Raw genomic sequence first — 115343 nt, forward strand, 5'->3', positions numbered from 1 at the left:
CGAGACCGTGGCGTCGTAGAGCCGGGGCGTCTCGGCCGACCAGGGCTCGACGCCCTCGGGCAGCTCGACGGGTGCGATGTCGGCGGCGGTCGCCCAGGTCACGTCGACGCCGAGCTCGGGCACCGCGAGGGTGACCGGGAACGAGTCCGGGGCGGCCGTGACCTCGGGGACGATCGTCGCGCCTCCTGCGGTCTCGCCCGCCGTGCCGTGCCAGGAGGTGCGCAGCCAGACGTCGTCGAGGCCGCCGACCGGGCGCGCCTGCAGCGTGACGCTGCGGAAGATGCCGGGCAGCCACCACTGGTCCTGGTCCTCGACGTAGCTCGAGGCCGACCACTGGTGCACGCGCACCGCGATCACGTTCTCGCCGGGGCGCACGGCGTCGGTGACGTCGAGCTCCTGGGCGAGGCGGCTGCCGACGCCGATGCCGACGTGCACGCCGTTGACCCAGACCGCGTACCGCGACTCGACGCCGTCGAACCGCAGCAGCACGCGCTCGGCGCCGTCGAACGAGTCCGGCAGGTCGAAGCGTCGGCGGTGGTCGCCGGTCGGGTTCGCGTCGGGCACGAACGGCGGCTCGGTCGGGAACGGGAACTGCACGTTCGTGTAGATCGGCGCGCCCCGCTCGCCGTCACCGGTCAGCACCCAGTGCGAGGGCACGGCGATCGACTGCCACGACGAGTCGTCGAGATCGGGGTCGCCCACGCCGTCGACGGGCTCGCCCTCGGGCAGCACGCCGCGGCCCCCGGGGGTGCCGGGCGCGCCGGGCAGCAGGCGGAATGCCCACTCGCCGTCGAGCGACAGGGTCGGCGCGTCGGTGTGCAGCCACGACCGCGCGGGGCTGCGGCGGCCCGTGCCGGGACCGGTGTCGGCGAGGTAGTCGCCGGGCGCCGGTGCGGCGCCCCTCGGCGAGGCGCGGGTCTCCGAGCTGTGGGTCGAGGGGGCGATGGACGAGGAGGCGGGGGTCGTCACTTGACGGATCCTTCCGTGAGGCCGCCGCGCCAGAAGCGCTGGAGGACGACCATGGCGATGACCAGCGGGATGATCGACAGCAGCACGCCGCCGGTCGTCAGCTGGTAGAACTCGGGCAGCCGGTCGGTCTGGCTGAGCCAGTTGTTGAGGCCGAGCGTGACGGGGAACTTGTCGACGTCGCTCAGCATCACCAGCGGCAGGAAGTAGTTGTTCCAGATGCCGACGAGCTGGAACAGGAACACCGTGACGAGCGCGGGCGTGAGGATGCGCAGCCCCAGGGTGTGGAAGATGCGCAGCTCGCTCGCGCCGTCGAGGCGGGCGGCCTCCATCAGCGAGGTGTCGACGGTGGCCTGGGCGTAGATCCGGCAGAGGAACAGGCCGAACGGCGAGACCAGCGACGGCAGCAGGACGCTCCAGTAGGTGTTCGCGAGCCCCATCTGGCTGAACAGCAGGAAGAGGGGCAGCGCCGTCGCCGTGCCGGGCACCAGCACGCCGCCGAGGATCGTGCCGAAGACGGCGTTGCGCCCGCGGAACTCGTACTTGGCGAGGGCGTAGCCGCCGGCCGCGGCGAAGTACGTCGCGATCAGGGCGCCGACCCCGGCGTAGAGCACCGAGTTGCCGAGCCAGCGCAGGAAGATCCCGTCGCCGTAGGTGAGCACCTGGCCGAGGTTGTCCCAGAGCGCGAAGTTCGGGGCGAACCAGAAGCCGAAGGTGCCGAAGAGGTCGCCCGTCGTCTTCGTCGCGGCGACCACGACCCAGTAGACCGGGATCAGGAAGTACAGCGCGACGACGACCAGCACGGCCGTGACGATGATGGTGGAGGCGCGGCTGCGGCCCGCAGACCTGTCAGGCCCGCTCGTCGCCGAGCGGCGGGCGGCGGCACGACCCTCGCCGGGCCTCCTGCCCTGGCCTGCCGTGACGATGGACTCGGTGTCGGTGGGCTGCTCGGCGAGCGAGGCGCTCGACGCGCTCGTCGCGGCGCCCGAGGCACGGGGGCTCATGCGGACTTCCTGTTCGTGATGGTGAGGAACACGATCGACAGCGTGAACGCGACGAGGGCGATCAGCACGGACTGCGCGGCGGCGACGTTGTAGTCGTTGTAGGCGAACGCCGTCGTGTAGGCGCTGAGGTTCGGCGTGTACTGGCTGTCGATGGCCGGGGCGACGCGCTGCAGCACCTGGGCCTCGGCGAAGAGCTGCAGGGTGCCGATGATCGAGAACACGGCGGTGAGCAGCAGGGCCGGGCGGATCAACGGCAGCTGGATGCTCGTCGCGACCCGGAGGGCCGACGCCCCGTCGACCTTCGCGGCCTCGTAGAGCTCGACCGGGATCGACTTCAGCTGGGCGATGATGATCAGCATGTTGTAGCCGGTGTAGCTCCACGTGACGATGTTGGCGATCGACCAGAGCACCGTGTTCGCGCCCAGGAAGTCGGGCGAGACGCCGAACACCTCGGCCACGTCGATGATCGGGCTGAGGCCCGGCACGTAGAGGAACGACCAGAGGATGGTCGCGATGACGCCGGGCACGCCGTACGGCAGGAAGTACGCGGCGCGGAAGACGCCCGGCCACTTGGCCGACGCGGACTCGAGCAGCAGCGCGAGCACCGTGCAGAGGATCAGCATGACCGGCACCTGGACGACGCCGAACAGGAACATCCGGCCGATCGACGCGACGAAGTTCGGGTCGCCGATCACCTGGGCGTAGTTGTCGAAGCCGGCGAACTCGGTGACGACGCCGGCCTCGCCGAAGAGGCCGCCGCGGGTCACCTTCGTGAAGCTCGACACGAGCGCCATGAGGATCGGGACGATGAAGGTGAGCAGGAACAGGGCGAGGAACGGGAAGAGCAACACCCACGGGGCGCGCTTGACGGCGCCGGACGAGGCGCCCTTCCTGCGGGAGGCGTCGCCGCCTCCGTCGCGACCGCGACCGGGCGCCGTGGCACGCGTGGCGGCCGCGGTCTCGGGCCGCGTCTCCATCCCGGCGCTCATGCGCTCGCCTTGCGGATCGAGAGGCCCTTGTTCTGCATCACCGAGATGATGTCCTTCTCGGCCTGCGCGACGGCGTCGACGAGCGTGCCGCCCGAGGCCTTGCCGCGGAAGCCGTCGCTCAGGATGTTGAACGACTGCTGCGTGACGGGCCACCAGCTCCAGTCCTGGTTCTGGCTGGACTCCTGCGTGGCGGGCACGAACACCTCCTGGTTGTAGTTCTGGCCGCTGAAGAAGGCGCTCGGCTTCTCACGGAGCGTGCCGACGACGTCCACGGCCGGCGACCAGCCGATGCCGCAGAACTCGATCAGGGCGTTGACGCCCTCGGGGGTGGTGGTCATCCAGACGGCGAACTCGAGCGCCTCCTGCGGGTGCTGGCTGTTCGCGAGGATCGCGGCGGTCGAGCCGCCGAGGAAGCTCGAGGCGTAGCCCGTGCCCTCCCACGTCGGCATGGGCGCGACGCGCCACTTGCCCTCGGCGCCGCTGACGCCCTGGATCAGGGCGTCGCCCCACGAGCCGGTCACGACGGAGGCGATCTTCCCGTCCGCCGCGGCCGAGAACCAGGCCGGCGTGTAGGCGCCGTAGGCGGTGGTGACGATGCCGTCGTCGATCGCCTTGTCGAAGAACGCCGCGACCTTGAGGGTGGCGTCGTCGGTCATGTCGATGACCCAGCCGTCGTCCTCCGCGGTGAACCAGGAGGCGCCGGCCTGCGTGGCGTAGGCGGCGAACAGCGAGGCGTCGGCGAGCGGGAACGAGTCCATCAGCACGCCGGCGCCCTTGAGCTCGCCGCCGACGGCGGCCCACTCGTCCCAGGTCGCGGGCACGGCCGCGCCGACCTGGTCGAAGACGGCCGGCTGGTAGAACATGCCCATCGGGCCGCTGTCCTGCGGCACGGCGTAGATCCCGCCCGTGTAGCTGACCTGGTTCCAGAGCGTGGGGTCGTAGAGGTCCTCGTACTGCTCGGCGCCGTAGCGCTTGAGGTCGACGACGCCGTTGGCGAGCAGGAACTCGGGCAGCGAGCGCATCTCGACCTGGGCGATGTCCGGCCCGGCCCCCGCGGCGAGCGCGGAGTAGAGCTTCTGGTACCCGCCCGCGTTGCCGCCGGGGATGAACACGGTCTCGACCTGGACGCGGTCCTGGCTCTTGTTGTAGAGGTCGGTGACCTGGTCGAGGCCCTTGAGCCAGGCCCAGTACTCGAGTCGGACCTTGCCCGCGGCCGGCGGGATGGTCGGCAGGGTGTTGACCGAGGTCGTGCCGGGCGTGGCGCAGCCGGCGAGGACGGCGGCGGCGGACGCGCCGAGACCGAGGCTCAGGAGCTGCCGACGACTGAGAGGACTCATCAGGACTCACTTCGTTGTGGACGGGACGGGACCGACGGTAACACGGGCTTTCGAGTGGTCGCTCGAAATTGATGTCGAGATCGACGCCGAGGAGGCGCGGGTCGTCGTAGGCTCCCGGTCATGACCGAAGGCGCTCCCGTCACGACCCGTGGCCCCGGTGCTCGCGGCGGCCGCGGCGGCCCTCGCGGCCCCTACGCGAAGTCCGCCGAGCGGCGGTCCGCGATCGTCGAGGCGGCGTTCGAGGTGTTCACCGCCCACGGCTACCAGGGCGGGTCGCTGCAGCGCGTCGCCGATCGGGTGGGCATGAGCCAGACGAGCCTGCTGCACTACTTCCCGTCGAAGAGCGACCTGCTGCTCGAGGTGCTGCGTCGCCGCGACCAGATGTCGAGCGGCGAGTTCGTCCGCGGCGCGGGCGCGCACCTCGCGGGCGACATCGAGCGCCAGGCCCGGTACAACGAGGGCGTGCCAGGGCTGATCGGCCTCTACACGGTGCTGTCGGGCGAGGCGGTCACCGAGGGCAACCCGGGCCGCGCGTACGTCACGGAGCGGCTCGCCGCCCTTCGGCGGGACTACGCGGCGGACTTCCGCGCACTGGCCGAGGTCGGCCGGCTGCGCGAGGGCGTCGACCCCGACCGGGCGGCCGCCGGGCTCGTCGGCCTGTGGGACGGCGTGCAGCTGCAGTGGCTGCTCGCGCCGGACGAGGTCGACGTGCCGCAGCTGCTGCGCGACTACCTCGACCTCGTGATCCTGCCTGCGGGTGCCGACGTCGAGACCGAGCCCGCGCCTCCTTCGACCTGACCCGGTCGTCGAGGGCGGGTAATCCGGGCCGAGGGCGGGTCCTGAACTACCCGCCCTCGGCCCCATTTACCCGCCCTCGACCTCTCTGCGTGTGCGGGCGGGCGGCGCGGGGCGGCGCGGGTCACTCGGGCAGCGCGGCCTGGCCCTCGCGCTCGTCGCCGGCGACTCCGGCCCGGAGGCCCTCGCCGCGGAAGAACGCCGGACGCAGCCGGGCGTTGACCAGCATCACCACGACGCCTCCGACCAGGATGGTGACGCCGAGCAGGAACACCAGGCCGACCCCGCCGATCTGCGAGCCGCTGCCGTAGTCGGGATCCATGCTGTCGATCAGCGTCGTGACGAACAGCACGGCGAGGATGAGCCCGCCGATGCCCGGAGCGACGATCTGGAAGAACAGGTTGCGAGCGCCGGTGCGCCACTGGTGCCGGAAGTACCAGACGCACGCGAAGGCCGTGAGCCCGTAGTAGAAGCAGATCATCATGCCGAGGGTGGTGATGGTGTCCCAGAGGACGTCCTCGCTGATGAAGCGCATCACCGCGTAGAAGACGCTCGCGACGACGGCGGACGCGAGGGTCGCGTACCCGGGCGTGAAGAAGCGCGGCGAGACGCGGGCGAACTTCGGCGACAGCGCGCCGTAGTGCCCCATGGCCAGCAGGGTGCGGGCCGGCGAGACGAAGGTCGACTGCAAGGAGGCGGCGGAGCTGCTCAGCACCGCCAGCGACATCAAGATGGCCAGCGGACCCAGCACCGGCCCGGCGAGCGCCGAGAACGCGTTGCCCTGGATGTCGGGGTTGCCGAGGCCGACGCCCTCGTCGCCGAGGCCCGCGAAGGTCATCGAGGCGAGCGAGACGAGCAGGTACACCAGCACGATGATGACGACGGTCAGGGTGGCGGCGCGGCCGGGGGTCGTCCGCGAGCCGCTCGTCTCCTCGGACATTGTCAGGGTGACGTCCCAGCCCCAGAAGATGAAGATCGACAGCGAGAGCCCGGCAGCGAACGCCGAGAAGGTCGGCACCGTCAACGGGTTGAACCAGTCGAGCGAGATCGCCGTGGCGTCGAACGCCGAGCCGCCGCCCACCCGGACGAAGGCGACGATCGCGAAGCCGACCAGCACGAGCAGCTGGAAGCCGACGAGCCAGTACTGCACCTTCTGGGTGGTCTGCATGTCGCGGTACGAGATGACGGTCGCCCCGGCCATGAAGGCCAGACAGGTGACGACGTTGATGAGCGGGTTGGCCGCCAGGTCGGCGATCGACGGATCCGAGAAGACCTGCCCGAGCAGCAGGTAGAAGAAGTCGACGGCGATGCCCGCGAGGTTGCTCAGCACCACGATGGTCGCGACCACGAGCCCCCAGCCGGCCATCCAGCCGACCCACGGGCCGAAGGCGCGGACGCCCCAGGTGAACGAGGTGCCGCTGTCGGGCATGGCGCTGTTCAGCTCGCGGTAGCCGAACGCGACGAGCAGCATCGGGATGAAGCCGACCAGGAAGATCGCGGGCAGGTGCGTGCCGACCTGCGCGATGGTCGGGCCGAGCGCCCCGGTCAGCGTGTAGGCGGGCGCGATGCACGAGATGCCGATGACGACGGCGCCGATCAGACCGACGCTTCCGGCGCTCAGCCCCTTGGACGACAGGGTCTGGTCGGCGGCGACGCCGGACTTCTTGAGGATGCTCACGGGGTGGTCCCTTCGGGGTGGGCGCCGCCCGGGGCGACGCCGGTCCAGGTCGTGCGGGCATCGTGGTCACGAGGAACCACCACGAGGGGGACGGGGACGCCGCGCACGATCTTCGCGGCGACGCTCCCGAGGAACAGCCGGCGGGGCTGGGCCAGACGGCTCGAGCCGACGAGGGCGAGCTCGTCGTCGCCCCAGGTGAGGGCGTCGATCGCGTCGGCGATCCTCGGGCCAGGGGCGATCTCGACCGTGACGTCGAGGTCGGCGGGGACGCCGTCGAGCGCGATGTCGCGCATCCGCTCCGCGTGCTCGCGCGCCTCGTCGTGCAGTGCCCGCTCGCGGTCGTCGCGGTCGCGGCGCTCGCCGTCCCCGACGGAGTCGAGCGGCACGAGCGAGACGAGCCGCAGCGGGACGCGCGCCGCGGCGGCCGTGGCCACCGCGGTGTCGACGACCGCGCGGGCGCCGGCCCGGGTGCCGACGGCGGCCGTCACGCTGCCGAAGCTGCGGACGCCCCGCTCGGCGAACCCGGCGGGGGCGATCGCGACGGGCACCCGTGCCGAGTGCACGAGGACTCCCCCGACGCTGCCGAGGTGCAGCCGCCCGAGCGTGCCCTCCTTGCCCGCGCCGATCACGATCGCGTCCGCCTCGAGGTCCGCGGCGGCCGCGACGAGGCCCTCCGCGAACGTCTCGGCCCTGACCAGGTGCGTCGTGGACGTGACGCCGGCCGGGATCTCGGCCGCCGCCTCCTGCAGCCAGCCGTCGGCGAGGTCGTCGAGGTGCCGCTCGTAGCTGGGCGCGGTGGGGACGAGGGAGGCGCGGCCCTGGTCGTGCAGGACCATCACGAGGTCGAGGCGCACGCCGAGCGTGTGCGCGAGGGCCGTGCCGAGGGCCAGGGCGTCGTGCCCCGCCGGGGTGTCCAGGTACCCGACGACCACGCTCCTCACGAGACGGCCGCTCCGGCGTCGGCGTGCTCGGGCTGCCATGCGGACGCGGCCTGCGGGGATGCGTCGGCCTGCGCGTCGCGCTCCGCGAGGATCTCGGCCGCGACGTCGTGCCCGACGCGGATCGCGCCGTCGACGTGCTGGAACCCCTCCGCGGCGATGTCGCTCGACGAGAAGCGGATCGGCCCGACGGGCACCCGCTGGTCGTGGCCCCAGCGGGAGAGGCCGCCGAGGTCGAAGCTCGTCGCGTACGCGCCTCCCGTCCACTCGTCGCTGGCCCAGTCGCTCTCGAAGTAGACGACCGGGTCCGTCGCCTGCTCGCCGTAGTACGACGCCAGCGAGGCGAGGATCGCCGCACGCCGCTCGTCGGCCGGCAGGGCGAGGAGGCGATCGGCCTTCTCGTCGCTCACGAAGCCGACCAGGGTGCCGCGCGGGTCGTCGTGGTTGGAGTTGTCGTACGCCTCGTGCACCACCTGGTACGGGCTGAAGGCCGTGCCCGAGAGGCCGGCGTCGCGCCAGAACGGCGTCTCGTAGACGGCGTGCACCTTGATGACGAGGCCGAGCGACACGTGCTGGTGCCACTGCTGGCGCAGGGCGGGCAGCGCGGGCAGGTACTCGATCCGCGAGTAGAGGTTCGGCGGCACGGCGACGACGGCCCAGCGGGCCGCCACGCGCAGCTCGGGCGTCGACGCGACGACCCCGTCGGCCGACCACTCGAGCGTCTCGACCGGCTGGCCGAGGCGCACGGCGTCGCCGAGCTGCTCCGCCAGGGTCAGCGGCACCCGCTGCAGCCCGCCCACGACGCGCTTGTCGAGGATGAAGTCGGCGTCGACGAGGTTGCTGAAGCTGCCGGCGCTCGACGCCATCTGCAGAGCCTGGAGCAGCGAGAACGAGTGGGCGGGCTTCGTGAGCATCGCGTCCGCGATGAACAGCGCGATGTTGGCCCGCGCCTCCGCGTCGTCGCTCTGCTGCTCGAGCCAGGCCGAGAACGAGACGTGGTCGAGCTCGGCGGCGCGCGGGTGCTCCCACGGCGCGGCGACGTCGGTCTCGGCCACGAGCTCGTCCATCACGACGATGAGCCGCTCGATCTCGGCCTGCGTGTGCTCGGAGGCAGGGAAGATGTCGCCCGTGAAGCGCGACGCCGTGCCGTCGGCCGAGACGTAGACGCTCTCGCCCTCACGCCAGCGGGAGTAGGTCTCGAGGCCGAGCTCGCCGAGCGTGGCGATCAGGGCCGTCTGGTCGGGCGACACCCACTGGCCGCCGAGCTCGAGCATCGCCCCGTCGATCGTCTCGGTGCGGAGCCGGCCCCCCACGCGGTCGCGCGCCTCGAGCACGATCACGTCGAGGCCCGCCGCGCGCAGGTCGGCGGCAGCGGTCAGGCCGCTGGCCCCGGCGCCGATGACGACGACGTCGCAGGTGGTGGTGTCGGTCATGGGGTGGTCTCCGTCGCTGGTGCGGGCACCGGGTGGGGTGCGTCGAGGGTGGGTGCGGGTCGAGTGGAGTCGGGTCGGTGCGGGTCGAGCAGCATCGCCGCGGCAGGTCAGGAGGCGGCGCGCGGCGAGGCGTGCGCGCTCATCACGTGCTTGACCCGGGTGTAGTCCTCGAGTCCGTAGGCGCTGAGGTCCTTGCCGTAGCCGGAGCGCTTGAAGCCGCCGTGCGGCATCTCCGCGGCGAGCGGGATGTGCGTGTTGATCCAGACGCAGCCGAAGTCGAGGTCGCGGGCGAAGCGCTCGGCCGTGGTGTGGCTGTCGGTCCAGACGCTCGAGGCCAGGGCGTAGGGCACGCCGTTGGCCAGCTCGAGCGCCTCGTCGGCCGTGCGGAACGACTGCACGGTGAGCACCGGGCCGAACACCTCGGCCTGGACGACGTCGTCGTCCTGCCGCACGCCCGTGACGATCGTCGGCGCGAAGTGGAACCCGGTCTCGCCCACGCGGTGCCCGCCCGTCGCCACCGTCGCGTGCGGCGGCAGCGACTCGACGACGGCCTGCACCGCGGCGAAGTGGCGCGCGTTGTTGAGGGGCCCGTAGGAGGCGCCCTCCCCGGCGTCGGGACCGGTCGTCGTGGCCTCCGCGGCACGGACCAGGGCGGCGACGAGGTCGTCGTGGAGCGACTCGTGCACGACGACGCGGGTGACCGCGGTGCAGTCCTGGCCCGCGTTGAAGAAGGCCGCCTCCGCGATCTGGGGGGCCACCACGTCGACGTCGACGTCGGCGAAGACGACGGCGGGCGCCTTGCCGCCGAGCTCGAGGTGCACCCGGGCCACGCGGTCGGCGGCCGAGGTCGCGACGGCGACTCCGGCGCGGACCGAGCCCGTGATGGCGACCAGCCCGGGCACGGGGTGCTCGACGAGGGCCCGGCCGGTGCTCGCGTCGCCGAGGACGACGTTGAACACGCCGTCGGGCAGGATGCCCTTCGTCAGCGAGGCGAGCACGAGGGTCGACTCGGGCGTCGTGTCGCTCGGCTTCAGCACGATCGTGTTGCCCGCGGCGAGGGCGGGGGCGATCTTCCAGATCGCCATCATCAGGGGGTAGTTCCACGGTGTGACCTGCGCGACGACGCCGATCGGCTCGCGGCGCACCGACGAGGTGAGCCCGTCGAGGTACTCCCCCGAGGCGATGCCGTCGAGCCGGCGGGCGGCACCGGCGAAGAAGCGCACCTGGTCGGCGCCGACGGCGACCTCCTCCGCGGCGATGATCGCCTTCGGCTGCCCCGTGTCCCGGTGCTGCGCCTCGACGAGCTCGTCGCTGTGCGCGTCGAGGGCGTCGGCGAGCGCGAGCAACGCGGCCTGGCGCACCGACGGCGTGCTGCGGCTCCAGCCGGGGAACGCCCTGGCCGCGGCCTGCACCGCCGCGTCGACGTCGGCCGCGTCGCTCACGGGCGAGACCGCGACGACCTGCTCGGTGATGGGCGAGACCACGTCGATCGTCGCGGTGCCGTGGGCGTCGACGGGGCGGCCGTCGACGAAGTTCTGCAGGGTCGCCATGGTGTCCTCTCGGTGGTGCTCGGTGCGGGTGCCGTGGTGCTCGGGGTCGGTGCAGTGGTGCTCGGTGCGGTGCTGGCCGGGCCGGGGCGGACCGGGCCGCCTCAGCCGTCCGGCTGCAGCGCGTAGGTGGTGTCGAGGTACTCGTGGATGCCCTCGCTGCCGCCCTCGCGCCCGAGGCCCGAGTGGCCGACGCCGCCGAACGGGGCCGCGGCGTTCGAGACCAGCCCCGTGTTGACGCCCAGCATGCCGGTGCGGAGCCGCCCGAGCATCCGTCGTCCACAGGCCAGGTCGGTCGTGAACAGGTAGGCGACGAGGCCGTAGGGGGTGTCGTTGGCCAGCCGGACGGCGTCGTCCTCGTCGCGGAACGTCGTGACGGCGGCGACCGGGCCGAAGATCTCCTGGTGCATCAGGTCGGCGTCGCGGGGCACGTCGGCGAGCACGGTCGGCGCGAAGAACGAACCGGGGCCGCCCGGCGCCGAGCCGCCCGTGACGACGCGGGCGCCTCGGGCCACGGCGTCGGCGACGAGCCGCTCGCAGGTCGCGACCGCGCGGTCGTCGATCAGCGGGCCGAGGGTCGTCCCGTCGGCGGTGCCGGGCCCGACGACCATCGTCTCGACGCGCTCGGCGAGGCGGCGCGTGAACTCGTCGGCGACCCGTTCGTGCACCAGCAGGCGGTTCGCCGCCGTGCAGGCCTGGCCGCCGTTGCGGAACTTCGCCAGCATCGCCCCGTCGACGGCGGCGTCGAGGTCGGCGTCGGCCATCACGACGAAGGGGGCGTTCCCGCCGAGCTCCATCGAGGTGCGGAGCACGTTCTCGGCCGCCTGCGCGATCAGCACCCGGCCGACCGCGGTCGATCCGGTGAACGAGAGCTTCCGGAGGCGCGGGTCGGCGAGCAGGGGGCCGGTCACCCCGGCCGCGTCCGTCGTCGTGACCACGGTGACGACGCCGTCGGGGACGCCCACCTCGCGCAGCAGCTCGACGAACGCGATCGTCGTGAGCGGCGTCAGCTCGGCGGGCTTGACGACGACCGTGCAGCCGGCCGCGAGCGCCGGCGCGATCTTGCGGGTGGCCATGGCCAGCGGGAAGTTCCACGGGGTCACGAGGTAGCTCGGCCCGACGGGCCGGTGGGTGACGATCATGGTGCCGGTGCCCTCGGGGACGGGCCCGTACCGGCCCTGGACGCGCACCGCCTCCTCGGAGAACCAGCGGAGGAACTCGCCCCCGTAGGCGACCTCGCCCCGCGCCTCGGCGAGGGGCTTGCCCATCTCGAGCGACATGAGCAGGGCGAACGAGTCGCGGCGCTCGACGAGGAGGTCGAAGGCCCGGCGCAGCAGCTCGCCGCGAACGCGCGGCGGCGTGGCGGCCCACTCGTCGGCGGCGGCCACCGCACGGTCGAGGGCACGGAGCGCGTCGGCGGGGCCCTGGTCGGCGACGAACGCGAGGACGTCGCCGGTGGCCGGGTCGTGCACGGGGAAGGTCGGGACGCCGCCGAGAGCGGAGGCTGCGGCGGCGGCACCGCCCTCGCTCACGAGCGCCACCACGTGAGGGGGGAACGCAGGCATCGCTGCGGCGTCAGGCCGCGCCGCCCGCGTGACCGTGGACACGTCGGTCATCAGGCGGACCCGAGCGCTGCAGCGACGACGTCGAGGCCGTCGTGGAGCAGCGCGTCGTCGATGGCGAGCGGCGGGAGGAACCGGATCACGTTGCCGAACGTGCCGCAGGTGAGGACGATGACGCCCTCGGCGTGGCAGGCGGCGGCGACCCGGCCGGTGAGGGCGGCGTCGGGCTCGCCGGTGAGCGGGTCGACGAGCTCGATCGCGATCATGGCGCCGCGGCCGCGGACGTCGCCGATGCGCGGGTCGCCCTGCTGCAGCTCGTGCAGGCGGCCGAGCAGCAGGTCGCCGATCGCCGTCGCGCGCTCGAGCAGTCCGTCGTGCTCGAACGACTCGATGGCGGCGAGCGCCGCGGCGCAGGCGATCGGGTTGCCGCCGTAGGTGCCCCCGAGGCCGCCGACGTGGGGCGCGTCCATGATCTCGGCCCGGCCGGTGACGGCCGAGAGCGGCAGGCCGCCCGCGATGCCCTTCGCGGTGACGACGAGGTCGGGCACGATGCCCTCGTGCTCGCTGGCGAACATGCGGCCCGTCCGGGCGAAGCCGGTCTGCACCTCGTCGGCGATGAACACGACGTCGTTCTCGCGGCACCAGGCGACGATCGCGGGGAGGAACCCGGGCGCCGGCACGATGAAGCCGCCCTCGCCCTGGATCGGCTCGATGACGACGGCGGCGAGGTTCGCGGCGCCGACCTGCTTCTCGATCTGCGAGATCGCGCGCGCCGCGGCCTGCGGCCCGTCGAGCCCCGCGTCCCGGTACGGATACGACAAGGGGGCACGGTAGATCTCGGGGGCGAACGGCCCGAAGCCGCTCTTGTAGGGCATCGACTTGGCGGTGAGCGCCATCGTCAGGTTCGTGCGGCCGTGGTAGGCGTGGTCGAAGGCGACGACGGCGGACTTCCGCGTGTACGACCGCGCGATCTTCACGGCGTTCTCGACCGCCTCCGCGCCGGTGTTGAACAGCGCCGAACGTTTGTCGTGGTCGCCGGGCGTGAGCCGGTTGAGGGCCTCGCAGACCTCGACGTAGCCGTCGTAGGCCGTGATCATGAAGCAGGAGTGGGTGAATCGCTGCACCTGCTCGACCACCGCCTCCACGACGCCGGGGGCCGAGTTGCCCACGCCGGTCACGGCGATGCCCGAGCCGAGGTCGATCAGGGTGTTCCCGTCGACGTCGACCAGCACTCCCCCGCCGGCCGCCTCCGTGAAGACGGGCAGCGAGACGCCGACGCCCGCGGCGACCGCGCCGCGCTTGCGCTCCATCAGCTCTCGGCTCCGCGGGCCGGGCACCTCGGTGACGAGGCGGCGGCGCTGCTCCAGGCCGGGGCCTCCGCGCGGGGTGGTGACTGTGGTGCTCGACATGCACTGGCTCCTTCGACGTTGCGGCGACTCTAGGGAGCCGGGGCGCCCCTCCTCGACCGACAGTTGGTCGCGCCTGGCCCGATCTTCTGCCAGATCGGCATGTCGGTGCTAGGTTCGGCGCGTGCGCCCCACGGTCCGAGCCCTCGTCCGCCAGGCGCCGCTCGGGCTGCGCCTGCTCGACCCGACGACGCGCACAGACGAGCCGCTCTCGTGGGTGCACAGCTCCGACCTGGTCGACCCGTCGCCCTTCGTGGCCGCCTCGACCATGCTGCTGACGACCGGCAGCCAGTTCCGCGCCGACGCGACGCAGGGCGACTACGACGCCTGGGTCGGCCGGGTCGTCGGCGCGGGCGTCGTCGCGCTCGGCTTCGGCGCCGGCGTGCACCGGCCCGGCACGCCCGTCGAGCTCGTGCTCGCCGCCTCCTCCCGCGGGGTGCCCGTCGTCGAGGTGCCCTGGCGCACCCCTTTCATCGCGGTCGCCCGCTGGGCGGCCGACCAGCTGGCCGAGGAGGCGCGCGACCGCGACCGCTGGACGCTGCGGGCCCAGCGCGCGGTCTCCGTGGCGGCCATCGGCGACGGCGGGCTCGACGCGGTGCTCCGGGTGCTCGGCGAGCAGCTCGGCGGGTCGGTCGTGCTGCACGGGACGGACGCCCCGGCCGGTGCGGGGCGGGGCGATGCGGGTGTGGGCGGTGCGGGTGTGGTCGAGGCCGAGGTCGCGCGGCTGCTCCGCCGCGGCGCCCGAGCCGGCAGCACGGTGACCGTCGACGACGGCGTCGTGTCGCTGCAGACCCTCGGGCGCCGAGACGGTCTCCGCGGCGTCCTCGCCGTCCGCACCCCCGGCGAGCTCGACACGGCCGCCCGCGCGGTCCTCACCAGCGTCGTCGCCCTCGCCGAGGTCACGCTCGAGCGCGACGTCGCCCGGCTGCGCGGGCAGCGCGAGCTGTGGCGGCAGGTGTGGTCACTGCTGGTCGCCGGACAGGTCGAGGTGGCACGGTCGATCACGCGGTCGGTCGGGGTGGGCATCGCCGCGGGACCGGTCGTCGTGGCCCTCGCCGCGCCTCCTCGTGACTCGCCCGACCGCGCTGCGGAGGCCGTCGAGCGGCTCGCCGCCGGTCGGCCCGACGTCTTCGTCGCGCTCGTCGACGGGACGATCGCCGTGCTCGCCGCCGAGAGCGCCGTCGATCTGCCCGCGCTCGCCGCCGCCCACGGCCTGCGGATCGGCGTCTCGGACGTCACCGACCTCGACCACCTCGCCGGAGCTGCGGCACAGGCCGAGCGCGCGCTGGCCGTCGCGACCTCGACCTCGTCAGCCGAGGAGGCGGTGGTCACCTGGGCGAGCCTCGCCGCCGGCGGCCTCGTGGCCGCGCTCTGGTCGGAGGGAGCCGCCGAGCTCGCGTCCTCCCGCCTCGCGCCCGTGGCCGCCATGCCCGACGGCGAGGAGCTGCTCGCCTGCTGCCGCACGTGGCTCGAGCACAACGGCGCCTGGGACCCGGCCGCCCGGAGTCTCGGCCTGCACCGCCACAGCCTCCGCGCACGGGTCGCCAAGGTCGAGGCCGCGCTGGGGCTGCCGCTCGACGGCTTCGCCGGGCGGGCCGAGCTGTGGGCGCTGCTGCAGGCCGCGGGCGCGGGCAGGCCCGGCGCAGGCGGGCCTGGCGCAGGCGGGCCCGGCGCAGGCGGGCCTGGCGCAGGCGGGCCCGGCGCAGGCGGGCCTGGCGCAGGCGGGCCTGGCGGGCCGGGCGCAGGAGGCGGCGTCGGGCCTCGCTGACGGTGGCCCGTGACAGCATGGCCGGATGACGACGAGCAGCACGGCCAGCACCGCCACCGACATCGACGCCGAGGCGCTCGAGCTGCTTCGGGCCCTGACGGGTCGTGACGACGCCGTGTTCCACGACGGCCAGCTCGAGGCGATCCGCGCCCTCGTCGCCGACCGCCGACGCGCGCTCGTCGTGCAGCGCACGGGCTGGGGCAAGTCGGCCGTGTACTTCATCGCGACGCTGCTGCTCCGACGTCGGGGCGGCGGCCCGACCCTGCTGGTCTCCCCGCTCCTCGCCCTGATGCGCGACCAGGTGGCCGCGGCGAGTCGTGCCGGCGTGCGCGCGGTCGCGGTCAACTCCGCGAACGCGCACGAGTGGTCCGACGTGCAGCAGGCCCTCGCCGCCGACGAGGTCGACGTGCTGCTGGTCTCGCCCGAGCGCCTCAACAACCCGCGGTTCCGTGACGAGCAGCTGCCCGTGCTGGTGGCCCGCCTCGGCATGCTCGTCGTCGACGAGGCGCACTGCATCAGCGACTGGGGCCATGACTTCCGGCCCGACTACCGGCGGCTCGCCGACCTCATCCGCACCCTCCCGACGACGGTGCCCGTGTTGGCCACGACGGCGACCGCGAACGAGCGGGTCGTCGCCGACGTCGAGGAGCAGCTGACGGCGGGGCCGGACGACCAGGTGCTGACGATCCGCGGCTCGCTGGCCCGCGCCTCCCTGCGGCTCGGCGTCCTGACGCTGCCGAACTCGCGCGACCGGCTCGGCTGGCTGCTCAGCCACCTCGACGACCTGCCGGGCAGCGGCATCATCTACACGCTCACCGTCTCGGCGGCCGACGACACGGCCCGGCTGCTCCGCGAGGCCGGGCACGCGGTGCGCTCGTACTCTGGCCGCACCGACAACGAAGAGAGGGAGGCGCTCGAGGGCCAGCTCAAGCGCAACGAGCTCAAGGCCCTCGTCGCCACCAGCGCCCTCGGCATGGGCTTCGACAAGCCCGACCTCGGCTTCGTCGTGCACCTCGGGGCGCCGTCGTCGCCGGTCGCCTACTACCAGCAGATCGGCCGTGCGGGGCGCGCGACCGACAACGCCGACGTCCTGCTGCTGCCCGGCACGGAGGACGCCGAGATCTGGCAGTACTTCGCCACCGCCTCCATGCCGTCCGAGGCGCGGGCCTCGGCCGTCCTGGCCGAGCTCGGCGAGACGCCCCTGTCGACGCCTGCCCTCGAGGCCCGGGTCGACGTCAAGCGCTCGCCGCTCGAGCTGATGCTCAAGGTGCTCGACGTCGACGGCGCGGTGTCGCGGGTGCAGGGCGGCTGGGTCAGCACGGGTCGGCCCTGGGTCTACGACGCCGAGCGCTACGGGCGCATCGGCGAGGCGCGGGTCGCCGAGCAGCAGTCGATGATCGCCTACGAGCGCGCGACGACCTGCCGCATGCAGATGCTCCAGCTCGACCTCGACGACCCCGCGGCCGCGCCCTGCGGCCGGTGCGACGTCTGCGCCGGCGCCTGGTACCCGAGCGAGATCGGCGGCGAGGCCGCCGCGTCGGCCTCGACCTCGCTCGACCGGGTCGGCGTCGAGATCGAGCCGCGGGCCCAGTGGCCCACGGGCGCCGACCGGGCCGGCGTGCCCGCCAAGGGCAAGATCGCCGAGGGCGAGCGCGTCGAGACCGGCCGTGCCCTGGCCCGGCTCACCGATCTCGGCTGGGGCACGACGCTGCGCCAGGTGTTCGCCGCGGGTGCCGACGACGCGCCCCTGACGAAGGCCCTGCTCGACGGGGTGGTGCGCGTGCTCAAGGAGTGGCCGTGGGCCGAGCGTCCCGTCGGCGTCGTGGCGATGCCGTCGGCGTCACGCCCCCAGCTCGTCGGCTCGCTCGCCGAGGCCATCAGCACCGTGGGGCGCCTTCCCCTGCTCGGGTCGCTGACGCCGACGCGCCCCTCGGCGGGCCGGGGCAGCGGAGGAGGCGGCAACAGCGTCTACCGACTCGCCGACGTCTGGCAGGCGGTCGAGGTCGGCCCCGAGCTGGCGGCCGCGCTGGCGCAGGTCTCCGGGCCCGTGTTGCTGGTCGACGACCTGGTCGACAGCCGCTGGACGATGACGATCGCCGGGCGCGAGCTGCGCCGGGCGGGGGCGTCGGCCGTGCTGCCGTTCTCGCTGGGCGTCGTGGGCTGAGCCTCTTCGGCTGCGTGCCGCCGCCAGCTGGCGGGGCTCAGCGCACCGACACCGCGTGCTCGTCCCAGCCCTCCGCGCCGTTGGGCGCCGGCGGCAGTTCCGTCTCCGACTGCACCGTCCCGTCGGCGCTCGTCGCGCGGACGCGCAGCGTGTGGCCGCCCGACGACGCCGACCACCGGTAGACCCACTGCACCCAGGTGTCGGGCGAGATCGACTCGGCCAGCTCGGCCTCGTCCCACGCGCCTCCGTCGACCTGCACCTCGACGCGCGAGACGCCGGTGTGCGGGTGCCAGGCGACCCCGGCGACGGCGACCGTGCCGGCGTCCACGGTCGTGCCGGCGGCGGGCACGTCGATGCGCGACTCGAGCTTCACCGGGCCGAGGGCGTCCCAGCCGCGAGGGGTCCAGTAGCCCTCGGCGTCGGCGAAGCGCGACACCTCGAGCTCGGTCACCCACTTGGTCGCCGAGACGTAGCCGAAGAGGCCGGGCACGACGAGCCGGGCGGGGAACCCGTGCTCCTGGGGCAAGGGCTCGCCGTTCATGCCGATCGCGAGCAGCGCCTCCGTGTCGTCGTCCTGCAGCACCTCGAGCGGCGTGCCCGCGGTGAAGCCGTCGATGCTGCGCGACAGCACCATGTCGGCTCCGGCCTGAGGCCGCGCCCGTGCCAACAGCTCGCGGAGCGGGTAGCCCAGCCAGAGCGCGGTTCCGATCAGAGTGCCGCCGACCTCGTTCGAGACGCAGCTGAGAGTGGCGGTGTGCTCGACGAGCGGCAGGGCGAGCACGTCCTCGAACGTGAGCACCACCTCCTCGTCGACCAGGCCGTGGATGCGCAGCGACCAGTCCGCCGGGTCGATGCCGGGCACCCGCAGGGCGGTGTCGATCCGGTAGAACTCGTCGTTCGGCGTGATGTACGAGGTGAGGCCGTCGACGTCGAGGGAGGCGCCCGCGGGCACCGCCTCCTCGGCGGTCGCCGCGGCGGGCAGGCGCAGGGCCGCGCGCAGCTGCGTCACGTTCGCCCGCGTCGCGTTCCAGGCCCGGGCGCCGGTGCCGACGACGACCGAGGCGACGCCGGCGATCCCCGCCACGAGCACGAAGCTGCGGCGCTCGAGGTCGGGACCGCGCAGGGGCGGCGTGTGCGCCGACGTCTCGGACCAGCCGGTGCGGGTCGTCGCCCGCCAGCGCGAGAGCCGCCTGACGAGCGTCGTGAGCAGCAGCAGGGCGACGAGCGTGCCGACGGCCGTGGGCACCCCGTTGATGCTCGACGAGTCGGCGCGGGTCAGCACGGCGATCATCGCGAGCACGCCCCCGAGCCCGAAGACGACCTTGCCTGCCGGGGGTCGACGGAGCTCGGCGATGCCCGCGCCCGCGGTGATCACGGCCAGCAGCACGCCCATCAGGGTGAACAAGGCGATCTTGTCGCCGGTGCCGAAGAGGGCGACCATCGTGTCCTTGGCGACGGGAGGCGCCAGGTCGATCACCGCGGAGCCGACCGCGTAGAGCGGGCTGCCGCCGGGGCCGGTGACCACGGCGGCGAGCTCGGCCGAGGCGAGGAACGCCGCGGCCGACACGACGCCTGAGACCGCAGCCCAGCCCGAGGAGGTGCGGGTCGCCATGCCCTCGCGGGTCGCTGCGGCGGGTGACTCGAGGCGCACGGACATGCGGTCAGGCTAAGCGGCGCCGCTCGGGATCCGCTGGGGCCGGGCCCGGTCGCCAGGCCCCGGGCGCCGGGCCTCGGTCGACCGGCCCGGGCGCCGGGTCTCGGTCGACCGGCCCGGGCGCCGGGCCTCGGTCAGTCCTCGTCGTCGACGAGGCTCTCCATCAGCTCGGTGATGAACGCGACGGACGACTCGGACCCGGCGACCGGCTCGACGTCGTCGTCCGCGTCGACGACGAGCAACGGGATGCCCGGGCCGATCACGAGCTGCGCCATGTGGGCCACGCCGCCGAGACGAGCCGCGACCGGGACGCGGAAAGTGCGGTCGTCGTCGCTGAACTCCATGGCGGCGGCGAGCAGGACCTCGGCCAGCTCGTCGGTCACGATCAGTTCCTGGCCTGCGTAGAACAGCGTCTTCATGCCTGCCACCCTACGGGCGCGCCGTTGCGCACCCCGCGCACCCCGCGCCTCCTGCGGGCTGCCCGACTCGCGTGCCCCTGCCTCCTGCGCCCGGTCCCACCCCGCGCCCCCGTCACTACCCGAAAGCGACGAACCTCCGCGGAACATCACGTCGCTTCGTCGCTTCCGCGTCGTTTTCACGCCATACCCGCCCTCGACCAGCTGGCGGCAGCCTGCAGGAGGCGGCGGCACGGCTCGCGCGTGCCGTAGCCTCGGGCGCATGGCCCAGAAGCGAGCACCCCAGGTCGAGACCGGCGACGCGGACGTGACCCGCGCCTCCTTGGAGCTGTCGCTGCCGGTGTCGCTGCTGCCCGGCGTCGTGCGCCGCGCCGTGCAGTCGACGCCCGCGTTCTCGTTCACGTCTGCCGACGAGCAGGGCGCGCGGCTCATCCGCCGCTCGGCGACGGCGAGCGACGCGGACACGGTCCACCTCGTCTTCGAGGAGGCGGGTGCCGGCAGCCGCGTCTCGGGCGAGGTGCACGCGCCGGCCGGCACGATCGGCGTCAGCGTCAAGAAGCGCGACGCGGACACGATCGCCCTCTTCGACGCGATCGCGTCGGCTGCCGGCCCCTTCTAGCCTCCGCCCTCCGGCCACCCACGCGGGCGCCCCCTCCTCATTCAGGAACTTCGGTCCTGAGTCGCGCGGCGGGGGGAGCGCAAGTCCTGAGTCGTGCACGGAACAGGAGCCGCGCGGGCAGAGTTCCTGAATGCTGCCCGGTGGCGGCACCACCGTGCGCCGGTCGCGGGTCTGCCTCGTGCCGACGCTGCCGACGCTGCCGATGCTGCCGATGCTGCCGATGCTGCCGACGCTGCCGACGCTGCCGGTCAAGACGGTGCAGAGCGCCATCGGCTGACCCGCCCCGTCCTCGCGACCCATACCCGAACGGCCGGCCCCCAGGAGGAGCCGGCCGTGTCGTCGAGGACGCTGACGGCTAGGCCGAAGCCTCGTCTTCGTCGTGCCGGTCGATGCTGATCGTCGGGATGGACGCGGTGATGACCGATCCGTCGGCCCGGACCAGCCCGCGGAGGTCGCTCGTCGTCGGGACCTTCGTCGTGATGCGCGGCCCCTGGTCGTCGAGTGCGACGCGCACCGGCCGGTCCGTCGGCACCTCGACGCTCTCGCCCCGCACGCTGACCGTGAGGCCGTCGCCGTCCTCGATCGTGAAGACGATCTCGTCGAGGGCCAGGTCGACGCGGAGCCGGCTGCCCTTGACGGTGAGCCGGAACGTGAGCTCCTCCCAGTCGGCGGGCAGGCGCGGGTCGAAGCTGACGCCGCCGAGGTAGTCGCGCATGCCGCCGTAGCCGTTGACCAGCGCGCTCCAGATGCCGCCGGCCGACGCGACGTGCACGCCGTCGGCGGTGTTGCGGTGCAGATCGGCGAGGTCGACGTAGAGCGACGACAGGAAGTACTGCATCGACAGCTGGTGGTGGCCCACCTCGGCCGCGATGATCGACTGCACGACGCCCGACAGGGTCGAGTCGCCCGTCGTGAGGGCGTCGTAGTACTCGAAGTCGCGCAGCTTCTGCTCGGCCGTGAACTCGTCGCCCTGGAGGAACAGCGCCAGCACGACGTCGGCCTGCTTGAGCACCTGGAACCGGTAGATGACCAGGGGGTGGTAGTGCAGCAGCAGCGGGCGCTTGTTGGCAGGGGTGGCGTCGAGGTCCCACAGCTCCTTGTCGAGGAACTGCGCGTCCTGAGGGTGGATGCCGCGGTGCTCGTCGTAGGGGATCTCCATGGCCTCGGCCGCGAGGCGCCAGCCGGTGACCTCCTCCTCGCCGAGCCCCAGGCGCGTGACCATCCGTTCGTACGCGACCGGCGACTCCTCGGCGAGCTTCGCGACGTACCGCACGGCGGCGCGGAGGTTCGCCCGCGCCATGACGTTCGTGTACAGGTTGTCGTCGACGACGGTCGTGTACTCGTCGGGGCCCGTGACGCCGTCGATGTGGAACCGCTGGTCGCCGTTCGAGCGCCAGAAGCCGAGGTCGGCCCAGAGCCGGGCGGTCTCGACGAGGATGTCGACGCCGCCGCGCTCCATGAAGTCGAGGTCGCCGGTGGCCTGCACGTACTGGCTGAGCGCATGGCTGATGTCGGCGTCGATGTGGTACTGCGCCGTGCCCGCCGCGTAGTAGGCGGACGACTCGAGGCCGTTGATGGTGCGCCACGGGAAGAGCGCGCCGCGCTGGTTCAGCTCGACGGCGCGGTCACGGGCCGCGTCGAGCATGCCGAGGCGGAAGCGCAGGGCGTTCCGCGCGACGTTCGGAGCCGTGTAGGTGAGGAAAGGGAGCACGTAGATCTCGGTGTCCCAGAAGTAGTGGCCGCCGTAGCCGGACCCGGTGACGCCCTTCGCGGCGATGCCCTGGCCGTCGGTGCGGGCCGTGGCCTGGGCCAGCTGGAAGAGGTTCCAGCGGACGGCCTGCTGGATCTCCGGCTGGCCGCCCACGACGACGTCGGTGCGGGCCCAGTAGTCGTCGAGCCAGGTCCGCTGCTTGTCGAACATGGCCTGCGGCGGCTCCTCCGCGGCGCGGTCGAGGGTCCGGTCGCAGCGGTCGGCGAGCTCGCGCGGGGGCACGCCGCGGCTCGTGTGGTATGTCACCGTCTTGGTCATCCGCACGGACACGCCCGCCTTGGCGCGCACCCGGTACACGTGCTTCGACAGGTCGTCGTCGATGGACGACGACTCGTCCCACTCGTTCTCGGTCTCCATCACGTGGTCGGCGCCGACCGCGATGGTCATGCCCGAGTTGGTCGTGCGGTACCCGAGCACGGCGCGGGCGCCGCCGTTGCGGGCCAGCACCGGCTGCAGCACCCTGTCCTCGAAGGCCTCGGCGCGGCGCGGGTCGAAGGCGTCGGCCGCCGCGCGCATGCCGGCGTGGTACTCGTCGCCCATGTCCTGCCGGTTCAGGATCTGGCTCGAGATGAGCAGCGACGCGTCGGCGTCGAGCACGGTGACCTCGTACTCGATGATCGCCAGGTGGCGGTCCTCGAGGCTGACGAGGCGACGGCTCGTGACGAGCACGCGCTTGCCCGAGGGGGTCCGCCACTCGACCTCGCGGCTGAGCACGCCGTCCTGGAAGTCCAGCCGCCGGCAGTGCCGCAGGATGTCGGCCTCGAAGAGCACGAACGGCTCGTCGTCGACGTAGAGCCGGATCACCTTGGCGTCGGGCACGTTGACGATCGTCTGGCCGACTCGGGCGAACCCGAACGCCTCTTCCGCGTGACGGATCGGCCACGTCTCGTGGAACCCGTTCACGTAGGTGCCGAACGAGTGGCCGCCGCGGCCCTCGTCGGGGTTGCCGCGGAGGCCCAGGTAGCCGTTGCCGAGGGCGAAGATCGTCTCGGTGACGCCCTCGTCGCCCTGGCTGTACTCGTCCTCGACGAGGGCCCACTCGTCGACGGGGAACCGGCTGCGATCGAGCGGGTCGGAGGTGATGTGGTTCACGGCTGGGCCTCTGCGGTCTCGGTGCTGCTGGTGGGGGTCGTGCGGGCCGGGTCGGGCGTCGAGGAGGCGCGGGCCGAGCCGAGCGCGGCGACCACCTCCCGCAGGTCGTCGACGACCACGTCAGCGCCCGAACGGAGCAGGGCGTCTCGGCCTGTGCCGCGGTCGACGCCGAGCACGAGGCCGAACGAGCCGGCGCGACCGGCCTCGACCCCGCTGGTCGCGTCCTCGACGACGACGCAGTCGGCAGCCGTCAGGCCGAGGCGGCGGGCGCCCTCGAGGTAGGTGTCGGGAGCGGGCTTGCCGACGATGCCCTCGGCGGCTGCCACCGCACCGTCGACGATCACGTCGAAGCGGTCGCGCAGCCCCGCCGCCACGAGCACGGGCACGGCGTTGCGCGAGCTCGACACGACGGCGACCTTCACGCCCAGGGCGATCGCACGGTCGAGGAACTCGACGCTGCCCGGGTACGGCTCGACGCCGTTCTCGTCCAGCTCGGCCGCGAAGACGGCGTTCTTGCGGTTGCCGAGACCGCGCACCGTCTCGGTGTCGGCACTGTCGTCGTCCGCGCCCTCGGGCAGCACGACCCCGCGCGCGGCGAGCATCGCGCGGACGCCGTCGTAGCGCGGGCGGCCGTCGACGTGCTCGAAGTAGTCGGCGTCCGTGTACGGGGCGAGCCCGTGCGCGTCGAAATAGTCGTTGAACAGTCGGGACCAGGCGCGCATGTGCACCTCGGCCGTCGGCGTGAGGACGCCGTCGAGGTCGAAGAGGAGCGCGTCGAGCTCGCCGAGACGTGACGCGTCGCGCGGGAGGGTGGAGGCCATGCACAGATCCTTCGAGGAGGTGTCGGTCAGAGGCGTTCGGAGCGCCCCGGAGCGACGACGGCCCGATGCGCGAGACAAGTGTGGCACCAGCCGGAGGTCGACGGGAACGGCGGGCACGGCGGGCACGATGCGCCGTCGGACCGCGCGGGCGACGGCGACGGCGAGGCCGTCGAGGCCGTCGTCGATGTCGGCGGCACCTGACAGCATGGGGCCATGACCTCGTCCCCGGAGCCCGGTGCACCCGCGCCCCTGGTCGACGCCGTCGACGTCATCCGGCTCGTCGGGCCGCGCGCGTTCTCGCGTGCGAAAGAGTACGCGCGAGACGACCACGTCCTCTCCACCTCGTGGGACGTCGAGGGGCAGGCGCTCTCGGCCGAGGTGCGGGGCAGCGTCGCCGCCCCCTACCGGTGCCGGGTCGTGCTCGCGCCGGGTCGCGGCGAGCACGGACGCCCCACGAGCAGCGAGTGCAGCTGCCCGCTCGGCGGCGACTGCAAGCACGTCGCCGCGGCCCTCCTGGCGAACAACGCGCGCGTCCTGTCGCCGGGCGCGGGGCTCGTGCACACGGCCTCGAGCGCAGGAGGCGCGGGCTGGGCGACCGGGGGCGCCGGCGACGACGAGACGGCCGCCTCCTCCGGTTCCGCCCCTGCCGGTCCCGCCGCTGCCCCGTCCGCCGAGCCCGGGTCCCCGGCCGACTGGCGGTCCCGCCTGACGCAGCTCACCGACCCGCCTCGACCCGTCGACGCCAGGACGACGCGGATGGGGCTGCTCTTCGAGCGACGCCCGCGCGCACGGCCGTCGCGCAGCCGATGGGACGCACCGGCGCCGGCGCCGCTCGTCGACCCGCACGACCGGGCGTCGGGCGGCCTGGGCGGGGGCGGGCTCGGCGGGGGCGGGCTGGTGACGGGCGCGTCCCTCGGCGGGCCGGGGGGCGCCTCCTGGCGTCTCGGGGTGCGCCCGGTCACCCTCAGCCGCACGGGAAACTGGGTGCGGGGCGACCTCACGTGGACGTCGCTGCCCTACCAGATGAACCGCCTGCAGATCGCGGCCGACGTGCACGCCTGGTTCGGCCAGTTCGCGGCCCTGCACCGCTCGGTGCACGCGGCGTACGTGCCGGGCGAGAGCGACTGGCTGGTGCTCGACGATTTCTCCAGCCCGCTGCTCTGGCCCCTGCTCGCCGAGGCGGATCGGCTCGGGATCGCGCTGGTCACCGGCAAGCGCAGCACCGACGTCACCGTCGCCGGGAGCGCACGGGTCGCGGTCGACGCGCGCCGCGACGCCGACGGGGGCCTCGTCCTCGCGGCGGGCGTGACGGTCGACGGCGCGCTGCGCACCGGCGACGAGACCGGGACCGTGGCTGATCACGGCGTGTACCTCGTGACGCCCGACCCGTCGCTCTCGATCGTCCTCGCGCCGACACCGGTGCCGATCGGCGACGAGCAGCGGCGGCTGCTGTCGACGGCGCGCGAGCTCGTCGTGCCCGCCGACGACGCGGACGAGTTCCTCCGCGACTTCTACCCGTCTCTGCAGCAGGCCGTGGCGGTGACGAGCAGCGACGACTCGGTCGTGTTCCCCGAGGTGCTGCCGCCGCAGCTCGTGCTGACGGCCACGTTCGGCACGGGCGACAGCCTCGCCCTCGCCTGGCACTGGGACGTCGCGGGCCGCGTCGTGCCCCTCGGCTCGGCCTCGCCGGCGCCCGGGGTCGTCGTGCCCGACGTCGAGTCGTGGGGCGTCCCCGCGCGGGGAACGCGGCTGCGCGGGGTCGCGGCGGCGGAGTTCGCCCATGCCCGACTTCCCGACCTCGAGGCGCGGCGCGACGTCCGCGTCGACGTCGTCGGGGAGCGCCCCGACTACCGCGAGCTCACGGAGGCGCCGCACCTGACCGTGACGACGATCGAGACCGACAAGCGCGACTGGTTCGACCTCGGCGTGCTCGTCACGATCGAGGGCCGGACGGTGCCGTTCGTCCCGCTGCTGACGGCGCTGGCCAAGCGGCAGCGCAAGATGCTGCTCGTCGACAAGTCGTACCTGTCGCTGACCCACCCGGCCTTCGACGAGCTCAAGCGGCTGATCGACGAAGCGACCTCGCTCGACGAGTGGGAGGTCGAGACGCCCCGCATCAGCCGATACCAGGCTGGGCTCTGGGCCGAGTTCGACGACCTCGCCGACGCGACGGTGCAGGCTGAGAGCTGGCGGCGGACGGTGGGCGGTCTGCTCGCGTTGGCCGACGCTGCCGACGGCGACGCCGGGGCTGCCGCCCTCGCCACGGCGTCCTCGGCCACCGTGCCCGCCTCAGTGACGGCGACCCTGCGGCCGTACCAGCTCGAGGGCTTCCGCTGGCTGGCGTTCCTGTACGAGCACGGGCTCGGCGGAGTCCTCGCCGACGACATGGGGCTCGGCAAGACGTTGCAGACGCTCGCGTTGTTCGCGCACGTCCGAGAAAGGCAGAGCCGCGAGACCGAGGCGGCGAGCGCCGGCTCGCCCGGCGCCGACTCGCCCGGCGCCGACTCCCCCGGCGCCGACTCCCCCGGCACGCGCCTGCACGCCCCGTTCCTCGTCGTCGCCCCCACCTCCGTCGTCTCCGGCTGGGCGTCCGAGGCGGCTCGGTTCACGCCGGGCCTCCGGGTACGGACGATCACCGAGACCGAGGCGAAGAGCCGAGGGGGCCTGCGGGAGGCGGCGGCCGAGGCCGACGTGATCGTCACCTCCTACGCGTTGTTCCGTCTCGACTTCGCGCAGTACTCGGCGCACTCGTGGGCGGCCCTGGTGCTCGACGAGGCCCAGTACGTGAAGAACCCGCAGTCTCAGGCGCACCGCTGCGCCGTCGAGCTGGGGGCGCCCGTCACGATCGCCATCACGGGCACGCCCCTCGAGAACGGCCTGATGGATCTCTGGGCGCTGTTCCGCATCGTCGCGCCCGGGCTGCTCTCCACGAGCGTCCGGTTCTCGGACGAGTGGCTGAAGCCGATCGCGACGGGTGAGCGCCCGGAGCTGCTGCAGGCGCTGCGCCGCCGGATCCGGCCGCTGTTGCTGAGGCGCACCAAGGAGCTCGTGGCGCCCGAGCTGCCTGAGAAGCAGGAGCAGGTGCTCCGTGTCGACCTCGCGCCGGCGCACCGCGAGCTGTACGACGCGTTCCTGCAGCGCGAGCGTCTCAAGCTGCTCGACCTCATCGACGACCTCGACCGCAACCGGTTCATCGTGTTCCGGTCGCTGACCCTGCTGCGGATGCTCGCACTCGACGCCGTCCTGATCGACCCCGTGTACGACGACGTGCCCTCGGCGAAGCTCGATCAGCTGCTCGACGAGATCGACGACGTCGTCGCCGGAGGGCATCGCGCGCTCGTGTTCAGCCAGTTCACGTCGTTCCTGTCGAGGGTCGCCGACCGGCTCGCCGAGCGCGGGCTCGCGCACGAGTACCTCGACGGGTCGACGAGAAAACGGGCCGAGGTGATCGAGCGGTTCCGCTCGGGTGAGTCGCCGGTGTTCCTCATCAGCCTCAAGGCCGGCGGGGTCGGCCTCAACCTGACCGAGGCCGACTACGTCTTCGTGCTCGACCCGTGGTGGAACCCTGCCGCCGAGTCACAGGCCGTCGACCGCGCTCACCGCATAGGCCAGACCAAGCACGTGATGGTCTACCGGATGATCGCGAACGACACCATCGAGGAGAAGGTCCTCGCTCTCAGCCGCAAGAAGGCCGCCCTCTTCGACGCGGTCGTGGACGACGACGCCGTCTTCAGCTCGTCGCTCACCGCGGACGACATCCGAGGCCTGCTCGAGGCCTGAGGCGCGCTGCCTCCGAGCTGGCTGACGATCGCTCGCGAGTGCGGCGTACGGTCGCCGCATGGACGACACGACACCGACCGACCGCACGCCCGAGCGCGACGCCGCAGAGCTCGCACTCGCGATCGTGTCCCAGGCCGCCGCCATCACGCAGGGCGACGACGAGGCGCTCGACGCCAGCGACGACAACCTGCGCGAGGTCGTCGCCGATCAGGCGGACGAGCCGCTGACCGAACGGCAGGAGGCGGTCGTCTCGACCCTCGGAGCCGCCGGAGGCAGCTTGGCGGCCGGCCTCAGCGCCGCCCTCGCGGAAGCGCGTGGCGTCGACGCCACGGTGGTCCTCGGCGCGACGGCCCAGTCGATCCTCGCCCACGCGGACGACGTGCCCCTCGCGGAGGGTGCGCCCCGCGTCGACGACGCGTCGGACGGTCCGGCCGACGACCCGCGCCTCCCCTAGCTCGCGACCCGCGCCTCCCTCCCGGCGGCTGCCCTACGGCACCAGGCGCGCCGCGCGGTACCGGTCGAACAGCTCCGTGAAGGCCCGCTCCGTGCGGCGGAACCCGACGAACCCGGCCTCGCGGCTCTTGCCCATGTCGGTGACGACCTCCATCTCGCGGCCGAGGTCGGCGTCGGTGTGCCACCACGACGCGACCCGGGCGAGATCGGGCTCGACCAGTCCGTGGCGGGCGGCGAGTGCGGCCCAGTCGTCCTCGCGTCCGGCCATCTGCACCTCGAACGGCTGCGGCGCACCCGACGGACCGGCGACGAGAGCGGCGTCGACGCCGAGGTGCGCGGCGAGGCGCGGCCACATCCAGCGCCAGCGGAACACGTCGCCGTTCACGACGTTGAACGGCTCGTCCGCGCCCGCGGGATCGGTCGACGCCCAGACCATGTGGTCGGCGAGAAGGCCCGCGTCGGTCATGTCCGTGAGCGAGTTCCACTGCGTCTCGCTGCCCGGGAACACGAACGGCAGCCCGTGCTCGCGGCTCAGCGCGGCCGCCGCGGCGATGGTGAGGCCCATGTTCATCGCGTTGCCGACGGCGTAGCCGATCACGGTGTGCGAGCGGTGGACCGACCACGTGAAGCCCTGGCGCTCGGCAGCCCCGAAGAGCTCGTCCTCCTGCGCGTAGTAGAAGTTGGGGGTGTCGAGGCGGGGCTCCTCCTCGTGGAACGGCGTGTCGGGCATCTCGCCCGCGGCGTACGCCTCGAACGGGCCGAGGTAGTGCTTGAGACCGGTGACCAGCGCGACGTGCTGCACCGACGCGTGCGCGAGGGCGGCGAGCAGGTCGCGGACCATGCCGGCGTTGACGGCGATGTTCTCGGCCTCGGTCTCCTGGCGCGACCAGGCGGTGAAGAAGACGTGGGTGGGGCGTTCGCCGGCCAGCGCCTCCTGCAGGCTCTCGGCGCTGCGCAGGTCGGCGGCGATGCCGCGGACGCCGGGGGCCGAGGAGGCGCGGCGCGACAGCGCGAGGACGTCCCAGCCGTCCGCCGTGAGGCGCTCGACCAGCGCGGTGCCGGTGATCCCGCTCGCGCCGACCACGAGCGCGGTGCGCGGCGCGGAGGCAGTCGGACCGGAGGATGCGGCGGAGGCGGCGGAGGCGGCGGAGGCGGCGGAGGCGGCGGCGCTCGGGTCGGTCGGAGCGGCAGGGCGGGCGATGTCGGCAGAGCTCATCCGTGGTGCAACCGACAGGGCGAGCGTGCATTCCCGCCGCGCGGGGCCGCGCCTCTCCGCTCCGACCAGTGAGTTCTCGTCAGCTCTCGACGAGCAGGCCGGGTCGCCCTAGGCTCACGCGAATGAGGAACCCGTTCCGGCGCTCGACGACGAGCCCCCAGGACACCGCGGTCGAGCCCGAGAGCGCCCCCGTCGTCACGCGCGGGCCCGAGTCCGAGACCGAGCCCGCGACCGAGCCCGGCTCGCCCGGCTACCGCCTCCTGCCGTCGCCCCGCCCCGTCGGCGACCTGCCCGGCTGGGAGGGCCTGCACCGCTCGTACACCGACGTCGTCGGGTACTCGCACCTGGGCCACGTGTTCCTGCACGACCGGCGCGAGGGCACGTTCGGGGTGCTGCACCCCTTCCGCGACGCCTTCAAGGACTACGGCCGCTTCGACTCCCTGGAGCACTTCGACGCGATGGTCCTGTCCGACGAGGGCTTCGACGAGTTCGTCCTCCGCCGCCCCCACCTCGACGAGGTCGCACGCCGCACCGGCCCCCTCGGCCCCGACCAGGTCTACGTGCCCGTGCCGTACCCGATCCTCGGCGGCGACGAGTCGCCCGACAGCTACGACCGCGGCGACGTCTGGACGTTCCTCCGCATCGTCCCGCAGATGTTCGCCCGGCAACGCGCGCAGGAGGCGGAGGCCGAGACCGCGAGGGACGCGCCGGTCGACGAAGGTCGCAGCGACTCGCCGGGCGCGCCTGCCTAGACTCGTCCCGATGTCCGAACGCCCCGCCTCCGACCGACCCGCCGACCGCGACGGGACGCCGACCAGGTCGGGTGCGCCCGGCTTCGCCGACGGCCCGCGGGCGTACGACCCGCCGCCGCGTCGAGCGACCGCTCCCGGGCCGGCCGAGCAGGCAGCCGCCGCGGCCGACGAGGGCGGCCCGCAGGAGGTGCCGGGCACCTCCCGGAGTGCCTCCGCTCCCTGGATCCCCACCTACAAGACGCCCCCCAGGGCGCCGGCCAAGGCCCCCGCTAAGGGCGCCGCCAAGGCGTCCCCGGCCCAGCGACCGGCACGGGTGCGCCGCCGCCGGGTCGACGCGCAGGAGATGCGCGACGTCCGCGCCCGTCTGCGCGGCACGATCTACGAGGGCACGACGCCGGCCCACGGCCACCTCGGCGACCTCTACTCGCCGCGTCAGATCGTCGACTTCTGCCTCGACCTCGGGGAGGTGATGCTCGCCTCGGGCGCCGACGTCCGCACCGTCGAGGTCGCGATCGTCGCGGTCGGGACGAAGTGGAACCTCGCCCCGCTCGAGCTCGACATCACGGGCACCGCGATCACCGTGCAGTACACGCCCGTCGAGGGCCCGCCGCTCGTGAAGATGCGCGTCGTCGCGGCCGAGGGCAGCGACCTGCACCGGCTCTCGCTCGTCTACCAGATCGTCGACGAGCTGCTGCACGACGAGCGCGACATGACGAGCGCGGTCGAGGGGCTGGTCACGGTGCTGCGCTCTCCCCCACGCTGGCCGACCTGGATCACGGACGCGGCCATGGGCCTCTTCGGCGTCTCCGTCTCCCTGCAGGCCGGCGGCTCGCTCGCCGGCGCGGCGGGTGCCTTCGTCCTGATGGTCGGCGCGATGGTCCTCGGGCGCTGGCTCACCCGCAAGGGCATCCCGAACTTCTTCATCGTCGCCCTGCAGTCGGCGAGCGTCGCCGCCGTGGGGTCGCTCGCGATCTGGGCCGGCGCGGTCGGCGCCGGCAGCGCCGCCGCGATGGTGGCCGCCGTGGTGGTGCTGATCCTGCCCCACGTGACGATCGTCACCTGGGCCCAGGACGCCATCTCGGGCTTCCGCGCGATGGCGCTGTCCCGGGCGCTGATCATCGCCTTGATCGTGGCGGGGATCGCCGTGGGCATCCCCGGCGGGCTGGCCCTCACCTCCGGCCTGTCGATCGAGGTCGACCCGACCGACATCACGCTCCGGACCCTGCCGATCTGGCTCCTCCTCGTCACGACCTTCTTCGCCGCGTCGGCGACCGCCGTCACGCAGGGGGCCAACGCCCGCGTCGTGCCGGTCGCCATCGGCGTCGCGCTCGTCGGCACCGTCACCCTGTGGTGCCTGAAGCAGCTCGAGGTGCCGCTGCTGGGCGCGACGTTCCTGGTGGCCACCCTGCTCGGGGCGCTCAGCACCGTCATCGCGGCGCGCCTGCGGGTGTCGGCGACGGCCATCGCGGTGCCCGCGTTCTGCGGCTCGCTACTGCCGTCGCTCGCGGTCGCCTCCGCCCTGCTGAACGTCATGGCGGGCACGGGCGGCGCAGCGCTCGACGTGGTCGGCTCGGTGTCGACGACGCTCGCCATCGGCGCCGGCCTGGTGCTCGGCAGCCTCCTGGCCACGCCGGGGGCGCGCCGTTCGCTGCGACGTCGGGTGAAGCGCGTCGTCGTGCAGTCCGAGCGCCTCGACACGTCGCCGATCAGCATCATCGGGCCTGCCGCCGGCGACCCGCCCGCGCCGCGCGGCTGACGGAGCCCCCGCAGTCCTCTACCCTTGCAGGATGAGCGACACCACCGAGAACGACACGATCGACGCCGATGCACCCGAGATCGGTCCGACCTTCTCGGACCTGGGTCTCAGCGACCAGGTGCTCAAGGCGATCAAGGAGATCGGCTACGAGACCCCGTCCGCCATCCAGGCGGCCACCATCCCCACCCTGCTCGGCGGACGCGACGTCGTCGGCCTGGCCCAGACCGGCACCGGCAAGACGGCGGCGTTCGCGCTGCCGATCCTGTCCCGCCTCGACGTCTCGGCCAAGAAGCCGCAGGCCCTCGTCCTCTCGCCGACGCGCGAGCTGGCCCTGCAGGTCTGCGAGGCGTTCGAGCAGTTCGCCAGCGGCATGCGCGGCGTCCACGTGCTGCCCGTCTACGGCGGCCAGGCCTACGGCGTCCAGCTGAGCGCTCTGCGCCGCGGCGTCCACGTCGTCGTCGGCACGCCCGGCCGCATCATGGACCACCTGGCCAAGGGCACCCTCGACCTGAGCGAGCTCAAGTACCTCGTGCTCGACGAGGCCGACGAGATGCTCAAGATGGGCTTCGCAGAAGACGTCGAGACGATCCTCGCCGACACCCCCGACGACAAGCAGGTCGCGCTCTTCTCCGCGACGATGCCGCCCCAGATCCGTCGCATCTCGAAGCAGTACCTGAACGACGCCGAAGAGATCACGGTCAAGGCCAAGACCACGACCTCGGTCAACACGACCCAGCGCTACCTGATGGTGTCGTACCCGCAGAAGGTCGACGCCCTCACGCGCATCCTCGAGGTCGAGGCCTTCGAGGGCATGATCATCTTCGTCCGCACGAAGAGCGAGACCGAGACCCTCGCCGAGAAGCTGCGCGCCCGCGGCTACACCGCCGCCGCGATCAGCGGCGACGTGGCCCAGGCCCAGCGCGAGCGCACGGTCGGCCAGCTCAAGAGCGGCAAGCTCGACATCCTCGTCGCGACCGACGTCGCCGCCCGCGGCCTCGACGTCGACCGCATCACCCACGTCGTCAACTACGACCTCCCGATCGACACCGAGTCGTACGTGCACCGCATCGGCCGCACGGGTCGCGCCGGACGCAGCGGCGCGGCGATCAGCTTCGTCACCCCCCGTGAGCGCCGCCTCCTCGGCGCCATCGAGAAGGCGACGCGCCAGCCGCTGACGCAGATGCAGCTGCCCACCCTCGAAGACGTGAACGTCACGCGCCTCGCGCGCTTCGACGACCAGATCACGGAGGCGCTCGCCCAGGAGGCGCGGATCAGCGCGTTCCGCGACATCATCGGCCACTACGTCGAGCACCACGACGTGCCCGAGGCCGACGTCGCCGCTGCCCTCGCCGTCGTCGCCCAGGGCGAGACGCCCCTGCTGCTCGACCCGGCCGACGAGCGTCCCGCCCGTCGGGACGACCGTCCGGCGCGCGACGACCGCAGCTCGGGCTCGCGTGACGATCGTGGCGGGCGCGCCGACCGTGGCGACCGTGCCGAGCGCGGCCCCCGCACCTCGAAGCCGATGACCGCCTACCGCATCGAGGTCGGCCGTCGTCAGCGCGTCGAGCCCCGTCAGATCGTGGGTGCCCTCGCCAACGAGGGCGGCCTCAGCCGGGACGACTTCGGTGCGATCCAGATCCGCCCCGACTTCTCGATCGTCGAGCTCGCCTCCGACATCAGCCGCGACATGCTCGACCGTCTGGTCGACACCCGCATCAGCGGCACCCTGATCGAGATCAAGCCGGACCGTCGCAGCGGCGGCGCGCCCCGTCGCGACGCCGACCGCGACCGCAAGCCCCGCTACTAGCCGCTGGCTGCGGCTGCGGCTGCGGCTGCGGCTGCGGCTGCGGCTGCACGAAACACGCGTAAAGGGACAAGACACCTCCGGGCCCGAGGGTGTTTTGTCCCTTTACGTGTATCTCTCCCCCCTGATGCCGACGAGAGCAGAGGTCGCGACGCGGGCGGGGGCGGGGGCGGCACGAGCGCTGGAGTCGGGGCGCCGCGCGGGCACGAGCGCAGGAGGCGCAGCGCGCGGCGACCTACGCGGCGCGCTGCCGGCGCGCGCGCATCTGGCGCCGCACGAACTGGATCACGGCGAGCACCACCATCGCGGGGACGAGCACCGACAACAGGCCGCTGAGCCCGTTCTCGAGCATCCCGAGCGAGACCGTGTCGTCGGTCACCTGACGGGCGCCGACGAGCAGCGCGACGCCCAGGAGCGCCGTGACGAGCGACAGCACGGCGGCGAGGCCGAAGACCCTCAGACCGTCGCCGCGCACGATCTGGACGAGCCCGTCGAGCAGGAACGACCCGATCAGCGGCAGCGCGACCGCGAGCAACAGGACCCCCACGATCATCAGCAGCAGGCCCAGCAGGCCGGTGACGTCGAACACACGACCCCCCTCTCGTCGGAGCGACCCTAGCGACGTGGTCTGGGCGGCTCCTGCCGTCCAGCCGTGAGCGAGCCCTGGGGCACGACCCGCTCCTCCTCGTGCCTCGACCCGAAATGGGGCTGCCCGCCGCCGGGTGACGATCGGTAGGAAAGAGGGGCGCCGGCGCGGACGCCGCGCAGGGGAGAAGACATGCCGCTCGGGGGCCCGGGACCACGTGACTGGTCGCCGACGCGATCGGACGAGCCTGCCGCCGCGCGCCGTGTGCCGCAGTGGGCGTCGACGACGACCGCGACGACACGAGGAGGCGCCTGGTCGCTGCCGAGGAGGCGCTCGCCGTCCCTCGGGCTGGCCACGATCTCGTTCCTGACGGGCGTCCTCGCGCTCGGCGTGATGCTGCTGCAGCCGGCGAACGACCAGACGACCCACGGCTTCTTCCCGTCGACGGTCGGGGTGACGGCGATCGTGACGGGCGTGCAGGTGCTGAGGAGGGGCCTCGACGGGAACGTCCTTCCGCGGTTCCTGGCGCGAGCCGGCATCCTGCTCGGCGGTCTCGGGTCGGCTGCCGTCGCCTGGACCCTGGTCGCTTTCCTCGTGCTGCCACTCGGCGTCACGCTGCCCGCCCTGCCCACGAGCCTCGCGACCTGGCTTCCGGCGTCCGGCGCGTCCTTCCTCGGGCCTGCCCCGCTCGGTGCGCTGCCGGTCGAGGGCGGAGCGGCCGAGGGCGCCGCCGCGCCCGTCGAGCCCATCGGCCAGGAAGTGCTCCCCGCCCAGCCGCTCGCCCCGACGACAGCGGAGGACGAGGCGCTCGAGCTGAGCCGGGCCGCCGGCACGTTGGCGTTCGTCCTCGGCGAGATCCGTCCGGCCGGCTCCCCGTGGCCGGACCACCTCCTCCTGACGACCTCGCCCGGACCGGTCGGGGTGTCGTCGCCCGACGGCACCGCGCTCGTCACGCTGCCCGCGGGCACACAGCTCGTCTACTCGGTCACCTCGGACCGGTCCGTCTACGCCGTCGACCTGGTCGGGGGCGGGTTCGGCCGCACCGTGCACTACGACTCGGCGGCCGGGGTGGTCACGACGGGCTGAGGACCGGCCGTGACCGGGGACAATGGTCATGCGACGACGCTCGTCGCGTCTGCCCGCCTGCATGCCCGCCCCGCCCCGCCCCGATCCCGTGAGGACCGCCGTGAACACACAGCCCGAGGGCGTGCCCGCCCTGTTCGGCATCGTCCAGCTGGCCCTGACTCTCGGGGCCGTCGTGCCGCTGGCCGTGGCCGTGCTCGCCGTCGTGCTCTTCGTGCCGAGGCAGCGCAGGCGCACGACCGCGGACGACGCCCGCCGACTGCACGACCTGGCTCGTGTCGCCCTGCTCGGCTCCGGCCTAGCAGCCGCGGCGCTGCTCATCGGGCGTCTCGTGACGTCGGCGTCGGGGGGCGCCTCCTTCGTGTCGGGGGTGTCGTCGCCCCTGCTCGTGGTCGCGGTGCTGACGGTGGTCGTCTCCGGGGTGCTGTTCTTCGTGGTGGCGCCGAGGCCTCGCGACTGAGGGTGGCCACGGTGGCCAACCGCGGACGCGGCCGGCGCCGCACCGACGCGAAAGCGACAACCCGCCGCGATACATCACGTCGCTTTGTCGCCATCGCGTCGTCTCGCAGCGGCGAGGGCACGCGAAGCTGCTCGCGAACCGGCAGCGAGACGCCCGCCACGATGCCGAGCTGACGCGGGCGGGCTGGCGCGTCGTCCGCGTCTGGGAGCACGATCCCGTCGAGGTCGCGCTGGCGACCGTCGAGGCCGTTCTCATCACCGCCGCGGCCGAAGCCGCAGCGAGGCGCAAGACGACGTGAGAGCGACAAGGCGACGTGATCTTCCACGTCGCTTTGTCGCTCTCGCGTCGCCTAGCCCGGCTGGCCGCCCTCGACGAGCTCGATGAACCGCGACAACAGCCCGAGCCCCGCGATCGACGTCGGCATCGACGACGCCAGCGCCGGCGAGTGCACGAGCCATGCCGCCCACTTCGCCCGCGAGATCGCCACGTTCAGCCGGTTCGGCATCAGCAGGAAGTCGAGCCCGCGCGGGATGTCGGCCGCGGACGACGCGGCGAGCGACACGATCGCGACGACCGCCTCCCTGCCCTGGAACAGGTCGACCGTGCCCACGGTCGTGCCGGCGTGGCCCGCCTCGTCGAGCAGCTCGCGGATCACCGCGCCCTGCGCATTGTAGGGCGCGACGACGATGACGTCGTCGTCGGTCAAGGAGCGGGTGCCGTGCTCGTCGGTCCAGCGGCGGCCGACGACGTCGCGCACCAGCTCGACGACCCGCTCGGCCTCGTCGACCGACGACGTCGTGTCGCCCGCGTGCACGACGGGCGCGACGTGCAGCCCGGGCTCGACGCCCTCGAGCAGCCTCGACGGAGCGCGGGACTCGAGCTGCCCCGCGTACGAGAGCCGCGACACCGTCGCGGTCACCGCCGGGTGCATCCGGTACGTGCGCGACAGGAAGTACCCGAGCTCGGCCGGCAGCACGTCGTGCCCGTCGGCCACCCAGCCGAGCGCCGACTCGTCGACCGGCTCCGGGTGCGAGCCCTGGCTCACCTGGGGCAGCTGCTGCGGATCGCCGAGCAGCAGGAGGCGCTGGGCGGCCACCGAGGAGGCGATGGTCGGGGCGAGCGAGAACTGCCCGGCCTCGTCGACCACCAGCAGGTCGAGCGATCGGCGAGCGATCGTGTCGCCGTTGGCGAAGGTCCACGCCGTGCCGCCGACGACGCCGCCGGTCTCGCCCGCCCCGCCGAGGAAGCCGGCCACCGCGGCGCCGTCCTTGACCGGGGTCCAGGCCGCCGCCTCCAGCGCCTCGGCGTCGGTGCCCTTCTTGGGCACCTTGACGACGCGCGACGGGTCGACGCCCTTGGCCACGACGGCCTCGAGGAAATTCTCGACGACCGCGTGCGACTGCCCGACGACGCCGACGCGCCAGCCGTGCTCGGTCACGAGGCGGGCGACGACGTTCGAGCCGACGTAGGTCTTCCCCGTGCCGGGCGGCCCCTGCACGGCCAGGTACGAGTGGTCGAGGCCGAGCAGCGTCCGGGTCACGGCCGCGACGGTGTCGTCGCCGTCGACGGGCTCGACTCCCCCGCGCGGCGGCACCCGCCGCAGCAGGTCGAGAGCCGGGTCGGGTCGCATGGCCGGCAGCTCGTCGAGCAGGGCACGGCCCCACTCGGAGATGGCCTCGGGCTGGGGAGCTGCCCGAGGCGGGGCGGCAGGCGTCAGCGCGAGCGGGAACTGATGATGCGGCTCCCCGCCGCTCGCCAACGACTCCTTGACGAGAAGGACGACGCTGTCGCCGTCCGCGTCGACCTCGAGCACCGTGGCGCGCGCGGTCGCTCCACGGAGGCCGGGGCCCGCCGCTCGGACGGTGGGCGGCAGCGGGGCGTCGTAGACGACGTGCGGCGACGGGCCGCCCGCGCTGAGGCGGCTGCCCGGCCCGAGCGAGCCGACGAGGCGCAGGTCGCGCGAGAGGGTGCGGGCACGCGGCAGCTTCTCCCAGTCGCGGACGACCTCGGCCCGCTCGACGACGAAGACGTCGCGGGTGTCGCCCCACTCGTCGACCGGGCCTCGCAGGCGGTCGAAGTGCTCCTGCCAGAAGGTCTTGGCCTCACGCCGGTGGTAGTCGATCGCCGCCGCGGCGAGCGCCAGCGCCGTCTGGTCGGCGTCGCGGTCGAGCGGGTCGACCTCGGCGAGAAGGGCGGCGAGCTCGACGAAGACGGGGTCGGGCTCGGCCCTGACCCGCTCGTCGTCGACGAGCGGCAGCAGGTCGTCCGACGCGTCGACGTCGGCGTCCGTCGCGAAGCCGAGGAGCCAGTCGCGCAGGCGAAGCGTCGATCGGCAGTCGTACTCGTTGTAGTCGGCGACCTGGTCGAGCCGTGCCTGGCCGGACGGGTCACCGGCGCGCAGCGCGGTGATCGCCTCGACGTAGGCCGTGATGCTGTCGGCGGCGTTCACGACGCCCTCGTTGTCACGCAGGTCGGCCCCCATGTAGAGCGGCTCGAGCTTCTTGATCGAGTAGCTCCGCGAGCCGACCAGCAGCGCCTTCCGCACGATCGGGTAGAGGTCGACGAGGACGCCGTCGCGCAGGAGGTCGTCGACCTCCTCCTCGCCGACGCCGTGCCGGGAGGCCAGCGACAGCAGGTGCGTCCGCTCGTAGGAGGCGTAGTGGTAGATGTGCATGCCCGGGTGCGCTGCCCGTCGCTCGCGCACGAACGCGAGGAACTCGACGAGCGCACGCCGCTCTTCTCGAAGGTCGTGCGCCCAGAACGCCGTGAACCGTGCCTCCTGGTCGACGAGGCCGAAGAGGTAGTCGAGGCCCCAGGTGCTGCTGTCGCCCTCGGTGTAGAGCGGGTCGCCCTCGAAGTCGAAGAAGACGTCGCCGGGGTCGGGCGCGGGGATCGCGGCGAGCACCCCGGCGTCGACGAGCCGGACCTCTGGCCGTCCGTGCTCGCTCGCCAGCTGCAGCTGGGCCTGGCCCCGGAGGCGCGCGAGGGCGGCGCCGCCCACTCCCGGCACGCTGCCGGTGCTGACGGCCAGCTCGTCGATGCTGTGCACGCCGGCGTCGTTCAGCCGTGAGCGCTGCGAGAGCGTCAACCCGGCGACGAGAACGAGGTCGCGGTGCTGCTCGACCTGGGCCGAGCACTGTGAGCAGCGGCCACACGCGGTGACGCCGGGGGCGCCCCAGCGAAGCGGCGACGTCGAGTGCACCCGCTCGGCCACCACAGCACGCAGCTGGGCCTGCTGGGCGCGGAACACCGGCGCGATGTCGGCGAGGTCGTGCGTCGACCGCGACCCGTCGCCGAGCACGAGGTGCACCTGCGAGCCCACCGGGATGCCGAGCGCCTCGATCTGCTCGGCATAGGCCGCGAGCTGCAGCAGCGCGGGGATCTTGGCGTGCCGGGCCAGCTTCGTGTCGTAGACCTCGTACTCGCCGGCGTCGTTCCGCACCAGGAAGTCGCTGAAGCCGATGAACGCCCCGTCGAAGAACGTCGCCTGGTAGAGCACGTCGGCACCGGCCCGCATCGCTTCGGCGGCGGCATGCGCCGCCGCCGGGTACTCGTCGCGGGACGGCCGCTCGAACTCGACGACGTCGTGCGTCGCCCTCAGCTGCTCGAGGAACCGCACCTCGTGGTCGTCGCCGAGCCGCGCCGTGCGGTCGAGCATCGCGTCGGCCTCGTCGACCACCGCGTCGATCCGCCCCAGCTTCGCGTCGAGCCGTCGCAGGAAAGCCCACTCGCACGCGGCCCAGGTCGTGAGGTCGGTCGGGCTCGTCACCACGGTGTCGTCGGCGATGTAGATGGGGGCCTCCTGCTCTGACCGGCTGGTCGCGGACGCCGCCGTCAGGCGCGTCGCGTTCCGACGACGGTAGCGCGCGCCGCCGACACCAGGTCCCGGCCGGCGGCGCTCGGCCAGGTGCGGCGGGTTCCCGTATCCCTCAGCGGGCGGGCGCCCGCCCGCCGCCGGCGACGGGAGCCCGCCGAGGCCGGGCGCGCCGCCCACGCACGGTATCGTCGTCCGTCGACATCGAGCACGGTCGGCACGGCTCAGGAGGGGACGAACGGTGGACGAGACAGCAGCCCCCGAGACAGCAGCCCCAGCCCTCGAGACGGCAGCCCACGGAGGGCCCCTCACCCGCGACGACGTCCGCGACGTCTGGGAGGCAGACCCGACCTGGGCGCTCCTCCGCAGCACGAACAGCCGCTGGGTCGTCCCCCTCTTCTCCGAGCACCTCGAGCAGGCCGAGGGCCCGGTCTCGGCCGACTGGTTCCACCAGCGAGTCGCCGACGCCCTCGAGCAGAACGGCGCCGAGCAGAACGCCGCCGAACAGCAAGCCGATCACGCACGACACGACGGCGCCGGGCAGACCACAGCCGAGGAGGCGCCGCTCACCCCGGCCCCGGACGGCCCCGCACCCGAGACGCGCGCCACCCCGGCGGACTACTGCCGCAGCTGGGTCGACGCCCGGTGGCTCATCCGCACCCGCGCCTCCTCGGCGGACACGGCCCGTGCCGAGTACCGGCTCTCGCCCCACGCGCTCCGGGCGCTGCGCATCGTGCGCGAGCTGGTCGAGGCCGACAACGCCGTGAGCGAGGCACGGCTCGGCAGCATCGCGAACGCCGTCCGGCAGCTGGCCGGGCTCGCCGACCCGAGCGTCGAGTCGCAGCTCGGCCGGATCGACGCGCAGCTCGCCGACCTGCAGCGCCGTCGTGACCGGATCGAGCAGCACGGCACCGAGCCGGTCCCCCTCGACGCGCTGAGCCGTCAGCTGCACGAGGTCGTCCGGCTGACGGCCTCGCTGCCCGCCGACTTCCGTCAGCTGAGCGCGATGGTCGAGCAGCGGCACCGCGAGGTCGCCCGCCGTGCCGCGAGCCAGGAACTCGGCAAGGGCGCGCTCGTCGACCAGTACCTCCGCGAGAACGACCTGCTCGAGCAGACGCCGGAGGGGCGGGCCTACCGCGGCTTCGCGCAGATGCTGTCGTCGAGCGAGATCGACCAGATGCGTGCCGACATCGAGACGGTCCTCGCCCAGCCGGACGCCGCCTCCCAGATCGGCGAGCGCCAGCGCGCCCAGCTCGAGCAGCTCATCTCGTCGTTGCTGGCCGAGGAGCAGGCGGTGCAGGAGACCTACGGCCGCTGGACGTCGTCGCTCCGCCGTTTCCTCAGCCGCTCGGGCGCCGACCGGCACCAGCGGCTGCTCGCCCTCGCCGACCGGGCCCTCGACGCGGGTGCCGCCTGGGCCGAGCAGCGGCCGGGAGCCGCCGTGCTGCCCGCCGACGTGCTCGGCCTCGGCCCCCTCGACGCCGTCGACCTCACGCAGCTGCAGCTGTGGAGCGAGCGCGGCCGGCCCACCGTCGACGTGCAGGTCACCGAGGGCGACCTCGCCCTGCCCGAGGCCGACCGCGTCGCGCTGCGCCTCACCGCCGGCACGAGCCCCGCGGCCGTCGCGGGCACGCTCGACCGGCTCCTCGCCGAGCGTGCCGAGGTGTCGAGCACCGACGTGTGGCTCGCCACCGAGCCCGAGTTCCGCCGCCTCGGCCTCGTGCTGAGCATGCTCGACCTCGCCGTCGACCGGGGCCTCGTCACCGACGACCGCGAGTCCGTCGTGCTGACCGCCGACGAGGGAGGCACGGGCCGCGAGGTCGTGCTGCCCCGCCTCGTCTTCACGGCGCCGTCCTCCGCCCGTTCCCCGAAGCACCTCCAGGGAGACCCCGCATGACCGACGCGACCGCCACCTCGACGCCCGAGGGCGAGGTCGAGCCCGAGGTCGTGGCTCCCGACGCCGACGCTCTCGCCGCCCCCGGCACGCTCCCCCTCGCCGGCCGTCGCGCGCTCGTCACCCTGCTGACCCACCGCTTCGTCTCGCGGGCGAGGCAGAAGGAGGCGTGGGCCGGCCTCCTGGCGCACGAGGCCGACATCCGCGCCCGCCTGTCCGAGCTGTTCCTCGACCTCGAGGTCGACCACGGGCACGAGGTGGCGTTCAAGCGGCAGTCGGGCGGCGACGACGCCCCCGTGCTGCTGCGCCGCGAGAAGCCGCTGTCGCGCGACGCGTCGTTCCTGCTCGTGTTCCTGCGGCGCGAGCACGCCTACACCGACGGCGACGACGAGGCCGTCGTCGTCTCGCGCGACCAGGTCGCCGAGTTCCTCGGCCGGTTCCACGACGACACGGGGCGCGACGAGGTGCGGGCCGACCGCCGCGTCGAGGCCGCGATCGCCGCGATGGTCTCCCGCGACCTGCTCGAGCCCGAGCCCGACGACCCGCAGCTCTTCACGGTCTCGCCCGCGATCGTCCCCCTGGTCAGGCCCGAGCAGCTGGCGCACCTCGAGCAGGTCTACCTCGACGCCGCAGGAGGCGCGGGTCCCGACGTCGAGGTCGGTCCGGACCTCGACGAGGTCGAGCCGGACCAGGACGAGGAAGACGCCCAGCACCTCCCCGACCCCACGGCGGTCGCGCTCGACCTCGACCTCCCGCTCGACCTCCCCCGCGACACGGAAGCAGACCAGGCATGACCCCCGCCTCCCCCGCCGACGAGACGACCGACACGGCACCCGAGACCCCCGCGCTCGACGTCGACGTCACCCCCGACGACGCCCCCGACCTCGGGATGTTCCACTCCGGCCAGTACCGCATCGAGCTCGTGCAGCTGCTCAACTGGGGCAGCTACGCGGGCCTGCACCGCATGCCCGTCGGGCGCGGCGGCATCGCGATCCTCGGCCCGACCGGGCGGGGCAAGTCGACGGTGCTCGACGCGATGAGCGCCGTGATCATGCCGAACCCGCAGGAGTTCAACCGGGCTGCCCGAGACGACTCCCGCCAGCGCTCCGAGCGCACCGTGTACAGCTACGCCCGCGGCAAGACCGACGAGGTGCGCGACGCCGCCTCCGACCAGACGACGACGCGGTTCCTCCGTCCGCTCGGCGAGGCGTTCGCGAGCGGCTCGGCCATCACCTGGAGCACCGAGCTCGGCGAGACCCTCACCGCCGTCCGCCTCGCCTGGATCGGCCCCGAGACGTCCAGCCAGGACGAGGTCACCCAGTCGACCGTCTACCTGCTGGTGCGCGGCCGCTTCGACCTCAGCCGCCTGACCGAGGCGCGCCGCGACCCCACCAGCACCTCGCCGCTGACGAAGAGCTCGCTAAGCCGCCTCGTCGACCCGGCGCACGACCTGGTCACCTACTCGCAGCCCGAGCTGCGCGTCCGGCTCTGCGGCGTGCTCGGCATCGGCGGCAGCGACGAGTCGCAGCTCAAGGCGCTGACGCTGCTGCGCCGCGCCCAGGCGTCGAAGGGCGTCTTCTCGATCGACGAGCTGTTCACGCAGTTCGTGCTGACGCAGCCGAAGGCGCTGTCGCGCTGGGAGACGACGCTCGCCACCTACCGCGAGGCGTCGCAGCTCTACGACGTCTTCGAGACGACCCGCAAGAAGCTCGAGGTGCTCGAGCCCGTCCCCGCCCTCGCCGAGCAGTGGCAGGCCGCCGGCGACGACGCGACGGCCAAGCGACGGCTGCTGGCCGAGGGCGACGAGCCCGGTGCCGAGCCGAGCCGCCTGCGCGTCTGGCTGGCCGGCAAGGTCGGCGACTGGGTGGGCGGCGAGGTCGACCGTGTCCAGCTCGCGAAGCGCGAGGCGACCGAGACGAGGAGGCGCGCGGCCGACGACGAGGAGGTCGCGCTCCGTGCCCGCGAGCAGGCCCTCGCGCAGATCGCCGACCTCGGCGGCGACCCCTCGCACTCGCTCCGCGAGCAGGTGCGCTGGGCCGAGCACGCGCTCGCCCGCGTCGAGGCGCAGCACCGACGGTTCGCCGCGCCGCTCGAGGGCGTCGGCGAGGCCGTGCCGACCTCCGCGGACGAGCTCGAGGCACTGCGCGGACGCGCGTCGTCGCTGGCCGCCGAGGAGAAGACCGCCCGCCGCGAGCACGACGAGCTGCGCGGCGAGCTCGCGGCCCGGATCGCCGAGACGCGTCGTGCCGTGGGCGAGCGCCAGCGGCAGAAGGAGTCGTTCGAGCGCCGCCGCAGCAACGTGCCCGACGAGGCCGTCGAGCGTCGTCGCCGCATCGCCGACGGCACGGGCGTGCCCGTCTCGCGCCTGCCCTACGCGGGCGAGCTGATGGAGGTCGCCCCCGAGCACCGCGACTGGAGCACCGCGGTCGAGCGGGTCCTCGGCGAGCTGGCCACGCACCTCCTCGTCGACTCGGACGACTTCGCGGCAGTCCGCCGCTTCGTCGACGCCGAGGACATGCGCGGACGCGTCACCCTCGTGCCCGCGACTCCGGGCCTCACGCCGCGTCTGACGCCGATCGCCCGCACGGTGCCGTCGATGCTCGTGCTCGACGAGGCGAGCCCGTTCCGCGGCTGGCTGCACGACGAGCTGGTCGCCGAGCGCAGCGTGCTCTGCGTCGAGGGCGCCGACGACCTCGACGCACCGCTGCCCGACGGCGCGCGCGGGGCCGTCACCCGGGCAGGTCTCCGTACCGGAGGCGGTCATCGCGTCACGAAGGACGACCGTCGGATCCGCTCGTGGATCGGCCTCGACAACGCCGCCCGCGTCGCCGAGCTGGGCGAGGAGATCGACGAGCTGACCCGTTTCCTCGACGCCGCCCGTGCCGAGTGGGACGCCGCCGAGACCGTCGCCGGTGCCCGACGCCGCGTGGTCGAGACGATCGAGCGCGCGGTGGAGACGAGCTGGTCGGACGTCGACGCCGGCCCGGCTCGCGCCCGCCTCGACGACCTGCGCGGCCAGCTCGAGCGGGTCGCCCTCGAGCGACCCGAGGTCGCGACGCTGCAGGCCGCGGCCGCCGAGCACGACGAGGCCCGTCTCGAGGCCGTGCGCCGCGGGGCCGAGGTGCAGCAGGTGCTCGACCAGCTCGAGCAGACGCACGCCACCCTGGTCGACATCGAGGACGCGTTCAGCGACGCCCTGCACGGCGCCGACCCGCTCGACGACCACGAGCGTGCCCTGCTCAGCACGCTTCCCTTCACCGCGCCGCGCGAAGCCGCGGACGTCGAACGGTCCCGTCGTGACGCCGCGGCGCAGCTGCGGTCGCAGATCGACGCGCACGACCGCGAGCGGGGCCAGCACGAGCTGACCCTCGAGCTCGTCTTCGCGCGCTACCTCGAGCTCGACCGCAACGCCGGGATCGACGCGACGATCGACAGCCTGCCCGCCGTGCTCGCGATCCACCGCGGGCTCGTCGACGACGACCTGCCGCACGCCAAGGAGAGCTGGCTCGAGAAGGCCGGCAGCGACATGGGCGACAGCCTCCGCGCGCTGCTCGTGCAGATCGAGGAGGACGGCCACGTCATCCGGCGCGGCGTCCGCCCCATCTCGGAGGCGCTGCGCGCGATCGAGTTCCGCGAGGGGTCGACGCTCGACATCGAGCCGCGACCCGTGTCGAACAGCGACCTGGCCGACTTCCGGCGGACGCTGCGCGAGCACCTGGGCGGTGCGCGCGGAACTGCTTCGCGCGCCGGAGGCGCGGGCTCAGACGGCACGTCCATCCCGTCTCGGGAACCCGCCGAGGTCGAGCGACGGTTCCTCCGCCTCCGGCGCGATCTGGCCCACCTCGAGGAGCGCTCGAAGGTCGGCGACGCGTGGCGGCGGCGGGTGCTCGACGCGCGAGAGCACTTCCAGTTCCGGGCGATCGAGACGCGGGCCGACGGCACGCAGATCGTGCACGAGGGCGTCGCCGGCAAGTCGGGCGGCGAGGGCCAGGAGCTGATCGCGTTCGTGCTCGGTGCCGCCCTGCGGTTCCGGCTCGGCGACGGCACCGACCGGGTGCCGACCTACGCGCCGATCGTGCTCGACGAGGGCTTCGTCAAGGCCGACACGGAGTACACCGGCCGCGCCCTGTCGGCCCTGCGCTCACTCGGGTTCCAGCTCGTCGTGGGGGCCCCGCGCGACAAGGTCGCCGCCTTCGAGCAGCACGTCGAGAGCGTGGCCTACATCTCGAGCGACCCGACCCGCCCCGAGCTCTCGCGCATCTGGCCGCTCACGATCCGCGAGGCGATGGAGGTCGAGCGCCACGGCCTCGACCCGGCTCTGCTCGGCTAGCGGGCCAGCCCGGCTCCGCCTGCTCCCACCGCCGAGTGGTCGGGAACGGTCCTTCTCCCTCACGGGAAGGACCGTTTCCGACCACTCGACACTGCCCGTGCCCGTCAGACGTCGCGGGTGGGCGGGCCCGTGTAGTCCGCGAGGAAGCCCTTCGGCAGCGGGCCCTTGATGCGCTGGCCGGACTGCGACTCCTCCCAGGCGTGCGCGAGGATGCCGACCGACCGCGACAGCACGAAGAGGCCACGCGCGAGCTCGGGCTCGATGCCGAGCTCGCCGTAGACGACGGCCGAGACGCCGTCGATGTTCATCGGGACGTCCTTGGCCGCCAGTTCGTCCTCGATCGCGAGCGCGGCCGCGAGGTGCTCGCCCGCCACGACGCCGTCGTCACGTGCCCGCTCGATGAGCGTCAGCAGCGGGTCGCGGCGCGGGTCGCGCGGGTGCCACCGGTGGCCGAAGCCCGGCACGAAGGCGCCTCTCGCCTTGTACGAGGCCACGAGGGAGGCGGCGAGCTCGTCGAGAGGACGCCCCGCACCCAGCCCGCCAGCCGCCCCGATCCCGCCAGAGTCCGAGTCCGAGCCAGCACCCGCGTGCGCGGCGACCATCTCGTTCAGCAGCGCGACGCACTGCTGACCCGCGCCTCCGTGGGTGTCGCCCAGCACGTTGACCCCGTTCGCGATGGCCGAGTTGAGGCCGACGCCCGAGGTCGCCGCCATGCGCGCGCTCGCGATCGACGGCGCCTGCGGACCGTGGTCGACGCTCGCGACGAGGGCGGCCTCGAGCAGGGCGGCCTGCTCCGGCGAGGGCAGCTCGCCGCGGGTCATCAGCCACACCGTGCTGATGAAGTCGACGTTCCCGATCAGCTGCTGCACGGGGTAGCCGCGCAGCTCGATGACCCCGGGCTCGATCTTGGTGATCGCAGTCGACCACCACGCCGTCGTCGACGCGAGCCGCGCCTCGAGCCGAGCGTTCTCGGCCTGGGCGGCGGCCAGCTGCTCCTCGAGCGGACCAGCAGCGGCACCGGCACCAGCACCAGCACCAGCACGAGCACCAGCCGAGCCCCCGCTCACACCGCACCTCCCTCGTGCAGCGCGCAGATCTCCGCCGCGTCGTACCCGAGCTCGGCCAGCACCTCGTCCGTGTGCTCGCCGAGCAGCGGCGGCGGCACGGTCGGCGCTCCCGGCACCCCGTCGAAGCGGATCCCGTGCCCCATGACGCGCAGCGGCGCGTCGCCGGCGACTCCCCCGGGGAAGGGCAGCGAGTGCACCAGCTCCCGGTCGCGCACCTGCGGGCTGTCGAGCATCTCGGCGACCGTGAGCACGGCGGCCGCAGGCACTCCGGCGTCGCTGAGCAGCGTCTCCCACACGGAGGCGGGCCGCGAGGCCAAGGCCTCCTCGAGCGCAGCGGTCAACGCAGCCCGGTGCACCTTGCGCGCCTCCCGCTCGGCGAAGCGAGGGTCGGCGACGAGGTCGGGGCGGCCGACGACGCCGCAGAGCAGCTCGAACTGCTCCTGCTTGTTGGCCGCGATGTTGAGGGCGCCGTCGCCCGTCGCGAAGGTGCCCGACGGGGCCGCCGTCCCGTTGTCGTTGCCGAGCGGCTGCGGCTCGGTGCCCGCGACGAGGTGGTTCGAGACGACCCAGCCCATCGCGGTCGCGGCGGTCTCGAGCATCGAGACGTCGATCACCGAGCCGACGCCGGTCCGCTCTCGGCCGAGCAGCGCCGACGAGATGGCGAAGGCGGCAGCCAGACCACCGAGCGTGTCCGCGATCGGGTAGCCGGCGCGCAACGGAGCAGTAGAGGGAGTGCCGGTGACGCTCATCATCCCCGAGCTGCCCTGGATGATCTGGTCGTAAGCCGGCTTCGACCGCAGCGGTCCGGTCTGCCCGAAGCCCGAGATCGCCGCGTAGACGAGCCGCGGGTTGATCGCGCGGAGCGCGTCCCAGCCGAAGCCGAGCCGCTCGAGCACCCCGGGCCGGAAGTTCTCGAGCAGCACGTCCGACTCCGCGACCGCCCTGCGGAGCACCTCCGCGCCTCCCTCGGTCTTCAGGTCGACCGTCAGCGAGCGCTTCTGGGCGTTCTGCGCCAAGAATGAGATGCCGAGGAGGCGCCCGTTCAGCTCGGCAGACGCGCCGAGCTGGCGGGCCAGGTCGCCGCCCCTCGGCGTCTCCACCTTGATCACGTCCGCTCCGAGCAGGGCCAGTTGGTAGGCCGCATAGGGCCCGGCCAGCACGTTCGTCATGTCGAGGACGCGGATCCCCTCGAGCGGGCGAGGCCCGGGCGCAGACCCGGGCACGGTCGACCCTGCGGGTGGGGCGTCGGTCACGCGTTCTCCTTCTCTCGGGCGTCGAGCGCGTCGCCGGAGGCGGCGCCGCGAGCAGCCCGACGACGCGCGCGGATCTTCGTGACGGCGGCCCCCGCGACGGCGACGACCAGCACGGCGTAGAGGGTGACCGTGATCCCGCTCGACACGAGGATCGACGGGTCGCCCTCGCTCACGAGCAGCGCCCGGCGGAACTCCGTCTCGGCGAGCGGCCCGAGGATGATCGCGATCAGCATCGGCGCGACCGGCAGCCCGTAGCGGCGCATCAGGAACCCGATCAGCCCGATCACGGTCACGAGCGCCAGGTCGAGGATCTTGCTGCTCGTCGCGTAGACGCCGAGCATCGCGAAGACGGTGATGCCCGCGTAGAGGTAGTGGCGCGGCACCTTGAGCAGCTTCGCCCAGAGCGGCGCGAACGGCAGGTTGAGGATCAGCAGCACGACCATGCCGACGAAGAAGCTCGCGAGTAGCGCCCACACGAGGTCCGGCGCCCGCTCGAAGAGCAGGGGGCCCGGCTGCAGCCCGTACTGGCGGAAGGCGGCCAGCAGGATCGCCGCGGTGGCCGATGTGGGGAGACCGAGCGCCAGCAGCGCGCCCATCGCGGTGCCGGCGGTCGCGTTGCCGGCCGCCTCCGGCCCGGCCACTCCCTGGATCGCGCCGCGACCGAACATCGGCGACTTCCGGCGAGCGTCGAGCCGCTTCTCGGTGCCGTACGCCAGGAAAGTCGGCACCTCGGCCCCGCCGACCGGGATGATGCCGAACGGGATGCCGATCGCGGTGCCGCGCAGCCACGCGGGTGCGGCCGACCGCAACTCGCGACGGGACAGCCAGAGGCGGCCGGTCGAGCGGAGCAGCTGGGTCTCGTCGCGCGAACCCCGACGGGCGGCGACGCTGAAGACCTCGCCGAGCGCGAGCAGGCCGACCGTGATCACGACGATGTCGATGCCGTCGAACAGCTCGGGCACGCCGGCGGTGAAGCGCGAGGCGCCCGAGATGCCGTCGATGCCGACGACCGAGATCGCCAGGCCGATCGCGAGGGCGCCGAGGCCCCGGACGACCGACTCGGTCACGACCGCCGAGATCGCCACGAAGGCGAACACCGCCAGTGCGAGGTACTCGGCCGGCCCGAACAGCGTGGCGAGCTCGGCGAGCCGCGGCGCGAAGAACACCACGAGGATCGACGCGACGATGCCGCCGATGAAGGCACCGATCGCCGACGTGGCGAGCGCCTGGGCGGCCCGTCCGCTGGTGGCCATCTTGTGGCCCTCGATCGTGCCGGCGATGGCCGTGCTGTTGCCCGGCGTGTTCATCAGGATGCCCGAGATCGAGTCGCCGAACAGGCCGCCGAAGAGCACCCCGGCGAACATGATGAAGGCGCCGATCGGGTCGAGCGAGAAGGTGACCGGCAGGAGGAGCGCGACGGCCATCGCGGAGCCGAGGCCGGGCAGCACGCCCACTGCGGTCCCGAGCAGGGCGCCGATGAGCACCCAGAGCATGTTGATCGGCGTGAGGACGGTGGCGAAGCCGTCGCCGAGGTTCGCGAGCGACTCCATCAGAGGATCCCTCCCAGGACGCCCGGAGGCAGGTTGAGGCCGAGACCGGCCGAGAAGGCGAGCTGCACGATCGACGAGATCGCGAGCGACAGGAAGATGTCGAAGATCGGACGCTGGCTGCCCAGCGCCCGGGCGACGCCCCAGAACAGCAGGGCGCCCGCGAGCAGCCAGCCGAGCGGTGTGAGCGCCGCGATGAACACGACGACGGTGAGCAGCGCGCCGAGCAGCGCACGGTGGTTGCTCGTCGGGCGGAGTGCCTGCGGCTCTCCCTCCTCGTCGAGCACGAGGTCGTCGTCGGGCTGGCCGGGCGCAGCGGGCTGCGCGACCTCGACGCTCTCCGACTCCGGCTTCCGGAGCACGTCGATCGCGAGCAGCACGGCGAGCACGATCACGAGGGCGGCGATCAGCGAGGGGAAGACCTGCGGGCCGGGCGAGGCCGTGTTGGCGGGCACCTCCATCGTCACCGTGCCGACCACGAGGCCGAGCCCGATGACGAGCATGAGCGCCGGGACGATCAGTCCGGTGCGGCGGCGCCAGAAGCCGTCGGCGACGACCACGGCACGACGGGTGACCGAGACGGTCCGGATGACGCCGCTCACAGGCCCAGCTCCTCGATGATCGCGTCGACGCGCGCCTGGTCCTCGGCGATGAACTCGACGAAGTCGTCGCCGGTCACCACCGCGGGCTCCCACGAGTTGCGGCGCAGGGTGTCCTGCCACTCGTCGGACGCGACCATCTCGTCGATGATCGCGACCAGCTCGTCCCGCTCGGCGGTCGTGATGCCGGCCGGGGCGACGATGCCGCGCCAGTTGGGCAGGTTGATGTCGATGCCCTGCTCGATGAAGGTCGGGGCGTCGATGCCGTCCACGGGCTCCTCGGCCGAGAGGGCGAGGGCGCGCAGGTTGCCGGCCTCGATCTGGTCGCTGAACTCGTTGTAGCCGCTGACGCCGATCTCGACGGTGCCCGACAGCAGCGCGGTGAGCACCTCGCCGCCGCCCGGGTACGAGACGTAGTTGATGTCGCCGGGGTCGACGCCGACCTCACGGGCGAACAGCCCCGCGAGGAGGTGGTCGGTGCCGCCCAGCCCGCCGCCGCCGATCGCGTGGCTGGAGGGCGCCTCCTGCCAGGCCTCGACGAAGTCGTCGATGGTCTCGTAGGGCGAGTCCTCGGGCACGATGAAGACCTCGTAGTCCTCGGCGAGCTTGGCGATCGGCGTCGTGTCCTCGAGGTTCACGCTCGAGCCCTGCACCGTGATGGCGCCCTCCATGACCGTGCCGGTCATCATGAGGTTGGTCGGGTCGGGGTCGAAGTCGGCGAACTGGGTCAGGCCGATCGTGCCGCCCGCGCCGGGCACGTTGACCACCTGGACGTTGTTCACGATGGAGGCGGCCCGCAGCGCCTGCTGCGCCTCACGGGCCGCGAGGTCCCAGCCTCCGCCGGGCGCGGCCGGGGCCATCACCGTCAGCTTGGCTCTCGGATCGGCTCCCGCGGTGCCGTCCCCGGCGTCCACGGCGGCGAAGCCGACGAGCGCGGCGGTGACGGCGACGCCGACTCCCCCGAGCAGGCGGCGCCGCGTCTTGTCGTTCGGTCTGGCCACGTTCACTCCCTTGTGACGTCGGACGGGCATCCACTAGGTGGATGTCTGTGTCCGCCTGATGGTAGCTTCGCGTCGAGACATCGTGCAAGGCGGACCGGACAGGACGGTCCGGAGGCGCGGGTCGGGACGAGAGGTCGGCGATGGTCACGGAAGCGAGCGGAGTCCGCGCCGTGAGCCGCGCCCTCGACGTGCTGCAGGCGTTCACGCCCGAGCGCGCCTCCTTGTCGATGGGCGAGCTCGTCAAGGCCGCCGGGCTCCCCCGCACCACCGTCCTGCGCCTCGTCGAGACCCTCGTCGCCGAGCGGATGCTGCAGCACGTCGCGGACGGCCGGGTCGCCGTCGGCACCCGGCTGATCCGCTGGGGCGCCTTCGCCGCCGCCGCGTGGACCGTGCCCGAGGCGACCGCGGCACGCATGGCCGAGCTGGCCGCCGAGACGGGCGAGACCGTCAGCCTCTACGTGCGGAGCGGGACGACCCGCGTCGTCGTCGCCCAGTCGCCGAGCCCGCACTCGCTGCGGCACGTCGTCCAGGTCGGCGACGAGCTGCCGCTCTGGAAGGGCGCCGCCGGGATGGTGCTGCTGAGCTCGGTCGCACCGGAGGCGCTCGGCACCGAGGTCGCGGCGCTGGCCGCTGCGGTCGCCGGGTCGAGCGCTGTGTCAGGCGCCGGTGCACCGTCCGGATCCGGGGCCGGCCCGCATGTCGGGTCCGCCGGCGAGGTCGTCGACGAGGAGGCGCTGGTCGCCCGCGTCGACCAGGCCCGGGCCGCCGGGTGGTCGCTGTCGCACGGCGTCCGCGAGCCGGGCAACAGCGGCATGGCGGTGCCGGTCCCGAGCCGCGACCGAGCGCAGCCCGTGGCGCTGGCGCTCGGCGGCCCGACCAGCCGGTTCACCGACGAGGCGACCGCGGGGTTCCTCGGGGCGCTGCAGGCCGCCTCCTCGGACATCGCCCGCACCGGGCTGCCGCCCGCACTCGACTGACCCAGGCCCCGGCCCGGGCGACGTCGCCGCGGGTCACCACCCCGATCGACAGGAGCGACGATGCCCCAGCCCGACCCGCAGCAGCCCGAGCCCGCCGGATCCCCCGCAGCGGGGCCCGTCGACGCCGGGCCCGCCGCCTGGCCCGCCGCGGGTGAGCTGCCCGTCGCGACGATCTCCGACGCGATGGAGCGCTTCGGCGTCGCCGACGGCATCCGTCCGCTCTGGCGCGGGGCGGCCCTGTCGGGGCGCGCCTTCACCGTCTGGACCCGCCCCGGCGACAACGCCGGCCTGCACGCCGCGTTCGAGCAGATCAGGAGGGGCGAGATCCTCGTCGTCTCCGGCGGCGGCGACGAGACGCGGGCGCTGATCGGCGAGCTCGTCGCCGAGAAGGCGCTCGCGCTGGGGGTCGGCGGCATCGTGCTCGACGCAGCCGCCCGCGACGTGGTCGAGCTGGAGCGGGTGGGAGTCCCCGTGTTCGCCCGGGCCGTGACGCCGGCGGGACCGTGGAAGACCGGCCCGTACCGGCTCGGCGAGACCGTGGCGGTCGGCGGGGTCGCCGTGGCTCCGGGCGACTGGGTCGTGGGCGACGACGACGGCGTGGCGATCGTGCCCGCGGATCGCGTCGACGACGTGGTCGCGGCGACCCACGAGCTGCTGCGCGGCGAGGGCGAGCGACGCGAGGCGAACCGGCGGCTGGTGCCCCGTGGCTGAGGGTGCGAACGCGGCGGCCGCGGCGGGCGAGGCCGCGGCGGGCGAGATCGCGCCCGCGGGTGGTGCTGCCCGGCCCGTCGTCTGGGTGCCGCGTCCGATCGACGACGCGGTCGTCGAGTCCCTGGCGGAGTGGGCCGACGTGCGCCTCGGCTGGGGCGCGACCGCCGCCTCCTGGGCCGACGTCGCTGCGGAGGTGCAGGGCGTCCTGCTCCGCACCGCCCGCGTCGACGGCGCGATGATGCGCGAGGCCCCCCGGCTGCGGATCGTCGCACGGCACGGGGTCGGCCTCGACACCGTCGACGTGGCCGCCGCCGCCGAGCTCGGCATCGATGTCACGACGACGCCCGCGGCCAACAGCCGGTCGGTCGCGGAGCTCGCCGTCGCCCTGCTGATGGTCACGCGCCGAGGGCTCGGCCCTGTACTCACGGGTGCTGGTGCCGGCGCCACCCCTGCGGATCGTGCGTCCCTGACCGGCCGCGAGCTCTCCGGAGCGACCCTCGGCCTGCTCGGCTACGGCCGCATCGCGCAGCTCGTCGCCGGCATCGCCCGCGACGGGCTCGGCATGAGCGTCGTCGCGCACGACCCACACCTCAGCGACGACGCGATCCGCGAGGCCGGAGCCGAGCCCGCCGGTCTCGGCGACCTGCTCCGCGCCTCCGACGCCCTCAGCGTCCACGTGCCGCTGACCGACGCGACCCGGGGCCTGATCTCGGTGCGCGAACTGGCTCTCCTGCCTGCCGGAGCAGTCGTGGTGAACACCTCACGCGGAGGCGTCGTCGACGAGGAGGCGCTGGTCGCCGCCCTGGAGTCCGGTCACCTCGCGGGAGCCGGCCTCGACGTCACCTCGGTCGAGCCGCTGCCCTGCGACCACCCCCTGCGGCACCGCCCCGACGTCGTGCTCACGCCGCACGTCGGCGGCCAGACCCGCGAGGCCATGTCCCGCGTGGGCCACGAGGCCGCCGCCCACCTGAAGCGCACCCTCCTCTCCGCGAGCTGAACCGGCAGAAAATGCTCCCTGCCGCCTCCTCCAGAGCACTTCCTGCCGGTTCACCGGCCGAGTGGTCGGCAAGTGTCCCCTGTGCCCCCACGAAGAACAGTTCCTGACCACTCGACGCCGGCGCTACTCCCCACGCTCGACGAGAGTCCCCGGATCGACCTCCCCCGCACCTCCCGAGGTCGATCTGGGGCCTCTCATCCACCACGCCCCTGCGAGTGGTCCGAATTCGGACCTCCGGCAGCACCATAAGGACTCTTCCTCCCGGCAAGCCGACCGAGTGGTCAGGAACTGTCGTCTGCCACCCCACGAGGAACAGTTCCTGACCACTCGAGCGACGATCGCGAGCCGGTCGGCTAGCCGACGACGGCGAGGACGCCCGTGGCCACGAGGGTGACGGCCGTCGTCCAGACGACGATGGCTACGGCCTGCCAGAGGATCACCCATCCCTTCGGCACTCCCGACGCGACGAACGTCGCGGCCGTGATCATGGTCGGCAGCGCCAGCGGGGCGAGGAGGCTCGCTCCGGGCACCCCGAACTTGACGAGCCAGCGCCGCAGCCGCGCCCTGCCCTTGCTCTCGGGCACCGCCTCCGTGCGCTCGACCGATCCCGCCGCGACGGGAGCCGGCGTCGATGCGGCAGCGCCCGCACGTCCCGACGCAGCCGCAGACGCAGCCGCCCCCGCCGGAGCCGGCGCAGCCGAGGACTCGGCCTGCCCGTCGGACCACGAGCCGGCGGGCACGGCGACCGCCGCCGCACCCGAGGCCCCGGCCGCCTGCGTACGGCGCCCGGCACGCCTCAGGACCACCGCCTCCCTGATCCGCGACCCCAGCAGCACCACGACGACGACGCACAGCAGGTTGCCCGCCATCCCGGCGAGCGCCGCGACGACCGGGTGAACGCCTCCGATGACGCCCAGGGCTGCGGAGGCCTCGCCCTCGATGAACGGGACGGCTCCGGCGAGGGCGATGACGAGCGGCTGCACCACGTCGGGAACCTGGCTCATGAGCTCCCGGACCCAGCCGAACGTGTCGGCGGTGGACGTGACGGTGGCCGTGAGGGCCGGGATGCCGGCAGCCGAGGAGGCGAGGAGGACGGGGCGGGACATGGAGGTCTCCAGAGAGGGTCTCGTGCAGGACGGGAAGGGGGGAAGGGCGACGAACGGGCGGGCGAAGTGAGGGGGCGGAGAACGGGAGGAGGAGGGGCGCGAGACCCGGCAGCGGCTCAGTCGCGCAGCGACGGCAGCACGACGCTGACGAAGAGCGTGTTCGAGAGCACGGAGGCGGCGACCGCGGCAGCCGAGGCGGCGACGGCCTCGCCCGTGGCGGCGGCACCCCACTCGCCGCGCTGCAGCTCCTGCCCGCGGGTGTAGAGCGCGCCCGACCAGGGCAGGTCGCGGTGCAGCGCGGGCAGCGCCCCGCTGGCCGAGAGCAGGGCGGCGAGCGCGCCCGACCGCGGCGACGGCTCCTGGTCGTCGAGCAGCACCGGGGTCACGAGGGCGAGCAGCTCGTCGCGCCGACCGGTCCCGCCGTCCACGAGCGCCGTGGTCGGGATGAACCCGAGCGTCTTGCGGCCCTCGCGGCGCAGCGCCCCGCGCTCGACGACGCGGTCGATCACCGGCCCGCGCAGCCGTGGCCCGATCTCGAGCACCAGCGACCGCAGGTCGGTCGGCTTCTCATCGAGGCGACGCCACGTGGGGGCGAGCAGCGGGTCGGCGGGCTCCTGTCCCTCGACGGCGTGGACGAGTCGTCCGCGCAGCCCCGACCCGTGCTCGTCGACCGTGACCGCCCCGTCGAGGGCCAGCTCGGTGAGGACGGCGCCCGCCAGGGTGTGCAGCAGCGGGGTGCCCTCGGAGCGGATCGTGCCCGACTCCGGGTCGAAGAGCAGCACGAGCACGTCCTCGGCGAGCAGGGGCGCGGTGTCGAGGGAGGTGGTGGTGGGGTCGGTCTCGGTCATGGTCGTGTCCTCGGGTCGTGTTCGGGAGCAGGGGCAGGCACTCCCCCGGCAGCGGCGGTGGCGGAGGGAGCGGAGCCGGAGGGCACGGACGCAGCCGCCCCGTCTGCCTCCGCGGCGTCCAGCGCGGCCTCGAGCGCCTCCAGGTCGTCGTCCTTGCCGGCCGACACGAGGTACGCGCGGTAGAGAACCTCGAGCTGGGCCTGGTTGTACAGCTCGGTGACGGCGGCGCCGACCGTGGCCGTCGCCGACTCGGCGCCGTGCAGCGCCTGTGCGCCCGGGTCGGTGAGCCACGGGTAGGTCTCGAAGAGCTGGCCCATCGCGGGGGCGAGCGAGGCTCCGAGACGGCGTCGGGTCGCCCGGTCGGCGTCCGGGGTCAGCGCGTCGAAGGCGTCGTCGTCGGAGGTGCGGGGCTCGTCCCGCAGGATCGTCCGCAGGTCGTCCATCGCCGACTCGTCGTAGACCCGCGACCAGATCATCACGAGCGACCGGTCGGCCTCGCTGAGGTGGCGGCCCACGTCGCTGAAGCCTGCGGGCAGCTCGGCCGGCGAGCGGTGCTGCATGATCAGGGCGAGCTCGCCGCGGATGCGCTGCAGCCGCCCGATCGTGGCCTCGAGCTCGGCGTCGAGCACACGGAGGGCCGCGTCGGGGTGGTCGCCGGCGTCGCCGAGTGCCTGGACCTGAGCCAGCGGCACGCCGAGCTCGGTCAGCCGGGTGATCTGCAGCAGGCGGACCAGGTGCCGCACCTCGTACTGCTTGTAGCCGTTGCTCAGCCGCGACGGCTCCTCGAGCAGCCCGAGCTGGTGGTAGTAGCGGACGCTCTTGACGGTGGTGCCGGCCATCTCGGCCAGCTGTCGTGTGCTCCAGGCCATGGTCGCCTCCTCGTCGGTGTCGATGCCGGTGACGGCTTCGTCGCCGGAACGTGTCGCCGGCTACAGACGAGTAGAGCCCATGCCCCTGGGGCAGGGTCAAGCGATCCCCCGAGAAGTCGCCGACCGGTCGAGCCCGCCCTCAGCCGAGTGGTCGAGAACGGTTCTCCACCGACCGGAGGAGAACCGTTCTCGACCACTCGACGACGCCGCTCGGCGGCAGCACGTGTCACCCCCGCTACACCTGTCGTCCACATCCCCCTGCTCTGATGCCCGAGGCCCGTCACGATCACGGGGGCGGCGCCTCCACGATCACGAAGGACCAGGATGACCACCACCGCCGCACGACGCCCGCGCCGCCGCGCCCGCGTCGCCGCGGCCATTCTGCTGGTCACGGCCACCGCCGTCGGAGCCACGAGCACCGTCACGTCGGCCCGTGCCGACGACGCCGTCCCGCTGCTGACCACCGAGTCGGCGGCGTGGAGCTACCTCGAGACCGGAGTCGACCCCTCGGCCGGCAGCGCCTGACCCGGCTCGCGTCGCCCTCCCCCTTCGAGTGGTCACGAAGTGTCCTTCCGCGCCTCGGGAGCGACACTTCGTGACCACTCGCGGTGCCCCGCCGGCGACGACCTCAGCCTCGAGCTCGAGTGGTCCCGATTCGGCCCTCCGCACAGCGGAAGGGCCGAATTCGGACCAGTCGAGGTGGCCAGCGCGACTGAGAAGCCCTCAGGCGAAGGAGGCGCCCGTCTCGTGCCCGAGGAAAGTCCACATCCAGGTCAGCGCCAGCTCCGACGTCAGCCCCGGGGCCTTCTGCGCGAGCTGCGTCGCGACTCCGTCGCTGTACGCGGCGAGCTTGAGCGCCACCTCCGACGCACGATCTCCGGGGTCGTCCCCGACAGGACCGGCGCCCCGAGCCCCGAGCACCGGGAACGCGCCCGACTCCGCCCCGCGCCGCAGCGTCCGCGTGAGGCACGCCTCCCAGACGCGGATCCGCTCGACGTACTCCGCGGCGACCGCGGGCTTCCGAGCGACGGCCGTCCAGTAGTCCGACCAGAGCCGCCAGTGCTCGTCGCTCGCGTCCGTCGCGGCGAAGAGCGGCTCGACGAGCATCCGCACGCCGGCGACCGGGTCCGGCTCGGCGTCGACGGCCTCGATGATCGACGAGTAGAAGCGGGCCGTCTCGAGCACGACGACCTCGTTCAGGATCTCCGCGACGCTCTCGAAGTGGTACGTCACCGTGCCCACCGAGACGCCCGCCTCCCCCGCGATGTCGCGCAGCCGCGTGCCGCCGAGCCCCTCGCGCAGGATCACGCCGCGGGCCGCCTCCACGATCAGCGCCCGCCGCACGGCCGGCTTCTGCCGCCCGCCGCCCGCGGCGACAGCCGCGCCCGCAGCAGCGCCTGCAGCAGCCGTGGCAGCGCCTGCACCAGCACCAGCACCAGCAGAACCAGCCGCACCCGCAGCCGCAGCCGAGGAGGCGCCGCTCCCGTCCCCGACCCCGCTCACGCCGACGTCCTCGGTACCCGGTCCTCGAACTGCCGCGAGGCGACGACGACGACCGGCGCCTCCGGCCCGCCGTCCCGAGCCCACGCCTGCACGGTGTTGACGACGACGAACTCGTCCCGCGTCGCCGTCAGCCGTGACGTCGTCTCGAGCCACGCCCGCCACGACGGCTTCTCGAGCCCGATCGCCCAGCGCGACTCCGCCGAGGCCGACAGCGGGTCGCCGTCGGTGATGCGATAGGTCTCGCGGCTGTCCTCGGTGAAGACGAGGCCGTCGGGGTACTCTCGCCCGCCGCCGTAGCCGGGGTCGACGTCGAGCACCCACTCGCCCGTGCCGACGTCGTGCGAGACGCTGCGCTGCGGCAGGTCCGACGCGGCGGGCAGTGCGCGCACGGCGAGCGGCGTCGCTCGGGTCGGCTCCTCGAAGCGCACCCCGTCGTCGCCGCTCCGCGTCCAGACGGGCAGCGTCACCGAGCTGTGCCGCGGGTCGATCGTGAGGGCCGCCTCGTCGGGGTGCGGCCAGATCCAGGGCCAGTAGGCGGAGGAGACGGCCACCCGGAGGCGGTGGCCGACCGGGAAGGAATGTCCGGTCGAGACCAGCGCGACCTGCACGTCTTCCTCGACCCCCGCCTCCATCGGGACGTTCTGCTCTCGCCCGAGGCGCGCGTTCAGATTGAGGACGCCGCGGGTGACGAGCGTCGAGCTGCCGTCGGGGGCGACGTCGCAGAGCCGGACGATGACCGTGGCCGACGTCCGGTCGCTCGTCAGCGCGAGGTCGACGACGACGTTCCCCAGCAGGTCGAGGGGCGCCTCCGTGACCAGCAGGTCGAAGCAGGCCGAGCGGCCGTCCTCGCCGCGCTGGTCGGGCGGCAGGTCGGTGGCGTTGCCGAAGGGGAAGAAGCGTCCGGCGTCGAGGCCGGTGCTCTGCGGCGAGCGCACCGACACCGGTCCGTGCTCGCCGCCGGTGAGCAGCTCGAGCGACTCGACCTGCGCCGTGGTCGCCGCCGACGGCCAGGCCTCGGCGGCGACCCAGCGGCCGGTCCGCTCGGAGTAGAACGTCGCGGGAGGCTCCGAGTCGTTGATCCAGGCCCGCAGCGCCGGCTCGTCGTCGACGCCGTTCGGGTCGTCGAGCAGCCAGCGGTCCCACCAGCGCAGCGTCTCCTGCAGGAACCCGATGCCCGGCCCGGGAGCCAGCCCGCGGTCCGGGTACTGGTGCGACCAGGGCCCGACGATGCCCTTGACAGGGGCATCGAGGTTCGCGACGAGCCGCAGCACGGCGTCCCGGTAGGGGTCGGCCCAGCCACCGACGGCGAGCACCGCGGCCGTGATCGAGGAGTAGTCCTCGCAGACGCTGCCGTGCCGCCAGTAGTCGTCGCGCTCCTGGTGGGCGAGCCAGGTCGGCGTCATCGGCCGGTTGTGCTCGAGCCGTTCGCGCCACTGCGCGATCCAGTCGGCGCCGACCACCTCGGGCCGTGGCGGACGGGAGTTGAACGCGAACATCGTCCCTCCCCAGGCCGCCATGTCGATGCCGAGCACCGCGCCGCCCATGTAGTGGACGTCGTTGTCGTACCGGTCGTCGGTCGAGCACACGGTGACGATCGCCTTGAGCGCGGCCGGCGCGCGACCGGCGAGCTGGAGAGCGTTGAACCCGCCCCACGAGATCCCGAACATGCCGACCGCGCCCGTCGACCACGGCTGTGCGGCGAGCCACTCGATCAGGGCGAGGCCGTCGTCGAGCTCCTGCACCGAGTACTCGTCGTCGAACAGCCCGTCGCTCGACCCCGTGCCCCGGATGTCCACCCGCACCGACGCGTACCCCCGCGCCGCGTACCAGGGGTGCCGCTCACTGTCGCGCGGAGCCGTCCAGTCGTCGAGCCGGTACGGCAGGTACTCGAGCAGCACCGGCACGGGATGCGCGACCCGCGGCGCCCAGATCCGCGCGTGCAGCCGCGTGCCGTCCGGCAGCGGCACCCACTCGTCGCGCACGTCGACCTCGTGCAGCACATTGGGGTCGCGAAGGAGGCGCGGGTCGCGACCGGCGGACCGGTCGCCCTTGGCGCCGTGCGCGTGCTGGTCGCACTGCGCGCCCTGCTCCGCCTGCTCCGCCTGCTCCGCCTGCTCCGCCTGCTCCGCCTGCTCCGCCTGCTCCGCCTGCTCGGCCTGCTCGGCCTGCTCGGCCTGCTCGGCCTGCTCCGCCTGCTCGGCCTGCTCGGCCGGCTCGCCCTGCTCGCTCACGAGGCGCTCCCGTCGCGACCTCGGGCCTGTTCGCGCTCACGCAGGCGGCGCAGGAGGTGCGCCTCCGCAGCGATGCCGCCCTCCGCCTCCTCGTCGCCGGCCCGGTCGTGCAGCCGGTCCCCGCCGTGGACGCTGGTCCTCACGGCACTCCTCGGGGCGCTGATCCGTTCCGTGCCGGATCGCTCCGTGCCGATCCGTTCCGTGCCGGACCGATGTGCGGCGGTCCGTTCCGTACCGGATCGCTCTGCGCCGATCCGTCCCGTACCGAATCGCTCCGCAACACTCCGTTCCGTACCGGATCGCTCCGTGCCGCGCGTCCCCGCCACAGCCCTCCTGGTCACGTCCTCGTTCCTCACATCGCCTCCCAGCGCTTGATCCGGTGTCCGTTCCCGTGATCGTCCCAGCCGTCGGCGTCGCGCCAGCGCGGGCGGCCGTCGCCGACGCTCGGCAGCTCGGTGGTGCCCGGGTCGAGCGTCGCGTCGAGCAGCGTCCGCGTGTACGGATGGGTCGGGCCGGAGAAGACGGCGTCGGCCGGGCCGACCTCCACGATCTGTCCGCCGGTCATGACGGCGACGCGGTCGGCCACCCCGCGCACGACGGCGAGGTCGTGGCTGATGAAGAGGCAGCTCAGCCCCTTCTCGTCGCGGAGCCCCGTCAGCAGGTCGAGCACCCCCGCCTGCACCCGCACGTCGAGCGCGGTCGTGATCTCGTCGGCGATGATCAGCTCGGGGCCGGCGGCGAGCGCGCGGGCGATGCCGACGCGCTGGCGCTGTCCGCCCGAGAGCTGGGCCGGCAGGCGTGCGGCGAAGTCCGGCGAGAGCCCGACCTCGACCAGCAGCTCGGCGACGCGATCAGCCCGTGCGGAGCCCGTCAGCCCCGTGAACAACGTCAGCGGCCGGGCGATCGCGGCGCCGACGGTGCGGCGGGGGTTGAGCGACGTGTCCGCGTTCTGGAACACCAGCTGCACCGACCGCCGCAGCTCGGCCGTGCGACGGGCGACGGGCTGAGTGAGGTCGCCCTCGACGCCGTCCGCGCCGCGGAACGTGAACGACCCCGACTCCGCCGGGATCAGCCCCGCCATCGCCGTCGCGAGCGTCGACTTGCCGGAGCCCGACTCCCCCACCACGGCCAGCGTCTCCCGCCGGCCGATCTCGAGCGACACACGGTCGACGGCTGCGGGCAGCCCGCGTCCGTACCGCACGACGAGCTCGCGTGCGACGACGACCGCCTCCGCCTGCGCGCTGGGCGCTGCTGTCTCGCTGCCGGTGGCGTGCCCAGAGCTGTCAGCGCGACCCGCACCTGCCGCGAACCCCGGAGTGGACGATGCACCCCGCAACGACGGGGTGTTCGGTCCACTCGAGGGTGCATCGCCGCCGGGAACGCTGGTCCCCCGCACCGCACCTGGAGCGTGCCCGGTCCCGTCAACGCGACCCGAACCTCCTTCGTGCCCCGTTCCGGACAACGTGCCGCGCTGTGCCGCGTCACCGTGTCCGGAACGCGTCAGGTCACTCGCAGCACCTTCAGCGCCCGCAGCGCCCGCAGCGCCCGCAGCGCCCGCAGCACCAGCAGCACCAGCAACGCCAGCAGCGCCAGCAGCGCCAGCAGCGCCAGCGGCAGACTCACCCGCAGGAGGCGCGGCGCCGTCCCCGGCACCGCCCACCACGCGACTCACCCGCGCCAAGAACCGCGTTCCGAACGATGAACCGCGTTTTGTCCCGGTCCTTGGTTCGGAACCCTGTTCATGGTGGTCATTAGCGTCAGCGCCAGACCCGCCGGCGCCGCCGCCGACGCGCGGGATGCTCGCGAGCAGCTCCCGCGTGTAAGCATCGCGCGGGTCGGCGAACAGGTCCGCGGTCGCCCGGTGCTCGACGACGACCCCGTCGCGCATGACGGCGATCTCGTCGGCCATGCTCGAGACGACGCCGAGGTCGTGGCTCACGAGCAGGATCGCCATGTCGAGCTCGACGGCGAGGTCGCGGATCAGCTCGAGCACGGCCGACTGCGTGACGACGTCGAGCGCGGTCGTCGGCTCGTCGAGCACGAGCAGCATGGGACGCGCCGCGACGGCCATCGCGATCGCGATGCGCTGCTGCTGCCCTCCGGAGAGCTGGTGCGGATACCGCCGCACGATCCCCTGGGGGTCGGGCAGCCGCACGTGCCGGACGAGCTCGAGCACCCGCTCGTGCCCGCCGGGCAGTCCGTGGCTCTCGAGCGCCTCGCGCAACTGTCGGCCGACGCGCATCGACGGAGTCAGCGCCTGTCCGGCGTTCTGGGCGACGAGTGCTGCCGTGCCGCCGCGCAGTGCACGCCGGGCCCGCTCGTCGAGCGCGAAGACGTCTGAACCGGCCACGGTGACGCTGCCGCCGACGATCCGCGAGCCCCGCCGGAGGTGCGCCAGCAGCGTCCGAGCCACCGTCGACTTGCCGCTGCCGCTCTCGCCGACGAGGCCGAGTGCGCGGCCGGCGGCGATGTCGAAGCTGACGCCGCGCACCACGGGCACCTCGCGTCGCCCGGCCGAGTACGAGATCGAGAGGTCGTCGACACGGACGACGAGGTCGCGGGCGGTCTCGCCGACCGCACCCGCGCCTCCTCGTGTCGCGCCTGCAGCAGCACCAGGAGCCGAACCGAAGGAGGCGCCCCCAGGCTGGCCGAGATCACGAGCGCTCATCAGATCGCCCCCTTCTGTGCCCGGTCCACGCCGAGCGTCTTGCTGAGTCCGTCGGCGCTGAGGTTGAGGCCGATCACGAGGGTGGCGAGCGCGACGACGGGGGCGAGGGTCCCGAGCGGCACGACGGTGAGGGCGGTGCGGTTCTCCTGCACCATGAGCCCCCAGTCGGGAGTCGGCGGGTTCGCGCCGAACCCCAGGAACGACAGCGTCGAGATCAGCAGCACGATCCAGGAGGCGCGCATCGCGAACTCGACGAGCACCACGTCGGTGACGTTCGGCAGGATCTCGCGGAACACGATGCTGAGCGCTCCCTCGCCGCGGGCGCGGGCGGCGGTGACGTAGTCCTGGGTGATGACGGTGCGGGCGGCGCCGCGGACGACGCGCGTCACGGCCGGTGCGTACACGACGGTGACGGCGAGCACGATGACCCACAGCCCCGAGTCGAACACGGTCACGACGACGAGCAGCGCGAGGATCGACGGCACGCTGAGCAGCGCGTCCACGATGCGCATGACGACCTCGTCGAACCAGTTGTCGGCGTAGGCGGTGACGCAGCCGAGCACCGTGCCGATGCCGACGGCGATCGTCGTCGCGAGGAACGTCACGAGCAGCGCGTACTGGCCGCCGTGCAGGGTGCGCGAGAGGATGTCGCGGCCGTACTGGTCGGTGCCGAGCCAGTGCGACCAGCTCGCGCCGCTGAGTGCTGCGGTGGAGTCGGTCATGACGGGATCGTGTCCCGAGATCAGCGGGGCGAGCACGGCGAGCAGCACGTGCAGCGCGATGAGTCCCAGCCCGATGCCGAGGGCCGAGGAGGCGCTGATGCTGCTGCCGAGACCGGTCCAGACCGAGCGCAGCCGCGTCGCGATCGGGGCTGATCCGTGACGAGACGGATCACCGCCGGGACCCGATCCGTCGCGTGACGGATCAGCCCCAGGAGCAACAGCCCCGGAGGCAGGAGGAGGCGTGATCGTGCTCATGAGCGGGCCTTCCGTCGGGTGCGCAGCCGCGGGTCGAGCGCGAGGGCGATCAGGTCGGCCGCGAGGTTGCAGACGACGTAGACGAGCGCGCTGACGACGGCGATCGCCTGGATGGTGGGCAGGTCGCGGTTGAAGACCGACTCGAGCATGAGCTTGCCCATGCCCGGGTAGTTGAAGACGTTCTCGACGACGACGACTCCCCCGAGCAGCCACGCCACGTTGAGGGCGACGACGTTGAGGGTCGGCAGCAGGGCGCTCGGCACGGCGTGGCGCCAGACGACCTGGCGGGTCGAGAGGCCCTTGAGCTCGGCGGTGGTGACGAACTCCGACGCCATCACGTCGATGGTCGACGAGCGCGCCGTCCGGACGATGTACGCCGCCATGGCGAGGGTCAGCACGATGGCGGGCAGCCACACGCTCGGCAGCAGCTCCGTCACGGTGGCGCTGTCGCCGCGCAGCACGACGGCCGGGAAGATCGGGATGGCGACCGCGAACAACAGCACGAGGATCGTCGCGACCATGAACTCCGGCACGCTCATCACGACCAGGCTGATCAGCGAGATGGTGTGGTCGCTCGGGCGGCCGCGGCGCACGCCCGCGACGACGCCGAGCGTCAGCGATAGGGTGACGCCGACGAGCAGGGCCGGCACGGCGATCAACATGCTGTTGCGGAACGCGACGAGCAGGTCGGGCCCGACCGGGGCACCGCTGACCAGCGAGATGCCGAAGTCGCCATGGCTGGCGCCGACGAGCCACTGGCCGTAGCGGGCCCAGACGTTCTGGTCGAGTCCGAGCGTCTCGCGCAGGGCGGCGACCGCGTCGGGCGTCGCGTCCTGGCCGAGCAGCTGCTGCGCGACGTCGCCGGGCAGCGCCTGCACCGCGAAGAACACGAAGAAGGAGGCGAGCAGCACGGTGAGCAGGGCGGTGCCGACCCGGCGCAGCACGAGCAGGGCGGTCGTGGCGGCCGCGCTGCCGGGTCGGGAGCCTCCTCGTGGCGAGGGGGCGCCTCCTCGGTTCTGCTTCTCGGCGTCCGTCGACGGACGCGGCTGACCCGGCTGCGGCTGACCCGGCGGGCTGGTGATCTCGGTGCTCATGCGCGCAGTCCGATCTGGAGGTAGTCGAACTCGAAGCCGTACTCGCGGTAGTTGACGACGTTCCGGCCGAGGCCGACAAGCCGGTCGCCGAACATCGGGGTCATGTCCGCGGAGTCCTCGACGATGACGCGCTGGGCGTCCTGGTAGAGCATCCGGCGACGGTCGTCGTTCATCTCGGCGCGAGCGGAGTCGAGCAGCCCGTCGAAGGTCGGGTTCGACCAGGCGCTCTCGTTGTACGACGAGCCGGTGCGGAAGATCTGGTTCAGCAGCTGGTCGATCGGGCGGCCGGTGAACCAGTAGCTGACCATCAACGGCTTCTGCATCCAGATCTGTGTGTAGTACGAGTCCGAGGAGGCGTTGCGCACGACGAGATCGATGCCCGCCTCCTTCACCTGGTCGCGGTACGCGACGGCCATCGGGGTGAAGACCGACTCGTAGCTGGACGTGTAGATCTCGGTGCGGAACCCTTCGCGACCGGCCTGCTTGAGCAGTGCCCGGGCCTTGTCGGGGTCGTGCTGGCGCTGCTCGTCGAGCCAGACCGCCTGGGTGGGAGGCACGGGGTTGTCCCACCCCGGCGAGCCGGTGCCCTGCAGGGCGGTGTCGACGATGGCCTGGGGGTCGTAGGCGAACTTCATGGCCTGGCGGACCAGCGGGTCGCTGAACTCGGCGGAGGTGTACAGCATCGGGATCGTGTACCACTGCGCGTTGGCGGAGCGGGCGACGGTGGAGGTGCTCGAGGCGCTGACGACCTGGGCGGTGGCGAAGTCGAGGTTGGTCTGCGAGATGAGGTCGATCTGGCCGGCGAGCAGGGCGTTGACGCGGGCCGTCGTGTCCTGGATCGAGTAGAAGTCGATCCCGTCGAGCACCGGACGTCCGGCGAAGTGGTCCTCGAACGCCTCGATGCTGCCCGTCCCCGCAGGCTCGAAGCTGCTCAGCTTGAACGGCCCCGTGCCGATGCCGGTCGTGCCGATCCCGTTCGGGTCGCCGGCCTCGGCGCTGCCCTCGGGGACGATGTAGCACTGGTACGCCGTCAGCAGCGAGGGGAACTCGGCGTTGGCCGTCAGCAGCTCGAAGCGGAGGGTGAGCGGGTCGGGGGCGCTCATGCTGCCCGGGCCGATCATGGCGGCGAGCACCTCGCCCTGGGGCGAGCCGGTGTCGGGGTCGAGGATGTGCTCGATCGAGTAGATGGCGTCGGCGGCGGTGAAGCGGCGTCCGTCGTGGAACGTGACGCCCTGGCGCAGGCGGAAGGTCCAGGTGACGCCGTCGGGGGTGGCGGACCACTCCTCGGCGAGGTCGGGCACGGTGACGCCCTGTTCGTCGAGCTTGACGAGGCGGTTGTAGAGGGCGCCGAGGTACTCGTAGGCCGAGAGGGAGCTGGCCGAGTCGAGGGTCTCCGCGGCGGAGGCGGCGGGTCGCGCGATGCGCAGGCGTCCGCCGCTCTTCGCTGTGCCGGTGGCAGCGGCCTCGGGGATGGTCGGGTTGCTCCGTGCCGGCGTGCAGCCCGACAGGGTGAGCAGGCCGAGCCCGGCGAGCCCGGCGGCGCCGGCCAGCACGGTGCGCCGGCTCAGGCCGGATCGGTGTTCAGGGACGATCGGTGTCATGCGGGGATGGCCTTCCGTTTATCGTTCCGCTGAACGATAAGGGACTTGCGGCCCTGCCGCGAGGCCGTCAGACCGTAGGAGGCGCCGCCTGCGTGCGCACTCTGCACCCCGCAATCCCCGCAGCTACGGGCCTTCCGCGGGGCTCGTGCCCTCCCCCTCCCGCCCCCGAAGCTTCACGCACTCGTTACACGGGCCGCACGTCTGCCCACAAACCATTCCCCCAGCTCGTGGTGGGCACGGTATGGGCGAGTGGTCACTATCGGTCATTTATGTCCGCTTTAGCGACATGTCTTGACCACTCGACAGCTGTCCTCCCCCGTCCGGGCACTAGGTTCACTGCATGCCCAGGCAGATGGCGGACCCCGCGTTCCGAGCCGAACAGACAGCGGAAGCGTCGACGGCAGCGCACGTCGCACCGATCAATGCTTTCGTCGATCACATCCGAGATCGGGACGGACGCGGTTGGGCGCCATACGTCCCGCCCCACCACGGCGGCATCGATGCTCGCGTCGTCAGCATCCTGCGCGACCCCGGCCCCGCAACGCAGGTCGGGATCGGCTCGGGATTTCTTAGCACCGAGAACGACGACCCGACCGCCGAGCGCATGGCGAGGCTCTTCGACCGTGTCGGTATCGCCTCAAGAGTGGTGCTGCCGTGGAATGCTTACCCCTGGTACATCAACGCGGCTCCCAACGCAGCACAGTCGCAGGCCGGGGCCGTGGCCCTCCTCGAACTGCTCGAGTTGACGCCCGGGATGGAAGCCGTCCTCCTCCAAGGCCGAGACGCTCAGAGGGCTTGGCAGCGTGCGTGTGCGCTGGACCCGAACCTGGGGTCCCGATATTCGGTTCACGCCACGATCCACCCCGGCCGACAGGCCCTGTTCCACCCCGATCCGGAGGAGCGTCGTCGGCGAATCGCCCACCAGGAGGACACCTTCGAACTCATCGCTGCCGAGCTCAGCGTGTGACAGTTCGGCTCAGACCGTTCCGTTAGAGCGCGCCCATCACAGCTGGCCGATGATCAACCCCTCCGATTCGCGAACGGGTAGCTCCCGTGCTCGGCCTTGAAGGCCTGCAGGTACTGCTGCTCGACCGCCAGCGCAGATTCACCGGGCGTCTCCAACCAGGCAACGAGGAGATCCTGCGACGTCTCGAGCTGCCAGAGCGAACGGCCACCCGAGTGATTTGTCGCCTGCCGGCTGAACGCCCCCACCCGACGGTGGAGACCGACCTTGCCTTCTGCCTTTCCGATGTAGACGACCGGCACGTCCGTCATCCACCTCTCGCGAAGGTGCGCCGACGGATAGGGCGGCCACTTGTCGATGACGTTCGAATCGAGGAACTCGGGTTCTTGGTCCAGTTCATGCACCACCACGTAGACCCCGTGCCGACGAGGGAGTTGCGTGCGGTCCATCCCGATCAGCGGCACGAACCCGACGAAGCCGACACGCTCAAGCTCCAGCCGGTTCCACGCAGCGGGAACCGCAGTGAGGGAAGGCGCCTCCGTCGAGCTCATCGCCCTGTCGCGCTCATGCTCCGAATTGTCGTCGTCCACGCCAGGATCATCGCATCCGCGGGACAAGGTCGGTACCTGGTGTGCGCTGGATCTGAACTATTGTCAACTCAGACCCGACCCGACCCGACCCGACCCGACCCGACCCGACCCAACCCGTGACTACCCGCTCAGGGATCGCACGAGCATGCCTGGAGGAACCCATGAGCGACGACATCGAGCTGATCAGCGATGGAGAAGGTGTGGCCATCGTCGGTCCCGCCGAGGCAGTGGATCGCTTTCTCGCTGCGGAGGGACTCGACTCGCGCGACCTCGGTCTCGGGCGCGTCAGGCCGGCGCTGATCGCCTCGGGCGCTCTCGAGGCGGGCGCGAAGATCGCGGAGCACTCAGGCCGATGGGTGAAGCTCACGAAGCAGTCCGCAGAGGCCATGAAGAAGTACGACGTCATGAAGGGTGCCGGCAAGGGTCTCAGCCGCGGAGTCTTGACGGAGAACGGGAAGATCAAGGGCCTGATCCAGTTCTCACGCGGCGGCGTGAGCACCTTGACCAACCCTGCAGTCCTAGCGGGTGCGGCAGGCATCATGGCGCAGGTCGCGATGCAGCAACAGATGGACGAGATCAGTGAGTATCTCGAGGAGATCGACGCCAAGGTCGACGACGTCCTTCGAGGGCAGAAGGATGCGGTGCTGGCCGACATGGTCGGCGTCGACCTGGTCATCAAGGACGCCATGACTGTTCGCGGCGAGGTCGGACGCGTTTCCGAGATCACCTGGTCCAAGGTTCAGACCACCTCCACCACCATCGCGCGAACGCAGGTCTATGCCCTGCGTCAGCTCGACGCTCTTGCCGAGTCGTTGGAGAAGAAGAAGATGTCGGAGCTCGAGGATGCGACCCGGGAGGTCGAGTCGAGGGCCCAGGAGTGGTTCGCGGTCTTGGCGAGCTGTTTCCAACTCCAGGACGGCCTGTCGGTACTGGAACTGGATCGCGTCCTCGACGCGTCACCGGAAGACCTCGACAACCACCGCCAGGGCCTCATGGCGGCACGCGACAAGCGCCTCGAGGTCATTGCCAGCAGGACGGAGATCCTGGTGGATCGACTCGAGGCAGCCGCGGATCTGGCAACGTCCAAGGTCCTGCTGCACCCCCTCGCATCGGGTTCCATCGTCCGCTCCAGCAACAATGTCGGCTCGGACATCACACGGTTCCAAGACGGTCTGGGCATCGAGAACTCTCACGACGTACAGGAAGCCAAACGTTGGACCACCGCAGTTGTCGAGATGCGCGACACGGCCATCGATCGCGGCGGTGACGGCGTCGACGCGGCGAAGCGCCTGGGCGACGAGACTCTCGACCGGGCCAAATCCGTGTCGGTCCTGGTGACGAGCAAGCTGGCAGACCGAGCTCGTCGCTGGCAGAAGAGCGACTAGATCTGCCTAATGGCGCACGAGGACTTCGCCGTCATTAGGTTCGAGACATCCCAGTTCGGCGAGCACTGCCTGTTTTCGGGTGACTGACGCCACGCCCCTCGATCCGTTGTTGACTTGTCGACGATAAGATCGCTGGTCATGACCTTTGCACAGCCGGCCTTCCCTCCTTCGGCCGCCCAGATGGTGGATCTCTTCGCCGGTCCTGGTGGGTTGGATGTTGCCGCAAGCTGGTTGGGGTTGTCCGTGGCTGGCGTCGAGTGGGACGAAAACGCTTGCGCGACGAGACGGTCTGCGGGGCTGGAAACCGTGCAAGGTGATGTGCGGGAACACAGTCCGAAAGAGTTTCCTCATGCAACGATCCTCACCGGGGGCCCCCCGTGCCAGACGTATACCGTGGCCGGGGCAGGTGCCGGTCGTAAGGCGTTGAACCAAGTCCTGTCATTTATTGACCGTATGGCCGACGGGGATAATGTCTCTAAGGAGCTGGCCGCCTTGGATGATGAACGAACTGGTCTCGTGCTTCAACCGCTGCGGTGGGCGCTCGAGGCGCATCGGTCGGGAAAACCCTACGAGGTGATCGTCTTCGAGCAGGTACCAGCGGTCCTGCCCGTTTGGGAGGCCATGGGCAAAGTTCTGCAGTCTCTCGGTTATAACGCCGTTACCGGCATACTTCACGCGGAGGAGTACGGAGTTCCGCAGACCCGCCGCCGAGCAATCTTGATCGCGAACCGATACCAGACCCCCGTCCTGCCAGCCCCGACTCACCACCGGTTTAGGAACAGGCAGGTGGAAGCCCTCGCGACTCGACCTACGTTGCTGCCGTACCGAAGTATTGGCGAGACCTTGGACCGAGTCGAGCCTTATGAACTGGTGTCTAACTATGGGACCGGCGGTGACCCGAAGGCCCGCGGCCGGCGAACTTCAAAAGAACCAGCCTTCACAGTCACTGGGAAAGTTTCCCGGAACCGCCTGTTCTCTGACAAAGGTGAGCTCAGGCGCCTCATGGTCTCAGAAGCGGGTCGACTCCAGACCTTTCCTGCTGACTACCCATGGTCGGGCAAGGACGTATCCCAGCAGGTCGGTAACGCAATTCCACCGCGTCTGGCGGCTCACGTTCTAGCGGCTGCTCTCGGTCGAGAGCTCCCCCCCGATTTCCTGGACTTGATGACGAAGAGACCGTGGATTCCATCCACAACGAGTCCTCGCTTCTAGCACAAGAAAAGGAGTCGGCCCCCGTCAGCCCATCCCACGGAGGGCCCCGAACGTGGGTCCCGACCCGCCACTGGACCTCGATCCGGGTTCTGATCTGAAATCGCCCCGCGCACCCAGCTACAGCACTGCCTGCACAGCCAGCTACGAGCCTCTGCGGCCCTTTGCTTTAAATTAGTGGCGCGTATGACGGCGTTCCCACAAGTGAAGAGTCCTCGACCTCATTATGATCAAGGCATCCGCGTGGGGAAGGAACCAGCAATGACGCACGATGTGTGGAGCGAGCCGAATAAAGTGCTCCTAGCTTTTCTCGAGAACTGGCAGTCGGTGGTTCCTCGCATCTATAGCGAGGATCCAAAGTTGCTCCAGGAGCATGTTGGACAGGAAAACTCGTTTCGCACGAGTGGCTACTCACGTCGTCAAATCACTGAACTGGTTCAGAACGCGGCCGACGCGATCTTCAAATCGGGACAAACAGGACAGATCAAGCTTGTCTTGACCGACCGGTACCTGTACTGCGCGAACGACGGCGCGGAGTTCGACCAGGCAGGGATCGACGCGATCACTCACGCCTACCTCAGCGATAAGAGGGGCGAAGAGATCGGTCGCTACGGCCTGGGTTTTAAGTCCGTGCTAGCCGTGACCGACAACCCGCAGGTCTTTAGTCGGTCGGTCAGTTTCCACTTCGGGGCGCCGGAAGCCCGAGTGATCCTGAGTGCGGTCGGTGCAAATGAGGACGACCTACCCATTCTGCGGCTACCCACGGTCTTGAACGCGGCAGACGCGATCGACGATGACGCCACTCTGTGTGAACTTACGGGATGGGCTAGCACCGTTGTGCGCCTTCCGCTTCGGGAGCATGTGGAGCTGGAGGAACAACTACTCGACTTTCAAACCCAGTTTCTTATTTTCACGCCTCACGTCGAGGAGCTGTCGATCGTCATACGTCGTGGAGGTGTTGAGCGAGAGGTCGAGCACTCCTGCAGATCGGTAGGGCCGTCGTCCTATGAGCTGCGAGGGCCCGGACTCATTGCCCAGCAATGGGCCATTTTCAAGACGGCACATCAACCTTCCTTGGCGGCTCGGCAGGAGGTCGACGACGCGATTGCTCGCAAGTCGATCCTCGTCACCTGCGCCATGCCTTTGGACTCCCCCGGTAAAGAGGGTGAGTTCTGGGCAAACTTCCCGTTGTCCGACCGGACCTCTGCCGTCGGTATCTTCAACGCTCCATGGGCGCTGAGCGAGGATCGCAGCCACATCCTGACCGAGAAGAAGTACAACACCGAGATATTTGACACGATGGCTCAACTGTTCGTTGATTCTTTGCCACACCTGCGTACACAAGAGCAGCCAGCGCGCCACCTTCGATATCTACCGAGCCGCCCCCAGGAGTACCATTCCTTGGCGGACAAAGCCCTGATCTCGCAGATTCATCGCAAAGCTTCGGAAGCGGCGTTAATCCCCGATTCCGGTGGGGAGCTACGTCATGGATCCGAGATCATTGCCCTCAACTACGGGGTTGTCCTCCCTGCGGCTGCCATGGCAGCATGGATCGCTGCTCCCCACACGCCTAAGCATGTACCTCACTTGTCATGTTACCAAGATGACAAAAATGGGACATTGAGGGTCCGCCTTCGAGAAATGCACCGGAGGGCATTCGCCGATGCCGGAGCTCTTCTTCAACGAGATTTGCCGCCTTCAAGGAACGAACTTGATCCCTCGGTCTGGTTGAGCATGCTCGGCGATGTGGACGACTCGAGGTACCCACGAGCCGCGCTGACGATGATCTCGATCCTTGAACCGGAGATGGCCCGGAAATCGTTGTCCTCGGCTCGGATCGTTCCTACCGACCGAGGGCGGCGAGTGACCCTAAGCGAGTCAGCAACGGTGCACCTTCCTCCTGATGTCGGACCGGCGCTGCCGGGCTACGAGTTGGTGTCGAGCGACATCGCCAAAAATCCGTCCTGCCGCAAGGTGCTTCAGGAGTTTGGGTTTAAGACGTTGGACTCCGAGATTGTCTTCACCTCGATGCTCTCAACCATGGGGCCTGGTTCCACTGATCGTCAGTGGGAGGACCTGTGGGACCATGCCCTTAACCTCGAGCCACGTCGATTGCTGCTGATACTAAAAGACTGGAGGCGCGCGGGCAACGTAGTGAAGGTCAGCACGAAAGCCTCCACGTGGCGGGACTCCGAAAAGGTCTTCGCACTTCGCAAGCCTGCTGTAACACTCCCATGGCGAGATCGGGAGCTGGTACCCAACTTTCTGAGCGAGGACCTTATCGAGGCGCTGGGCGTCGTGACCGGCTTTTCACACCGGTACCCGGTGATCGATGAACCGGAGTTTGCACGCTATCGCGCCTGGGCAATCGAACGGGTCCAAGGAGCAACTGACGGGGATCAGAAGTCAGTACCGGAAGACTGGTACTTCACTGAAGAACAAGGAGCAGGCCCCATGGGGCTCATCCATGATCTATTCCAGGTGAACCCACAACCGGTACCTGATTTGGTCCAGTTGACCGCAGCCCTGCTTAGAACCGGCACTTCCCGAGAGTGGAATCTGCATAGCCCGGACGGATCAGAAAGCTTCACGGTACCGGCCCCGCACCTGTGGGCCGTAATGGAGTGGGGTCTCGCAGAGACGTCCTATGGCGTGCTTCCGGTATCACGCGCAGTTTCCCCTCTTCTCCAACCGTACTTTCCTTGGGTGCCGGTACCCCTGGATTCGCATTTTGGCACGCTGCCGTTGGCCGAGTCGATCGAGGAGATCGACACCGACATGCTCCTGCAGGGAATGAGGGCAGGTCAGGACATGCAGGCGACTCCCGCATTGACCACCTCACTTCTCAAATTTCTCTCCGAAGCCCTTTCAAAGATCCGCGATGAGCAACGTTGGACAGGCGACGTCCCGGCCATCGTCGGTTCGGTTTTCGACCTGGTTCCCGCCGGGAACGTCTTTGTCGCATCCGACCAGGCGCAGGTCGATGTCCTGGTGCGATCGAAGAGTCCATACCTGTTCGTCGAGGACGGAACGCTTCGGAAGGTTCTTTTCGAGCATGCGGACTTCCGGGACGCCGCGACCGCCATCCAGTTCGAAGTAATTCCACAGCAACCTGCCGAGCCAGTTCTGCTCACGGACTGCATTCCGCCCGTGCTGAGGCTGCTCGACAGGGGAGATCGGCGACTCACCATCACAGAGTGCTCCGGGATCGTGGCGCGCCAGTTGACGCCGGCCGGTACGCAGGAGCAGGCCCTGACGCGGACGTTCTACGGTGGGACCATCTACGTGACCAGTGATCCTTCAGTGAGGGAGGATGCTCACGATCTCCTCACTTGGATCAGCCAGGAAGTCGGTCTCCGGCTGAGTGCCGCGGACATTGATGATGTAATCCAAGCACTTAGTGACGCCGATACTAACGAAGTCAGGCAGCGGTGTCGTGCTGCCACATCTAACGAGGACCGACTTAAGGTATTGGCGACACCGGCTCAGCTCGACGCCAAGCTTCCTCGTGGTCTCACAGGCACCCTTCGCGCTATGAGTTCTTCGGTGCGCGACGGCGACATGGCTCGGTTGTTCCTCGATTCATTCGGCACTGACAGTTTGGCTCAATTGACGGGCGAGTTAAGGTCTCGCGGGTTGACGCCTCCTGACAAGTGGGGCGGCCTTGGGCCTGCCCGCAGGTTCGTCACAGATCTTGGGTTCACACCGGACTTCGCCGGGACGCCCAAGCCCTTGCGTCCGCCGTCGGAGACCGTGATGGGCAAACCTGGCCTCGGGGCGTTGCACGATTATCAGCGGGATGCTTTGCGTGAACTAAGGTTCTGCCTTCGTTCTAACCCCGGCAATGCCGATAAGGCACTCCTGGAGTTGCCGACCGGCGCCGGGAAGACCCGTGTTGCTGTCGAATCGCTGGTGAAGGCGTTTTTGGACCGCGATTTCGCGACAACTGGCCCGGTGTTGTGGATCGCCCAGTCGGCGGAACTGTGTGAACAGGCCATCACGACGTGGAGTGAGGTTTGGCGGGAGTTCTCCGATGAAAGGTCGTTGAGTATAAATCGATTCTTTGGTGGGCATCGACCTCAAGTACCCGAGTTGGAGTTGAGCGTGGTCGTAGCTACCGATGCGATGCTTTATGAGCACATCGACGATGATTCGTACGACTGGATCTATTCGCCTGTCGCCGTGATCGTCGACGAGGCTCACCGGGCAGCGGATAGTAAGACGTATCGCAGGATCTTCCAAAGGCTCGGGGTTGACCTCGGGCACCAGGAGCGTCCCCTGATCGGTCTCTCCGCGACTCCATACCGGGGTAGGAGCGCTGAGGCAACGGAATTGTTGGCCAAGCGGTTTGGAAACAATCTTGTTCAAGCGTTGGGATCTAACCCGATAAAAGAACTTCAAGATCGTGAGGTGTTGGCTCGTATCGATCACGAGACCCTTCCCGGTATAAGACTGACCATGGATAAGTCGGAAATCGATTTCAACAACCTGTCGCAGGACACGTTGGACAGGGTGGGTGAAGACCAGGAACGGACGAAGGGCATCGTCAAGCACATCCTTGCACTGCCCGAGGGGTGGAAGGTTCTTGTGTTCATGCCGTCGGTGCTCTCGGCCCAAGTCCTGGCAACGATCTTGAAGAATGAGGGCGTCGAGGCAGCATCAGTAAGCGGGCGGAGTTCACGCGGTGAGCGGTCAAAGGTGATTTCTGACTTCAAAACCGGTTCTCTTCAAATTTTGGTCAACTGTGAGTTGTTAATCCAGGGTTTTGATGCTCCTCAGATCCGTGCACTTTATGTCGCTCGACCGACCCTGAGCGAGAGCGAATATGTGCAGATGGTGGGGCGTGGGCTGCGAGGACCTAAGAATCGCGGATCAGAGCGGTGCCTGGTAGTAAATCTTCAGGACACCATCGAGAACGTTAATGTTGATTTGGCTTACCGGGGGTTCACCCAGCACTGGGGGGTGGACGAATCGTGAAGTTGATTCCACCAGCTGATTACATCAGCGCTCAGAGTCGTGCGGAGCTTAAGGTCGCCGAACTGCTCACGGCTATCCGCTCGGACGAAGGTGTTGCCTACCACTCAGTCCACCTTCCTCGACACCGTAAACAGGTGATGGGTGAGGCGGACTTCGTGGTGCTGTGGAAGGGAGCGATCCTTGTGTTGGAGGTCAAGGGAGGGCGAATCGGTCGGACCGAGCACGGCCTCTGGTACTCCATGGACCGGCAAGGAGCTCAACATCCTCTACAGCGCAGCCCATGGGTGCAGGCCAAAGACGCTACGTTCGCGTTGCTGGACATTCTCGCTGAGCAGTCGGACGGCAGATGGCCATTCGCCTACGCGGTGGTGACTCCTGACCAGAATTTGCCGGCAGACGCGGAATGGATTCCGCAGCAACACATCGGGTTGGAGCGGATGACGCCCTTAGCATTGGAGCGCAGCCTTGACGCGCTGGCCCGTATGGCTCGGACACCACCGGACCACGCTCGGCGCGAAGGTTTACGTCCGATGGCGGACCTCTCCATCGTCGTCACCTACCTGCGGCGGGAGGTGGACGCCATGCGTACCGTGCCGGACACCGAAATGCTCATCGAGCGGGATATCTTGACCATGACCGATGAGCAGGTCGATGCGATGCAGGCATTCGAACGCAATTCGCGGGTTCTAGTCCTGGGCGGGGCCGGCACAGGAAAGACCGTCTTGGCAATCGAAGCAGCACGCCGGGCGACCGCCGACGGCAGTTCTGTGGCCTTCGTATGCGGCTCCCCCGGCGTCTTGGACTTCGCCTCAAAATTATTGAGCGAGAGCACGGTTCAGTTGGTGCCCGTCAATTCGATTCCTGAAGAACCGGTCTTCGACGTCGTCGTGGTGGACGAGGCACAGGACCTACTCAACGTCGAGGACATGAGTCGGCTTTCCGATTCTGTGCGTGGCGGATTGCACGGCGGCCGGTGGTGGATCTTCCTGGACCCTAATAATCAGACTCACCTGGTCGGGGTATTTGACGACGCGGTTTACCAGGAAATACAGGCCGGTGCCACCATCGTCGATCTGACGAAGAACGTGAGGAACGCCCGCACAGTCGTGACAACGGTCCAGTCCCATCTCGGGGCGGATCTTGGTAGCCCACGCATCGGTGAAGGGCCGGGCGCTTCAATCGTGCAAGCCCAGGGCTCGGAAGCAGTTCGACGTCTCTTGGACAACCGCCTTGATGCCCTTCGCGGCCAGGGCGTCAGTCGGAAAAAGATCACCATCATCAGTGCTGCCGCAGACGCCTCCTTGTCGATCCTGGCCGATGAGGGCCTGCAACCGTCGACTTACACCGTCAACGACTGGTCCGTCGAGGTCGCCGCAGCAGCGAACGTAAAAGGCCTGGAGCGGGAGCACGTGATTGTCGTTGATGTCACCGACCTCGACACTCCCAGGGGGCGGGCCGCGTCTTACGTCGCGATGACCCGCCCTCGCTACTCCCTCTACGTGATTAGTTCTCCGAGCGCGTACCAGGTCATGGGACGAAACGCACTTCAATACATCCAGCAGGAGGCAAAGAAAGACAATGCCCGCCATGAATGAAGCCGCCGAACGCCAGAATCGAGTGGTCGCGCACCTCGAGCAGCAATATTTGGGCCCAATAGAGGGACCGAAAGAACGACTCAGGAACCGCCCGAATGCAACCTACCTCGTTGGCGTTCTTTACCCCGTCGGTATCGGCGCAGAGGTCGAGGAACCGCAACCGCCGACCGAGGAGAACACCAGCGAAGAAAGAGTGGATGGTCTTGAGGAACCCGCCATTGACATGGCGAACGCCTACCACCCCTCCTCCAGCGCCCTTTCATTCATCCACGACGGTAACGCAGTAGAGGTCGACATAACGTACGCCACCTACGGCGAGGAGAAGACCGACACCCATGTTGCCTGGCAGCGTGTGGGCCACGAATTTCCCGCAATCCGGTGCGATCAGGCAGCCGCAAAGGTATCCCCAGGAGACGGGCGCGTGCATCTCGACGTTCGATGGCGGCCTTTCGGCGAGAACAGTTCACTAGTTACCATTGCCATTAGCAACACCCGCCAAGCCCCGGAGAGAGACGGCGAGCGACAGCTACGCACCGAGGACTGCCTCTACCAAGTCGGCATGACCGTCCGCTCGATTGGGGGTCGGATACTTCCCTACCGGACAGTCGAGGACCTCCGGCTGGATCCAGAACAAGAAGAGCTTGCAGTGCGGTACCGACACCGTCAAGTCTTCGCTGTGGGTCATGGAACATCCGTCCGTTGGCAACATGACGGAGCTGGTGGGTGCTCTTGGGTGTCTTTGGATCCTCTACCTCGCTACACCGTCCCAGCCGTCGAGGCCAAGCGAAGCAACGCGGGGATTCTCCAGCTTGATCGTCTCAGACAGATTCAAGAATACACCGGACTCGTCTTAGCCGAGCTGAGGACCTTCGTCGATGAATACCAACTCTGGACCCAGGAACAGGCTGAGCAAGAGCTTGGCCTCGAGCGACACCACCGGCAAGCGGCCCAGAGGATCACCGACCGACAGCTCAAAGCCGTTGACCGCATGCGCGAAGGAATTACCCTCCTGGAGGGCTCCTCCACCGCCAGGAGCGCTTTCCGTCTGGCCATGTCCGCCATGCAGGAACAAATGCTTCAATCTGGCCGCGCCAAAGCTGACGGTCGCAAAACAACCGAACTCGAAGGTAAACCGACGTGGCGACCGTTCCAGTTGGGTTTCATCCTCGTTGCGCTGGCCAGCACCGCGGACGCTGAACACGCCGACCGCAACCTTGTTGACCTGATCTGGTTCCCCACCGGTGGAGGCAAGACAGAGGCCTATCTCGGGTTGGCGGCGTTCGAGATATTCCGACGTCGGCTCCACCACGGGATTGGAGGAGGCGGTACCGCCGTTATCACCCGCTACACCTTGCGCTTGCTGACGACACAACAGTTTGAACGCGCGGCGACTCTAGTTTGCGCCATGGAACGCCTCCGAATGACCGATTCGCTCGCACAGGGCATGGCCCCCTTTACCATCGGACTTTGGGTCGGTAACGCAACTACCCCAGGGACGCAGAAGGAGGCGATCAGGCGCCTCGAACTTACCCGAAAACGGGAAATCCCCGACAACCCCTTTCAGCTCACTCGATGCCCCTGGTGCGGGCACCGCATGATGCCAGAAACCAAGTCCGAACACGCAAGAGATTATGGCGCCGTCAGCTCCGCCGGAGATATCTGGCTTCGGTGCCCGGACCAGACCTGTTTTTTCCACGATCGGCTCCCCGTCGAGGTCGTCGACGAAAGAATTTACAAGTACCCGCCCACCATCTTGCTGGCGACCGTCGACAAATTCGCGCGGCTGCCCTTTATGCAAGAGGCAGGGGTCCTGCTTGGCGCCGGCAACACGGCCAATGAACCACCGTCGCTCATCCTCCAGGACGAAATGCACCTACTCTCCGGTCCCCTCGGCACCACGGTCGCAATCTACGACGCCGCGGTCCTGGGCATCATCGGGGAGGGCGGGGGACGCCCGAAAATTGTCGCCTCCACCGCGACGATCCGCTCCGCCGAGGACCAGGTAAAAGGCTTGATGGCGAGGAAAGTAGAACTGTTCCCACCCTCGGGACTTACTGAAGAGGACAGCTACTTTGCCCGTGCCGTGCAAGACACTGACGCCCCAGGAAGGACCTATATCGGCCTCATGCCGCAGGCCTTTACACAGGCTACGTCGGTCGTGCGAGCCACCGGCGCGATGCTTGAAGCGCCCAGGATGGCCACTCAGGGGCCACAAGACCTGAAGGGTGCCGATGCATACTGGACAGTGGTGGCATACCACAACAGCCTGCGCGAACTCGGTCGAACCGTGACCCTGGTCCGGGACGATGTCAATAGTTTGCTGGCGACCCGGCCGGGACCCACGGGAAGGGCCCGGCAGATCCGCGGCGACGGACTTGTGGAGTTGACCAGCCGCGTGGATGCCCAGGAACTTCCTAAAAGCCTTCAGCGATTGGCCCGCGGCCTCGAAAAAGGCGATGCCGTGGACGTGGTCGCCTGCACGAACATGTTGTCGGTTGGTATCGATGTCCCGCGCTTGGCCCTGATGCTCATGAATGGTCAACCCAAGACCACCTCGGAATACATCCAGGCCACGAGTCGGGTCGGACGCGGCGATGTCCCCGGCGTCATCGTCACGTTGTACCGGGCATCACGCCCACGCGATCGTTCTCACTACGAGTCTTTCCTCGGCTATCACCAAGCGCTCTATCGCAGTGTGGAACCGACCAGTGTGACTCCCTGGTCGGCGGCGTCCAGGCACCGGTCCTTGGCAGCCGTCCTCGTTACAATGATTCGCCACTTGAGCCCATGGCGAGACGACTCGCAGGCAGTACTCTTCCGGGCCGATTCTAATGTGGTGCGCAACGTCCGGGAGACAATACTGGATGTAGTGAAGCGTTCGGATCCGGACGAATATCTCGCCACGATGAAGCATCTTGATCGCCTAATCGACGAGTGGCGCATTCGCACCTCCCCGGACCCCGAAACCGGAGACTCGGCGCTGCGGTATGAGCCCCTTCGAGGGACGCCCAAAGAGCCGGCTCTGATGCGCGCCTTCGACGAGGATCGGCATGGCTGGGCTGTCATGAATTCGATGCGCAGTGTCGATTCAAATGTCAACATCAAAATAATCGGAGAGAAAGCATGAGCCTAAAGGGACGGCAGGACAAAACACCTGATATGCGCCAGCTCACCCTGCAAGAAACTATCTATCCCTTTGGAGTCGGCGCCATCGTTGACATCAAGAGCGAGTCATTCATTGGGATGGACACTGGGACCTGGAATGAGGAGACCTGCGAGCGCATGTCGTGCCCTCCGCTGGAAAGGGAATTGGGCGTTCTCCAGCTACGTCGTCCGCCCACAGCCGGTGACTTTAGTCGCAGACCAGGCTTCGCCCTACCCTACCGGCGGTTTCCAAAATGGCGATTCTGCCAGGACTGCACTCTGATGTCCAACCGGGTCCATCACAAGAACGGAGCCAGCACAAACGACTGCTCGAGATGTGGGGGACTCATGGTCCCGATGCGTTTCGTCGCGGTCTGCGCTGCTGGAGGTCACATTCAGGACCTCGACTGGCGGCGGTGGGCTCACTTTGAGTCTTCGAGCGACGAGCAACGCCAATGCAAAGACTCCGAGCACCTGGAGTTGCGAACGAATCCGGAGGCGGGCGAAGGACTGCGTTCGTTGAGGATCCTTTGTCGCGCCTGTGGCGCTTCGAGGGACATGGGGTCGCTAGGACGCAACACGTCTTTGGCCGAGGAAGGGTACAGATGTTGGGGCCTGCAGCCTTGGGAGCCGCAGGATGCCACCAAGGAGTGCACCGAGGAACTGAGAGTCGTCCAACGGGGGTCTACAAGCGTCTACCAAGCGGAGACGGCTTCGGCGATCGACATACCAGAGGTGGAATCAGCCACGATTGCGCTCCGGGCCAAAGTCCTCCAGAACGACATGTTTAAGGGCGTTTTTGGGCAGCAAGAAGGCCCTTTGTTCGATCTTGCCGTACCGGTCATCGCGGACCAGACCGGGGCCCCGGAGTACATGGTCCGCCACATGTTAAGAGCCGATCCCGCGGCAGACACGGCACAACTTCAGAGCAATCTTCGTTCAGGAGAATGGGCGGCGTTCGACAGGGTACTGGCCGGGGACACGGAAGTGACAAATCCTGATTTCGATGTGCTTCCTTCGGACTACCCTCGGCAGCCGGGTCCGATGCCGGCCCTGGCCGAATTGGTTGCGGACGTCGGATTGGTCCGGAGGTTGCGAGAAGTACGTGCGTTGCGGGGATTCCGCCGCTACGAGCAGCAAGACTTCACTCGCGTGGATCTTGGGACCATCGACGGCCTTAAGTGGTACCCGGCCATCGAGCAGTTTGGGGAGGGTATCTTTCTGCGATTCAACGAGGAAGCCCTTTGCGCGTGGGAGGAAAATACCGCCGTCCGGCAACGCACCCAGCACTGGATCGATCGAGGCGCAAACCTGTCGAATCGCAGGGCCGTCATCAACGATCTCCACCCGCGATACATTCTTCTGCACACCTTGGCTCACCTACTGATGCGTCGGCTGGAGTTCCAGAGTGGATACTCCGCCGCGTCTCTTTCCGAACGCATTTACGCCTCGAGCGACGGTCCTGACCCCCAAGGCGGGCTGCTGATCTACACGAGCAACGGAGACGCTCAGGGAACCCTGGGCGGCCTCGTACGTCTGGGGGAGGCGCGGTACTTTTCCAGACTGCTCTTGAGCGCGGTCGAGGATGCCGATCGGTGCTCCAATAACCCCGTCTGCGCGGAGAGCCGCGGGCAAGGAATGAACAGTCTCAACTTGGCTGCCTGTCATGCGTGCAGCCTGGTCTCCGAGACCTCGTGTGAGCGCAGCAACATGTACCTCGACCGTAAACTCCTGGTTGGCGATGAATTCGTACCGGGCTTCTTTCAAAGTGTCCTGTCGAGTGCCCGCGCGAGCATCGCGACGTGACCCGACCGGCACAGTCAAACGGGACAGCGTCTGCAGACCGCCACCCGTGTCCCTATTCTGTCGCCCCGGCACCGCATTGGCCCCCAAGCTTGGTGAGCTCTGGAACCGAAACGCCATGGATGGATACAAATGGTCAGTGCTGTCCTCGACCACGACACGGCCCCGCGATAGGCGGACCATATTTCGATAACTAACACGAAACTGTTCTCGTATAATAGCCGAGACGCGGGCATGGAAATGCATCGATGCAGAACGTGATGTAATTGGTTGTGGTGGCGCCTAGGACAGGAGACTCGGATGGTCAAATATACCGCAACCAGCCAAGCACAAGCATCACCGACGCTCGCAAACTTGGTAGACGATGACTGCTAGCGCCGCCGATGATCTTGCCCTTTTCGACGACGGCTCGCAGCCGGCCGCAGACAAAAAGAGCGCGAGAGCCTTAGCTGGGTCTTCGGGAACGCGACGAGCCCGCCCCTCTTCCCCCGACCCGGCCAGATGGCCGGAACCGACTTGGAAGTCGCGTGCTCGCAGGACGCCAGCCGTTCCCCCTACTCCCGACCAAGACCCCGAAGTGCACCGCATCAGGGACTGCATCGAGGCAGCCGACCCCGAGGGCATCCGGTGCGGACGTGCTATACGACAGGCTCTCGATCAGACATACGACGGTCGACGGACGGGGCGGTGGGACCTAACTCAGCTGACCAAGGCGGAGACAGTGCATATTGGATCGCTGATCGAGGTCTGGCTACAACGGGTATTTGATCTCTCCGACGGCGTTAATACCTCGCTCCAGGTCGCCGGTTACGACGTTGCCTGTACATGGAGTGAGCGGATAAACGGCTGGACACTCGATCGTGCCTATTCCAGAGAGCATGAAGTGCCCGTCTTGGTCGTTTGGGCCAATGAGGAGACATCCCGATTCAGCATTGGCGTCCTTCGTCCCGGCCCTGAATCGCGTGGGATGGCTTCCATGGACCGGGGGCGCCCCCGCTTGTCCCAGACCGGGATCGACCAGATTTTGTGGATTTTCGACGGCGCTGCTCTACCGGCCAATATTCTCGTAAAACATCCCGCGATAGCTATGGAAGCAGTACTTCAGCTCTCGGGACAATCGGCTGTCAACACACTGTTTCGCCGGTTACAAGGAGAGCTAATCCCACACGCCGCCGTGGAGACGGTCGCTCAGCAAATCGACTCTTCGAAACGGATTCGTGATGCTCGGAGAGACCTAAAGAATGAAGGAATCGTCATCCTGGGGCCCTTGCATCCTCAACCTAAAATTGCGGCTGCACTCGGGCTGCCGCTCCCCCAAGCTGGAAGCTTCGTGAGCCACCGCTTGGCCCCGATGAAAGTCAGCGAAGTTGGCATTGGCGCAGAAATCGGCGGTAGACGTTGGCGTCTTGCTACTGCGAGTGATTCGGTCACCACCGCCCCTACGCTCCCCGTCCAAGGCAAGGAAAGGGCATAATTCTGCATGCCTGGGCCGGTCGCACGCCCTGCAGTCGTTGTCCATCCCAAAGTCGCAGGACAGAGACGGGACGAACGGCTCCAACCTACGGGTACCGTCGGTCGTCGCGTTCCTCCTCTTGCAATCGCCGGATGGCACGCTATTCGAAGGGCAGCGGGCGCTGATCAGCTAATTAAGTCAGCGATTTAGACGAGAGCCTGCCGGGCACGACAAATGCGACAGGGCATGAGTCGATGACGGCAGCTGTCCACCCCATTCCCGCCCCCTCCGAGGCGAGCGACTTGATGTGCGCAGTCCCAGTCATATTGATGACTAATTTGAGGCTGATCAAATGGTCCGCGGGATCTCGCGGGCTTCCAATTGCGCCCAACGTTGGGGATGATGAGAGCGCATGCCATTCTTGAGAAGTGCACGCTTACTCGGACGAGGGCTCTCCCATTGCTGCGACGTTCTCCATTGAAAAGGACGCTGACTACTTCGCGGTGATCCTCGAGAGTCGGAGTGGACCGTCGCGAGGCAATCCGGCCCGGAACCCCGAGTACAACGTCGCGTTGGAATTGCTTCTCGTTCGACTCGCAGGGTTGAGGGCAACCTTGTGGGACGCATTCGTGGACTCCGCCGTTGCCCGAAGGCTGCCGAAACAAGCGAGACGTATTCTCGATGCGCCTGTCGGCCTGGATGATGCCACTGATGTCCACCAGATGCGGATGCGGCTGAGCGTGGCCGCCTCGGGGGTCGGTCGTGAGCCGGGCGCAGCAGGCGAAGGAAATCGAACAAAACGTATCAGGCTAATCGTCACGGTTCCCGGCCACGAACCCTACGATTCGCGAGCTCTACAAGTCGTACTCGCCCGACCACCGATGACTCTTGACCCTTCCCCCGCAGCAATCGGAGGCTTCCTCCGCGATCTAATCGGCCTCGAGCTGCTCACGATCTCTGACCGACGGATCAACGTGATACTCGCTGTCCGGGCTAATGACGTCCTTGTTGCCACCGATGAATACCTGAGTGGTCAGACTGTACCCGTAGCAAGTGTGGCTACAGCAATGGAGACGCTGCGACGGGACGGCGCCATTGATGCCACCCCGGCGACTCTTGGGAATCGAAGCTCGTTCATCGGTGCAGTCCTGCTCCAGTTGCCAGGTGCTCGCGTTGTAGACACGAAACCACCGCAGATTGTTATAGTCCCGGACGCTAGCCAGGAATTCGATTTGGAGGAGCAAGAGTCGGTCCGTGCGGCGTCGATCCCGGGCCCCTTCCAGGGTGCTCTCAACCGTCTTACCACTGTCCGCCAGCGGCGAGAACAGAGTGCGCTGCGCATGGCGCTCCTGCACGGACGCGACGAGGCCGCTTGCGCGTTGTGCGGTGAACTCTTCCCGTCGCGCTTCCTCTGGGCGTCTCACATCAAGAAGCGTGCGGCGACGAATGAAGATGAGGCCCGAGACCTGCCGGGCATTGCGATGCTCGCGTGTATCTTCGGCTGCGACGCCCTCTTCGAGGATGGGTACATTTCCGTGGATGGCGGCAGAGTCATCGGGACGTCGACAGTAGGCAGGATGAGCGCCATCGGACGCCGCGTCCGAGAACTACATGGACGAATAGTGCCGAACTACTCTCAGAGTGCCGCGTACTTCCAGTGGCACCTGCAAAATGTCTTCCTGGCGTGAATATAACGACGTCACGCGCTTGCTGGCTGTGTTCAGAGCCGAACCACTTGAAAGCTCTTTGGCCCGATGGAAACGTAAGAAAAAAGTCTCGGAAACCCAAGGTGTACGAGTCATTTCGGTCGGGCTGACAGGATTTGAACCTGCGACCCCTTGACCCCCAGTCAAGTGCGCTACCAAGCTGCGCCACAGCCCGAGAAATCTGTTGCTGAGCAACCGACTTCTTGGTGTTGCCCCGACCGAGGCAACTCGAACAGCATAGCGGATCCCGAGGCCCGGGACGAACCACGCTGGGCAGGCGCGTCCGACGGGCGAGCCCTAGGCGGATACGGGCCAGCCCACCACTGTTGCGCCCCGTTACACCTCGCGCGACAGCACCTGCCACCCCGCCCTACCGTCGGGACATGCCCGCCTCCTCGACGTCCGCCTCCCGCGCTCTGCCGCTGACCCTGCGCGGCGTGGGCCGGCGGTTCGACCGGCCGGTGCTGCAGGGGGTGGACCTCGACGTGGCCGGTGGCGAGATCGTCGCCGTGCTCGGGCCGAGCGGGTGCGGCAAGTCGACGCTGCTCCGCCAGCTCGGCGGACTCGACCAGCCCGACACCGGCACCGTCCGGATCGGCGACGAACCCGCCCGCCACGCCGACCAGCGCTGCGCCGTCGCCTTTCAGGAGCCGCGCCTCCTCCCCTGGCGCACCCTCCGCGACAACGTCGCCCTCGGCCTCCCGAAGCCGAGCAAGAGCACCACCGCCTCCCCCAGGCTCACGAAGCCCGAGCGCGACGCCCGCCTCACCGAACTGCTCGATCTCGTCCACCTCGGCCCTGCCGGAGCCCGCCGCCCCCGCGAGGTCAGCGGCGGCATGGCCCAGCGCGCCAGCCTCGCCCGGGCCCTCGCCCGCCAGCCCGCGGTCCTCCTCCTCGACGAGCCGTTCGGCGCCCTCGACGCCCTCACCCGCCTCCGCATGCAGGATCTGCTCCTCGACGTCCACGACGCCCTCCCCACCACGGTCGTCCTCGTCACCCACGACGTCGACGAGGCCCTCTACCTCGCCGACCGCATCGTGCTGCTCGCCGATCTGAGCCAGCAGGCTGCCGACCAGCTCGACACGGCGAGCGCCGACTCGACGCACACCGACACCGCAGGAGGCGCCACCAGCATCCAGCGCATCGTCACGGTCCCCGGAGCCCGCCGTCGAGACCGCGACGCCCCCGAGCTCGCCGTCCTCCGCCAGGAGCTGCTCGAGGGCCTCGGCGTCCACCGCGTCCCCGCGGGCCACGCCAGCCACGGCAGCGCCACCGGCCACGCCAGCCTCACCGGCCACGCCAGGGCCTGATCCGTCCCGTGACGGATCAGCCACAACGGACAACACCTCCCCCGCACCGCACACCTCGAGCACCACGCCATCCCCGACACAGCACCGGAGACGACACCATGACCACCACCCGCACCTCCCCCGCCCGTCGCAGCCGCGCCTCCTTCGCCGCCCTCGCACTTGGCGCAGCAGCAGCCCTCGCGCTCACCGGCTGCGTCGCCGGCGAGGATGCCCAGGGCGAGCCCGCCGAGGCCGCGGGCGGCGACGCGAGCGCGTCCAGCGGCGAGTGGAGCACCGACACCCTCGACATCGACTTCGCGACCTACAACCCGCTCAGCCTGATCGTCAAGGACCAGGGCTTCATCGAGGACGCCCTCGGCGACGACGTCGCCGTCACCTGGACCCAGTCCGCCGGCTCCAACAAGGCCAACGAGCTGCTGCGTGCCGCAGCCGTCGACGTCGGCTCCACCGCCGGCTCGGCCGCGCTGCTCGCCCGCTCGAACGGCTCCCCCATCCACACGATCGACATCTACTCGCAGCCCGAGTGGTCGGCGCTCGTCGTCCCCGGCGACAGCGACATCAGCGACGTCGAAGACCTCAAGGGCAAGACGATCGCGGCGACCAAGGGCACCGACCCCTACTTCTTCCTGCTGCAGGCGCTCGACGAGGCCGGCCTCAGCGCGAGCGACGTCACCATCGAGAACCTGCAGCACGCCGACGGCCGCGCCGCCCTCGAGAACGGCAGCGTCGACGCCTGGTCAGGGCTCGACCCGATCATGGCCGCCAGCGAGGCCGAGTCGGGCACGAAGCTGCTCTACCGCAACGTCGACTTCAACACCTACGGGTTCCTCAACGCGACGGAGTCGTTCCTGGCCGAGTCGCCCGACGTCGCCCAGGTCGTCGTCGACTCGTACGAGAAGGCCCGCGCGTGGGCCGAGGAGAACCCCGACGAGACCGCCACGATCCTCTCGGGAGTCGCGGGCATCGACCCGGCCGTCGCCAGCACCGTGCTCGACCGCACCCACTTCGACGTCGACCCCGTCCCCGGAGCCGCACAGCAGACCGTGCTGAAGACCGTCGGGCCGATCCTCGTCGAGTCCGGCGACGTTGCCTCGCAGGACGCCGTCGACGACGCCCTCGACACCCTCTTCGACGACACCTTCGCCAAGGACGCCGACGCTTCATGACCGACGCGTACCCGCTGAGCGGCAACGAGAAGGAGGCGGACGCCCGCCAGGTCGTCGAGCGCAGCCGCGAGGCGGCCGAGCGCCGCGGTGCCAGCGCGAGCAGCAGCCCGCAGGAGGCGCGGGTCGGCCGGGCCCCCACCTCCCGCGGTCCGCGTCGCGGCCTGGCACTGCTCGGGGCGATCCTGCCCGCGGCCGTCCTGCTCGCGTGGGTGCTCGCCACCGAGGTCGTCGACGTGCCGAGCTACAACCTCCCCTCGCCGTCGGACGTCTGGCTGGCCGGCGTGCAGCTGGCGCAGGCGGGGCTGCTCGGCCAGTACGTCGCGATCTCCGTGCAGCGCGTGCTGATCGGCTTCGCGATCGGGGCCGGCATCGGCATCGTGCTCGGAGCCGTCGTCGGCCTCTCCCGGGTCGGCGAGGCGCTGCTCGCCCCGTCGATCGCCGCGGTGCGGGCCGTGCCGTCGCTGGCGTGGGTGCCGCTGCTGATCCTCTACCTCGGCATCGGCGAGGACTCGAAGATCACCCTCATCGCGATCGGCGCCGCGTTCCCCGTCTTCACGACCGTCGCGGGCAGCCTCCGCCACGTCGACCCCCAGCTGGTGGAGGCGGGCCGCGCCTACGGACTCGGCCCCGTCTCGCTCTTCACGACGGTGCAGCTGCCGGCGGTGATCCCGTCGCTCGTCTCGGGCCTGCGTCTCGCGCTCGCCCAGGCGTGGCTGTTCCTGGTCGCGGCGGAGCTGATCGCGTCGTCGATGGGGCTCGGCTTCCTGCTCACCGACTCGCAGTACAACGGACGCGTCGACCGCATGTTCCTCGCCATCATCCTGCTGGCGCTGCTCGGGACGCTGACGGACTTCGTCCTCAACCTGCTGCAGCGAGTGCTGTTGCGCCGCTGGCGCTAGCCGCTGCGCGCCTCCTGCCTTTCTGGCCCCGCGCCTCCTGCACCGCAATGCCCCGTTCCGGACATAACGTCACCGCACAGCGCGGCATCTTGTCCGGAACGGGGCATCAGGGCGCGCGCGTGCGAATCGCGGGCCAGCCAGCGCCTCCTACGCGGTCAGCTCGTCGACGTAGTCGCCGTGCTCGGCCATCCACTCGCGCACCAACGGCTCGTAGTCGCTGCCGCTGTTCTCGTTGAAGAGCAGGTTGCAGAGCGAGAGCAGCTCGTCGTCGCTCATCGAGAAGTCGCGCAGCCAGCCGCCCGCCGTCGCGAACTCGTCGTCGAAGGTGGGACTGCCGAGCGCGTGGATCTCTTCGGCCGCGCCCATGGCACCCTCCGGGTCCTCCAGGTCGCGCAGCCCGTAAGCCTCGTAGGCCCAGTGCGGGCGGGCGAGGGTCGCGACGATGTTCTCGCCCGCGGCGTCGGCGGCCTGCAGCTCGGTCAGCAGCGCGGCGGTCGACGACGTGAGGAACTCCATGTCCTCCAGGCCGTAGGTCGGGATCGCCTGCTCCTCGGTGATCTTCGTCAGGCCGGCGCCGGGCTCGAGTCCGACGATCCGGTTGCCGAACAGGTCGGCGTTAGCGGCGAGCTCGTCGAGGGAGGTGATCGGTGCGTCGTCGTTGACGACGATCGTGTTGCGGGCGTCGGTGTACCAGGGGCCGAGGTCGGTGAGGTCGTCCCCGAACTCGTCGAGGTAGGCGGCGTGCGTGTCGGGCAGCCACGAGTCGAGCACGAGGTCGTAGTCGCCCGACGCGACACCCGAGTACCCCGGAGCCACGTCGATGTCCGTCAGCGTCACGTCGTAGCCCTCGTCCTCGAGCACGGCGCTCCACAGCTCGGACGCCGCGATCCCCTCCGGCCAGCCGGCGAACACGGCGATGGTGATCTCGCCCTGGTCTCCGTTGTCGAGGGCAGCCGCGGGAGGGCCTCCGGGCGTGCAGGCCGTCAGCCCGAGCGAGAGGGCGACGGCGGCGCCGCTCAGGGCCGTGGCGAGTCGGGCGTTCTTCTTCATGCGAGTGGTCTTCTTGATGCGAGTGGTCTTATTCACGGTGGGCCTTTCGTCTGCTCGGCACGCGCCGGCACCGAGACGAGGAGGTGCGGTGCACGCGACACGACGACGTCACGGACCGCAGGCGGCCGCGTCGGTCGCGGCCGCCGAGACGAGCCGCACGGCTCCGACCGGCGAGCGCGCGTCAGCGCGGCGGTCGGGTGCCCTGGCGGCTCAGGAGCGTGGCGAGACCGCGCCGAAGTGCACGGTGCGACGCGACCAGACGACGCTCGCGCGGCGGACGACGGAGCCGAGGGTGCGGACGCCGGAGGCGGAGGTACGGTCGACGGAGGCAGCTGCGGCGCGGGGCGCACACGGTGCCATGTCGGATCCTCCGGGCTGCTCGGGCTGGGGCTGGTCGGGGCTGGTCACGTCACGCCCGACGACAGTCGTCGCAGAGTTCTGTGACGCAGCCACGGTAGTCCCGATCACGCCCGCTGGCGAATGCGACGCCACTCCCGCCTCCTCGCTGCGATGCCCCGTTCCGGACGAGATCTCGCCGTCCGGCGCGGCATCTCGTCCGGAACGCGGCACGACGCCCACTGCGGCCCGACTCGACCCGCCTCGCGCACCGCTGCCGACTCGAGCTTCCGCACCTCCTGCTCGTCAGCCCGGCCCGCGCCTCCGATGCACCCCGTAGTGGACGATGCACCCCGACACGACGGGGTGCATCGTCCACTGCAGGGTGCTAGACCGTTGCGCAGCCAGGCGCGCCCCCGTAAGCAGCCGCACAGCAGGCGTAACGAACCGGGTTCCGCTCAGAGAACCGCGTCGCTCCGCCGTTCTGTGAACGGAACGCGGTTCGCCGCGACCCCGCGCACGATCGACCCGCGCACCGCGACCCACATCACCACGCCCACGACGAGCACCAGCACCTCGCTCACCGTGAGCGACCACACGATCCCCGCCAGCCCGAACACCGCGTTGCCGACGAGCACGATCGGGATGAACAGCACTCCCTGCCCCATCGACAGCACGATCGCGGGCACGGCCCGACCGGTCGCCTGGAACAGCGACGTCAGCAGCCCGGTGAACCCGTTCGCGACCGCGGCGACGAGCTGTGCCGTGAGGATCGTCACGCCGATCGCGAGCACAGACGGGTCGGCCGAGAACGCGCCGAACACGGCTTCGCGGAACACGAACACGACCCCGGCGACCACTCCGATCACCAGCGCGACCGCCACGACGGAGGTGCGGAGCGCGGCCCGCAGACGAGCCCCGTCGCCCTTGCCGAACGAGTACGCGAGCAGCGGGAGCACGCCGAGGGTGATCCCCATCACGAGGAACTCCGGCACCTGGGCGATGCGCACCGCGACCCCCATGGCGGCGAGCGCCCCGTCCCCGTAGGCGGCGGCCAGCCGGTTCAGCACCAGCGAGGTCACGATGAGGAACGACGCCTGCAGCAGCTCGCTCGCCCCGACCGAGAACACCGGCCCGGTGACGCGCCGCGCCACCGTGACCCAGCGCGGAGCCAGGCTGACGTGTTCGCCGTGCCTGCTCAGCCACACCGCGAAGTACGCGACGGCGACGGCGTTCGCGAGCCCGGTCCCGAGCGCGGCGCCGGCCACGCCCCAGTGCAGCACGAGGATGAACACGACGTCGAGCAGCACGTTGGCGACCGTCGAGATGATCAGGCCGATCATCGTCTGGCGGGCCGCTCCCCCGGCCCGGACGATCTGCTCGAGGCAGAACGCGGCCGCGAGCACCGGCACGAAGGCGAGCATGACGGCGACGTAGCTCGTCGTCTCGGCTCGGGCAGCCTCGTCGGTGCCGAGCACGGCGACGAGCTGGGGCAGCAGGAGGAGCCCCACGGCTCCCAGCACCGCCCCCGTGCCGACAGCGCCCCACAGCGCGAACGCCGAGACGTGCTTGATCTCGCCCGCCTTCGACGGGTCCGTCTCGGACGCGCCGAGCAGCCGCGAGATCAGGGCGCCGCCGCCGACGCCGAACACGCCCCCGACGGCCATGACGAGGCCGAGCAGCGGGGTGCCGAACGTGACGGCGGCGAGCATCGCGGTGTCGCGCTGTGAGCCGATGAACCCGGCGTTCACGACGTTGTAGAGCGCGCCGACGATCAGCGCGGCGGCCATCGGCACGCAGAGGTGCACGAGCGCCCGGACGATCGGCGCGGCCGAGAGGTACCAGCGGTCGGTGCCGGGCTCGGGCGAGGAAGGCGGATCGCTGACGGCGGCGCCGACGACGGCAGTGCTGGCGATGCCGACTGTGGTCGTGGTGGTGGTGGCTGAGGGCTCGACGGAGTCCATGGCTGCTCCTCTCCGGGGCAGGCTGGAGCGCGCGCCGACGGACGCCGGCACGGCGAGGGGGGGGTGGAACGGACGGGAGGAGGCGCGGCGCCGCTCAGGACGCCCCGCCGCCGGTCACCGGCGCGGCGGGGCCAGCTGTGAGGTGATCGTGGTGAGCAGGGCGAGCAGCTGGGCCCGCTCGTCGTCGTCGAGCGGCGCGAGGATGGCGTCGTCGACCTCGGCCATCGCCTCGGCGAAGCCCGAGACGAGCTCGGCCCCCGCGGCGGTGGCGTAGACGCGCTTGCGACGTTCGTCGCCGTCCTCGCTGCGTCTCTCGACGAGGAGGCGGCGCTCCAGCCCCTGGACGAGGCTCGACACGCTCGCCGCGCTCGTCCGCGTCATCTCGGCGATGTCGCGCTGGATGACCCCGGGGGTCTGCACGAGGTACCCGAGCACGAACGCCTGCTCGGGAGTGAGGTCGCGACTGCGCACCCAGTCCTCACCGCCCTTGCGCTGGGCCCAGGCGATCCAGCGCACGAGTCCGAGCGGGGTGGTGCGCATGTCCTCGGGTTCATCCATATTCAGGACTCTAACTGTTAGCTATCTAACTGTCAATGCGCGCCGTCCGCACCGGGCGCGGGAACGCCGCGCGCATGTGGTCCGTCGTCAGCAGGTCGCCGATGCCGATCATCAGCAACGAGAAGACGATCTGCTCGACGACCATCCAGCCCGGGTAGAGCCCGGGGATCGTCGCGACGATCAGCGTCACGATCGGGAAGATCCGACTGAACAGCCGCAGCCTCGAGTACGCCCACCAGTAGCCGAGCTGCGCCCGCCAGGCGAAGACGTAGAGCGACGCCGTGATGAAGAGCACCACGGTCGAGCGGAACCACACGGCCCACGGCACGTGCTCGCCCCGGCTCCACAGCACGGCGGCGATGAAGATCGCGGTCAGCCCGACGACGGTCTCGCCGAGCAGCAGCCACCGGATGCCCATGAACGCCCGGACCGTCCGCGGGTGCTCCCGCATGTCCTCGTGGATGACGTGCTCGGCCTGACGCCCCCCGGCGATCCTGTCCAGCCGGAGGCGCCTCCACAGCCGGTCGGCGGAGTCGCTGAGGGCGCTGGTCGCGTCCACACCGTCCCGGGGCCCGATCACCCCGCCTCGCACCGTCCGCACCACCCCATCGTGCCCCATCCCGCCAAGCGTTCCCGTCACTCGGCCGCGATCTCCCAGGGGTAGCCGTCCCGCTCCTCGTCGTAGGCGAAGCAGGTCGAGAAAGAGAGGACCTGCACCTTGTCGTCGAACTGCCTGAAGTAGTAGTTGCCGAGCTGGGCGCTCCTGAGCACCAGGCTGGGATCCCCCGTCGAGGCTTCGGTCAACTCGATCTCGAACTCGCCGGTGCGTGCCCAGCCCGCGCGGACGGCAGCCGCGACATCGCCGAGATCCGGCTGTTCCGTGACCCGGACGACGGTTGAGCTGCCCCAGCTCACGCCTCCCGGCGCACAGTCCATGATGGAGCCGCGGGTCTTCTCCTCGATCACGACCGTCACCTCGTCCGGCACGAACGACGCGAGCTCGACCTCGATGGCCTTCACGACCTGCTGGACCTCGACCAGCGTCTCCTGCGAGAGCGGGGGCGTTGCTCGTCGGAGCTCGAGCAGCGGCGTCGCGCACCCGCTGAGCACGATCATGAGGAGAACGACCGCTGCTGCCGTCGCCGCACGGCGGACCTCGGCGCGCATCACAGTGGATCCATCCTCTTGAGCTCCGCCAGGACGTCGCGGATCACCGGGTCGTTCCCCGGCCCGTCGCTCGCGATCAACGCGTGGTTCGACAGCAGCGCCGCCAACCTCAGGATGGCCGGCGAGTTCCACTCCACGGCGCGGTCCGCGAAGCTCTCGTACTCGTGCTGCTCGAAGTCGGCGAGGTACTGCGGGTTGTGGTGCCGGTAGACGACGCCCGTCGCCTGGACGACCCCGAGGGCGTCGTCGTAGCGGAACGAGTCGTACTCGGTGTCCGGCGAGCCCGACCACTCCTGCGGCGCCCCGGCCCCTGCGAGCGAGACGGCGTGGTCCCAGTGGGCGCCCGCGAGTTCCGAGGCCAGGACGTTCGCCGTGCCCCAGCTGTGGCCGATGCCGACGGACCGAGGAGGAGGCGACCCGACCGCCGCCCCGCCGACGTCCAGTCCTGCTCTGAACGCTGCCAGCCGTTCACCTGACTCGCGGGCGAACGACGACGAGTTCGCCTGGGCGAGCGCCTCGACGAGGTTCTTCTTCTCTGCGGGGAACACCTGATCGCCCCCGCCGGGGAACCGGCCGTCCTTGTAGACGAACGCGACGCTGTCGACGTCGTCTTGCGTCATCAGTCGACGGGCGAAGGCCTGCAGCCCCGAGCCGCCTGCCCAGAAATCCTTCATCTGTGCAGACGTCCCCGGCACGTACGTGTAGATCCGCTCCGGGGCTCCCGCGACGGGCCACTCCCCGAGCATCTCCACGATGCGATCGGCGGCACGGTCGTACGTGTACAGCTGGATCGTCGGCGGGACGGCCGCGGCCCCGCGGAGGTAGACGTTCTCCCGCTCGAGCTCGGCGATCAGCTCCCGCGCGCGGGGATCGTCCAGCGGGTGACGGGCGATGTCGTCGATCATCCGCTGGTTCTCCGCGACCTGCGCCGCCGCCGTGACCGCGTTCGCCCTGATGCGCACAGGAGGCGGCACGCCGTCCAGGTTCCCGATCAGCCACGGGACGGCGAGCACGAGGGCCTGCTGAGCGGCCGACAGTCCGTCTCCGGCGAGGGGGCGCAGGAGCGCGAGCGAGTCCCACCACCGCCGCACCGCCTCCGGCGAGGCCCCTGCGATCAGCTCGGCGAGGAACGGGCTCTCGCCGAACAGGAGAGCCAGGTCGACGACCGAGAGACCGTCCAGCCGGCGCAGCGCCTCCTCTGGGGTCGTCGCTCTGCTGACCTCTGCCGCAGCGATCCGCGGGGCGGTCGACGATGCGCGGTACAGGCCCGCGATGCAGGTGGTGTCCGCCGAGCCGCGCCGCTCGACGAGCTCGGCCCACCGTCGGCCGGCCCGGGCCAGCTCGTCGTGGTCGACCTCGGCGGCCTCGTCCCGACGACGCTCGAGGAGTCGCTGGGCCGAGGCGATGTCGTCGACCTCCTGTCCGTACGCCTCGAGCACCTCGCCGTGCTGCTCGAGGGCGTCCATGACAGTCGCGAACTCGTCGACGAGGAGCTGTCCTGCGTCGCAGAAGGCCGTGCCTGCCTCGGCCTGCCACTCCGTCGCCGCCCAACGCAGACAAGCCTCCAGCCGATGCCGACCGAGTCCCAGATCGTCGTGCTTCTCTCGCCGCACCCGGGCGAGGCGCGCCGTCTCGGCGGGGCTGCCCCGGCCGGGGTCGAGCGTCGAGACGGTCATGCGACGGGGCCGGGAACCGACATGTGGCTTCCCCAGATCGCAGCGGGTGCTGCCGCGCGCGGCATCGCTCGGGCCGTCGTCATCGGGGACCGACCGTGACCAGGTCGGAGATGACGTCTCGGAGCACCTGCTCGCTCCTGTCCCGGCCGGAGGAGACCAGGGCGTGGCGCCACACCGACGCCGCCGTCCGTTCCTCGAGTGGCGAGCTCCAGCGCAGCGCCCGGGCTGCCTCGCTCTCGGAGCCGTACCGTCCGAACTCGGTGGGGCGCCGGGAGGAGTCGCGCTCGGCACCGCGGGCCCCTGCCAGGTCGTGCTCCGCACCGACGCCGGCCAACACGACGACGTGGTCCCAGCGGGCGCCGGCCGTCTCGGACGCCAGCACGTTCGCCGTTCCCCAGCCGTGCCCGACCCCGACCGACCGCGGCGGCGCAGCCCCTGAGGAGGCCGTGCCTGCGGCGAGGCCCGCCCGGAAGGCGGCCAGCTGCTCGCCCGACCGACGCGCGAACGACGGGGAGGCGGCCTCGGCCGGGGACGCCGCGTCGCCTGCCCCGGGGAAGTGGCCGTCCTTGTAGACGAACGCGACGCTGTCGACCTCGTCGTCCCGCACGAGCCGACGGACGAAGCCCTGCACGCCGCCACCGTGCGTCCAGAAGTCGTCCATCCGGGTGCGGGCCCCGGGGACGTCCGTGTAGACCCGCTCCACGGTCCCGCTCCAGTCGCCGAGCATCTCGACGATCCTGTCCGCGGCGCGGTCGTAGGTGTAGAGCTGCACCGTCGGCGGGACGGTCGCCGCCCCGCGCAGGTACACGTTCTCTCGCTCGAGCTCGAGGATCGCCTCACGGGCCCGCGGCTCGTCCGACGGGGGCCGGGCGATGTCGTCGATGACCTTCAGGTTCTCGACCACCTGGCGCGCTGCGGTCACGGCGTTCGCCCTGACGCGAGCCGCGGGCGGGACGCCGTCGAGGTTGCCGACCAACCACGGCACGCCGAGCACGAGGGCCTGCTGAGCTGCGGAGAGGCCCGCGGCGTCGACGGGTCGGAGCAGGGCGAGAGCGTCCCACCACCGGCGCACCGCCTCCGGTGTGGCCTCGGCCACCAGGGCGGTCAGCAGGGGGGCGTCCGCGAAGAGCAACGCGAGGTCGAACGCGGAGGGGCCGTCCATCAGCCGGAGGACCTGCTCGGGCGTCGTGGCGTCACGAGCGGCTTGTGAGAAGTCGACGAACGCACCCGTCGCAGCGTCGCCGCAGAGCGCCGACATGCAGCCGCTGTCGGCCGCCTGTCGGCGCGTGACGAGCTCGGCCCACTCGCGCCCGATGTGCGCCAGCACGGTGTGGTTGACCTGCTCGCCCCGCTCGAGGGCCTCCAGCTCGAAGGCCCGGACCTCGTCGAGCGGTGACCACCTGCCTCCGCCGGACGCCGCCTCCTCGGCCTCGAGGAGCACCATCGACCGGATCGTCCACTCCAGGGCCTCCTCGACCTCGCCCCGCCGTCGCTCGAGCACTCGCTGCGCCGCAGCGATGTCGCCCACCTCGGCGCCGTACGCCTCGAGGGCGACGCCCTGGCGCTCGATGGCCGTCAGCACGGTGCCGATCTCGGCCAGCAGGACCTCGCCGGCACGGCAGAGCGCCGATGCGGCCTCGGCTCGCCACTCGGTCGCGGCCCAGCTGAGGCACTGCTCCAGCCGGTAGCTGCAGAGGCTGAGGTCGTCGTGCTTCTCGCGCCTCAGGCGAGCGAGTCGGCTCATCTCGGCCGGGCTGCCCCCGCCCGGGTCACCCCCGTCGTCGGTCATCGTGCCGCCCCGCCGTCACCCTTGCCCGCGTCGGCCACCTTCGCCGCCAGCGCCGCGTCGGCGGCTCGGACGCCCTCGGCGAACTCCCGAGGCAGGGTGGCCAGTCGTCCGGCGAGGTCGAGCGCGAGCTCGCAGCGCCGCGCGAGGTGGACCGAGACCTCGCGGAGGACCTCCGCCACGTCACCCGACCCCAGTGCCGCCGAGCAGTCGCCCGTCAGCACGTGCGAGAAGGTCAGCCCTTCGCCCACGTCACCTGCCGCCGCGGCCATCGCCCGCAGCGCATCCAGGTCCACATCGATCGTCGTCATGCCCAGCCCTCCGTCAGTGAGATCGGTCCACCTGAAATGTCAATTCATTCCAGGTGTACGTCACACTAGCAATGCAGGACGCCCGGCTGGGAGATGATCCACAACCGGGCGTTCACCGCACAGGGGCGGAGGGAGAGACGGACTACGGGCGCTTGCGCTTCTCGCGCACGCGCATGTTCACGGTGATCGGGGTGCCCTCGAAGCCGAAGATCTCGCGCAGGCGGCGCGTGATGAAGCGGCGGTACTGCGGGTCGAGGAACCCGGTCGTGAAGAGCACGAAGGTCGGCGGGCGGTTGGCCGCCTGGGTGCCGAACAGGATGCGCGGCTGCTTGCCCGAGCGCAGCGGGTGCGGGTGCTCGGCGACGAGCTCGGCGAGCAGGGCGTTGAACTTGCCGGTGGGGATGCGGGTGTCCCACGACTCGAGGGCGAGCTCGAGGGCAGGCACGAGCTTCTCGAGGTGACGACCCGTGCGGGCCGAGATGTTGACGCGTGGCGCCCACGACACGTGGTCGAGGTCCTGCTCGATCTCGCGCTCCAGGTACCGACGACGATCGTCGTCGAGCAGGTCCCACTTGTTGAAGGCGAGCACGAGCGCCCGGCCCGACTCGAGCACGAGGTCGATGATGCGCAGGTCCTGCGTGGAGATGGGCTCGGTGACGTCGATGACGACGACGGCGACCTCGGCCTTCTCGAGCGCTGCGGACGTACGGAGCGAGGCGTAGAAGTCGGCGCCCTGCTGCAGGTGGACGCGCTTGCGGATGCCCGCGGTGTCGACGAACGTCCAGATGCGACCGGCGATCTCGACCTGCTCGTCGACCGGGTCGCGGGTGGTGCCGGCCAGCTCGTTGACGACGACGCGCTCCTCGCCCGCGGCCTTGTTCAGCAGCGAGCTCTTGCCGACGTTCGGGCGGCCGAGGATGGCGACGCGGCGGGGTCCGCCGATCTCCTCCTTCGCGACCGTCGAGACGGCGGGCAGCTTCGTCATGATCATGTCGAGCAGGTCGGCGACGTTGCGGCCGTGCAGGGCCGACGCGGGGAAAGGCTCGCCGAGCCCGAGCGTCCAGAGCGAGGCCGCCTCCAGGTCCTTCCGGGCGTCGTCGCTCTTGTTGGCGACCAGGATGACCGGCTTGTGCGAGGCGCGCAGCATGCGGACGACGTGCTCGTCGGTGGACGTGGCCCCGACGTTGACGTCGACGACGAACAGGACGGCGTCGGCCAGGTCGACGGCGATCTCGGCCTGCATCGCGACGGACTTGTCGATGCCGATCGCATCGGGCTCCCACCCGCCGGTGTCGACGAGGGTGAAGCGGCGTCCGCCCCACTCCGCCTTGTACGAGACGCGGTCGCGGGTGACGCCCGGCTTGTCCTCGACGACGGCCTCGCGGCGGCCGAGGATGCGGTTGACCATGGCGCTCTTGCCGACGTTGGGGCGGCCGACGATGGCGAGGACCGGCAGGGCCGGGGCGTAGGTGAGGGCGTCAGGATCCCACTCGCCGCCCTCGAGGACGTCGACGTCCTCGTCGTCCAGCTCGTAGTCCGAGAGGCCGGCGCGCAGGGCGCGGGCGCGCTGCTCCGCGTCCTCGTCGGGCATCGCCTGGATGCGACCGACCATCTGGTCGTCGAGCTCGGGGTACTTGTCGTCGTCTGCCATGGAGGCTCCTAGCGTGTGGGGGTGCTCGCTCGCACGAGCTCGACCACGGCCTGCACCGTCCGGTCGAAGTCGAGATGGGTGGAGTCGACGGTCGACACGCCCTCGGCGGCGGTCATGAAGTCGACGACCTTGCTGTCCAGCCGGTCGCGGGTCGACAGCTGCCGAGCGGTCTCCTCGGCGGACTGCCCGGTGACCTCGGCGGAACGCCTGGCCATCCTAGCCTCTTCGCTCGCCGTCAACAGGATGCGCACCTGGGCGTCGGGCGCCACGACCGTGGTGATGTCGCGGCCCTCGGTCACGATGCCGGGCCGGTCGGTCGACGCGATGATGCGACGGAACAGGTCGACCATGAAGCGCCGCACCTCCGGCAGCTTGGCCACGTGGCTGACGGCGCCGGTCACGCGGGGCGTGCGGATCTCGTCCGTGACGTCCGCGCCTCCCACGGTCACCGAGGAGGCGCGGGCCGGGTCGATCTCGATCGCGTACTCGAACGAGGGCAGCGCCCCGATCACGGCGTCCGGGTCGTCGAGGTCGACGCCGCTGTCGAGCGCGTGCAGGGCGAAGGCGCGGTAGGCCGCGCCGGTGTCCTGGTAGTCGTAGCCGAGGGCCACGGCGGAGGCGCGGCTCACGCTGGACTTGCCGCTGCCGGCCGGGCCGTCGACGGCCACGACGACGTGTCGGTGCACCGCCTCCGCGGTCCGCTCGCGCAGCTCGGCGGTGTGGGCCTCGCCGGCGGGGCCGCCCACGCCGTGCTCGCCGGGGGTGCGCTCGACGTCGGTCTCGACGGGCGAGCCTGCGGAGCCAGCCGAGCCGACGGGGCCGGTCGTGCCCTCGGCGCTCATGCGAACGCCCCGGACACGGTCCAGCCGCGTCCCTCGAGCTCGGCGACGAGTCGTTCTTCTTGTTCGGGCACGATGCTGACCTCCGCGAGTCCTACCTGCGCGCCGGGCGAGTGCTCCAGCCGCAGGTCTTCCAGGTTGACGCCGATGTCGCCGATGTCGGCGAGCAGGCGGGCGATCTGGCCCGGGGCGTCGTCGACGATGACGACGACCGAGCTGAACCGTGTCGACTGCCCGTGCTTGCCGGGCAGGCGTGCGACGCCGGTGTTGCCGGCGCCGATGGCCTCGGCGACCGTGCGGCGAGCGCCAGGGGCCGAGGGGTCGGCGAGCGCCGCGATCACGCCGTCGAGGTCGTCGCGCAGCTCGCGCAGCACCTCGACGACACGGGACGCGTTGGCGCCGAGGATCTGCACCCACAGGGCCGGATCGCTGGCGGCGATGCGCGTGACGTCGCGCACGCCCCCGCCGGCGAGCCCCAGGGAGGCGTCGGTCGCGTCGCGCAGGCGGGTCGCCATGAGGCTCGACACGACCTGCGGCACGTGGCTGACGAGGGCGACGCCTGCGTCGTGCTCCTCGGGCGTCATCTCGATCGGGGTGGCGCCGAGGTCGAGGGCGAGGTCCTCGACGGCCGCAGCACGGCGGTAGCTGATGTCGTCGTGGCCGGCGATGACCCACGGGCGGCCGGCGAACAGGTCGGCGCGGGCCGAGATGGCGCCGCCGCGCTCGCGACCGGCCATGGGGTGCGAGCCGATGTAGCGCGAGACGTCGGCGCCGCGGGCACGGAGCTCGTCGAGCGGCGCGACCTTGACCGAGGCGACGTCGGTGACCAGCGCCTCCGGGAACGCGTCGAGCTCGCGGTGGACGATCTCGGCGGTGACGTCGGGCGGCACCGCCACGACGACGAGCACGGGGGCGTCGCCCTCGGCGGCGACGCGACCCGCGCCGTAGTCGACGGCGAGGCTGCGGGCCGCGGGCGAGGCGTCATCGAGGATCACGTCGACCCCGTGCTCGCGCAGCCGCAGCCCGATGCTCGTGCCGAGCAGGCCGGAGCCCACGATCCGCACCTGGCCATCGAGACGGCGCGTGCCGCCGACGAGGTCGTCGACGGTCACGCCGGGGCGGCCCGAGCCCGTGCTCGCGTCAGTGACGCTGAGGTCCGTCGAGGAGGCGCGGGTCGGGTCGGTCACGACCGCCCGCCCCCGCGGGGACCACGTCCCCCGTCGTCGGGGCGGCCACGGAACGGACGGTCGCCGCCGCGCTCGGGGCGTCCGCCGCGGTCGTCGCGACCCTGGTAGCCGCCGCGCTCAGGGCGTCCGCCACGGTCGTCGCGACCGGAACGGTCGTCACGACCCTGGTAGCCACCACCCGCAGGACGACCACCACGGTCATCGCGCCCCTGGTAGCCGCCACGCTCGGGGCGTCCACCGCGGTCGTCACGACCACCACGGTCATCGCGACCCTGGTAGCCGCCACCCGCCGGGCGACCGCCACGGTCGTCACGACCCTGGTAGCCACCGCGCTCCGGGCGTCCACCACGCTCGTCGCGGCCCTGGTAGCCGCCGCGGTCGTCGCCGTCACGGGCGCTGCGGTCCTCGCGGCCGCCGCGGCCGGATCCGGGTCCGCCAGCACGGACGCCGGAGGGGCGGCCGGTGCGCGGGTCCTTGGGCAGGTCGCGGTTCGGGTAGCCGGCGGCGCGTTCCTCGCCGGGACTCAGCGGGCGGTCGCCACCACGGGGAGCACCGCCGCGGTCGTCGCGCGACACGTAGCCGCCGCGGTCCGGGCGTCCGCCACGGTCGTCGCGCGACACGAAGCCGCCGCGCTCGGGACGAGCACCACGGTCGTCACGACCCTGGTAGCCACCACGCTCCGGGCGACCACCACGGTCGTCACGACCCTGGTAGCCACCACGCTCCGGGCGACCACCACGGTCGTCACGACCCTGGTAGCCACCGCGCTCGGGGCGACCGCCGCGGTCGTCGCGAGCAGCGCCTCCTCGTGCACCCGAGCCAGGACGGTCGGCGCGGGGGGCGTAGCCCCCACGGTCCTCGCGAGCGGCATAGCCCCCGCGGTCGCTGCGGTCGTCGCGCCCCTGGTAGCCGCCACGCTCCGGGCGGCCGCCACGGTCATCACGCACGGGGCGCCCACCGCGGTCGCCACGGTCGGCACCCTGCTCGCGGCGTCCTGCCTGCTCGCGCCGCACCTCCGCGCGTCGCGACACGGGGGCGTCGCCCTTGCCGACGCCGGCACGCGGGCCGGCACCGGGCACGCGGCGACGGGCGTCGCGGGCGTCGGTCTCGGGGTCGTACTCGTCGTCGTCCTCGTCGTAGAACTCCTTCTCGACCTCGTCCGCGTCGAGGGCGACCTCGACCACGTCGGCCTCGTCGACCGGGGCGTCGCCGCTCTCGATCGTCGGGACGGAGTCGACCTTCGGCGACGGCGAGGCGTCGCGCGCGATCGTGAGGATGGCGCCGAGCTCGGTCTTGTTCAGCGAGCGCACGTGGCCCGCCTTGAGGGTGCCGAGGTGCAGCGGGCCGAACGAGCGGCGGACGAGGTCGATGACGGGGTGACCCACCTCTTCCATCATGCGGCGGACGATGCGGTTGCGCCCCGAGTGCAGGGTGATCTCGACCAGGGACGAGTCGGCGGAGCGCGACAGGCCCGCGCCTCCTGCGACGACGGCCGCGCGGTCGGCCGCGATCGGGCCGTCTTCGAGGTCGACGCCGGCGAGCAGCTGCGCGAGGACCGCGGGCGTGACGACGCCGCGCACCTTGGCGATGTAGGTCTTGGTGACGCCGAACGAGGGGTGCGCCAGCACGTGGGCGAGCTCGCCGTCGTTCGTCAGCAGCAGCAGGCCGCTGGTCTCGACGTCGAGGCGGCCGACGTTGAACAGGCGCTCCTCGAAGTCCGAGGTGAACTGACGGAGGTCGGGGCGGTCGGCCTCGTCGCTCATCGTGCTCACGACGCCGACGGGCTTGTTCAGCATCACGTAGCGACGCGTCGTGTCGAGCTGGACCGCGGCGCCGTCGACGACGACCTTGTCCTTCTCGGGGTCGATGCGGCGACCGGCCTCGGTGACGACCTTGCCGTTGACGGTGACGCGGCCCGCGGCGATCAGGTCTTCCGAGACGCGACGCGAGGCGACGCCCGCGGCGGCCATGACCTTCTGCAGGCGCTCGCCCGTGGGCAGATCGTCGTCGTGGGTGGTGGTGGGGTCAGATGACATCGTCGAATCCTCCGGATCCGTCAGGGAGGAGCGGGGAGATCAGCGGGAGCTCGTCGAGCGAGGCGATGCCGAGGTGGGTCAACAGGAGATCCGTCGTTTCGTAGGTGAGGGCGCCGGTCTCGGGGTCGGTGGACGACTCCGTGACCAGGCCGCGACCCACCAGTGTACGGACGACCGAGTCGACGTTCACCGCGCGGATCTGCGCGATGCTGCTCCGGGTGATGGGTTGCTTGTAGGCGATGACCGCCAGCGTCTCGAGAGCCGCCTGCGACAGTCTGGACGGGTTCTCCGTCAGCACGAAATCGCGCACGACGCGATCCAGCTCTTCCCGGACGTAGAAACGCCAGCCGCCGCCGACCTCACGCAGCTCGAAGCCGCGTCGGGGCGTGCCGTCGACGCCGTCGAAGTCGGCGACCAGGTCGGCCACGGCGCGGCGCACCTCCGCGGTCGGCCGCCCCACGGCCGCGGCCAACGAGAGCAGCGACTGCGGCTCGTCGGCGACCAGCAGCACGGCCTCGAGCGCCCGGGCGGTCGCGCGGTCGTCGTGCGCTGCGGCAGAGCGGGTCGAGGAGGCGGTCGTCGCGTCAGCCGTCATAGTCGGCCCCCAGCGAGTCCAGTGCCTCGTCGGTCCAGTGCTCGGCGATCCACCGCACACTGAGCTCGCCGAGCGGCTCCACCTGTTCGAACGCCAACGATCCGTGGCGGTAGAGCTCGAGCAGCGCCAGGAACCGCGCGACGACGACGCCCTTCTGGTCGACGTCGGCCACGAGCTCGCGGAACGTGGCGACCCCGGCCCGCCGCAGCACCGCCACGACCCAGGCCGCCTGCTCGCGGATGCTCACGAGCGGGGCGTGCAGGTGGTCGAGGCCGACTGTCGGCACGGCCTGGGGCGTGAGGGCGAACGCGGCGAGCGCTGCGAAGTCGTCAGGCGTGAGCGTCCACACCAGCTCGGGCGTCGTGACGCGGTACTTGTCCTCCAGCCTCACGGTGCGGGGGTGTCGGCGGGACTCGACGGCGCCGCGCTCGGCGAACCACTCCGCCGCCTGCTTGAAGGCCCGGTACTGCAGCAGCCTCGCGAACAGGAGATCGCGGGCCTCGAGCAGCGCGACGTCTTCCGCGTCGACGAGCTCGCCCTGGGGCAGCAGGCCGGCGACCTTGAGGTCGAGCAGCGTCGCCGCGACGACGATGAACTGGCTGGCCTGGTCGAGGTCCCGGTCGGTGTCGACCGTGCGCAGGTAGCTGATGAACTCGTCGGTGACGGCGCTGAGCGCGACCTCGGTGACGTCCATCTCGCGCTTCCCGATGAGGGTCAGGAGCAGGTCGAACGGACCGCTGAAGTTGTCGAGGACGACCTCGAACCCCCGCGTCGGCGCGCCGACCTCGGGATCAGGAGCACCGCTGGGTCCAGCGGCGACGACGGGTGCCTCAGGCTGCGGCACCACGCGCGATCAGCTCTCGGGCCAGCTGGCGATAGGCCTGCGCCGCCGGGTGCTCGGGGGCGAACTGGGTGATGGGGATGCCCGCGACCGAGGCGTCGGGGAACTTCACGGTGCGGCCGATGACGGTCTCGAGCACCTCGTCGCCGAACGCGTCGACGACCCGCTCGAGCACCTCGCGGCTGTGCAGGGTGCGCGAGTCGAACATCGTCGGCAGGATGCCGTCGAGCGTGATGGCGGGGTTCAGGCGGTCGCGGACCTTCTCGATCGTCTCGACGAGCAGGGCCACGCCGCGCAGCGCGAAGAACTCGCACTCGAGCGGGATGAGCACGCCGTGCGCCGCGGTGAGGGCGTTGACGGTGAGCAGGCCGAGCGAGGGCTGGCAGTCGATCAGGATGACGTCGTACTCGGCGCTGACCTGGCGGATGATGCGGGCGAGGATCTGCTCGCGGGCGACCTCGTTGACGAGGTGCACCTCGGCGGCCGAGAGGTCGATGTTCGCCGGCATGACGTCGAGGTCGTGCACGCGCGTCGGCACGATGACGTCGTGTGCGTCCTTCACCGAACCGATCATCAGGTCGTAGATCGTCGGCTGGTCGTGTGCCTGCACGCCGAGCCCCGCGGTCAGGGCGCCCTGGGGGTCGAAGTCGATGGCGAGCACGCGACGGCCGTACTCGGCGAACGCGGCGCCGAGGTTGATGGTGGTCGTGGTCTTGCCGACGCCGCCCTTCTGGTTGCAGAGGGTGATGATGCGCGCGGGGCCGTGGCCGTCGAGCCGCTCGGGGACGGCGAACTCGGTGCGCGGGCGACCGGTCGGACCGTTCGCGGGAACGGTCGCCGGAGCGCTCTCGAAGAGGGCGGGCGTGCTCGAGGTCGACTTGGTGCTCACACGTCGATGGTACCGGCGGCCCCCTGCCGAGCCGGGCTGACGCGCCCGCCCCGGAGGCAGGAAGCCTCATGCGGCGGATGAAGGTAGTGCCTGGTCAGGAGGCAGGTCGGAGCGCCCGCGGGTGGGCCGTGACGTACATGTCGCGCAGGGCGTCCGCCGTCACCAGCGTGTAGATCTGCGTCGTCGCGACGGACGAGTGGCCGAGGAGTTCCTGCACCACCCGGACGTCGGCGCCGCCCTCGAGCAGGTGCGTCGCGAACGAGTGCCTCAGGGTGTGCGGCGAGACGTCGACCTCGAGCTCGGCGCGCTCGGCCGCGGCCTGGATCACGAGCCAGGCGCTCTGCCGCGAGAGCCGCGCGCCCCGCGCGCCGAGGAACAACGCGGGCGTGGCGTCGCCGCGCACCGAGAACTCGGGGCGGCCCCGCACGAGCCAGGCGTCCAGCGCCCGCCGCGCGTAGCTGCCCACCGGCACGATCCGCTGCTTGCCGCCCTTGCCGAACAGCCGCACGACGTCTCCCCCGTCGATGACGTCGTCGACGTTGAGCGAGACCGCCTCGCTGACGCGGGCGCCCGTCGCGTACAGAAGCTCGAGCAGCGCCTTGTCGCGCACGCGCGCCGTCTCGTCGCCGTCGGTCGCGGCCAGCAGCGCCTCGACCTGCGCGACCGAGATGGCCTTGGGCAGGCGCGACGGCAACTTCGGCGGGCGGACGCCTGCCGCGACGTCGACCGCGACCAGCCCCTCCTCGTGCAGGAACCTGTGCAGCCCCCGCACCGACGACAGCACCCTGGCCACGCTGGAGGCGCGCAGCGGGTCGTCCGCCCGGGTCGCCAGCGCGGCGGGGAACGCCGCGACGTCCGCGGGCGCGACCTCCTCGACGGAGGCGCGTCCCGCCTCCTCGAGGTGCGCCGCCCAGAGCACGAGGTCACGTCGGTACGCGGCCGTGGTGTTCGGGGACAGGCCGCGCTCGACCGTGACGTGCCTCAGGTAGCGGGCCACCGCCTCCTCGATCGAGGTCATCGTGCGCTCGTCCCGACCGCCGGCTGCCGCGTCGTCAGCGGCGGGCGGCGACGGTCGCGGCCAGCGCCGCGATGCTGAGGATGGAGTTGTGCAGGCGCCCGGCCAGCACGCCGTCGACGATCTCGTCGAGGGCGACCCAGCGCTTCTCGATGTCCGCTTCTTCGTCGGTGCGGTCGAACGCGGCAGCCGTCGCGGTCACGCCGGTGGCCCGGTAGACCGTGACCATCTCGTCGTTGCCCCCGGGGGTCGTGTGGAACGAGACGAGCTCGTCCCAGTCGGTCGCCTCGAGGTCGGCCTCCTCGGCCAGCTCGCGCTTGGCCGCGTCGAGCTTCGACTCGCCCTCGGCGTCGAGCAGGCCTGCCGGCAGCTCCCAGTCGCGGCTGCGGATCGGGTGCCGGTACTGCTTGATGACGAGCACGCGGTCGTGCTCGTCGACCGCGAGCACCGCCACTGCCCCGGTGTGCGCGACGTACTCGCGCGTCATCGGCGATCCGTTGTAGTCGACGACGTCGCGGACGACGTTCCAGACGGCGCCCTCGAAGACCGTCTCGGAGGAGGTGACGGTCGGGTCGGCAGGCTCGTCCCGCAGCAGCTCGGAGTCGGTCACGGTTCAGGACCGCCCGGGGGCGGCGGCCTCGGCCGCGCCGTCGGTCGAGTCCTGGGCTGCAGCTGCGGCGACCGCGTCGGCACGGGTGCCGGTCGCGTCGTCGCTCCCGTCCTCGTCCGCGAACAGCCGGCTCGAGTTCTGGCGTTCGAGCGAGGCCCCGACGAGGCCGCTGAACAGCGGGTGGGCGCGGTTCGGTCGCGACCGCAGCTCGGGGTGCGCCTGGGTGCCGATGTAGAACGGGTGCTCGGCACGGTCGAGCTCGACGTACTCGACGAGGGTGCCGTCGGGCGAGGTGCCCGAGAACACGAGGCCCGCGTCGGCGATCTGCTGGCGGTACTGGTTCGAGACCTCGTAGCGGTGGCGGTGGCGCTCGTCGACGAGCTCGGAGCCGTAGAGCTCGGCCGCGAGCGAGCCCGCCTGCAGGGCGGCCGGGTACAGGCCGAGGCGCATGGTGCCGCCCAGGTCGCCGTCGGCGATGATGTCGACCTGCTCGGCCATCGTCGCGATGACGGGGAACTCGGTGTCGGGGTCGAACTCGGACGAGGAGGCGCCGGCCAGGCCGGCCTTGTCGCGCGCGTACTCGATGACCATGCACTGAAGGCCGAGGCAGAGGCCGAGGGTCGGGATGCCGTTCTCGCGGGCGAACTTCAGGGCGCCGAGCTTGCCCTCGATGCCGCGGATGCCGAAGCCGCCGGGCACGCAGATGCCGTCGACCTGCGACAGCGCCGCCGCCGCGCCCTCGGGCGTCTCGCAGTCGTCCGACGGGATCCAGACGAGCTTCGCCTTCGCCTGGTGCGCGAAGGCGCCGGCACGCAGGGCCTCGGTGACCGAGAGGTAGGCGTCGGGCAGGTCGATGTACTTGCCGACGAGGCCGATGGTGACCTCGTGCTTCGGCTGGTGCACCGCGTCCAGCACGGTCTGCCAGCCGGACCAGTCGACCTCGCCGGCCTTCTCGGCCAGGCCGAGGTGGCGGATGATGTACGAGTCGAGGCCCTGCTCGTTGAGCATCGAGGGGATGTCGTAGATGCTCGCCACGTCTTTCGCGTTGACGACGGCGTCTTCGTCGACGTCGCACATCAGCGCGATCTTGCGCTTGTTCGCCTCGCTGACGGGGCGGTCGCTGCGCAGCACGAGCGCGTCAGGCTGGATGCCGATCGAGCGGAGCGCCGCGACGGAGTGCTGCGTCGGCTTCGTCTTCTGCTCGCCCGAGGCACCCATGTAGGGCACCAGCGAGACATGCACGAAGAAGACGTTGTTGCGCCCCAGCTCGTGCCGCACCTGGCGCGCGGACTCGATGAACGGCTGGCTCTCGATGTCGCCGACGGTGCCGCCGACCTCGGTGATGATCACGTCCGGGGCGACGTCGCCCTCGGCCTGCTGGCGCATGCGGCGCTTGATCTCGTCGGTGATGTGCGGGATGACCTGGACGGTGTCGCCGAGGTACTCGCCCCGGCGCTCCTTGGCGATGACGGTCGAGTAGACCTGGCCCGTCGTGACGTTCGCGGCCTGGTCGAGGTCGATGTCGAGGAACCGCTCGTAGTGGCCGATGTCGAGGTCGGTCTCGGCTCCGTCGTCGGTGACGAACACCTCGCCGTGCTGGAACGGGTTCATCGTTCCCGGGTCGACGTTGAGGTACGGGTCGAGCTTCTGCATGACGACGCGCAGCCCGCGCGCCGTGAGCAGGTTGCCGAGGCTGGCGGCCGTCAGGCCCTTGCCGAGCGACGAGACGACGCCGCCGGTGACGAAGATGTGCTTCGTGACACTGGTCTTGGTCGCGCTGGAAGCGTTGCGACCAGCTGTCGTGTCCTGATCCGGCGAAGCGGACTCCGAAGGCCCACCTCCGTCGATCGAGGAGGAATCAGGGCCCGAGTTCTCAACGTTCACCACGGGATTCCATCCTATGTCACGCGGGGCCGGTCAGCCACCGCTGCCTGTTACGAGTGTGTGACGGCGCGGCCGGCCGACGCGAGCTCGAGCAGCTCGCGGGCGTGGTCGAGGCCGCTGGCGCTGTCGGGCAGCCCCGAGAGCAGCCGGGCCATCTCGGCGACGCGCTCGTCGCCCTCGAGCTGCTGCACGCTGCTCGCGGTGACCTCGCCCGACGCGTCCTTGACGACGCGCAGGTGGTTCGTCGCGAACGCGGCCACCTGGGCGAGGTGCGTCACGACGATGACCTGGGCGCGCTCGGACAGCGCGGCGAGTCGGCGGCCGATCTCGATCGCGGCGGACCCGCCGACACCGGCGTCGACCTCGTCGAAGACGAATGTCGGCACGTCGCTCGACCCGGCCATGACGACCTCGAGGGCGAGCATGACGCGCGAGAGCTCGCCTCCCGATGCTCCCTTGCCGAGCGGGCGGGGCTCGCTGCCCGGGTGCGGTCGCAGCAGCAGCGACACGACGTCGGCGCCGGTGCTGCCGAGCTCGTCGCGCGGCGTCACCTCGACGACGATCTCGGCGCCGGTCATCGCGAGGGCTGACAGCTCGGCGCTGACCCGCTCGGACAGGTCGGCACCGGAGGCGCGGCGCAGGTCGCTGAGGACGCTCGCCCTGGCCTCGGCCTCGGCCCGGAACTGCGCCACCTCGTCGTCGAGCGAGGCGAGCCGGTCGTCGTCGCCGTCCAGCTCGACCAGGCGTCGGCTGCCCTCGTCGAGCAGGCGCAGCACGTCGTCGAGGCCAGGACCGTGCTTGCGCATCAGCGACGTCAGCTCGGCACGACGGGTCTGGACCGCCTCGAGGTCGCCCGCCGCGTCCGCGTCGAGGCCCCCGAGGTAGCTCGACAGGCGCGACGACGACTCGGACACCTGCACGCTGACCTCAGCCAGCAGGTCCGCGATCGGCGCGAGAGCAGGATCGTGGGGGGCGACGCGCTCGACCTGGCGCCGCGCCTCCTCGACGAGCGAGAGGACGTCGCGGGTGCCGTCGACGGCGTCGGTCGAGAGGATCTCGTGGGCGAGGCCCGCGGCGAGCCGCAGGTCTTCCGAGTTGCTGAGCCGGTCGGCCGTCGCGTCCAGCTCGTCGAGCTCGCCGGCCACGGGAGCCGCCGCCTCGATCTCGTCGATGGCGGCGCGCAGCGCGTCGGCCTCGGCACGGCGCTCGTCGCGGTCGCGGGTGATCTCGGTCAGCTCGTCGCGGGCGGCGGTCCACGCGTCGAAAGCGGCCCGGTAGGAGGCGGCGGCCGCGGCGAGGGGCGCGCCTCCGTGCGCGTCCACCGCCGCCCGCTGTGCCTGGGCCGACTTGAGACGGATCTGCTCGGACTGCCCGTGGACGACGACGAGGTGGTCGGCGAGGTCGCCGAGGACGCCGATCGGGGCGGAGCGGCCGCCCACGACGGCACGGCTGCGCCCCTCGGCCGAGACGACGCGGCTGAGGAAGAGCTCGCCGTCGTCGACGTCTCCCCCGGCGTCGTGGACTCGCTCGACCACGGCGCCCTCGGCCGGGACGACCCACCGGCCGTCGACGACGGCCTGGGCGCTGCCGGAGCGCACGATGCCGCTCTCGGCTCGCTGGCCGAGCAGGAGGCCGAGCGCGGTGACGACCATGGTCTTGCCGGCGCCGGTCTCGCCGGTCACGGCGGTGAAGCCTGGCCCGAGGGGCAGGGTCGCACGGCCGATGACGCCGAGGTCGCGGATCGCGATCTCCTCGATCACGACGCATCTCCCTGGTCTGGGCCGCGCCAGCCGGTCACGGGCAGCTTGAACTTGGCGACGAGGCGGTCGGTGAACGGCCCCTGTCGCAGACGGGCCAGCAGCACGGGCTGGTCCGAGCGGGTGCACTCGACCCGGGCGCCCGGGGGCAGGTCGTGCTCGCGGCGGCCGTCGCACCAGAGGATGCCGCGGCCGTCCGTACGGCTCATCACCTCGACGGCGAGCGTCGAGTCGGGGCCCACGACGAGCGGCCGGGCGAAGAGGGCGTGTGCGCTCAGCGGCACGAGCAGCAGCGCCTGGACCTCGGGCCAGACGACCGGCCCGCCGGCGGAGAACGAGTAGGCGGTCGAGCCGGTGGGCGTCGACATGACGACACCGTCGCAGCCGAACGACGACAGGGGGCGCCCGTCGACCTCGATGACGACCTCGAGCATCCGCTCGCGCGACGCCTTCTCGACGGTCGCCTCGTTCATCGCCCAGGTGCGCCAGACGACCTCGGAGCCCTCGACGACCCGCACGTCGAGGGCGAAGCGCTCCTCGACGTCGTAGTCACGGGCGACGACGCGCGACACGGCGTAGGCCATCTCGTCGCGCTCGCTCTCGGCGAGGAACCCGACGTGGCCGAGGTTGACCCCGACGATCGGCGCCCGCGTGCCACGGACGAGCTCGGCGGCGCGGAGGATGGTGCCGTCGCCGCCCAGGACGATGACGCACTCGAGGGAGTCGAGCGAGACGTCCTCGCCGAGGATGTCCACCGGCTCGATGTCGGGCGCCGCCGTCTTGATGTCGTCCCACTCGTCACGGGAGAGCACGGGCACGACACCCGCGGAGACGAGGAGGCCGCAGACCTCGAGGGCAGCGTCGAGCGAGTCGCGCCGCCCGGTGTGGGAGACCACGAGGATGTTCCGTGCCGTCGTGTCGATCTCTCTCACGCTCCCGTCGTGCTCTCGGACCTGCCGAGCCATTCTGTCGGATTGGACCCGTGACGAGCCGAGAACCGCACGACGTACTCCTTGTTGCCCGCCGTGCCGACGATGGGTGAGGGGATGATCCCGGCGGTGCCGAGGCCGAGGTCGTGCGCCGCCCAGAGCACGCCGGTGACGGCCTCGTTCCGCAGCCGGGCGTCGTGCACGACGCCCTCGCGGATCCCCTGCCGGCCCACCTCGAACTGCGGCTTCACGAGCAGGACGAAGTCGCTGTCCACAGGCACGCTGGCGACCAGCGCGGGCAGCACCATCGTGAGCGAGATGAACGACAGGTCGGCGACGACGAGGTCGATCGAGGAGGCGCGGTCGCTGAGGCCGTGCAGCTGGCCGGCCTCCAGGTAGCGGGCGTTCACGCCCTCCACCACCGTGACGCGCGGGTCGCTGCGGACCGACGGCGACAGCTGGCCGTGCCCGACGTCGAGCGCGACGACGCGCTCGGCGCCCCGCTCGAGCAGCACCTGCGTGAAGCCGCCGGTCGACGCGCCCACGTCGAGGGCCGTGCGGCCGCGGGGGTCGACGTCGAAGGCGTCCAGCGCCGCCACGAGCTTGTGCGCGGCACGACTGACGTAGTGGTCGAGGCCTGCGACCTCGACGGTGTCGGACTCGACGACGCGGGACGACGCCTTCACGACGCCCGAGCCGTTGACCGTGACCAGGCCGTCGGCGAGGAGGCGGGCGGCGTGCGTGCGGGAGCGCGCGAGCCCCCGAGACGCGAGCGCCGCGTCGAGACGCTGGCCGGCCCGCTCCGCCTGCTCGGCGGACGAGGCGGCGTCCTCCGGTTCCTCGATGCGGACGGTCACCGACCACCCGGGCTGTCGTCGGTCTCGCCGGTGCGCTCGCCCGTGCCCTCGAGCGCGAGACGCAGCTCGTCGTGCACGGCGCCGAACGCAGCCGCACGCTGGTCGAGAGGGAGAGCTTCGATGGTCTGGAGGCGTCCTGCCAGCTCGGCCATCGCCTCCTCGTCGGACGTCGTGTCGACGGATCTCGGCTCCTGCTGCATGGTGTCGTCCACCCTACTCACCGGGGTGCAGGGCAGGGTCGATGTCGAGGCCGTAGATGGCCCGCCCGGTGCCCCAGACGGCGTGCGCCCCGGCGCGCAGCAGGTCGACCGGGTCGTCTCCGGCCGCGAGGACCCGGACGACGCCGCCGCGGACGGCGACGCGAGCGCCGCGCACGGTGACCACGTGGACGTCGTCCTCGTCGTGCTCGGCGATCTCGGGATACGGCTGGCTCAGCTCCCGCAGGTCGCCGACGATGAAGTCGGGTCGCGAGCCCTTCTCGGCCGCGAGCACCTGCTTGGCACCGTCGATGCCGGTCAGGACGAGCACGGAGACGAGCCCCGCACGCCGCGCCCCGAGGATGTCGGTGTCGAGCCGGTCGCCGATGAACATGGCGGTCGTGGCGCCGAACCGCTCGACGGCCGCGGTGAAGATCGGCGTCTCGGGCTTGCCCGCGGTCACGGGCAGACGGCCGACGGCGGTGTGCACGGCGCTGACGAGCGTGCCGTTGCCGGGTGCGGTGCCGCGCTCCTGCGGGATGGTCCAGTCGGTGTTCGTCGCGATCCACGGGATGTCCGCCGCGAGGGCGAACGACGCCTCGGCCAGGTCGGACCAGCCGACCTCGGGGCTGAACCCCTGGACGACCGCCGCGGGCTGGTCGTCAGCCGAGCGCGTCACGCGGAACCCCTCGGCCTCGAGCACGGACGTGAGCCCGTCTCCCCCGACGACGAGGACGGTCGAGCCGGCCGGCACCGCGTCGACGAGGAGGCGCACGGCCGCCTGCGGGGACGTCACCACGTCGTCCGCGGTCACCTGCAGCCCGTAGCCGCTCAGCTGCGCTGCCACCGTGGCCGCGGTGCGCGACGCGTTGTTCGTGATGTAGCCGACCCGGTGCGTCTCGGCGGCCGCGGTGAGGCTCTCGACGGCGTGCTCGATCGCGACCGAGCCGCGGTACACGACCCCGTCGAGGTCGGCCAGGACGGTGTCGACCCCGTCCAGGGGCGTGCGGCCGTCAGCCACGGTGCTCTGGCTCCGCGTCGGTGTCGGTGTCGGTGTCGGTGTCGGTGTCGGTGTCGGTGTCGGTGTCGGTGTCGGTGTCGGCAGCAGCCTCGTCGTCGGCCGGGACCGGCTCCTCGTCGGACGCAGGTGCCTCGTCTGTCTCGGGCACGTCGTCTGCAACAGGCTCCTCGAGCGGCACGGACTCGTCCTCGGCGTCCCACGACTCGTCCAGCTCGAGCTCTTCCTCGACCACCTCGACCGTCTCCCGGTCGTCGTCTCCGTGGTGAGCCTCGAGTGCGGCGTCGGCCCGCTCGGCCAGCGTCCGCCACTCGTCGGCGTCGCGCTCGCGCCCGAGGTCCTCGAGCACGGTCGCGTACGCGTCGAAGAGCGCCGGGCTGTACTCGAAGGCACGGCGGCGATCGAGCTGGGGGATCTCCAGCTCGCCGAGGGCCGCATCGGGCTGGCCGAGATCGAGCCGGGCACCGCTCATGGCGATCGCCAGCGAGACGCGTACGGCGGGAGCCAGCGTCGAGACGTCCACTGACCGCCCCAGCTCGAGCGCACGCTCGGGACGGCCGAGCCCGCGCTCGCTGTCCACCATCAGCGGCAGCTGGTCGTCCCGTCCGGTGATGCGCCGGTAGGTCCGCAGCTCACGGAGGGTCAGCGCATAGTCCCCCACCGTGTACGCCGTGATCGCGATCGTCTCGCGCACGACGCCGATGCGACCCGCACGACGACCGGCCGAGAGCGCGTGCTTGTGCGCCTCCTCCGGCTCCTCCTCGATGAGGCGGCCGGCCATGACCAGGTGCTTGGCCACCCAGTCGGCGTTCTCCTTGCTCAGCGTCTTCAGCTCGCCTCGGGCGACCTTGTCCAGGTCGCGGGGCTCCACGTCGTCGGGGACGTGCGCGACCTCCTGCGCCGGCCGGACCGACTTGAGGCCGTAGGGATCGCGATCCTCGGGCGTCTCGCGGTTCCCCTGGTACCCGCTCGAGGGACGTCCACCGGTTGAGGGACGTCCACCACCCGTCGAGGGTCGACCGCCGCCACCGGTGGACGGGCGCCCACCACTC

Annotated in this window: 88 protein-coding genes, 1 tRNA gene and 2 pseudogenes (1 of these 91 running past the window's edge); 31 read left to right on the forward strand and 60 right to left on the reverse strand. The window is 70.9% G+C overall.

The annotated features are described in order from the left end of the window. From ES689_RS05850 to ES689_RS05865, 4 genes are all read right to left on the reverse strand, one after another. Positions 1 to 822: the start of a glycoside hydrolase family 2 TIM barrel-domain containing protein gene (locus ES689_RS05850; protein ID WP_370512339.1), read on the reverse strand. It extends 2262 nt beyond the left edge of the window; the window shows 822 of its 3084 coding nt (coding positions 1–822); the start codon lies at positions 820 to 822; its stop codon lies beyond the left edge, outside the window. A 143-nt stretch (positions 823 to 965) separates the two neighbouring features. Beyond that, on the reverse strand, positions 966 to 1970 hold the full coding sequence (locus ES689_RS05855; protein WP_146901340.1) for a carbohydrate ABC transporter permease: 1005 nt from the start codon (positions 1968 to 1970) through the stop codon (positions 966 to 968). Beyond that, positions 1967 to 2959 carry a carbohydrate ABC transporter permease gene (locus ES689_RS05860; protein ID WP_223269406.1) on the reverse strand — a complete coding sequence of 331 codons (993 nt, stop codon included), beginning with the start codon at positions 2957 to 2959 and terminating at the stop codon, positions 1967 to 1969. The genes ES689_RS05855 and ES689_RS05860 overlap by 4 nt, the downstream gene beginning before the upstream one ends. Further along, positions 2956 to 4296, reverse strand: a complete 1341-nt coding sequence (locus tag ES689_RS05865) for an ABC transporter substrate-binding protein (protein ID WP_146901342.1) — start codon at positions 4294 to 4296, stop codon at positions 2956 to 2958. Before ES689_RS05865 ends, ES689_RS05860 begins: the two co-directional genes overlap by 4 nt. 120 nt (positions 4297 to 4416) lie before the next feature. Here ES689_RS05865 and ES689_RS05870 point away from each other — a divergent pair, with 120 nt between their 5' ends. Continuing rightward, entirely contained in the window at positions 4417 to 5094 is a 678-nt protein-coding gene (locus ES689_RS05870) for a TetR/AcrR family transcriptional regulator (RefSeq protein WP_146901345.1), read from the forward strand. 121 nt (positions 5095 to 5215) lie between these two features. Here the strand turns inward: ES689_RS05870 and ES689_RS05875 are convergent, their stop codons facing one another. From ES689_RS05875 to gabT, 6 genes are all read right to left on the reverse strand, one after another. Beyond that, positions 5216 to 6769, reverse strand: coding sequence for an APC family permease (locus ES689_RS05875; protein ID WP_146901348.1), 1554 nt, complete (start codon positions 6767 to 6769; stop codon positions 5216 to 5218). Continuing rightward, positions 6766 to 7710 carry a universal stress protein gene (locus tag ES689_RS05880; protein ID WP_223269407.1) on the reverse strand — a complete coding sequence of 315 codons (945 nt, stop codon included), beginning with the start codon at positions 7708 to 7710 and terminating at the stop codon, positions 6766 to 6768. The genes ES689_RS05875 and ES689_RS05880 overlap by 4 nt, the downstream gene beginning before the upstream one ends. Then, positions 7707 to 9140 carry an NAD(P)/FAD-dependent oxidoreductase gene (locus ES689_RS05885; protein WP_146901354.1) on the reverse strand — a complete coding sequence of 478 codons (1434 nt, stop codon included), beginning with the start codon at positions 9138 to 9140 and terminating at the stop codon, positions 7707 to 7709. Before ES689_RS05885 ends, ES689_RS05880 begins: the two co-directional genes overlap by 4 nt. Before the next feature lie 107 nt (positions 9141 to 9247). After that, positions 9248 to 10690 (reverse strand): aminobutyraldehyde dehydrogenase, encoded by a 1443-nt coding sequence (locus ES689_RS05890; protein WP_146901357.1) that lies wholly within the window; start codon positions 10688 to 10690, stop codon positions 9248 to 9250. A 101-nt stretch (positions 10691 to 10791) separates the two neighbouring features. Then, positions 10792 to 12303 (reverse strand): NAD-dependent succinate-semialdehyde dehydrogenase, encoded by a 1512-nt coding sequence (locus tag ES689_RS05895; protein WP_146901360.1) that lies wholly within the window; start codon positions 12301 to 12303, stop codon positions 10792 to 10794. After that, entirely contained in the window at positions 12303 to 13658 is a 1356-nt protein-coding gene (gene gabT, locus ES689_RS05900) for a 4-aminobutyrate--2-oxoglutarate transaminase (RefSeq protein WP_146901364.1), read from the reverse strand. Before gabT ends, ES689_RS05895 begins: the two co-directional genes overlap by 1 nt. 121 nt (positions 13659 to 13779) lie before the next feature. On the opposite strand from gabT, the gene ES689_RS05905 reads away from it, so the two are divergent. Beyond that, positions 13780 to 15423: a PucR family transcriptional regulator gene (locus ES689_RS05905; RefSeq protein WP_146901375.1), complete on the forward strand. Its 1644-nt coding sequence runs from the start codon at positions 13780 to 13782 to the stop codon at positions 15421 to 15423. Here the strand turns inward: ES689_RS05905 and ES689_RS16090 are convergent. Further along, a pseudogene (locus ES689_RS16090) lies at positions 15332 to 15547 on the reverse strand (hypothetical protein); the annotation flags it as partial. The gene ES689_RS05905 and the pseudogene ES689_RS16090 overlap by 92 nt on opposite strands. Here ES689_RS16090 and ES689_RS05910 point away from each other — a divergent pair. After that, a complete protein-coding gene (locus ES689_RS05910; protein WP_146901378.1) occupies positions 15449 to 17587 on the forward strand; it encodes an ATP-dependent DNA helicase RecQ in 2139 nt (712 codons plus the stop codon). The pseudogene ES689_RS16090 and the gene ES689_RS05910 overlap by 99 nt on opposite strands. 37 nt (positions 17588 to 17624) lie before the next feature. Here ES689_RS05910 and ES689_RS05915 read toward each other — a convergent pair whose 3' ends face one another. Then, positions 17625 to 19244 carry a molybdopterin-dependent oxidoreductase gene (locus ES689_RS05915; RefSeq protein ID WP_146901380.1) on the reverse strand — a complete coding sequence of 540 codons (1620 nt, stop codon included), beginning with the start codon at positions 19242 to 19244 and terminating at the stop codon, positions 17625 to 17627. A gap of 131 nt (positions 19245 to 19375) precedes the next feature. Continuing rightward, the gene (locus ES689_RS05920; protein WP_146901383.1) at positions 19376 to 19660 is read right to left on the reverse strand and encodes a hypothetical protein; all 285 of its coding nucleotides are present in this window, start codon (positions 19658 to 19660) and stop codon (positions 19376 to 19378) included. Between the two features lie 259 nt (positions 19661 to 19919). Between ES689_RS05920 and ES689_RS05925 the strand changes: the two genes are divergently transcribed. Both ES689_RS05925 and ES689_RS15545 read left to right on the forward strand, forming a co-directional pair. After that, positions 19920 to 20276, forward strand: coding sequence for a hypothetical protein (locus ES689_RS05925; protein WP_146901386.1), 357 nt, complete (start codon positions 19920 to 19922; stop codon positions 20274 to 20276). A gap of 130 nt (positions 20277 to 20406) precedes the next feature. After that, entirely contained in the window at positions 20407 to 20553 is a 147-nt protein-coding gene (locus ES689_RS15545; RefSeq protein ID WP_191330189.1) for a hypothetical protein, read from the forward strand. 78 nt (positions 20554 to 20631) lie between these two features. Here ES689_RS15545 and ES689_RS05935 read toward each other — a convergent pair whose 3' ends face one another. Next, the gene (locus ES689_RS05935; protein ID WP_146901389.1) at positions 20632 to 23139 is read right to left on the reverse strand and encodes a glycoside hydrolase family 65 protein; all 2508 of its coding nucleotides are present in this window, start codon (positions 23137 to 23139) and stop codon (positions 20632 to 20634) included. After that, positions 23136 to 23960, reverse strand: a complete 825-nt coding sequence (locus tag ES689_RS05940; RefSeq protein ID WP_146901391.1) for an HAD family phosphatase — start codon at positions 23958 to 23960, stop codon at positions 23136 to 23138. The genes ES689_RS05935 and ES689_RS05940 overlap by 4 nt, the downstream gene beginning before the upstream one ends. 213 nt (positions 23961 to 24173) lie before the next feature. On the opposite strand from ES689_RS05940, the gene ES689_RS05945 reads away from it, so the two are divergent. Both ES689_RS05945 and ES689_RS05950 read left to right on the forward strand, forming a co-directional pair. Further along, positions 24174 to 27740: a DEAD/DEAH box helicase gene (locus tag ES689_RS05945; protein ID WP_146901394.1), complete on the forward strand. Its 3567-nt coding sequence runs from the start codon at positions 24174 to 24176 to the stop codon at positions 27738 to 27740. Positions 27741 to 27798: 58 nt separating this feature from the next. Continuing rightward, positions 27799 to 28194, forward strand: coding sequence for a hypothetical protein (locus tag ES689_RS05950; protein WP_146901397.1), 396 nt, complete (start codon positions 27799 to 27801; stop codon positions 28192 to 28194). A 33-nt stretch (positions 28195 to 28227) separates the two neighbouring features. Here the strand turns inward: ES689_RS05950 and ES689_RS05955 are convergent, their stop codons facing one another. Then, positions 28228 to 29409 (reverse strand): SDR family oxidoreductase, encoded by a 1182-nt coding sequence (locus tag ES689_RS05955; protein WP_146901400.1) that lies wholly within the window; start codon positions 29407 to 29409, stop codon positions 28228 to 28230. 122 nt (positions 29410 to 29531) lie between these two features. On the opposite strand from ES689_RS05955, the gene ES689_RS05960 reads away from it, so the two are divergent. The 3 genes from ES689_RS05960 to ES689_RS05970 are packed head-to-tail and all read left to right on the forward strand — an operon-like array spanning position 29532 to position 33724. After that, positions 29532 to 30161 carry a T6SS immunity protein Tdi1 domain-containing protein gene (locus ES689_RS05960; RefSeq protein ID WP_146901403.1) on the forward strand — a complete coding sequence of 210 codons (630 nt, stop codon included), beginning with the start codon at positions 29532 to 29534 and terminating at the stop codon, positions 30159 to 30161. A 10-nt stretch (positions 30162 to 30171) separates the two neighbouring features. After that, positions 30172 to 31917: a threonine/serine exporter ThrE family protein gene (locus ES689_RS05965; protein WP_223269408.1), complete on the forward strand. Its 1746-nt coding sequence runs from the start codon at positions 30172 to 30174 to the stop codon at positions 31915 to 31917. Positions 31918 to 31948: 31 nt separating this feature from the next. Continuing rightward, entirely contained in the window at positions 31949 to 33724 is a 1776-nt protein-coding gene (locus ES689_RS05970) for a DEAD/DEAH box helicase (protein WP_146901406.1), read from the forward strand. 232 nt (positions 33725 to 33956) lie between these two features. Here the strand turns inward: ES689_RS05970 and ES689_RS05975 are convergent, their stop codons facing one another. After that, positions 33957 to 34310 carry a hypothetical protein gene (locus ES689_RS05975; RefSeq protein ID WP_146901409.1) on the reverse strand — a complete coding sequence of 118 codons (354 nt, stop codon included), beginning with the start codon at positions 34308 to 34310 and terminating at the stop codon, positions 33957 to 33959. A gap of 189 nt (positions 34311 to 34499) precedes the next feature. On the opposite strand from ES689_RS05975, the gene ES689_RS05980 reads away from it, so the two are divergent. Beyond that, positions 34500 to 35393, forward strand: a complete 894-nt coding sequence (locus ES689_RS05980; RefSeq protein WP_146901411.1) for a hypothetical protein — start codon at positions 34500 to 34502, stop codon at positions 35391 to 35393. 100 nt (positions 35394 to 35493) lie between these two features. Beyond that, positions 35494 to 35850 carry a hypothetical protein gene (locus tag ES689_RS05985; protein ID WP_146901414.1) on the forward strand — a complete coding sequence of 119 codons (357 nt, stop codon included), beginning with the start codon at positions 35494 to 35496 and terminating at the stop codon, positions 35848 to 35850. A 349-nt stretch (positions 35851 to 36199) separates the two neighbouring features. On the opposite strand, the gene ES689_RS05995 is transcribed toward ES689_RS05985, so the two are convergent. Further along, positions 36200 to 39844: a TM0106 family RecB-like putative nuclease gene (locus tag ES689_RS05995; protein ID WP_370512334.1), complete on the reverse strand. Its 3645-nt coding sequence runs from the start codon at positions 39842 to 39844 to the stop codon at positions 36200 to 36202. Positions 39845 to 39905: 61 nt separating this feature from the next. Between ES689_RS05995 and ES689_RS06000 the strand changes: the two genes are divergently transcribed. Genes ES689_RS06000 through ES689_RS06010 form a run of 3 tightly spaced genes read left to right on the forward strand, consistent with a single transcriptional unit; the run spans position 39906 to position 45888 of the window. Further along, on the forward strand, positions 39906 to 41561 hold the full coding sequence (locus ES689_RS06000; RefSeq protein WP_191330191.1) for a DUF3375 family protein: 1656 nt from the start codon (positions 39906 to 39908) through the stop codon (positions 41559 to 41561). After that, positions 41558 to 42352, forward strand: a complete 795-nt coding sequence (locus ES689_RS06005) for a DUF4194 domain-containing protein (RefSeq protein ID WP_146901420.1) — start codon at positions 41558 to 41560, stop codon at positions 42350 to 42352. Before ES689_RS06000 ends, ES689_RS06005 begins: the two co-directional genes overlap by 4 nt. Then, positions 42349 to 45888, forward strand: coding sequence for an ATP-binding protein (locus ES689_RS06010; RefSeq protein ID WP_146901423.1), 3540 nt, complete (start codon positions 42349 to 42351; stop codon positions 45886 to 45888). The genes ES689_RS06005 and ES689_RS06010 overlap by 4 nt, the downstream gene beginning before the upstream one ends. Positions 45889 to 45992: 104 nt before the next feature. On the opposite strand, the gene ES689_RS06015 is transcribed toward ES689_RS06010, so the two are convergent. The 5 genes from ES689_RS06015 to ES689_RS06035 are packed head-to-tail and all read right to left on the reverse strand — an operon-like array spanning position 45993 to position 51355. Continuing rightward, the gene (locus ES689_RS06015; RefSeq protein WP_223269409.1) at positions 45993 to 46955 is read right to left on the reverse strand and encodes a citryl-CoA lyase; all 963 of its coding nucleotides are present in this window, start codon (positions 46953 to 46955) and stop codon (positions 45993 to 45995) included. Beyond that, on the reverse strand, positions 46952 to 48208 hold the full coding sequence (locus ES689_RS06020; protein WP_146901426.1) for a CaiB/BaiF CoA-transferase family protein: 1257 nt from the start codon (positions 48206 to 48208) through the stop codon (positions 46952 to 46954). The genes ES689_RS06015 and ES689_RS06020 overlap by 4 nt, the downstream gene beginning before the upstream one ends. After that, complete coding sequence (locus tag ES689_RS06025) at positions 48205 to 49758, reverse strand: tripartite tricarboxylate transporter permease (protein ID WP_146901429.1); 1554 nt, start codon at positions 49756 to 49758, stop codon at positions 48205 to 48207. Before ES689_RS06025 ends, ES689_RS06020 begins: the two co-directional genes overlap by 4 nt. Next, positions 49758 to 50357 carry a tripartite tricarboxylate transporter TctB family protein gene (locus tag ES689_RS06030; protein WP_223269410.1) on the reverse strand — a complete coding sequence of 200 codons (600 nt, stop codon included), beginning with the start codon at positions 50355 to 50357 and terminating at the stop codon, positions 49758 to 49760. Before ES689_RS06030 ends, ES689_RS06025 begins: the two co-directional genes overlap by 1 nt. After that, positions 50354 to 51355 (reverse strand): tripartite tricarboxylate transporter substrate binding protein, encoded by a 1002-nt coding sequence (locus ES689_RS06035; protein WP_223269411.1) that lies wholly within the window; start codon positions 51353 to 51355, stop codon positions 50354 to 50356. Before ES689_RS06035 ends, ES689_RS06030 begins: the two co-directional genes overlap by 4 nt. 140 nt (positions 51356 to 51495) lie before the next feature. Here ES689_RS06035 and ES689_RS06040 point away from each other — a divergent pair, with 140 nt between their 5' ends. From ES689_RS06040 to ES689_RS06050, 3 genes are read left to right on the forward strand one after another with little or no spacing between them, the layout of a single operon-like run. Next, positions 51496 to 52332: an IclR family transcriptional regulator gene (locus ES689_RS06040; RefSeq protein WP_146901436.1), complete on the forward strand. Its 837-nt coding sequence runs from the start codon at positions 51496 to 51498 to the stop codon at positions 52330 to 52332. A gap of 60 nt (positions 52333 to 52392) precedes the next feature. Further along, positions 52393 to 53043, forward strand: coding sequence for an RraA family protein (locus ES689_RS06045; RefSeq protein ID WP_146901437.1), 651 nt, complete (start codon positions 52393 to 52395; stop codon positions 53041 to 53043). Continuing rightward, positions 53036 to 54040 (forward strand): NAD(P)-dependent oxidoreductase, encoded by a 1005-nt coding sequence (locus ES689_RS06050; protein ID WP_223269412.1) that lies wholly within the window; start codon positions 53036 to 53038, stop codon positions 54038 to 54040. Before ES689_RS06045 ends, ES689_RS06050 begins: the two co-directional genes overlap by 8 nt. Before the next feature lie 353 nt (positions 54041 to 54393). Here the strand turns inward: ES689_RS06050 and ES689_RS06055 are convergent, their stop codons facing one another. From ES689_RS06055 to ES689_RS06065, 3 genes are all read right to left on the reverse strand, one after another. Further along, the gene (locus tag ES689_RS06055) at positions 54394 to 55146 is read right to left on the reverse strand and encodes a small multidrug efflux protein (RefSeq protein ID WP_223269413.1); all 753 of its coding nucleotides are present in this window, start codon (positions 55144 to 55146) and stop codon (positions 54394 to 54396) included. A 116-nt stretch (positions 55147 to 55262) separates the two neighbouring features. Further along, positions 55263 to 55994, reverse strand: coding sequence for a GPP34 family phosphoprotein (locus tag ES689_RS06060; RefSeq protein ID WP_146901440.1), 732 nt, complete (start codon positions 55992 to 55994; stop codon positions 55263 to 55265). Continuing rightward, on the reverse strand, positions 55991 to 56863 hold the full coding sequence (locus ES689_RS06065) for a MerR family transcriptional regulator (RefSeq protein ID WP_146901443.1): 873 nt from the start codon (positions 56861 to 56863) through the stop codon (positions 55991 to 55993). Before ES689_RS06065 ends, ES689_RS06060 begins: the two co-directional genes overlap by 4 nt. Before the next feature lie 324 nt (positions 56864 to 57187). Here ES689_RS06065 and ES689_RS06070 point away from each other — a divergent pair, with 324 nt between their 5' ends. Further along, positions 57188 to 57388 carry a hypothetical protein gene (locus tag ES689_RS06070; protein ID WP_146901446.1) on the forward strand — a complete coding sequence of 67 codons (201 nt, stop codon included), beginning with the start codon at positions 57188 to 57190 and terminating at the stop codon, positions 57386 to 57388. 198 nt (positions 57389 to 57586) lie between these two features. On the opposite strand, the gene ES689_RS06075 is transcribed toward ES689_RS06070, so the two are convergent. From ES689_RS06075 to ES689_RS06115, 7 genes are all read right to left on the reverse strand, one after another. Beyond that, positions 57587 to 58366, reverse strand: a complete 780-nt coding sequence (locus ES689_RS06075; protein ID WP_223269414.1) for a TetR family transcriptional regulator C-terminal domain-containing protein — start codon at positions 58364 to 58366, stop codon at positions 57587 to 57589. Further along, positions 58363 to 60597 carry a CocE/NonD family hydrolase gene (locus ES689_RS06085; protein WP_223269415.1) on the reverse strand — a complete coding sequence of 745 codons (2235 nt, stop codon included), beginning with the start codon at positions 60595 to 60597 and terminating at the stop codon, positions 58363 to 58365. The genes ES689_RS06075 and ES689_RS06085 overlap by 4 nt, the downstream gene beginning before the upstream one ends. Continuing rightward, complete coding sequence (locus tag ES689_RS15550; protein ID WP_191330193.1) at positions 60594 to 60740, reverse strand: hypothetical protein; 147 nt, start codon at positions 60738 to 60740, stop codon at positions 60594 to 60596. The genes ES689_RS06085 and ES689_RS15550 overlap by 4 nt, the downstream gene beginning before the upstream one ends. 209 nt (positions 60741 to 60949) lie before the next feature. Beyond that, positions 60950 to 63265, reverse strand: a complete 2316-nt coding sequence (locus ES689_RS15825) for an ABC transporter ATP-binding protein (protein ID WP_223269416.1) — start codon at positions 63263 to 63265, stop codon at positions 60950 to 60952. After that, on the reverse strand, positions 63265 to 64242 hold the full coding sequence (locus tag ES689_RS06105) for an ABC transporter permease (RefSeq protein WP_146901452.1): 978 nt from the start codon (positions 64240 to 64242) through the stop codon (positions 63265 to 63267). The genes ES689_RS15825 and ES689_RS06105 overlap by 1 nt, the downstream gene beginning before the upstream one ends. Further along, the gene (locus ES689_RS06110) at positions 64239 to 65336 is read right to left on the reverse strand and encodes an ABC transporter permease (RefSeq protein ID WP_146901455.1); all 1098 of its coding nucleotides are present in this window, start codon (positions 65334 to 65336) and stop codon (positions 64239 to 64241) included. Before ES689_RS06110 ends, ES689_RS06105 begins: the two co-directional genes overlap by 4 nt. Continuing rightward, complete coding sequence (locus ES689_RS06115) at positions 65333 to 66937, reverse strand: ABC transporter substrate-binding protein (RefSeq protein ID WP_146901458.1); 1605 nt, start codon at positions 66935 to 66937, stop codon at positions 65333 to 65335. Before ES689_RS06115 ends, ES689_RS06110 begins: the two co-directional genes overlap by 4 nt. Positions 66938 to 67277: 340 nt before the next feature. Between ES689_RS06115 and ES689_RS06120 the strand changes: the two genes are divergently transcribed. Beyond that, complete coding sequence (locus ES689_RS06120) at positions 67278 to 67904, forward strand: uracil-DNA glycosylase (RefSeq protein ID WP_146901461.1); 627 nt, start codon at positions 67278 to 67280, stop codon at positions 67902 to 67904. A gap of 53 nt (positions 67905 to 67957) precedes the next feature. On the opposite strand, the gene ES689_RS06125 is transcribed toward ES689_RS06120, so the two are convergent. Further along, positions 67958 to 68491, reverse strand: coding sequence for a hypothetical protein (locus tag ES689_RS06125; protein WP_146901464.1), 534 nt, complete (start codon positions 68489 to 68491; stop codon positions 67958 to 67960). A 161-nt stretch (positions 68492 to 68652) separates the two neighbouring features. Between ES689_RS06125 and ES689_RS06130 the strand changes: the two genes are divergently transcribed. From ES689_RS06130 to ES689_RS06165, 8 genes are all read left to right on the forward strand, one after another. Continuing rightward, positions 68653 to 69876 (forward strand): hypothetical protein, encoded by a 1224-nt coding sequence (locus ES689_RS06130; protein WP_146901466.1) that lies wholly within the window; start codon positions 68653 to 68655, stop codon positions 69874 to 69876. 180 nt (positions 69877 to 70056) lie between these two features. Further along, a complete protein-coding gene (locus tag ES689_RS16095; protein ID WP_223269444.1) occupies positions 70057 to 71088 on the forward strand; it encodes a DNA cytosine methyltransferase in 1032 nt (343 codons plus the stop codon). Between the two features lie 258 nt (positions 71089 to 71346). Beyond that, positions 71347 to 76062 (forward strand): DEAD/DEAH box helicase, encoded by a 4716-nt coding sequence (locus tag ES689_RS06140; protein ID WP_191330195.1) that lies wholly within the window; start codon positions 71347 to 71349, stop codon positions 76060 to 76062. Beyond that, the gene (locus tag ES689_RS06145) at positions 76059 to 77657 is read left to right on the forward strand and encodes an NERD domain-containing protein (protein ID WP_146901475.1); all 1599 of its coding nucleotides are present in this window, start codon (positions 76059 to 76061) and stop codon (positions 77655 to 77657) included. Before ES689_RS06140 ends, ES689_RS06145 begins: the two co-directional genes overlap by 4 nt. Further along, positions 77650 to 80784 carry a helicase-related protein gene (locus tag ES689_RS06150; RefSeq protein WP_191330197.1) on the forward strand — a complete coding sequence of 1045 codons (3135 nt, stop codon included), beginning with the start codon at positions 77650 to 77652 and terminating at the stop codon, positions 80782 to 80784. Before ES689_RS06145 ends, ES689_RS06150 begins: the two co-directional genes overlap by 8 nt. A 32-nt stretch (positions 80785 to 80816) precedes the next feature. Further along, the gene (gene drmB, locus ES689_RS15830) at positions 80817 to 82607 is read left to right on the forward strand and encodes a DrmB family protein (RefSeq protein WP_223269445.1); all 1791 of its coding nucleotides are present in this window, start codon (positions 80817 to 80819) and stop codon (positions 82605 to 82607) included. A gap of 361 nt (positions 82608 to 82968) precedes the next feature. Then, on the forward strand, positions 82969 to 84078 hold the full coding sequence (locus ES689_RS16100) for a NaeI family type II restriction endonuclease (RefSeq protein WP_146901484.1): 1110 nt from the start codon (positions 82969 to 82971) through the stop codon (positions 84076 to 84078). 407 nt (positions 84079 to 84485) lie between these two features. Then, on the forward strand, positions 84486 to 85745 hold the full coding sequence (locus ES689_RS06165) for a hypothetical protein (protein ID WP_146901487.1): 1260 nt from the start codon (positions 84486 to 84488) through the stop codon (positions 85743 to 85745). Positions 85746 to 85864: 119 nt separating this feature from the next. Here ES689_RS06165 and ES689_RS06170 read toward each other — a convergent pair. Beyond that, positions 85865 to 85938: transfer RNA gene (locus ES689_RS06170), tRNA-Pro, on the reverse strand. A 208-nt stretch (positions 85939 to 86146) separates the two neighbouring features. Between ES689_RS06170 and ES689_RS06175 the strand changes: the two genes are divergently transcribed. The 3 genes from ES689_RS06175 to ES689_RS06185 all read left to right on the forward strand — a co-directional run bounded on the left by ES689_RS06175 (position 86147) and on the right by ES689_RS06185 (position 89138). Further along, on the forward strand, positions 86147 to 87073 hold the full coding sequence (locus ES689_RS06175) for an ABC transporter ATP-binding protein (RefSeq protein ID WP_146901490.1): 927 nt from the start codon (positions 86147 to 86149) through the stop codon (positions 87071 to 87073). Positions 87074 to 87171: 98 nt separating this feature from the next. After that, positions 87172 to 88239 (forward strand): aliphatic sulfonate ABC transporter substrate-binding protein, encoded by a 1068-nt coding sequence (locus ES689_RS06180; protein ID WP_146901493.1) that lies wholly within the window; start codon positions 87172 to 87174, stop codon positions 88237 to 88239. Then, positions 88236 to 89138 carry an ABC transporter permease gene (locus tag ES689_RS06185; RefSeq protein ID WP_146901496.1) on the forward strand — a complete coding sequence of 301 codons (903 nt, stop codon included), beginning with the start codon at positions 88236 to 88238 and terminating at the stop codon, positions 89136 to 89138. Before ES689_RS06180 ends, ES689_RS06185 begins: the two co-directional genes overlap by 4 nt. A gap of 147 nt (positions 89139 to 89285) precedes the next feature. Here ES689_RS06185 and ES689_RS06190 read toward each other — a convergent pair whose 3' ends face one another. The 25 genes and pseudogenes from ES689_RS06190 to ES689_RS15565 form a co-directional block, all read right to left on the reverse strand. After that, complete coding sequence (locus ES689_RS06190; RefSeq protein WP_223269417.1) at positions 89286 to 90224, reverse strand: glycine betaine ABC transporter substrate-binding protein; 939 nt, start codon at positions 90222 to 90224, stop codon at positions 89286 to 89288. 174 nt (positions 90225 to 90398) lie between these two features. Next, positions 90399 to 90548, reverse strand: coding sequence for a hypothetical protein (locus tag ES689_RS15560; protein WP_191330202.1), 150 nt, complete (start codon positions 90546 to 90548; stop codon positions 90399 to 90401). 434 nt (positions 90549 to 90982) lie between these two features. After that, positions 90983 to 92488: an MATE family efflux transporter gene (locus ES689_RS06195; RefSeq protein ID WP_146901499.1), complete on the reverse strand. Its 1506-nt coding sequence runs from the start codon at positions 92486 to 92488 to the stop codon at positions 90983 to 90985. Between the two features lie 114 nt (positions 92489 to 92602). Beyond that, the gene (locus ES689_RS06200) at positions 92603 to 93046 is read right to left on the reverse strand and encodes a MarR family winged helix-turn-helix transcriptional regulator (protein WP_146901502.1); all 444 of its coding nucleotides are present in this window, start codon (positions 93044 to 93046) and stop codon (positions 92603 to 92605) included. 25 nt (positions 93047 to 93071) lie between these two features. Beyond that, entirely contained in the window at positions 93072 to 93665 is a 594-nt protein-coding gene (locus ES689_RS06205) for a hypothetical protein (protein WP_223269418.1), read from the reverse strand. A gap of 17 nt (positions 93666 to 93682) precedes the next feature. Continuing rightward, positions 93683 to 94066 carry a hypothetical protein gene (locus ES689_RS06210; protein ID WP_146901505.1) on the reverse strand — a complete coding sequence of 128 codons (384 nt, stop codon included), beginning with the start codon at positions 94064 to 94066 and terminating at the stop codon, positions 93683 to 93685. 146 nt (positions 94067 to 94212) lie between these two features. After that, positions 94213 to 95889 (reverse strand): hypothetical protein, encoded by a 1677-nt coding sequence (locus ES689_RS06215; RefSeq protein WP_146901508.1) that lies wholly within the window; start codon positions 95887 to 95889, stop codon positions 94213 to 94215. 79 nt (positions 95890 to 95968) lie between these two features. Next, the gene (locus ES689_RS06220; protein ID WP_146901511.1) at positions 95969 to 97678 is read right to left on the reverse strand and encodes a hypothetical protein; all 1710 of its coding nucleotides are present in this window, start codon (positions 97676 to 97678) and stop codon (positions 95969 to 95971) included. Next, positions 97675 to 97986 carry a hypothetical protein gene (locus ES689_RS06225; protein WP_146901514.1) on the reverse strand — a complete coding sequence of 104 codons (312 nt, stop codon included), beginning with the start codon at positions 97984 to 97986 and terminating at the stop codon, positions 97675 to 97677. The genes ES689_RS06220 and ES689_RS06225 overlap by 4 nt, the downstream gene beginning before the upstream one ends. 142 nt (positions 97987 to 98128) lie before the next feature. Next, on the reverse strand, positions 98129 to 99637 hold the full coding sequence (der, locus tag ES689_RS06230; protein ID WP_123545333.1) for a ribosome biogenesis GTPase Der: 1509 nt from the start codon (positions 99635 to 99637) through the stop codon (positions 98129 to 98131). 8 nt (positions 99638 to 99645) lie between these two features. Further along, positions 99646 to 100479: a (d)CMP kinase gene (gene cmk / locus ES689_RS06235; RefSeq protein WP_191330204.1), complete on the reverse strand. Its 834-nt coding sequence runs from the start codon at positions 100477 to 100479 to the stop codon at positions 99646 to 99648. Beyond that, the gene (locus tag ES689_RS06240; RefSeq protein ID WP_146901980.1) at positions 100476 to 101588 is read right to left on the reverse strand and encodes a prephenate dehydrogenase; all 1113 of its coding nucleotides are present in this window, start codon (positions 101586 to 101588) and stop codon (positions 100476 to 100478) included. Before ES689_RS06240 ends, cmk begins: the two co-directional genes overlap by 4 nt. 1328 nt (positions 101589 to 102916) lie before the next feature. Continuing rightward, a pseudogene (locus ES689_RS06245) lies at positions 102917 to 103699 on the reverse strand (pseudouridine synthase); the annotation flags it as partial. Beyond that, complete coding sequence (gene scpB, locus ES689_RS06250; RefSeq protein WP_146901517.1) at positions 103689 to 104294, reverse strand: SMC-Scp complex subunit ScpB; 606 nt, start codon at positions 104292 to 104294, stop codon at positions 103689 to 103691. The pseudogene ES689_RS06245 and the gene scpB, both read right to left, overlap by 11 nt. Continuing rightward, complete coding sequence (locus ES689_RS06255) at positions 104284 to 105141, reverse strand: ScpA family protein (protein WP_146901520.1); 858 nt, start codon at positions 105139 to 105141, stop codon at positions 104284 to 104286. Before ES689_RS06255 ends, scpB begins: the two co-directional genes overlap by 11 nt. Further along, positions 105125 to 106024, reverse strand: coding sequence for a ParA family protein (locus tag ES689_RS06260; RefSeq protein WP_123545324.1), 900 nt, complete (start codon positions 106022 to 106024; stop codon positions 105125 to 105127). Before ES689_RS06260 ends, ES689_RS06255 begins: the two co-directional genes overlap by 17 nt. A 94-nt stretch (positions 106025 to 106118) precedes the next feature. After that, positions 106119 to 107042 (reverse strand): site-specific tyrosine recombinase XerD, encoded by a 924-nt coding sequence (xerD, locus tag ES689_RS06265; RefSeq protein ID WP_146901523.1) that lies wholly within the window; start codon positions 107040 to 107042, stop codon positions 106119 to 106121. 34 nt (positions 107043 to 107076) lie between these two features. Then, a complete protein-coding gene (locus tag ES689_RS06270; protein ID WP_146901526.1) occupies positions 107077 to 107649 on the reverse strand; it encodes an NUDIX hydrolase in 573 nt (190 codons plus the stop codon). A 3-nt stretch (positions 107650 to 107652) separates the two neighbouring features. Continuing rightward, positions 107653 to 109398, reverse strand: a complete 1746-nt coding sequence (locus ES689_RS06275) for a CTP synthase (RefSeq protein ID WP_223269446.1) — start codon at positions 109396 to 109398, stop codon at positions 107653 to 107655. A 185-nt stretch (positions 109399 to 109583) separates the two neighbouring features. Further along, complete coding sequence (gene recN / locus ES689_RS06280; RefSeq protein WP_146901529.1) at positions 109584 to 111293, reverse strand: DNA repair protein RecN; 1710 nt, start codon at positions 111291 to 111293, stop codon at positions 109584 to 109586. Continuing rightward, on the reverse strand, positions 111290 to 112255 hold the full coding sequence (locus ES689_RS06285) for an NAD kinase (protein WP_146901533.1): 966 nt from the start codon (positions 112253 to 112255) through the stop codon (positions 111290 to 111292). The genes recN and ES689_RS06285 overlap by 4 nt, the downstream gene beginning before the upstream one ends. Then, positions 112219 to 113064 carry a TlyA family RNA methyltransferase gene (locus tag ES689_RS06290; protein ID WP_146901986.1) on the reverse strand — a complete coding sequence of 282 codons (846 nt, stop codon included), beginning with the start codon at positions 113062 to 113064 and terminating at the stop codon, positions 112219 to 112221. Before ES689_RS06290 ends, ES689_RS06285 begins: the two co-directional genes overlap by 37 nt. A gap of 8 nt (positions 113065 to 113072) precedes the next feature. Further along, positions 113073 to 113288: a hypothetical protein gene (locus tag ES689_RS06295; RefSeq protein WP_146901536.1), complete on the reverse strand. Its 216-nt coding sequence runs from the start codon at positions 113286 to 113288 to the stop codon at positions 113073 to 113075. 1 nt (position 113289) lies between these two features. Continuing rightward, positions 113290 to 114294 carry an HAD-IIA family hydrolase gene (locus ES689_RS06300; protein ID WP_191330206.1) on the reverse strand — a complete coding sequence of 335 codons (1005 nt, stop codon included), beginning with the start codon at positions 114292 to 114294 and terminating at the stop codon, positions 113290 to 113292. Next, positions 114287 to 115162 (reverse strand): hypothetical protein, encoded by an 876-nt coding sequence (locus tag ES689_RS15565; protein ID WP_191330208.1) that lies wholly within the window; start codon positions 115160 to 115162, stop codon positions 114287 to 114289. Before ES689_RS15565 ends, ES689_RS06300 begins: the two co-directional genes overlap by 8 nt. Between the last annotated feature and the right edge of the window lie 181 nt (positions 115163 to 115343).

The sequence above is a fragment of the Frigoribacterium sp. ACAM 257 genome (assembly GCF_007954365.1).
In the GTDB taxonomy this organism is placed as follows: domain Bacteria; phylum Actinomycetota; class Actinomycetes; order Actinomycetales; family Microbacteriaceae; genus Frigoribacterium.

What these genes read in the sequence shown, in the direction of transcription:
- ES689_RS05960 (WP_146901403.1), top strand. Translation starts at nt 29,532, where the DNA reads ATGAGGAACCCGTTCCGGCGCTCGACGACGAGCCCCCAGGACACCGCG.
- gabT (WP_146901364.1), bottom strand. Translation starts at nt 13,658, where the DNA reads ATGTCGAGCACCACAGTCACCACCCCGCGCGGAGGCCCCGGCCTGGAG.
- ES689_RS06025 (WP_146901429.1), bottom strand. Translation starts at nt 49,758, where the DNA reads ATGGAGTCGCTCGCGAACCTCGGCGACGGCTTCGCCACCGTCCTCACG.
- ES689_RS05925 (WP_146901386.1), top strand. Translation starts at nt 19,920, where the DNA reads ATGGCCCAGAAGCGAGCACCCCAGGTCGAGACCGGCGACGCGGACGTG.
- ES689_RS05915 (WP_146901380.1), bottom strand. Translation starts at nt 19,244, where the DNA reads ATGTCCGTGCGCCTCGAGTCACCCGCCGCAGCGACCCGCGAGGGCATG.
- ES689_RS05865 (WP_146901342.1), bottom strand. Translation starts at nt 4,296, where the DNA reads ATGAGTCCTCTCAGTCGTCGGCAGCTCCTGAGCCTCGGTCTCGGCGCG.
- ES689_RS05970 (WP_146901406.1), top strand. Translation starts at nt 31,949, where the DNA reads ATGAGCGACACCACCGAGAACGACACGATCGACGCCGATGCACCCGAG.
- ES689_RS16100 (WP_146901484.1), top strand. Translation starts at nt 82,969, where the DNA reads ATGACTGCTAGCGCCGCCGATGATCTTGCCCTTTTCGACGACGGCTCG.
- ES689_RS06200 (WP_146901502.1), bottom strand. Translation starts at nt 93,046, where the DNA reads ATGGATGAACCCGAGGACATGCGCACCACCCCGCTCGGACTCGTGCGC.
- ES689_RS06130 (WP_146901466.1), top strand. Translation starts at nt 68,653, where the DNA reads ATGAGCGACGACATCGAGCTGATCAGCGATGGAGAAGGTGTGGCCATC.
- ES689_RS15560 (WP_191330202.1), bottom strand. Translation starts at nt 90,548, where the DNA reads ATGGCACCGTGTGCGCCCCGCGCCGCAGCTGCCTCCGTCGACCGTACC.
- ES689_RS05955 (WP_146901400.1), bottom strand. Translation starts at nt 29,409, where the DNA reads ATGAGCTCTGCCGACATCGCCCGCCCTGCCGCTCCGACCGACCCGAGC.
- cmk (WP_191330204.1), bottom strand. Translation starts at nt 100,479, where the DNA reads ATGAGCGCCGAGGGCACGACCGGCCCCGTCGGCTCGGCTGGCTCCGCA.
- ES689_RS05965 (WP_223269408.1), top strand. Translation starts at nt 30,172, where the DNA reads ATGTCCGAACGCCCCGCCTCCGACCGACCCGCCGACCGCGACGGGACG.
- ES689_RS05980 (WP_146901411.1), top strand. Translation starts at nt 34,500, where the DNA reads ATGCCGCTCGGGGGCCCGGGACCACGTGACTGGTCGCCGACGCGATCG.
- ES689_RS06045 (WP_146901437.1), top strand. Translation starts at nt 52,393, where the DNA reads ATGCCCCAGCCCGACCCGCAGCAGCCCGAGCCCGCCGGATCCCCCGCA.
- ES689_RS05940 (WP_146901391.1), bottom strand. Translation starts at nt 23,960, where the DNA reads ATGGCCTCCACCCTCCCGCGCGACGCGTCACGTCTCGGCGAGCTCGAC.
- ES689_RS05890 (WP_146901357.1), bottom strand. Translation starts at nt 10,690, where the DNA reads ATGGCGACCCTGCAGAACTTCGTCGACGGCCGCCCCGTCGACGCCCAC.
- ES689_RS05945 (WP_146901394.1), top strand. Translation starts at nt 24,174, where the DNA reads ATGACCTCGTCCCCGGAGCCCGGTGCACCCGCGCCCCTGGTCGACGCC.
- ES689_RS05910 (WP_146901378.1), top strand. Translation starts at nt 15,449, where the DNA reads ATGACGACGAGCAGCACGGCCAGCACCGCCACCGACATCGACGCCGAG.
- ES689_RS06175 (WP_146901490.1), top strand. Translation starts at nt 86,147, where the DNA reads ATGCCCGCCTCCTCGACGTCCGCCTCCCGCGCTCTGCCGCTGACCCTG.
- ES689_RS06185 (WP_146901496.1), top strand. Translation starts at nt 88,236, where the DNA reads ATGACCGACGCGTACCCGCTGAGCGGCAACGAGAAGGAGGCGGACGCC.
- ES689_RS05870 (WP_146901345.1), top strand. Translation starts at nt 4,417, where the DNA reads ATGACCGAAGGCGCTCCCGTCACGACCCGTGGCCCCGGTGCTCGCGGC.
- ES689_RS06105 (WP_146901452.1), bottom strand. Translation starts at nt 64,242, where the DNA reads ATGAGCACGATCACGCCTCCTCCTGCCTCCGGGGCTGTTGCTCCTGGG.
- ES689_RS06060 (WP_146901440.1), bottom strand. Translation starts at nt 55,994, where the DNA reads ATGACCGAGACCGACCCCACCACCACCTCCCTCGACACCGCGCCCCTG.
- ES689_RS06005 (WP_146901420.1), top strand. Translation starts at nt 41,558, where the DNA reads ATGACCGACGCGACCGCCACCTCGACGCCCGAGGGCGAGGTCGAGCCC.
- ES689_RS06220 (WP_146901511.1), bottom strand. Translation starts at nt 97,678, where the DNA reads ATGACCGACGACGGGGGTGACCCGGGCGGGGGCAGCCCGGCCGAGATG.
- ES689_RS06140 (WP_191330195.1), top strand. Translation starts at nt 71,347, where the DNA reads ATGACGCACGATGTGTGGAGCGAGCCGAATAAAGTGCTCCTAGCTTTT.
- ES689_RS05895 (WP_146901360.1), bottom strand. Translation starts at nt 12,303, where the DNA reads ATGACCGACGTGTCCACGGTCACGCGGGCGGCGCGGCCTGACGCCGCA.
- ES689_RS16095 (WP_223269444.1), top strand. Translation starts at nt 70,057, where the DNA reads ATGGTGGATCTCTTCGCCGGTCCTGGTGGGTTGGATGTTGCCGCAAGC.
- ES689_RS06285 (WP_146901533.1), bottom strand. Translation starts at nt 112,255, where the DNA reads ATGGCTCGGCAGGTCCGAGAGCACGACGGGAGCGTGAGAGAGATCGAC.
- ES689_RS05920 (WP_146901383.1), bottom strand. Translation starts at nt 19,660, where the DNA reads ATGAAGACGCTGTTCTACGCAGGCCAGGAACTGATCGTGACCGACGAG.
- xerD (WP_146901523.1), bottom strand. Translation starts at nt 107,042, where the DNA reads ATGACCTCGATCGAGGAGGCGGTGGCCCGCTACCTGAGGCACGTCACG.
- ES689_RS06010 (WP_146901423.1), top strand. Translation starts at nt 42,349, where the DNA reads ATGACCCCCGCCTCCCCCGCCGACGAGACGACCGACACGGCACCCGAG.
- scpB (WP_146901517.1), bottom strand. Translation starts at nt 104,294, where the DNA reads ATGACGGCTGACGCGACGACCGCCTCCTCGACCCGCTCTGCCGCAGCG.
- ES689_RS06115 (WP_146901458.1), bottom strand. Translation starts at nt 66,937, where the DNA reads ATGACACCGATCGTCCCTGAACACCGATCCGGCCTGAGCCGGCGCACC.
- ES689_RS06120 (WP_146901461.1), top strand. Translation starts at nt 67,278, where the DNA reads ATGCCCAGGCAGATGGCGGACCCCGCGTTCCGAGCCGAACAGACAGCG.
- ES689_RS06225 (WP_146901514.1), bottom strand. Translation starts at nt 97,986, where the DNA reads ATGACGACGATCGATGTGGACCTGGATGCGCTGCGGGCGATGGCCGCG.
- ES689_RS06065 (WP_146901443.1), bottom strand. Translation starts at nt 56,863, where the DNA reads ATGGCCTGGAGCACACGACAGCTGGCCGAGATGGCCGGCACCACCGTC.
- ES689_RS05950 (WP_146901397.1), top strand. Translation starts at nt 27,799, where the DNA reads ATGGACGACACGACACCGACCGACCGCACGCCCGAGCGCGACGCCGCA.
- ES689_RS15825 (WP_223269416.1), bottom strand. Translation starts at nt 63,265, where the DNA reads ATGAGCGCTCGTGATCTCGGCCAGCCTGGGGGCGCCTCCTTCGGTTCG.
- ES689_RS05855 (WP_146901340.1), bottom strand. Translation starts at nt 1,970, where the DNA reads ATGAGCCCCCGTGCCTCGGGCGCCGCGACGAGCGCGTCGAGCGCCTCG.
- ES689_RS06195 (WP_146901499.1), bottom strand. Translation starts at nt 92,488, where the DNA reads ATGGACTCCGTCGAGCCCTCAGCCACCACCACCACGACCACAGTCGGC.
- ES689_RS06110 (WP_146901455.1), bottom strand. Translation starts at nt 65,336, where the DNA reads ATGAGCACCGAGATCACCAGCCCGCCGGGTCAGCCGCAGCCGGGTCAG.
- ES689_RS06180 (WP_146901493.1), top strand. Translation starts at nt 87,172, where the DNA reads ATGACCACCACCCGCACCTCCCCCGCCCGTCGCAGCCGCGCCTCCTTC.
- ES689_RS06055 (WP_223269413.1), bottom strand. Translation starts at nt 55,146, where the DNA reads ATGTCCCGCCCCGTCCTCCTCGCCTCCTCGGCTGCCGGCATCCCGGCC.
- ES689_RS06070 (WP_146901446.1), top strand. Translation starts at nt 57,188, where the DNA reads ATGACCACCACCGCCGCACGACGCCCGCGCCGCCGCGCCCGCGTCGCC.
- drmB (WP_223269445.1), top strand. Translation starts at nt 80,817, where the DNA reads ATGCGCCAGCTCACCCTGCAAGAAACTATCTATCCCTTTGGAGTCGGC.
- ES689_RS06215 (WP_146901508.1), bottom strand. Translation starts at nt 95,889, where the DNA reads ATGACCGTCTCGACGCTCGACCCCGGCCGGGGCAGCCCCGCCGAGACG.
- ES689_RS06150 (WP_191330197.1), top strand. Translation starts at nt 77,650, where the DNA reads ATGAATGAAGCCGCCGAACGCCAGAATCGAGTGGTCGCGCACCTCGAG.
- der (WP_123545333.1), bottom strand. Translation starts at nt 99,637, where the DNA reads ATGGCAGACGACGACAAGTACCCCGAGCTCGACGACCAGATGGTCGGT.
- ES689_RS05885 (WP_146901354.1), bottom strand. Translation starts at nt 9,140, where the DNA reads ATGACCGACACCACCACCTGCGACGTCGTCGTCATCGGCGCCGGGGCC.
- ES689_RS06040 (WP_146901436.1), top strand. Translation starts at nt 51,496, where the DNA reads ATGGTCACGGAAGCGAGCGGAGTCCGCGCCGTGAGCCGCGCCCTCGAC.
- ES689_RS05860 (WP_223269406.1), bottom strand. Translation starts at nt 2,959, where the DNA reads ATGAGCGCCGGGATGGAGACGCGGCCCGAGACCGCGGCCGCCACGCGT.
- ES689_RS15545 (WP_191330189.1), top strand. Translation starts at nt 20,407, where the DNA reads ATGCTGCCCGGTGGCGGCACCACCGTGCGCCGGTCGCGGGTCTGCCTC.
- ES689_RS06205 (WP_223269418.1), bottom strand. Translation starts at nt 93,665, where the DNA reads ATGGGGCACGATGGGGTGGTGCGGACGGTGCGAGGCGGGGTGATCGGG.